General features: G+C 39.9%; 68 protein-coding genes and 1 tRNA gene. 49 read left to right on the forward strand and 20 right to left on the reverse strand.

Annotation, left to right across the window (positions count from 1 at the left end):
* Positions 1 to 720: 720 nt before the first annotated feature.
* Complete coding sequence (locus H6G08_RS17595) at positions 721 to 1,095, forward strand: hypothetical protein (protein ID WP_190545213.1); 375 nt, start codon at positions 721 to 723, stop codon at positions 1,093 to 1,095.
* A gap of 197 nt (positions 1,096 to 1,292) precedes the next feature.
* Here H6G08_RS17595 and H6G08_RS17600 read toward each other — a convergent pair whose 3' ends face one another.
* Positions 1,293 to 1,508, reverse strand: a complete 216-nt coding sequence (locus H6G08_RS17600) for a hypervirulence associated TUDOR domain-containing protein (RefSeq protein WP_190545215.1) — start codon at positions 1,506 to 1,508, stop codon at positions 1,293 to 1,295.
* Positions 1,509 to 2,096: 588 nt separating this feature from the next.
* On the opposite strand from H6G08_RS17600, the gene H6G08_RS17605 reads away from it, so the two are divergent.
* A complete protein-coding gene (locus tag H6G08_RS17605; RefSeq protein WP_190545217.1) occupies positions 2,097 to 3,032 on the forward strand; it encodes a bestrophin family protein in 936 nt (311 codons plus the stop codon).
* A 3-nt stretch (positions 3,033 to 3,035) separates the two neighbouring features.
* On the opposite strand, the gene H6G08_RS17610 is transcribed toward H6G08_RS17605, so the two are convergent.
* The gene (locus H6G08_RS17610) at positions 3,036 to 3,884 is read right to left on the reverse strand and encodes a M28 family peptidase (RefSeq protein WP_190545219.1); all 849 of its coding nucleotides are present in this window, start codon (positions 3,882 to 3,884) and stop codon (positions 3,036 to 3,038) included.
* 230 nt (positions 3,885 to 4,114) lie between these two features.
* Between H6G08_RS17610 and H6G08_RS17615 the strand changes: the two genes are divergently transcribed.
* From H6G08_RS17615 to H6G08_RS17630, 4 genes are all read left to right on the forward strand, one after another.
* The gene (locus H6G08_RS17615; protein ID WP_190545222.1) at positions 4,115 to 4,282 is read left to right on the forward strand and encodes a hypothetical protein; all 168 of its coding nucleotides are present in this window, start codon (positions 4,115 to 4,117) and stop codon (positions 4,280 to 4,282) included.
* A gap of 43 nt (positions 4,283 to 4,325) precedes the next feature.
* Entirely contained in the window at positions 4,326 to 6,632 is a 2,307-nt protein-coding gene (gene dnaK, locus H6G08_RS17620) for a molecular chaperone DnaK (RefSeq protein ID WP_190545224.1), read from the forward strand.
* A gap of 307 nt (positions 6,633 to 6,939) precedes the next feature.
* The gene (locus H6G08_RS17625) at positions 6,940 to 7,941 is read left to right on the forward strand and encodes a DnaJ C-terminal domain-containing protein (protein ID WP_190545226.1); all 1,002 of its coding nucleotides are present in this window, start codon (positions 6,940 to 6,942) and stop codon (positions 7,939 to 7,941) included.
* 169 nt (positions 7,942 to 8,110) lie between these two features.
* The gene (locus tag H6G08_RS17630; protein WP_190545228.1) at positions 8,111 to 8,416 is read left to right on the forward strand and encodes a hypothetical protein; all 306 of its coding nucleotides are present in this window, start codon (positions 8,111 to 8,113) and stop codon (positions 8,414 to 8,416) included.
* Positions 8,417 to 8,794: 378 nt separating this feature from the next.
* Here the strand turns inward: H6G08_RS17630 and H6G08_RS17635 are convergent, their stop codons facing one another.
* Positions 8,795 to 10,681 (reverse strand): DUF8738 domain-containing protein, encoded by a 1,887-nt coding sequence (locus tag H6G08_RS17635; protein ID WP_190545230.1) that lies wholly within the window; start codon positions 10,679 to 10,681, stop codon positions 8,795 to 8,797.
* A gap of 474 nt (positions 10,682 to 11,155) precedes the next feature.
* Positions 11,156 to 11,656 carry a hypothetical protein gene (locus H6G08_RS17640; RefSeq protein WP_190545232.1) on the reverse strand — a complete coding sequence of 167 codons (501 nt, stop codon included), beginning with the start codon at positions 11,654 to 11,656 and terminating at the stop codon, positions 11,156 to 11,158.
* Positions 11,657 to 12,153: 497 nt separating this feature from the next.
* On the opposite strand from H6G08_RS17640, the gene H6G08_RS17645 reads away from it, so the two are divergent.
* Together H6G08_RS17645 and H6G08_RS17650 are read left to right on the forward strand one after the other, a co-directional pair.
* Positions 12,154 to 13,413, forward strand: a complete 1,260-nt coding sequence (locus H6G08_RS17645) for a glycoside hydrolase family 10-like protein (protein ID WP_390625610.1) — start codon at positions 12,154 to 12,156, stop codon at positions 13,411 to 13,413.
* Between the two features lie 473 nt (positions 13,414 to 13,886).
* Positions 13,887 to 15,062, forward strand: a complete 1,176-nt coding sequence (locus H6G08_RS17650; RefSeq protein WP_190545236.1) for a calcium-binding protein — start codon at positions 13,887 to 13,889, stop codon at positions 15,060 to 15,062.
* A 101-nt stretch (positions 15,063 to 15,163) separates the two neighbouring features.
* Here the strand turns inward: H6G08_RS17650 and H6G08_RS17655 are convergent, their stop codons facing one another.
* Positions 15,164 to 16,663, reverse strand: a complete 1,500-nt coding sequence (locus tag H6G08_RS17655; protein WP_190545238.1) for a site-2 protease family protein — start codon at positions 16,661 to 16,663, stop codon at positions 15,164 to 15,166.
* 467 nt (positions 16,664 to 17,130) lie between these two features.
* Positions 17,131 to 18,198 (reverse strand): NADPH dehydrogenase NamA, encoded by a 1,068-nt coding sequence (gene namA / locus H6G08_RS17660; protein ID WP_190545240.1) that lies wholly within the window; start codon positions 18,196 to 18,198, stop codon positions 17,131 to 17,133.
* Between the two features lie 951 nt (positions 18,199 to 19,149).
* Here namA and H6G08_RS17665 point away from each other — a divergent pair.
* Positions 19,150 to 19,539: a hypothetical protein gene (locus H6G08_RS17665; protein WP_190545242.1), complete on the forward strand. Its 390-nt coding sequence runs from the start codon at positions 19,150 to 19,152 to the stop codon at positions 19,537 to 19,539.
* A 247-nt stretch (positions 19,540 to 19,786) separates the two neighbouring features.
* Here the strand turns inward: H6G08_RS17665 and H6G08_RS17670 are convergent, their stop codons facing one another.
* Positions 19,787 to 21,931: a peptidase domain-containing ABC transporter gene (locus tag H6G08_RS17670; RefSeq protein ID WP_190545244.1), complete on the reverse strand. Its 2,145-nt coding sequence runs from the start codon at positions 21,929 to 21,931 to the stop codon at positions 19,787 to 19,789.
* A gap of 394 nt (positions 21,932 to 22,325) precedes the next feature.
* Here H6G08_RS17670 and H6G08_RS17675 point away from each other — a divergent pair, with 394 nt between their 5' ends.
* Positions 22,326 to 23,666 carry a beta-barrel domain-containing protein gene (locus H6G08_RS17675; protein ID WP_190545246.1) on the forward strand — a complete coding sequence of 447 codons (1,341 nt, stop codon included), beginning with the start codon at positions 22,326 to 22,328 and terminating at the stop codon, positions 23,664 to 23,666.
* A 378-nt stretch (positions 23,667 to 24,044) separates the two neighbouring features.
* Here H6G08_RS17675 and H6G08_RS17680 read toward each other — a convergent pair whose 3' ends face one another.
* The 3 genes from H6G08_RS17680 to pheT all read right to left on the reverse strand — a co-directional run bounded on the left by H6G08_RS17680 (position 24,045) and on the right by pheT (position 29,055).
* Positions 24,045 to 24,317 carry a YciI family protein gene (locus H6G08_RS17680; protein ID WP_190545248.1) on the reverse strand — a complete coding sequence of 91 codons (273 nt, stop codon included), beginning with the start codon at positions 24,315 to 24,317 and terminating at the stop codon, positions 24,045 to 24,047.
* Between the two features lie 349 nt (positions 24,318 to 24,666).
* Entirely contained in the window at positions 24,667 to 25,776 is a 1,110-nt protein-coding gene (locus H6G08_RS17685; protein WP_190545251.1) for a bilin-binding protein, read from the reverse strand.
* An 843-nt stretch (positions 25,777 to 26,619) separates the two neighbouring features.
* Complete coding sequence (gene pheT / locus H6G08_RS17690; protein WP_190545253.1) at positions 26,620 to 29,055, reverse strand: phenylalanine--tRNA ligase subunit beta; 2,436 nt, start codon at positions 29,053 to 29,055, stop codon at positions 26,620 to 26,622.
* Positions 29,056 to 29,240: 185 nt separating this feature from the next.
* On the opposite strand from pheT, the gene H6G08_RS17695 reads away from it, so the two are divergent.
* Entirely contained in the window at positions 29,241 to 29,894 is a 654-nt protein-coding gene (locus H6G08_RS17695; RefSeq protein ID WP_190545255.1) for a hypothetical protein, read from the forward strand.
* Positions 29,895 to 30,150: 256 nt separating this feature from the next.
* Here the strand turns inward: H6G08_RS17695 and H6G08_RS17700 are convergent, their stop codons facing one another.
* Positions 30,151 to 30,513, reverse strand: a complete 363-nt coding sequence (locus tag H6G08_RS17700; RefSeq protein WP_190545257.1) for a response regulator transcription factor — start codon at positions 30,511 to 30,513, stop codon at positions 30,151 to 30,153.
* Positions 30,514 to 30,557: 44 nt separating this feature from the next.
* On the reverse strand, positions 30,558 to 31,970 hold the full coding sequence (locus H6G08_RS17705; protein WP_190545260.1) for a response regulator: 1,413 nt from the start codon (positions 31,968 to 31,970) through the stop codon (positions 30,558 to 30,560).
* Positions 31,971 to 32,691: 721 nt separating this feature from the next.
* Here H6G08_RS17705 and H6G08_RS17710 point away from each other — a divergent pair.
* From H6G08_RS17710 to H6G08_RS17825, 24 genes are all read left to right on the forward strand, one after another.
* Positions 32,692 to 33,366, forward strand: a complete 675-nt coding sequence (locus H6G08_RS17710; protein WP_096645815.1) for a vWA domain-containing protein — start codon at positions 32,692 to 32,694, stop codon at positions 33,364 to 33,366.
* 48 nt (positions 33,367 to 33,414) lie between these two features.
* Entirely contained in the window at positions 33,415 to 34,197 is a 783-nt protein-coding gene (locus tag H6G08_RS17715) for a PP2C family serine/threonine-protein phosphatase (RefSeq protein ID WP_190545262.1), read from the forward strand.
* Positions 34,198 to 34,256: 59 nt separating this feature from the next.
* Entirely contained in the window at positions 34,257 to 36,431 is a 2,175-nt protein-coding gene (locus H6G08_RS17720) for a tetratricopeptide repeat protein (RefSeq protein ID WP_190545264.1), read from the forward strand.
* An 804-nt stretch (positions 36,432 to 37,235) separates the two neighbouring features.
* The gene (rfbF, locus tag H6G08_RS17725; RefSeq protein WP_190545266.1) at positions 37,236 to 38,012 is read left to right on the forward strand and encodes a glucose-1-phosphate cytidylyltransferase; all 777 of its coding nucleotides are present in this window, start codon (positions 37,236 to 37,238) and stop codon (positions 38,010 to 38,012) included.
* Between the two features lie 185 nt (positions 38,013 to 38,197).
* Positions 38,198 to 39,409, forward strand: a complete 1,212-nt coding sequence (gene lhgD / locus H6G08_RS17730; protein WP_190545268.1) for an L-2-hydroxyglutarate dehydrogenase — start codon at positions 38,198 to 38,200, stop codon at positions 39,407 to 39,409.
* A gap of 219 nt (positions 39,410 to 39,628) precedes the next feature.
* On the forward strand, positions 39,629 to 40,657 hold the full coding sequence (locus H6G08_RS17735) for an NAD-dependent epimerase/dehydratase family protein (protein WP_190545270.1): 1,029 nt from the start codon (positions 39,629 to 39,631) through the stop codon (positions 40,655 to 40,657).
* Between the two features lie 268 nt (positions 40,658 to 40,925).
* Positions 40,926 to 41,924 carry a glycosyltransferase family 2 protein gene (locus H6G08_RS17740; RefSeq protein ID WP_190545272.1) on the forward strand — a complete coding sequence of 333 codons (999 nt, stop codon included), beginning with the start codon at positions 40,926 to 40,928 and terminating at the stop codon, positions 41,922 to 41,924.
* A gap of 40 nt (positions 41,925 to 41,964) precedes the next feature.
* The gene (locus H6G08_RS17745; RefSeq protein ID WP_190545274.1) at positions 41,965 to 42,813 is read left to right on the forward strand and encodes a phytanoyl-CoA dioxygenase family protein; all 849 of its coding nucleotides are present in this window, start codon (positions 41,965 to 41,967) and stop codon (positions 42,811 to 42,813) included.
* Between the two features lie 123 nt (positions 42,814 to 42,936).
* Positions 42,937 to 43,491, forward strand: a complete 555-nt coding sequence (gene rfbC, locus H6G08_RS17750; RefSeq protein ID WP_190545276.1) for a dTDP-4-dehydrorhamnose 3,5-epimerase — start codon at positions 42,937 to 42,939, stop codon at positions 43,489 to 43,491.
* A gap of 104 nt (positions 43,492 to 43,595) precedes the next feature.
* Positions 43,596 to 44,909, forward strand: a complete 1,314-nt coding sequence (locus tag H6G08_RS17755; RefSeq protein WP_190545278.1) for an NAD(P)H-dependent oxidoreductase — start codon at positions 43,596 to 43,598, stop codon at positions 44,907 to 44,909.
* Between the two features lie 211 nt (positions 44,910 to 45,120).
* Entirely contained in the window at positions 45,121 to 46,227 is a 1,107-nt protein-coding gene (locus H6G08_RS17760; protein ID WP_190545280.1) for a glycosyltransferase, read from the forward strand.
* 250 nt (positions 46,228 to 46,477) lie between these two features.
* Positions 46,478 to 48,727, forward strand: coding sequence for a GumC family protein (locus tag H6G08_RS17765; RefSeq protein ID WP_190545282.1), 2,250 nt, complete (start codon positions 46,478 to 46,480; stop codon positions 48,725 to 48,727).
* A 170-nt stretch (positions 48,728 to 48,897) separates the two neighbouring features.
* Entirely contained in the window at positions 48,898 to 49,668 is a 771-nt protein-coding gene (hepC, locus tag H6G08_RS17770) for a heterocyst development glycosyltransferase HepC (RefSeq protein WP_190545284.1), read from the forward strand.
* Positions 49,669 to 49,964: 296 nt separating this feature from the next.
* Complete coding sequence (gene hepA / locus H6G08_RS17775) at positions 49,965 to 51,815, forward strand: heterocyst formation ABC transporter subunit HepA (RefSeq protein ID WP_190545286.1); 1,851 nt, start codon at positions 49,965 to 49,967, stop codon at positions 51,813 to 51,815.
* A gap of 150 nt (positions 51,816 to 51,965) precedes the next feature.
* Positions 51,966 to 52,883 (forward strand): hypothetical protein, encoded by a 918-nt coding sequence (locus H6G08_RS17780; RefSeq protein WP_242046182.1) that lies wholly within the window; start codon positions 51,966 to 51,968, stop codon positions 52,881 to 52,883.
* A 1-nt stretch (position 52,884) separates the two neighbouring features.
* Positions 52,885 to 54,033, forward strand: coding sequence for a glycosyltransferase family 4 protein (locus H6G08_RS17785; protein WP_190545288.1), 1,149 nt, complete (start codon positions 52,885 to 52,887; stop codon positions 54,031 to 54,033).
* Positions 54,027 to 54,983 (forward strand): glycosyltransferase family 2 protein, encoded by a 957-nt coding sequence (locus H6G08_RS17790; RefSeq protein WP_190545290.1) that lies wholly within the window; start codon positions 54,027 to 54,029, stop codon positions 54,981 to 54,983. The genes H6G08_RS17785 and H6G08_RS17790 overlap by 7 nt, the downstream gene beginning before the upstream one ends.
* Before the next feature lie 365 nt (positions 54,984 to 55,348).
* A complete protein-coding gene (locus H6G08_RS17795; protein WP_190545291.1) occupies positions 55,349 to 56,551 on the forward strand; it encodes a glycosyltransferase family 4 protein in 1,203 nt (400 codons plus the stop codon).
* Complete coding sequence (locus H6G08_RS17800; RefSeq protein WP_190545293.1) at positions 56,469 to 57,395, forward strand: glycosyltransferase family 2 protein; 927 nt, start codon at positions 56,469 to 56,471, stop codon at positions 57,393 to 57,395. The genes H6G08_RS17795 and H6G08_RS17800 overlap by 83 nt, the downstream gene beginning before the upstream one ends.
* Positions 57,396 to 57,515: 120 nt before the next feature.
* Entirely contained in the window at positions 57,516 to 58,946 is a 1,431-nt protein-coding gene (locus H6G08_RS17805; RefSeq protein WP_190545295.1) for an O-antigen ligase family protein, read from the forward strand.
* A 1,118-nt stretch (positions 58,947 to 60,064) separates the two neighbouring features.
* Positions 60,065 to 62,359 (forward strand): DUF11 domain-containing protein, encoded by a 2,295-nt coding sequence (locus H6G08_RS38205; protein WP_190545297.1) that lies wholly within the window; start codon positions 60,065 to 60,067, stop codon positions 62,357 to 62,359.
* Positions 62,360 to 62,394: 35 nt separating this feature from the next.
* Entirely contained in the window at positions 62,395 to 65,943 is a 3,549-nt protein-coding gene (locus H6G08_RS17815) for a two-partner secretion domain-containing protein (RefSeq protein ID WP_190545299.1), read from the forward strand.
* Between the two features lie 89 nt (positions 65,944 to 66,032).
* Positions 66,033 to 68,660, forward strand: coding sequence for a CHAT domain-containing protein (locus H6G08_RS17820; protein WP_190545301.1), 2,628 nt, complete (start codon positions 66,033 to 66,035; stop codon positions 68,658 to 68,660).
* A 444-nt stretch (positions 68,661 to 69,104) separates the two neighbouring features.
* A complete protein-coding gene (locus H6G08_RS17825) occupies positions 69,105 to 70,556 on the forward strand; it encodes a GH39 family glycosyl hydrolase (protein WP_190545303.1) in 1,452 nt (483 codons plus the stop codon).
* A 443-nt stretch (positions 70,557 to 70,999) separates the two neighbouring features.
* Here H6G08_RS17825 and H6G08_RS17830 read toward each other — a convergent pair whose 3' ends face one another.
* The 3 genes from H6G08_RS17830 to H6G08_RS17840 form a co-directional block, all read right to left on the reverse strand.
* Complete coding sequence (locus H6G08_RS17830; protein WP_190545305.1) at positions 71,000 to 72,109, reverse strand: glycosyltransferase family 4 protein; 1,110 nt, start codon at positions 72,107 to 72,109, stop codon at positions 71,000 to 71,002.
* A 319-nt stretch (positions 72,110 to 72,428) separates the two neighbouring features.
* On the reverse strand, positions 72,429 to 73,205 hold the full coding sequence (locus H6G08_RS17835) for a PIG-L deacetylase family protein (RefSeq protein ID WP_190545307.1): 777 nt from the start codon (positions 73,203 to 73,205) through the stop codon (positions 72,429 to 72,431).
* A gap of 728 nt (positions 73,206 to 73,933) precedes the next feature.
* Positions 73,934 to 76,141: an NHL repeat-containing protein gene (locus tag H6G08_RS17840; RefSeq protein ID WP_190545309.1), complete on the reverse strand. Its 2,208-nt coding sequence runs from the start codon at positions 76,139 to 76,141 to the stop codon at positions 73,934 to 73,936.
* 890 nt (positions 76,142 to 77,031) lie between these two features.
* On the opposite strand from H6G08_RS17840, the gene H6G08_RS17845 reads away from it, so the two are divergent.
* From H6G08_RS17845 to H6G08_RS17855, 3 genes are all read left to right on the forward strand, one after another.
* On the forward strand, positions 77,032 to 78,153 hold the full coding sequence (locus tag H6G08_RS17845) for a glycosyltransferase family 4 protein (RefSeq protein ID WP_190545339.1): 1,122 nt from the start codon (positions 77,032 to 77,034) through the stop codon (positions 78,151 to 78,153).
* Positions 78,154 to 78,230: 77 nt separating this feature from the next.
* The gene (locus tag H6G08_RS17850) at positions 78,231 to 79,385 is read left to right on the forward strand and encodes a glycosyltransferase family 4 protein (RefSeq protein ID WP_242046183.1); all 1,155 of its coding nucleotides are present in this window, start codon (positions 78,231 to 78,233) and stop codon (positions 79,383 to 79,385) included.
* 938 nt (positions 79,386 to 80,323) lie between these two features.
* A complete protein-coding gene (locus H6G08_RS17855; RefSeq protein WP_190545311.1) occupies positions 80,324 to 80,743 on the forward strand; it encodes a hypothetical protein in 420 nt (139 codons plus the stop codon).
* An 89-nt stretch (positions 80,744 to 80,832) separates the two neighbouring features.
* Here the strand turns inward: H6G08_RS17855 and H6G08_RS17860 are convergent, their stop codons facing one another.
* Positions 80,833 to 82,023 (reverse strand): aminotransferase class V-fold PLP-dependent enzyme, encoded by a 1,191-nt coding sequence (locus tag H6G08_RS17860; protein WP_190545313.1) that lies wholly within the window; start codon positions 82,021 to 82,023, stop codon positions 80,833 to 80,835.
* Between the two features lie 222 nt (positions 82,024 to 82,245).
* On the opposite strand from H6G08_RS17860, the gene H6G08_RS17865 reads away from it, so the two are divergent.
* The 6 genes from H6G08_RS17865 (at position 82,246) to gltX (ending at position 90,629) form a co-directional block, all read left to right on the forward strand.
* On the forward strand, positions 82,246 to 83,754 hold the full coding sequence (locus H6G08_RS17865; protein ID WP_190545315.1) for a TM0106 family RecB-like putative nuclease: 1,509 nt from the start codon (positions 82,246 to 82,248) through the stop codon (positions 83,752 to 83,754).
* A 110-nt stretch (positions 83,755 to 83,864) separates the two neighbouring features.
* Complete coding sequence (locus tag H6G08_RS17870) at positions 83,865 to 85,049, forward strand: esterase-like activity of phytase family protein (RefSeq protein ID WP_190545317.1); 1,185 nt, start codon at positions 83,865 to 83,867, stop codon at positions 85,047 to 85,049.
* A 475-nt stretch (positions 85,050 to 85,524) separates the two neighbouring features.
* Positions 85,525 to 87,135: a serine/threonine protein kinase gene (locus tag H6G08_RS17875; protein WP_190545319.1), complete on the forward strand. Its 1,611-nt coding sequence runs from the start codon at positions 85,525 to 85,527 to the stop codon at positions 87,133 to 87,135.
* 96 nt (positions 87,136 to 87,231) lie between these two features.
* The gene (locus H6G08_RS17880) at positions 87,232 to 88,773 is read left to right on the forward strand and encodes a serine/threonine protein kinase (RefSeq protein ID WP_190545320.1); all 1,542 of its coding nucleotides are present in this window, start codon (positions 87,232 to 87,234) and stop codon (positions 88,771 to 88,773) included.
* 190 nt (positions 88,774 to 88,963) lie between these two features.
* A tRNA-Asp gene (locus H6G08_RS17885) sits at positions 88,964 to 89,037 on the forward strand.
* Between the two features lie 146 nt (positions 89,038 to 89,183).
* Positions 89,184 to 90,629 (forward strand): glutamate--tRNA ligase, encoded by a 1,446-nt coding sequence (gene gltX, locus H6G08_RS17890; RefSeq protein ID WP_190545323.1) that lies wholly within the window; start codon positions 89,184 to 89,186, stop codon positions 90,627 to 90,629.
* Here gltX and H6G08_RS17895 read toward each other — a convergent pair.
* Positions 90,585 to 90,827 (reverse strand): hypothetical protein, encoded by a 243-nt coding sequence (locus H6G08_RS17895; protein ID WP_190545325.1) that lies wholly within the window; start codon positions 90,825 to 90,827, stop codon positions 90,585 to 90,587. The two genes, gltX and H6G08_RS17895, sit on opposite strands and share 45 nt — an antisense overlap.
* A 95-nt stretch (positions 90,828 to 90,922) precedes the next feature.
* Between H6G08_RS17895 and H6G08_RS17900 the strand changes: the two genes are divergently transcribed.
* Together H6G08_RS17900 and ftsH2 are read left to right on the forward strand one after the other, a co-directional pair.
* Positions 90,923 to 91,420: a hypothetical protein gene (locus H6G08_RS17900; RefSeq protein WP_190545327.1), complete on the forward strand. Its 498-nt coding sequence runs from the start codon at positions 90,923 to 90,925 to the stop codon at positions 91,418 to 91,420.
* Positions 91,421 to 92,090: 670 nt separating this feature from the next.
* On the forward strand, positions 92,091 to 93,974 hold the full coding sequence (gene ftsH2 / locus H6G08_RS17905; RefSeq protein WP_190545329.1) for an ATP-dependent zinc metalloprotease FtsH2: 1,884 nt from the start codon (positions 92,091 to 92,093) through the stop codon (positions 93,972 to 93,974).
* A gap of 448 nt (positions 93,975 to 94,422) precedes the next feature.
* Here the strand turns inward: ftsH2 and H6G08_RS17910 are convergent, their stop codons facing one another.
* Positions 94,423 to 95,994 carry a WG repeat-containing protein gene (locus H6G08_RS17910; protein ID WP_190545330.1) on the reverse strand — a complete coding sequence of 524 codons (1,572 nt, stop codon included), beginning with the start codon at positions 95,992 to 95,994 and terminating at the stop codon, positions 94,423 to 94,425.
* Positions 95,995 to 96,123: 129 nt separating this feature from the next.
* The gene (locus H6G08_RS17915) at positions 96,124 to 96,657 is read right to left on the reverse strand and encodes an HD domain-containing protein (protein ID WP_190545332.1); all 534 of its coding nucleotides are present in this window, start codon (positions 96,655 to 96,657) and stop codon (positions 96,124 to 96,126) included.
* 201 nt (positions 96,658 to 96,858) lie between these two features.
* Here H6G08_RS17915 and recR point away from each other — a divergent pair, with 201 nt between their 5' ends.
* Positions 96,859 to 97,416 (forward strand): recombination mediator RecR, encoded by a 558-nt coding sequence (gene recR, locus H6G08_RS17920; RefSeq protein ID WP_199322640.1) that lies wholly within the window; start codon positions 96,859 to 96,861, stop codon positions 97,414 to 97,416.
* A 180-nt stretch (positions 97,417 to 97,596) separates the two neighbouring features.
* Here the strand turns inward: recR and H6G08_RS17925 are convergent, their stop codons facing one another.
* Positions 97,597 to 98,130 carry a P-loop NTPase family protein gene (locus tag H6G08_RS17925; RefSeq protein WP_190545344.1) on the reverse strand — a complete coding sequence of 178 codons (534 nt, stop codon included), beginning with the start codon at positions 98,128 to 98,130 and terminating at the stop codon, positions 97,597 to 97,599.
* 80 nt (positions 98,131 to 98,210) lie between these two features.
* Here H6G08_RS17925 and H6G08_RS17930 point away from each other — a divergent pair, with 80 nt between their 5' ends.
* Together H6G08_RS17930 and H6G08_RS17935 are read left to right on the forward strand one after the other, a co-directional pair.
* Positions 98,211 to 99,485 carry an RNA-guided endonuclease InsQ/TnpB family protein gene (locus H6G08_RS17930; protein ID WP_190545334.1) on the forward strand — a complete coding sequence of 425 codons (1,275 nt, stop codon included), beginning with the start codon at positions 98,211 to 98,213 and terminating at the stop codon, positions 99,483 to 99,485.
* 544 nt (positions 99,486 to 100,029) lie between these two features.
* A complete protein-coding gene (locus H6G08_RS17935) occupies positions 100,030 to 100,170 on the forward strand; it encodes a hypothetical protein (protein ID WP_190545336.1) in 141 nt (46 codons plus the stop codon).
* Positions 100,171 to 100,232: the final 62 nt, after the last annotated feature.

Raw genomic sequence — 100,232 nt, forward strand, 5'->3', positions numbered from 1 at the left:
GTTATGTTCATTGGCTTGAGGAGATGATGTTATGTTGACTATTTTAGGCTTTTTAGAATTACTCTAACCAAATATGTAAAGTTTTGTATCGAGATTCAACATTTCTGAGTTAATGCCATCAGTCATTACCAAAAGCAGCTATGTTGTAGGCAGAGTAGCTACTGCTATATCTAATTTGTTTGAAAAATCTGAACTTTAGGCTATAGGTGCTTTAGTTCTCTTTTCATATATTCCCAGACAATGCTAATTTTTTAATTGGGCTACTAAACCTAAAACACAGCTTTTATTAAGAGTGTTTTCCGTCCGCTATTTTTGTGGGGAACTTGTAGATAATATTAAGGTTGGTTAAGAATTGGCAACAATCAATTCATTTTTTATCACAAAAGAATTGATCCCCAAAAACTTATGCTGCGTTTTATGTAGTTTCCTGATACTAAATTGAAAATTTGGAATAATTGAAATTAGAGAAATAAAACATCGGTATATTCCCAGTCTATTCAGTACTGTCTCTACAATTTATACCAGCTTTGCGTAGGGATTTTAACTAGTACATCAACAGTACATAGACGTTTAATAATTTTGCCGAGATAGCATTTTAGATTCAGGGTTTGGCCATCTCTTAATGTAAATCATTTCTAGTTGGGTTTCATGGCAAAAGTACCACCTAGAACATTTACTCATGTACAAATTACTAACCGAATAATAGAGGAGATGAAATTTATGAAAACAGTAGTGAACTTAACACAACAATCAGTCTTAGGAGAGATTGAAAGTGTATTAGATACATATCCATATCATCCTTATCAACAAGCGTTTGCAATTCCTGACTTACGCCAAGAGTTAATCGCCTTTGTTCTCAGCCGAATTCCTTGTCTTTACTACACAATTGCCGAAGGATTACCCTTAGATGAAGCAGAAAAAGAGTGCTTACTCAACTATAAAAGACCTCGCAGTGCTTTAGAGCAGCAACTCCACGTACAAAATCTCATTCATCAAGGAATTTACGCGATTTTCAAAGACAAGTCAGACTGGATTAGTCATCATTTATGCGAAAAAGTTCAGCCTGGTTTAGAACCATCTCACTGGTTTGGCTGAAATTTGGTGAATGATGAGGAGTTGTTTTAACTCCTCTGGATTAACTTTTGACTTTTAGCTGATTTTTCAATTTATTAATAAATAGAGACTAGAGAAGGGGGACAAGGGAGACAAGGGGGACAAATAACAAATGACTATTGACCATTGACTATTGACCATTGACCATTGACCATTGACCATTGACCATTAAAATTTAACTAATCCTCAATATTTTCCAATGCATCAGGTTTATGTGCTGCTTCTTTCCCTGTTTTGTCACTTTTGACTAAATATTGGGGATTGTCTTTGTCAGCAGCAACATGATGTCCTTTAATATCTGTAGGGGAAGTTAATTTCTTTTCAACTTCGCCAGTGGTTTCACCTTGGGCTGTATTCCACTTCACCTTGTCGCCCTTGTTAAACTTTTCTGTCATAATTTTTCTTTGATGCTGTTTTATACCTGCTCATTATCTTGACTGCGCTAGGGTAATTAATCAGTCGCAAGATATAAAAACCGATAATCAATTACATTGCTTAATATAGTTCAATACGGTTCAGTTAAGGATAATTGTAGGTTGGGTTGAGGAACGAAACCCAACATTTCCAGGGGTTTGTTGGGTTTCACTACCCTTCGGGAAGCCACCTTCGGTGTCTACGTTCAACGCTAACTGAACCGTATTGTAATATAGTTGGGTTTTCTTGCACCCACCCACTTAGTTGTCGTACCGTACAGCTAATCACGAGAAAATTTCATACAAATTTAAATAGCTTTTGCGGCACATAAATACATTCTAGAGGGCATGGCAGTGCCATGCCCCTACAATCTGTCGCATTCTTTTTTCACGTTGGTATCACAACCTAACATGAAAATCTCTTTTCTCACACCTATTCCCTAGTCTCTAGTCCCTATTTTCCTGCCAGATTGCTATAATCATCACTCCTGTTGATCCTTGTCAATTGTGCTACACCTAGAGTTATTATCTTGAGGATGTGAATTGCAAACGGTTATTTAGGTCAGCTGTATGGCAGATGATAAAGCAAAAAAAATTCCCCTAGTTTTGCAGATTAAAGGGTCGGTTCTCAAAACAATAGCTAAAAATGTGATCCTATGTGGGGTTTTTGGCACTATTGTTTCCATACTTTACTATTTTAAACTTCCCGTTTCTCAACCTATTTTAGGCAGTGTAATTCCGAGTATTGTTTTAGGTTTATTACTGGTTTTTCGCACAAATACAGCTTATGAACGTTTTTGGGAAGGGAGAAAAAGCTGGGGTGCGATAGTCAATACCACGCGAAATTTGGCGCGACAAATATGGGTGAGTGTTGAGGAAGTTTCCCCGGAAGATAGAAAAGATAAAAAAACCGCTTTATATTTATTAGTAGCTTTTGCTGTGGCGACTAAATTGCATTTACGGGAAGAACCTGTAAATCATGAGTTAAAACAATTAATGCCAGCTTCGATGTATTTAGAATTAAAAATCATGAATAATCCTCCCATCGAGGTGGCATTTTGGATTGGCGATTATTTACAAGGACAATATAACCGCAATCGCTTAAATAGCTACCAGTTAATATCTATGCAAGAGTTATTGAATAATTTGGTAGATAATTTAGGAATTTGCGAGCGAATTTTAAGAACACCGATGCCGCTTGCTTATGCTATTCATCTCAAGCAATTGTTATTACTTTACTGTTTGTTGCTACCTTTTCAAATGGTGAGTAGTTTGGGGTGGTGGACGGGTTTAATTACTGCTTTAGTTAGTTTTACTTTATTTGGGATTGAGGCTATTGGTTTAGAAATCGAAAATCCTTTTGGTTATGATGCTAACGATTTACCTTTGGATACAATTTGTCAGACGATGAAGCGCAATATTGATGATTTAACTAGTCTAACTCCCAATATGCGATCGCACTTTGCTAATTTACCTAATAGCGAAGATGTCAGCCTGGGGAACTAAAGGTTATAAGCGCCGAATGGCAATTTCTAACCCCGCACAGACACCTGCGAGAAAATCTAAATCTAAAGTCGCGATCGCATCACTCGGTTTATGATAATGTGGATTGCGCATAAATGCCGTATCTGTGACCATAATTGCTGGATAACCTGCATCCCAAAACGGTGCATGATCGCTGAGTCTAGTTTGCCTGACAATTAAACCACGATTCGGTACTGGTAGCCATTGACTAGATATACCAGCTTGGCGAATACTGCGACTCATACTAAATAAGTCGGGTATTGTCCGCAGATTTCCAATTAAAGCAATAAAATCGCCAGTATTGGGGTAAAACTTCTCTAATGGTGGTGGATAACTTTGGCTACCAGGGGTAGAATCTTTATAGCCCAGCATTTCTAAAGATAACATCAAGCGTAAGGGTTGCTGTTGCTCGCGTAACAAAGCTGCATAGTCAGCACTACCCAGTAATCCGTATTCTTCCATATCAAACGCCACCAGCCGCAAAGGATATTTAGCTGGTTGCGCTGCAAATTTACTCGCCAATTCCAATAAAACCGCCACACCCGTAGCGTTATCATCTGCTGCAACTGTACCCGGTACACCATCGTAATGCGCACCAATTAAAATCGGCGGTAAATTTCGTTTTTGCCGTTTAGCTTCAGCCGGTAAATTTAAAATCAGATTTTGGCAGGTTTTACCCCCCGCTTCAAAGGTGTGGATTTCCACACTTCCCCATTGAGCAAATTGCTGTCGAATATATTCTTGGACGAAGAAATGTCCCGCCGTCGCCATGTAGGGATCGCGTTCTCGGGCAATTGCTGTAAGGTAAGTTTGTAGTCTGGTTTTTAAATCCAATTTTTTAACTATTCAACAGCTAGGCGGGAAAATTTAGAACGGAGAGGAGGACAATGTAAGGGAAGGAGAATGACTCATAACAAATGACCAGGACTTAGGCAAAAATTACCAAAAACCTTGATTTATTTAACCGCCTTCGCGTAGCGTCTCGCAGAGAAGACACCAAGAACGCCAAGAATTAGTAGAGTGTGCGTAAGTCCTAATGACAAATGACAAATGACAAATGACCAATGACCAATGACCAAGCACCTTTGAACACACCAACCATTGTCAATGTTATCCTAGTCTTGCAACTAGCTGCTTTCGCTAAAATCCCGATCCTTTCTACTTTAATAACGACTATTATACCTTTGACGGGTTTTACCCTAGAGGAAAAAGCTAGAGGCATTCTCGCCTAATCATAATATATATAGTAAGACACATTTAGGAGAAGAGTAACGCATGGGCAAGGTAGTCGGCATCGACTTGGGTACAACCAACTCAGTAGTCGCCGTGATGGAGGGTGGCAAGCCGGTGGTGATTGCCAATGCAGAAGGAATGCGCACAACCCCCTCCGTTGTTGGCTTTAGCAAGGAAGGCGAAAAAGTTGTAGGACAAATGGCACGGCGACAAACTGTGCTGAATCCCCAAAATACTTTTTTTGCGGTGAAACGCTTTATTGGGCGGAGATATAGCGAGCTAAATCCGGAATCGAAGCGGGTACCTTATACTATTCGCAAAGACGAAATTGGTAATATTAAGATTGCTTGTCCCCGGTTGAATAAGGATTTCGCTGCTGAAGAAATTTCGGCAATGGTGCTGAAAAAATTGGCGGATGATGCTAGTACCTACCTGGGGGAACAAGTTACAGGGGCAGTTATTACAGTTCCTGCTTATTTTAATGATTCCCAACGCCAAGCTACTCGCGATGCGGGAAGAATTGCTGGTTTAGAAGTGTTGCGGATTCTTAACGAACCTACCGCCGCTTCTTTAGCTTATGGCTTGGATCGGGGAAATACGGAAACTATATTAGTATTCGATTTAGGTGGCGGTACATTTGACGTATCGATTCTAGAAGTTGGTGATGGGGTTTTTGAGGTTAGAGCCACTAGTGGAGATACGCAGCTTGGTGGTAATGATTTTGACAGAAAAATTGTAGATTGGTTAGCAGAGCAATTTTTAGAAGCAGAAGAGGTAGACTTAAGACGCGATCGCCAAGCTTTACAAAGGCTGATGGAAGCGGCGGAAAAAGCGAAAATTGAACTTTCTGCTGTCAGCGTCACTGATATTAATTTACCTTTTATCACCGCTACTGAGGACGGCCCCAAACATTTAGAAACCCGCATCACTCGCGCTCAATTTGAGGATTTATGCGGCGATTTGGTAGCGCGTTTACGCACCCCAGTTAAACGCGCTTTAAAAGATTCTGGTCTTTCACCCGCAGATATTGAAGAAGTAGTATTAGTAGGCGGTTCTACGCGCATTCCCATGGTGAAGCAGTTGGTGCGCGATTTAATTGGGATAGAACCGAATGAAAACGTTAACCCCGATGAAGTTGTCGCAGTTGGTGCGGCGATTCAAGCGAGTATTTTGGCTGGGGAACTGAAAGATGTGCTGCTGTTGGATGTTACGCCGTTATCTGTGGGTTTAGAAACCATTGGCGGTGTGATGAAAAAATTAATTCCCCGCAATACTACCATCCCAGTCCGCCGTTCTGATATTTTCTCCACATCAGAAAATAACCAAAATACTGTGGAAATCCACGTAGTACAGGGCGAACGGGAAATGGCAGCCAATAACAAGTCTTTAGGACGGTTCAAGCTGTATGGTATCCCCCCAGCGCCGCGAGGGATTCCCCAAATTCAAGTATCATTTGATATTGATGCTAATGGTATTTTACAAGTCACAGCTTTAGATAGAACTACTGGTAGAGAGCAAAGTATCACTATCCAAGGTGCTTCGACTTTAAGCGAGTCAGAAGTTAACCGAATGATTCAAGAAGCGCAAAAATACGCTGATGTTGACAGAGAACGCAAAGAAAGAGTAGAAAAACGCACTCGCGCTGAAGGTTTGATTGGTCAAGCCGAACGCCAACTCAGAGAAGTAGCGCTAGAATTTGGAATGCAGTTTGCCCGCAGTCGTCGCCAACGCATTGATAATATATCTCGTGAACTCAAAGATGCATTAAAAGATAATGACGATCGCGCAATCGATCAAGCTTACGCCGATTTGCAAGATGCTCTGTATGAATTAAACCGGGAAGTCCGCCAGTATTATGCTGAGGACGAAGACGACGATTTATTTGGTACAATTCGCGATATCTTCACCGGTGGGGACAAAGAACGCGATCGCGATTCTCCCAGAGATTCATACTGGAATGATTCTTTTGGCAGAGGTGATTCTACCAGGGATTATGGCCGAGACTCCAATAGAGACTCAAACAGAGATTATGGCAGGGATTCTACCAGAGATTATGGTAGAGACGCCAACAGAGACTATGGCAGGGATTCTACCAGAGATTATGGTAGAGACTCAAACAGAGACTATGGCAGGGATTCTACCAGAGATTATGGTAGAGACGCCAACAGAGACTATGGCAGGGATTCTACCAAGGATTATGGCCGAGACTCAAATACAAATAGAGACTATGGCAGGGATTCTAACAGAGATTATGGACGAGATAATCGTTCCTCAGGCGATCGCTCTTCGCGCAAACCTCGCCCCAGCTACCAAGATAACTGGGATGATGATGATGACGATTGGTTGTAAAAAGAAAGGCAGGAGGCAGGAGGCAGAAGGCAGAAGGGAGGAAACTACCCACTTTTAAAGCGATCGCTGACAGATTTGTTTAAAATCCTCTTGGCAGACAAATGAATTATTTGCTATAAACTTCTGCCCTCTGCCCTTTATCTTCTGCCTTTGTGCAGTGAAATTGCATCAAAATTCGGATTTGGTAATTGGTAATTGGTAATTTGTTATTAGTCAGCATTATTGGGCAAAATAGCTGACAACTAACAGCATCCATCACTGATTACCAAAATCTCAAATCTAAAATTTAAAGTTGAATAACTGAACTATGCAAAATTTGCAGAATTTTCGCGATTATTACGAAATTTTAGGAGTACCTAAAGAAGCCTCAGGTGAAGAAATTAAAAAGGTATATCGCCGTTTAGCAAGACAGTATCATCCTGACTTAAACCCAGGAAACAAAGCTGCTGAGGAGAAATTTAAGGATATTGGCGAAGCTTATGAAGTCCTTTCCGATCCAGCCAAGCGATCGCAATATGACCAGTTTAGCCGCTATTGGAAGCAAAAAGGCTTTAATAAACAAACGCCCAAGGGGAAAGCTTGGGGAGATAATCGCCCTAATAACCGCACTCAAGAAGTAGATCCTAGCCAATTTGCAGATTTTGAAAGTTTTATTAACCAAGTCATTGGTGTTGGTGTAGGGCGAAAAAGCAGCAAAAATGGTGCAGCTAGCAACACAGATAGCGATCCGTTTCGTTCGACTAAAAGTAGAGTTGAGTACACAGTACCTAAGAGCCAACCTCGTCCCGCTCGTCGCGATATCGAAGCGAGATTGACTCTACCCTTAGAAAAAGCTTATGTTGGTGGTAATGAGCGCATTCGCCTAGAAGATGGGCGATCGCTAGAAGTTACTATGCCGATGGGAATGGTTACAGGTCAAACTATCCGCCTGCGTAATCAAGGTATTGGTGGTGGTGACTTATACTTAAAAATTACCGTCGAACCCCATCCTTTATTTAAACTAGATGGTTCTAATATCTTTTGCCAAGTACCTGTAACTCCCAGCGAAGCAGTCTTAGGGGGACAGGTAGAAGCGCCAACTTTAGATGGCCCTGTAAAAATGACCATTCCACCAGGGGTGAGATCCGGTCAAAGATTTCGGTTAGCAAATAAAGGTTATCCTAGTGAAGCGGGTAAACGTGGCGATCAATTAGTAGAAATTCAAATTGTCACGCCAAAAACTATTAGTGACGAAGAAAAAGAACTTTACGAAAAAATTCGCCAAATTGAAACCTTTAAACCTCGTGCAGATTTAATCGGTTTGGGATAAGACTGTGGATATTTAATAAAAAATAATTTGCTTGTGGATGAAGTAAAAATTCATCTATGTTTATGCGCGTGCATTTGTTGTTATATATTTTTATGTATTAGTTTAAATAGTGATTTATATTTAATAGACAGTTACAATTCAAGATTGTGTATAAAAAACTGAACAGATAATGAATTTTAAGGATATAAAACAAAAAATATACTCTATTATAAAAGTTGTTTCTCTTGTACTAATATCTAGCGTCATCGGCTTAGAATTAGGAAATATTTATTTAATTACTAATAATATTTATTTACCTAGCGCCCTAAATCCTATTTTTTGGATTGGTCGCTTTGCTGTTACTGCTCATTTAATTGAGGCAATTATTGCAGGTTTTTATGTTAATTCTAAACAGAAAATGGTAATACAATATGCTATTTATACTTTCTTTGTCGGGACAGTTGGGTTATTAGAATTATTTGATCAAGAAGAATAGAATATTTTATTTTTTCGCACCTATTTATACCAAGTGCAATTATATTGGCGACACATTAATATACTTTAAGAGGGCAAGGCAATGCCCATTGGTGTCAACTTAACGCGAAACCCTCTTTGTAGCAAGCTTTTTGCCCTCACCCCCAACCCCTCTCCCACCGGGAGAGGGGAGCAAGAGATTTAATTCCCCTTCTCCTGGGGGAGAAGGGGTTAGGGGATGAGGGCGAAAGTTTTTGTACAACACACGCCGTATATAGCTTTTAGCTTAAGTTGACACAGGTGGGCAATGGCTTGCCCCTACAGAACGCAAATGTCATAATTAAATATGATAAGATATGCGCTCTTATTTATCATTTGGTGATTGTTGACTCATCAGCAATTATCGAGCGATGTTACCAATTTGATTCCAAGCATTGACTACTTGCAAAAGATTTTGTGGTAAGTTCTTTTGAGAAGCGTCATTATATCTCACTGTGGCTTGGGTACTGGTGAGGGTATAGGTAATAAAATCAGCTGCGCCTGGGGGTGCTGGATAACTCAAATTTTTGTATTCACCAAAACGCGATCGCTTGATTATTTCCTCAAATTGTCGCACATGTAAAGGAGAAATGCGGCGCACGCTGCGAGAAGAATCGTTAGCATCGCCAACCCGCACTCTAATCAAGGTTCCATCTTTGAGTAAAACCGTTTCATAGGTGATAGCAGCAAAGCCACCACTAGAAATTTGGCGAAATACCACATCTTTATCTAAAGGTAATGGGATTTCATTTGCAGGAATTGGTACAGCGTCACCTGTATTGTTACCCGTACCGCTATCAGATATAGGATTATTGCGCAGTCGATTCCAAGCTTTGATGACATTGCGTAAATCGCTGGGTAACTGATCCTGAGAAATATTATTGTATTTAACAGTACCATCTACACTGGTGAGAGTGTAAGTTACATAATCAGCAGCGCCAATAGGTGCGGGGTAACTCAAATTTTTAAACTGTGTAAATCTGCTGCTAGCTAACAATTGTTGAAATTGTTGTACCTGTTGCAAAGAAACTCGGCGTACTCTGCGTTCGGAATCGTTAGCATCGCCAATTTTCACTCGAATCAAGCTACCATCGTCAAGTAAAACTGTTTCATAGGTAGCGCCAGTCAAACCCCCACTAGCAATTTGGCGAAATACCACATTTCTATCTAATGGTGGTGGGAGTTCGTTTTGGGGAATGGCAACTGCTGTGAGTTTACCACTATTTCCATTATTTCTATTCGGGCGATCGCGATTTACCAAATCGACTTGAGAACCAGTTTCATCGCTGAAAAACACCCAAGGACTAATTCTATTATTTGATTTAACAAATACTTCCCAACCAGATACTAATACAGGATCGCAAGGATTGGGAAATGTTGACTGTTCGCAACCCCTAGCAAATTTCTTCTGTTTATATGCAACGATGTTAAGTGTGTTGATAGGTAACCCGGAAACCTGGGAAGCTTGACGCAACACCGCATTTCTCACGGTTTGGGGTAATTGCTGACTTGTAGTTTGGCTAGCATTTTCATTTAACCTTATTGTAGAACCTGTCTCATCAGTGTGATACACCAGAGTTTGTCCTACAGCTGCCACCGCACCCACCGCTACCCGCCAACCTGGTACTATAGCTCTCAGACAACCTTCAGCAGCAGTACCTAATTCTAAACAGCCATCGTTCCAATTTTGTGGCTGCGCTTGAATAATTTTTAGCTGAGAAATCTGTTGTTGCAATTTTGTAGAAGCAGCTTGTAAAACCGCATTCCTCACAGATTGTGGTAATTGAGTAGTTGGGTTAGTTGTCGGATTTTGTGCTGTAGCTAGCCGGATAGAACTGCCGTTATTATTAGTGTGATAAACCCAGTTTTGTCTACCATCAGAAATCACAAATCGCCAACCAGGAACTATAGCTTGGGTACAAAATTCATCTGGTTGAGGTAGTTCTAAGCAACCATTGCGCCAATTGTGTTGACTGTAATCAGTTAGTCGCAGTTGATTGCGATTAATTCCCGTTCTGCGCGACGCATCTTGAATAACTGCATTTACTATTGAACGTGGTAATTTATTTTGTCTAATATTTTGTTTATTGACTGTGTTTGTCGTCTCTGGAGACTGCGCCAAAGCAGCAGCATTACTACTTTTAATAGATGTGAACCCGCTACCAACAGATAAAATTCCCGTTAACACTAAAGCAGTGAAAATCCTGGCGCGATCGCTGGTAGAATGATTACCCAAACAGCCTTTCATAAAATACCTCAATTGAAACCTATACCCTTTTAGGCTTGAAAACATTAAACCCTGACTAATAACTAATAACTAATTACTAATTACTATTGACTATTGACTATTGACTATTGACCAATGACCAATGACCAATGACTACTAGAAATTAAACAAGCGTCTATCTTCTGTTGCAGATGGGAAGATAGACGCCTATAAGTTTATAGTTTGTTCCTGAATTATTGGAGCTAGTACCACTATGCACAATTCGTATTTAGGCTTTCGCCGGGGTTGAAAATACTTTTAATGCAAGACTTTACTTTGACCATAGCCTCATGCTCAGTCAACTTAAACCTTAAAATCTACAATAATCCACAATTGTATTAAGCATTGAATATTTATTGATGGTTTGGCGCATCAAATTTGATATAGCTAATTTTTTGCCTTTTTAGGTGCAAATCTCACATTAATCTGATATCTGGATCGCTAGCGCCAAAAGTCTTAAGCACTAAGAGCTTGTTGTTCCACTGTCTGTGAGTTTGGGACATCAAATCTAATAGTACTGGCTGCCCAGTCTTTGAGATCGGGTGCTAACCAAACTAGTTTCCGCAGAATTTCATCATTTACCCACAACACCAAAGGACAATGAAACTGTTTGCGGAATTCATCTCGCATGAGATTGGTACTAATGATCAGTTCATTAATATCAATTACAGATTCTAAACCTCTGACCATCAAAACTTCAGGTTGAGCGACGCCGACTGTAGTTGAAATGGTTGTATAAAGTGTTTCAGTTGCCGGTGGTAGGACAATCTCTTGGATTTGTGCTGATGAAAACTCTGTTAACAGATTCAGTACTTGCTGTTGCCTATGGGCAGAATTGCAAGATACCAAGATTAATGAAAATGCACCAGCAGAAACCATCAATGCTCTTGCGAGTCGTTTGGTGGAGGCGATGGTACTCCCCATACCATCTTGTGAATTGTGAAAGCTGCTGATCATTATAAAATCCTGCCTTTGGTCTTTAAAAGTACCTTAGCCTTTTCAGTTTAATTCGCTCACCAACTAGTTATCCAATGTATTTATAGGTAAAATTCGATAACATTTTGTTTGATGACCTACAGTAATCATACGCATGATTTAATATTTGAGGGTGGAGTGTGTGACCCCGCATTTACGGAAAAATAACGTAAATGCATGTAATCGAAATTACAAAAAAGCCAAATTCACACGTTCATAGAGTAATTTATAGACAAAAATCCAGGTATGTTACATTACTTTGCCCGCAGCAATCAAAAATAAAATTAGAGATTTTTTTTGGTGAAAGATTCCATTAAAAGTGGTAATTATAAACTTACATCATCGGCAGGCACTCGTGACAACAATTGGTATAAATATTTAAAAAGCAATTTATTAAGCTATTAAACAGCAGGTATTAATGCAACTTTTGGTGGATGATTAAAGTCATGGTTTGTGTATGACAAAGCTTGTAACAAATGATGAAGAAACTGGTGAAGCAGTTAGCGACTGTTGTGAGATGGAATTTTTACCAAACTAGCAAGCGGGGATTATTTGCAATAATTGTAGTTTTGAGCATGATGGCGAGTCTCATGCTTTCTTTCCCGTTAAATGCTCAAACTCCCACTTCTTTACCTGTGCGATCGCCGGGAACGGAATTAAGAGGTGTATGGTTAACTAATATTGATAGCGACGTTCTCTTTGAGGGCAATCGTCTTAAATCTTCTTTACAAAAACTCAAAGAACTTAACTTTAATGTTGTTTACCCCACAGTCTGGAATTGGGGTTATACCTTGTATCCTAGCAAAGTTGCCGCCTCAGCCATAGGGCGATCGCTCGATCCCACACCGGGATTGCAAGGGCGAGACATGCTCAAAGAAGTAGTCGAAGAAGGACACAAGCAGAGTTTAAAAGTTATTCCCTGGTTTGAATTTGGCTTTATGGCTCCAGCCGATTCCCAATTAGCCAAACGTTACCCCCAATGGCTAACCAATCGGCGTAACGGAACGCGGATTGTTAAAGAAGGTACCCATGACCGAGTTTGGTTGAGTCCCTTTCGCCCAGATGTGCAAAAATTTATCCAAGATTTAATCGTGGAAATTGTTAAAAACTACGATATTGACGGGATTCAATTTGATGACCATTTTGGCTTACCCTCAGAGCTAGGCTACGATCCTTACACGATAGCCCTCTACAGAAAAGAACACCGGGGACTTGCACCTTCTAACAATCCAAAAGACCCAGAGTGGGTAAGCTGGCGAGCCAATAAAATTACCAACTATATGAAACAGGTATTTACAGCTATCAAAGCCGTGAAAAAAGACTGTATAGTATCTGTAGCGCCCAATCCGCAGCGTTTCTCTTACGAATACTTTTTAGCCGACTGGGAGAAATGGGAACGCATGGGATTAGTAGAAGATTTAGTTTTGCAGATATACCGTGACGATTTGAAGGTATTTGTCAAGGAATTAGAGTATCCCGAAGTTATAGCTGCTAAAAAGCATATCCCGGTGAGTATCGGCATATTATCCGGGTTAAAAGGTAAAACTGTACCCATACAACAAATTCAAACACAAGTACAAAAAGTACGCGATCGCAATTTTGCTGGCGTCGCCTTCTTTTTCTACGAAACCCTTTGGAATATGAGTAAAGAAAAACCTTTAGATAGGCAAACAGGATTACAGCAAATCTTCCCCAACAGCACAACCTACCCGAATTTACTCGCCGGCTGGAAACCTTAGAAAGGATGAAAACTCGCCCCGAAACGAATTGTTGCTGTTCATAGCCCAGGGTTTTTGATTGCCCAGCACCAACTGAAAGGTACTTTAAAATCTTGAACCCTAGGTATAGTAAGCATTTTCCGAATATCTTACCGAAAACTACACAGATATGCCCAATATCTTCCGGATTTGTACTTATCCAAAAGAGAATAGAGAATAAACCTATTGAATCATTTCTGGGCAAATGAGAGCAAATTTTTCCAATTTTGATAGATGGAAAATTTGCGCATCTATTGTCTATGAGAATATCTGATAGCCAAGTTTTATTGTTGGCATAAATTCTCATGCAAAAAAGATAATAAATGTTTATTTAATCAGAGTGATAGAAGAGGTGTAACTACAGATTATATAAGCTTTGCTTCCTTCATTTGCTCCTATGCGGCTTATGTAATTTTTTCTAGTTAATCAAGTTGAGCCAAGCCAAAAATATTATTATGACAACCAGAATTTTTCGGGGAACTAATTACACTGTTGAATCATTGAGAGGAAGTGACCAAACTTTTAAAACTAAACAGAAAAATACTTGGTTAGAAATTATAGGTACGAATAATATCATCAGTACTGGTAAAGGTAATGATGTCATTTTGGCAAACCTTAGATTCACGGGTATTGGTAATTATCCTCCTTATGTTGGCCCCGCAATCTTTTATGATGGTTATGATGGAATACTTGAATCATCAAAAAGAGGTACTACCATTATTGACACTGGATCTGGCAATGATTATGTTGCTCTAGGAGAGGGTAAATATATTGTCGATCTCGGCCAAGGGAACAATATTCTTGATAGTGGTGGTACTTCCAGTTATATATCAGCTGGAAACGGCAATAACATTATTCAGGTGTTAACAGTTGATAATTGTCAAATTAATCTTGGTAATGGTAATAACTCAATTTATTTAGGAACAGGAAATGTTTCTGTATCCACAGGTTCAGGAAATGATTTGATTACTATAAATATTGATGGGCTATTTGGAATTTTAGGTGATGTCCTCTTTGACGAAGCAGTACCTTATAAACAAATTATCAATGCAGGAAACGGGGACAACCTGCTTAAGGTAGCCGTATATGGAGAAACAAGTATTACGACAGGATCGGGGAAAGATTTCGTTTTAGCCACCTCTGCAAATACCCAAATTCTTGATAAAGAGCCTAATTTAGATTCCGTCGATATTCTCACGGGAAGTGGTAATGACACAGTGATTACTCTTGGCACTAAAAGTTTCATTAATGCTGGTACTGGAGATGATTTGATATTTTCTGGTATAGGAGACGACACGATTTATACTGGAAGTGGTCGTGATGTTGTTAATCTCCGAAGACAAACTTTTTTTGCTCCCAGTCCCATCCAAGACCTTGAAGAAATATACGCTTCAGAAACCACTGTTCAAGGGGGTGGTAACGATACTGTTTATCTTGGAAGCGGTCATAAAACAGTTATTTTGGGAAGCAGTGGCTTTGCTACAATCTATGGTTTTGGCAAGAATGATAGTTTAGATGTCAGTGGGTTAAATGCCAGTTTCACACAAATAGGAAATGACACACTAATCAGTTCAGGTGGTAATTCTTTAGGAATTATCAAAGAATATACAGGTTCATTAACTTTGGTCTAATAGTTAATCTTCATACAGAATTGGTATAAAAGGACGGGGCTTTAATCCCAGTTTTTCGTTAAAGGATGAAGGATTGAATTTTTATCCTTCATCCTTCATCCTTATCCCCCAATTCCCAAACGCCCAGCCAAGCCAGGTGTCAGGGGAAGCAGGGTGGTAATCATTAAAAATAGCGCCAACAGCCCTAAAGCCGCCCTTGCATCATCGGGTTCGCTAATTTCATTCAAGCTGGGGCGTTCTAAATCCCGTTGTAAAAACAGAATTAAAATTGCCCAATACATTGCCAAAGGATTGGCAAGGGATACAATACCCAGCAAAATCAAAGTTGCTAAAGTCGCTCTACCTGCAGTTTTACGTCCATAAATTGCTTGGACAATGCGCCCACCATCTAATTGTCCGGCTGGCATTAAGTTTAACGCGGTGATGACTAACCCCAGCCAACCAATCACCACTAAAGGATGAACGTTTACCAAAGGTGAATGTAAAGCCGAACCAAGGACAACTCGCGCCAAGCTACCGACTAAAATTGAACCTTGGAAAAACTGATTGGGAATTTGAAATAAACTGCCGGGATGAGATAGCAACAAACCAACAATCAGCATTAACAATGAAACTATACCACCAGCCGCAGGCCCCGCCAAAGAGATATCAAATAAGGCTGTGCGGTTAGGTAAGAGTGACTCAAAGCGAGTAATTGCGCCAAAAGAGCCGATTTGCACTGCTGGGAGAAAGAACGGCCAGCTAAGGCGGACTTGGTGACGTTGAGCCAGTACCCAATGACCAATTTCATGGGCTACCAAAATTGTTAATATGCCAATACCTATGGGTAAAGTTTCTACTAAGCGTTGTGTTTGTGCTAATAAATCAAAACCCAGGAGTATTCCCGCAGCTTCCAAACTGGTAGTGATAGTGGCGATAAATAGGATACCCGCAAATACTTTTTGGGGTAAAGATGTAGGGCGCGGATCGTTGCGACTAGGGAGGACAATGACTACAGGCTTACCATCTGTATTTTCTACCAAAAATAACCGATAGCGATCGCCTATACGCTCCTGTAAACTTTTACTCAAGCGAGTGTGGATTTCTTGCGCTTCTCCCCGCAAGTTACCTTTAAAAATTACGCCTTCCTGGTAGGGGATTGTTTCTGTCGCAAAAAATGTGTCAATCCCAAAAATCCCTTTAATTGCACTCAAATCATCTTCGGGAATTGACACCACCTCAATTTTTATTTCCCCAACTCCCACAGGAGTTTGAGAAACTGGTGTGGTATTACCTTCAGATGAAGCTTCAGCTGCTAACCGTTGGTTTGCTCTTTGCTTAATGAGTTCATCTTGTCCGGCTGAACGCAATTGCTTTCCTAAATAGACATACAATCCAGCCGAACCTACTACCAAAAACAATATACCCACTATGTTGATGTAAATTCCGGCGGCAAACAAGCCAAAAAACAACAGCCAAGGAGCCATCAACACCACCGACTGTAACCAGGCCAAGATTCCCAGCTTACCAAAAGGTCTAGCGCGATAAAAGCCCCAACCCAAAATGCCAAAAGCTACCAGGACAATTGTTGTAACGATAGAAGTTTCTGATAGAGTAAACATCTCCCAACCTTTGATTTTGAGACCGAGCTAGTACAGCTGCGGTATTGCAGGTACATTATTTAATCTATAACGCCGTCTGTGGCTTACCCAAGTTTTAATCAGAATTTCTGCTTTTTCGCTCAGAGGTTAGGGTTTAGGGGCTAGGGGCTAGGGGCTAGGTGTGAGGGGAGAGAGATTTTAATATTTGATTGTGGGTTTTTCCCTAATACCAATTTAAATAGTTTTTGCGGCACATCAATTCAGAATATTCTAGAGGGCATGGCAGTGCCATGCCCCTACCATCTGTTACATTCTTTATTTTTAATTTTTATAACAACAAATCATAAAAATTTAGCAAAATTAAAACAGCAAAAATGCAAAATCAAAAACTATTATTTTGATTTTGCATTTTAACTTTAGGCGATAAATTTGTTAACTAAACTTCTAGAGAGGTAATCCCGGTAATCCTCGTAAATGAAGACTTGAGATTATTGCCAAGCTCTGTCATATTGAACAGGCCAGAGTTTATCATGTCCTAGCTGTTTTGCTGCTAGATGCGGCCAGTAAGGATTGCGCAATAATTCACGACCTAACAACACAATATCAGCGCTACCTGTACGAATGATTTTGTCTGCTTGTTCTGGTGATGTAATTAAGCCAACTGCGCCTGTATCAATATTTGCTTCGCGGCGGATGCGTTCAGCAAACTGAGTTTGATAACCTGGTTTTAGCGGAATATTAATACCCGGTATAATGCCACCGGAGGAGCAGTCTATTAAATCCACTCCTAAAGATTTGAGTTTATCGCTTAAAGCCACACTTTGCTCGATATCCCAACCTTTGTCTACCCAATCAGTTGCAGAAATCCGCACAAATAATGGATGTGTTTCCGGCCAAACTTCGCGTACACCTTGAACGATTTCTCTAAGCAATCGGGTACGATTTTCAAAGCTACCACCATAATCATCGGTGCGAGTATTAGCCAAGGGTGAGAGGAATTGGTGTATTAAATAACCGTGCGCTGCGTGAATTTCGATGACTTTGAACCCAGCTTGTAAAGAACGTTGAGCAGCTTTGACAAAAGCATCGGTAACTTGTTTAATACCATCAATGGTCAAGGCTTCTGGTATGGGACTATCTTTACTAAATGCGATCGCACTACTGGAAACTAAAGGCCGCCAACCTTCCTGATTTTCATCTAAAAATTTTCCTCCCTTGCTGGGTTTGGCTGTGCTGGCTTTTCTTCCCGCATGAGCCAGTTGTATCCCTGCTACAGCGCCAAAATTATGAATTAATTCGACAATTTGAGCTAAATTTTCAACATGTTCATCTAACCATATTCCTAAATCTTGGGGACTAATGCGTCCTCTTGGTTCTACTGCTGCTGCTTCTGTTAAAACTAAACCAGAACCGCCGACTGCGCGGGAAGCTAAATGTATTTTGTGCCATTCATTAGCATAACCGTTGGTACTGGAATATTGACACATCGGTGAAACGGCAATGCGGTTGCGAAAATTAACTTCACGAATCCTGAATGCTTCAAACAATTGTGCCATTTTTATAGATTCCTTCTCTTGCTAGGTGAAAGAAAGTAGTAATAGATTTACGCAGTAGACTTCAGTTGCTAACAATTCTCTAGATGTTTGCTGCTACCTACTGATTGAGGTGAGCAAAGCAATAAATAACAGAAATAATCTGAGATTATAAACATAATTACACAGCAATAATCTACATCTGTAAGTGCCAAGAGTATGAATCTAGTACCCTACAGATGAGAGATTAGGCATAAAGACTTAATCAAGCAGCCTTTGACAGTTAGTAGCTAGCTGAAGATGCAGATATAGTGCTTCATCGCTAGAATCGGCATCCCTGCTACTCCACTCATAAACTGAGTTCTAATATTCAAGTTATTACAAAATTTGCCAATAATAGATAAATAGATTATGTAATTAAAAATCCTCCTCTATTGTGGGTGATTCTTTGATAGAAATATGCAACTAATTCAATCATTATTCCACAATCTCATATTTTTATCATCTGTTCAATACTTGATGAATACTGAGTCTAAAAAATCAACTTCTTCTTAAGATTTTTGTAATTTTCTCAGCAAGCTATTTATCAATTTTTCTTGTATTCAAAAGCTATTCAATTGCTGAAAAATCAGCTTAGGTATATTGAAAATTAATGAGCAAGTAAATTTTAAAAATCTAAATTTATCGTAAATAAAAGGGTTTAAGACCCCTACGTCTATACGTAGTATCATTTTCAGTCGGGGTTTAAATCCCCGTCTGAAAATGTCTTTAATTTTGAATTTTGAATTTTGAATTTTGAATTGTTAATGATTATGTGATGAGGAACACAAATTTTGGTAAATTGATTGGGCACTTAGGCAAGGTTAATTCGTCATAAATATACATCATAGATAAATCTAGGCTATACAGTCATGTAAAACCAGAGATTTTCTGACAAAAAAATATAATGTTATAGGTAATTTTTAGGATAAAAACGTGAAAAAAGCAATAATTATCAAGACAATCCTCGCATCATTGGGATTTTTAACTTTTTTAAGCCCAAATCAGGCTTCAGCACAATTAATCCCCCAACCTTGGGTTTCTGTGGGTGGTAATGATGGCGATGTTACCTATGCTGTGGGTGCGAGAGCGTTAAATTTAGGCGTGGAAGTAGGCGTAGGGCCTGACGGTTCTACAGGCGTAGATGTTTTAAAATTTATCAGTCTCCCTGTAATATCTCCTTATGTCGGGTTGGGGTATTATTCTGAAGATAAAGGCGTTGCTGTTTCTGGTGGCGTTCAGGTAGGCGCTACAGATCATGTTTTTGTGGGCGCTGGCTACAATTCTGTGCGCGGCTTTAATGGACAGTTAGGGGTAAGATTTTAAATTAATATAGAGACGCGATTAGAGGATGTTTTAAAAGTCCTGTCGTTGGTAGCAAAAAGTTTTAGATCCCCCTAAATCCCCCTTAAAAAGGGGAGGCAGTGCGTTGGGCGGGTTTCCCGACTTGAAGCAACTGCCGTGGACTTTGATTGTATTTCCCCCCTTTTTTAAGGGGGGTAGGGGGGATCGAAGAGTATCTAAAATCACAGCCAAAAACTTTTCAAACAACCTCTTAATTGCGCAATAATTATTAGGGTTTTAAGAAGTTAATGTGATCGCCATCTTGATTTGCTAAATCTTCGTAGGTACCTTGAATTTTCACTTTTCCTTGCTCTAAGAAAATGATCCAATCTGCTCTTTGGATCACTCTGGGGCGATGGCTGATCATAATTGTGGTTTTTCCCTGACGCGCAGCTATTAATCTATCGAGAACTTCGGCTTCGCTGATGGGATCTAATCCAGATGTGGATTCATCCATAATTAGCACGGGTGGATTGTTAATAATAGCTCTAGCTATTGCTAACCTTTGTCTTTGTCCGCCGGATAGGTTAGCACCAAATTCACCTAAAATAGTTTGATATTTATCTGGTAATTTACTAATAAATTCATCGGCTCCCGCAATTTGACAAGCATAGACAATTTCCTCAAAAGTAATATTTGGGGAACCAAGGCGAAAATTTTCGACAATCGAACGACTCCAAAAGTGAGCATCTTGGGGTACTAGTATAACCTGCTGGCGTAGACAATCTAGGGCTAAATCTTGTAAGTTAAATGCACCAATGCGAATGTTACCTGATTTATAAGCATATAGCCCAGAAATTAATTTAGCTAGGGAACTTTTACCACATCCAGATTTACCAATAATGGCTGTGGTTTTTCCCCCTGGAATTATTAATGAGAAATCATCAAGTAAATCTACTCTACCAATGTGATGAAATACTAGTTCAGATAAAGTAATATCCGCATCATCACGAATTTGGGCATAAGCTTTATTATCAGTTTCGTCAATTTCTGCTGTTGTATCAATCACTTCTGATAAACGTTGAGTAGCAGTTTTCACCCGCATGAATTTATCAACGAAGTTAATTAAACCAGTAATAAAGTTGAGAAAATTGCCACTCGTCGTATTAAAGGCGATTAATTGTCCAATAGTTAGTTCTCGCCCAATTACTAAACTGCTACCAAACCACAGCAAAACAATACCGCCTACCCCAGAGATGAAAGTCGAAAATGTGTTGTTGGTAATGCCAATTTGGGCAGTACTATATATTAATCTCGCCAAGCGGCTAAAACGACTTTGCAATTCTTCCCAAAATTGCTGCTGTGCTGTGGTAGTTTTGAGCGTTAAAGCACCTTTAAAAGTTTCTACTAATAATCCCTGATTTTCTGCATCTAACACCATAATGCTACGAATTTTCTGTTGCATAACGGGTAAAAAAATCAGGGTAGTCATGCTACTAATTACAGATAGAATCAGCACGACTATCGCCAATTTCCAGCTATAGAACAGCATTAAACTTAAGGAAATTAAGGCAATTAAAGATTGACTGGGTAAGGTAACGACAGATTGCGCTACTAATTGATTAATTTGTTGAATATCTTGTAAGCGACTAACAATTTCTCCACTGCGGCGGGATTCATAATAGCTTAAGGGTAAGCGGAGAATTTTTCGCCCAAACTCCATGACTAAAGTTAATTCTAGACGTTGGGCAAATTGGGTGACGAGGTTAGCTTGAATTAAACTGAGGGTACTACTAACAATTGTCATAGCGATAATTGCGATCGCTAATCCTCTAAGTAATTGGGTATCGCCCCGAATCAGCACATCATCGGTGAGAATTTGAATCAGAAACGGTGATGCAAGGGAAAGTACACCAAGAAATAAGTTAATCAGCAAAGATTCAAATAAAATTCCCCGATAAGGCGCAACACGTTTGTAAAATCTACCAAATCCACTGATTTTATCTTCCGGTTGTTGGTAAAAGCGTATCGGATCGGGTTCCAACAACAGCATAATGCCATCATTCCAACCTGCTAGTAACTCCTGCTTGGGGATGTAGCGAATCCCCACCGCCGGATCTGCAATGACGTATTTTTTACCATGTTGCCCGTAAAGAACTACATAGTGATAACCTTTCCAGTGGATAATCGCAGGTAAAGGTAGCTCGTTTAGCCTATCCACAATGGCGGGTGAAGCCTTCACCGAACGGGTATTAAAGCCTAAAGCTTCCGCCCCTCGCTTTAACCCTAGTAATGTTGTTCCCTGCTTACCAGTACCGATAAATTCCCGGATACGGTTGAGTGCAAATATTTTCTGATAATACTTAGCAATTGTCGCCAAGCAAGCCGCTCCACAATCTTCTTCACTATGCTGTAAAACGCTTTTGTATTTCATAGATATAACGTGAATAGCACCTGTGATTTCAATAGGGTTCGGTTTTTTTGTGCGCTCTCTGTGTCTGGTGTGGTTTTTAAAAGATTTATTGAACCGCAGAGGCGCGGAGAACACAGAGGTAAGAAATTAAAAGGGATTTTTTTGCTGGTTCTTATCCCCTACAATGCCCAAAAGTAGAGTTAAAGCAACACCTAGTGGTCTGTCCCATTAATTTTGAGGGGTAAAAACGAACCACGAAGACGCGAAGGGCACGAAGAAAGAGGTAAAGAAGAGAATTAAAAAATGATTCACCTAGCAAAGATGACTTGTCAGAGTACTAGCTGAAAGATAGAAAATATTTGTGGTGGGTAATCTAAACACAGAGCTAAAAAATATACTGTGATATTGCACCCGCATGGTTAACCCATCTAGCCCAGAGTTTCAGAAAAAACCGCAATCTGCTAATCAAGAATTTGTCATTCCTTTGAATAGCGATGAATTTATGCCCCCGATTAGTCGTTGGGCTACTTTGGGTGGGGTTTTTTTGTTGGGGGGAATTGTTATAGCTGTTGGGATAGCAGCTGTGACACCATTTCCTGTGGTTGTGCGATCGCCTGCTGTGGTGCGCCCCAATGGTGAGGTAAAAATTATCCAGGCGGCTGCGGAAGGTACAATTAACAAGTTAGATGTAGCGGAAAATCAAAAAGTGAAACGAGGGCAAGTAATTGCACTGATTGATGATTCTCGCTTGCAAACCCGCAAACGGCAGTTAGAAAGCAGTATTCAGCAAAGTTATCAACAAATTCGCCAATTAGAGGCGCAAAGAGTAAATCTTAACTCGCAAATAGCGGCAGAGCAAAATTTAATGAATCGCACTACTGCATCTGCACAATCTGAGGTAGTTCGCATTGAGCGCGAGTATAAAGATAAAAAAGCGATCGCGCAACGAGAAGTAGAAGAAGCCCAAGCCAATGTCGCTGCTACTCAAGCTGAGTTTACAGCCTTTGAACGTGCAGGGAAAGAAGGGGCGATTGCAATGGTGCAAGTGGAAAGCAAGCGCCAAAACTACATAGCTGCAAAAGCCAGGTTAGAACGGGCGAAAACCAGCCTTAACCCAACTGCGGCGACAATTGCGATCGCGCAACAACAAATCGCCCAAGCCGAAGCCAGAGGAAAATCAATTCTAGCTACCCTGCAAAAAGATAGAGAAGCCTTAACACAACAAAAAGTCCAGTTACAAACGCAAATTGATAAAGATAGTAAGGAACTCAAGCAAACTAGCGATGACTTGCAAGATACTGTGATTCGTGCGCAAGTGGATGGAACCATTTTAAAGCTAGGCTTGCGCAACCCCGGACAAGTAGTCCGCCCTGGCGACACTATTGCCCAAATTGCCCCAGAAAACACTAGCTTGGTAATTAAAGCGCGGGTATCTCCCCAAGATATTGGCACAGTGCGCATTGAACAACGGGTGAATATGCGCGTATCTGCTTATACTTACACAGATTATGGCACTTTAGCAGGTAAAGTGACAGCGATCGCAGCAGATGCGATTACCGAGCAAAATCCCAACCCAGCTACAACGACTGCACCCTATTTTGAGGTGACAATTCAACCAGAAAAAACTTATTTAATCAAGAGCGATCGCCAATATACAATTCTTCCAGGAATGGAAATACAAGCAGATATTATTTCGCAAGAAGAAACAATTTTAACTTTTATTTTGCGCAAAGCCAGGTTATTAGTAGGGGTTTAAGTCGGTTGGCGTAATGAAAATACTGGCAAGGGCTGTCATTAGTCAGAGACGCGATAACCCTTGTCTGTACAATGGTCTATTTACGTTTGGTAATATCGGTTGGTTTTTTGATTAAAAATCTCTTATTTCTCTGTGTTCTCTGTGTTCTCTGCGGTTTAAAAAAATTGATCTAATACCAATTCCAGAAACAAATGAGACAGATGCGTAGGTTGGGTTGAACGGAGTGAAACCCAACAATTACATGGCTTTGGGGTGTTGGGTTTCGTTCCTCAACCCAACCTACATCCACATCATATTTTTTGTGAAATGGTATAACCACAGAGACGCAGAGTACGAGAGCAAAAATTACGAATTACGAATTACGAATTACGAATTATTTCACCCAACCGCTTGAATCCACTCTTTCACAAAATATTCAGTCCAGATACCATTTTGCCAATAAGGATCGTTTTCAACTAACTGGCGTACAGTGGCTTCGTCTTCAGCTTCATAAATACCAAAAACTTGTGTCACATCTTTCGTAGGCCCTATAGTAATCAACACGCCAGATTCTTTTTGTTTAGCTAATCCGTCTAAATGGGCTTGGCGATAAGGGGCACGTTTTTCTAAAACGTCTTCACAATAACTTCCGCACATGATGTATTTGGGCATAACAAATTCGAGATGAAATGACAAAATTAGGCTTGATTAAAAGCCAAAAAAATGAACGGCATTTTGCAAATATCTGATATTTTCAGAAATTTATGCCGCATTCATCATATTAAACTAACAAGAGCATCTCACTTTTAAGCTTTTAGGACTTACGCACCGAACACAAAAACCCTCACAAGGGTGGTCAAAAGTCAAAAGTCAATGGTCAAAATTCATGTTTTTGGACTATTGACTATTGACCATTGACAAAAAGCATGAAAAATATCTGACACTGCGTAAGTCCTAGCTTTTACAGGCCTAGATGAATGTTCAGGCTGTCTAGTATAGTCAAAAATCCCAGTTAGCCCTATCAAGCAATGACTTCAGTAGAAAACATCTTCCACAACGCTTGCAAATAGGGGATTAAAGTATGATTTTCTGCTGGTGTAAGGTGAGTTTCTATTTCTTGCTTCAGCAAAACCAACATTTGACGCACGAGATCCCAGTCTACGTTTAATCTGGGATAGAGCATGATACACAAGGGAAATAACTCTTCTTGGACTGCGCTGATGTTTCCTTCTAAAGCACACACCCATAGGTATACTTGAAACATTTCCACATCGCGAATGCTGGAGATTTTCACCAATGGATCGCTTAAATTACCAGAAAAACAACGGTAATTGGGATAGAGTTCTATTATCTGTTGAAAAATCTTTTTGGCAATTTGTGTACTCACTGGTAGCAGCTTGCGAACTGCGGACATGATGGTTGAATCATAATCATGTTGAGCTGCGGCTTCATAAGCACGTTGTAGGGGCATATATAAGTGATCGTCAATCACTTTAAAGTATGCACCAATGAGCGATCGCTCTATTGGCTCTAGCAGTTCTAACAACATTTGGCTGGTGTAATGAAACTGCATTGTCACAAAGCCAATCACTCGCGGATCTTGACTGGTATATTTTTTTCTCATTGCTCCGATATCGCCACCAACAACTGTAGCTAGCTGGTTAGGCGCAATTTGTTCGGTATAAACTTCTAATGCTTGCTCGTACAGGGGACTACCTGCTTGTGCTAATTGCATCACCGCAGCCAAAGGTCGCAAGGTAGCTTTTTGATTGTATATTTCCAACGTTTTTTGATAGATATTAAACGAATCTCCCGCTATTTCCCAAGGATTGATGAGGTTGGGATTTATGGAATGTAATTTAACTTGTTCTGCTAATAGTGCTTCTGTTTGATTCCACGCTTTAGCACTAACACTGCGTAATGACTCTAAAATTTTTTGCGCAGTTTTTGCTCTACCTGCTGATGATACTATTGCAGCTAAATTCTGCGTCTTTACACCCTCTGCATAGTTAGCATCTGGCTGCAGGTTCTGCACATATTTTTTAGCCCATTGGTGGGCTAAAGATTCCACACCACTTTGATTGTCTATATCAGAAACTGCTGCTAAATCGGTAGATACATTGGTTTGCATAAAATTATGTTGGGATATTGTTTGCTGACAATCAGTTCTTGAAGGTTGGTTTGATGTTTTATTTTAATCTGTTGTAATAAATTGTGAAAGAGTCTTTGATGAGCTTCAGATAAGTTTTATTATATGGGCTTTTAAAGTAAAGTCTACGTTTGGTTAATGAAGCAGAACTTCTAGAAACCTCAAAATATTAGTTAGTTAGTAAATCTATTTAAATAAAAATACTGGAGTAATATGTTTTTCGAGAAAAACTGATATAAGAGGAATTTTTAAAAGCTTATAAGACAAAAAGCTCGCAATTAGAGAATTCTCTTGGAAGTTTGACAAGTTTTTTATAGCGAATACTACTGATACGCAATAAATATTTAGTAATAAAAAAGATATAAAATCAGGGGCAAGGTTATCCCCATACGTGTCAACTTAACGCGAAAGGCTATGTTGCTCAAGATATTCCATCTAGCTCCCATGCTCTGCGTGGGAGCTAAAATCATGAGGCTCTGCCTCAATTTATCGTACATAAAAGGGTTTAAGACCCCTACGTCTATACGTAGTATCATTTTCAGTCGGGGTTTAAATCCCCGTCTGAAAATGTCTTTAATTTTGAATTTTGAATTTTGAATTTTGAATTGTTAACAGCTTTCGAGGCAGAGCCTCGCAATACGCATTTCCAGCCTCCGGCTGGAAACGAGATAGAGAAGGCTTTTGAGCTTAAGTTGACACCAATGGGTTATCCCCCGCCCCTAGGAGTTGCTTTTAAGTTGCACAATCAATAGTGAAGGCTGTCAACAGTCAACAGTTAACAGCCTTTGTTACTAGTTATGCAATTTACATGCGCATTAGCTGAAATTAACTCCTCAAACTAACGCCGAATTTTTCTACCAAAGCTTCCCGGACTTTGTTATGTACTGGTTCGACTTCGGTATCGGTGAGGGTGCGATCGCTCGCGCGGTAAACTAGACGAAATGCTAAACTGCGTTGTCCTGTGGGAACATGTTCGCCGCGATATTCATCAAATAATTCCACGGATTCCAGTAAGCCTTTACCAGCTTTGTTAATTGCTCTTTCGATTTCCGCAACGGTAACTTTTACAGGTGCAAAGAAAGCGATATCGCGATCGCTGGCGGGGTAGGTGGAATAAGGATGAAATACTGGTACTAAGCTTTCATCTTGATCTAACGCATCTAATAGCACATCAGTATCTAGCTGGAAGAGGTACACGGAATCTGGTAAACCCTTTTCCCGGCGAATTTGGGGATGGAGTTGTCCAAAAATACCGAGTCTGTTACCGCCAATCCACAGAGAAGCTGTGCGCCCAGGGTGTAAGCGTTCATCACGACAATCGGGTTGGTATTCTACCTGTAAATCTAGTTGACGAAAAACGCTATCTAAAATTCCTTTGGCTTCATACCAGGTAAGCGGTTGTTCTCGTCCGCTACTTGTCCATTTGCTAATGGTGCGATCGCCTCCCATAATACCCGCGATCGCTTCGCCTTCTTGCAAGCCATCTTCTCCTTGTGAGAAAATCCGCCCAATTTCAAAGCCATTGAGGGAACCATTACCCTGTTCTAAGTTATATTGAAAAGCATCAATTAACCCAGCAATTAAATCGGTGCGCAGTGCCGAATACTCAACAAACAAGGGATTTGACAGCACGACTTGTCTATCTTCGCCCGGTTTCACTAAAGAATATTGAATTAATTCTGTCAATCCGGCGGCGCGGAAATAAGCCCGCAATTTGCGAATTAATTCCTGATCTAAAGGTAAATAACCTGCTTCAGCTTTTTGCGGTAAAGTATCACAAAATCTGTCATAGCCGTAGAGACGGGCGATTTCTTCAATTAAATCAATTTCCCGTTCTAAGTCGCGGTAACGGTAAGGCGGTACGGAAACTGTCCAAGAGCGATCGCCTGTTGGGGTAAGTTGACAACCTAACGCAGTCAGGATGCGTTCAACGTCTTGTTCTTCCAGTTCCCCGGTATCTTCCCCTAAATCGATGGGGCCGAGTACTTGATTGACTCTATCTAACCGCAACCCAATCGAACCCGTCCAAGTTGACGGATCGGGGCGAGTATCGGCGATTTCTTGCTTGACAATCACGCCACCAGCCAGTTCAGTTATCAGGGATAAAGCGCGACGACAGGCGACTTCCAATTCCGCCCGGTTGACGCCTCTTTCATATCGCCCTGAGGATTCGCTTCTTAAACCTACACTGCGAGAAGAACGACGAATCGCCACAGAATCGAATAAAGCGGCTTCTAAAACTAGATTTTGCGTACCTGCATCAACTTCCGTTTCTTCGCCACCCATTACACCTGCGATCGCCACTGGTTTATCGTTAGCGGTAATCAATAAATTTTGGGCGGTGAGGTTGCGCGTTTGTCCATCCAAGGTTTTCAGGGTTTCTCCATTTGTGGCAAAACGGACGCCAATATTTAAATTACCATTTCCCGCCACAGCTTGCAGGCGATCGCGGTCAAATGCGTGTAAAGGTTGTCCCCATTCAAACAATACATAGTTAGTAATATCCACAATATTATTGATGGGACGCACTCCCGCAGCTTGTAGGCGTTGTTGTAACCATGCTGGCGAAGGCGCAATTTTTACCTGTTCAATTACAGTGCCAAAATAAGCCGGACAAGCTTGGGTTTCGGAAATGCTTAAGCCTAAATTTCCCCCACCTTGGTTAATCGTCACCTCACGCGGTTGGGGAATATTCAACTTCCCACCAGTCAAAGCGGCGACTTCCCTGGCGATACCCACCATACTTAAAGCATCAGCGCGGTTGGCTGTGGCGGTAACATCTAAAATTACATCATCTAGCCCCAACAAAGGCCGGACATCGCTACCCAAGGCGAGATTTTCTTGGGTAAAAATATGAATTCCATCGACATCGCTAGTTAAGCCCAGTTCCTTTAAAGAACAGATCATTCCTTGAGAAGGAACACCGCGCAGTTTCGCCGGCTTAATTTTTAAATCGATATTTGGTAAATAAGTACCTGTAGTTGCAACTGGCACATAAATATCTGCCCGGACATTCGCCGCACCACAGACAATATTTAAAGTCTCAGCTGCACCAATATCTACTTGACACACACTTAATTTATCAGCGTTGGGGTGGGGTTGACGCTCAAGCACTTTCCCCACAACCACGCCATTAGCCCAAGTGCGGCGGTCTTCAATATCTTCTACTTCAAACCCAGCCATTGTCAGGGTTTCGGCTAATTCTTCATGGCTCAGTTTGATTTCTACTAGTTCTTGCAACCAGTTTAAAGAGATACGCATGGAGTGTGCTTGTTTTAGGAATCGTCTTTTGCTCTCATTTTAGGGTGCTTGCTAAGGAGCGATCGCAGCTTCTTAGCAAAGTCTACCCATTCACTTGAACAATCCTACTACGTTGGTTCCAGCAAATTGCGGAAATAATCTGGCAGATGTTGAATCTATCAACGTGATACTTTCCAGAGCACACAATGAAAGTGAGTAACCAAATACCACAAAGAAAGATTGTTCAGCCAATTTTGCTTGGTTTAGTTGCAGCGAGTGCGATCGCTATTATATCTGAGGTTAATTCCGTATCGAGTCAAAGTGCGATCGCCCAAGAAGCGATCGCTTTAAATACACCAAAACCTATACCACCAGACGCAACAAGTCACCGCAGTCGCTGGGGTTTTACATTTGGCTATTCCCTCAACTCTTTTGTAGTCGAGGAAAAAATCTCTAACTCTAAAAATAAAGTTAATTCTCTTTTAGGTACTATTGATATCTGGACTAAAAAGCACGCCCAACAAATTCGCGCTGGTGCCTATGCAGGAGGTGCAGAATACCCTGCCAACATCCAAATATCTGTATATAGTAATAAAAGTAAATTACCCTTACAAAATTGGATTAAAAAGAATAACCGATTTGTAGATATTCGTGAAGTTCAGCCTGCAAAAATTGCTGGACAAAATGGCATCAAATTTAAATCTAGTGGGTTATACGACAACGAACATATTGTTTTCTTCAGCCCCAAAAACTCGCGCATTATTGTTGTATCACTATCTAAATTTGGCTCTGGTAGCGATGACTCCGCTTATCAAACAGCATATAACCTAATAGTAGATTCCTTCAGATTCACAAATTAATTATCTACAGATATAGGACTCATATTTGATTTTTGAAATATACGTAGGGTGCGTTATGCCGGAGGCTAACGCACCGTCGGAAGGCTTTGGTGCGTTACGCTACGCGATAACACACCCTACAAATACATAGATTTTTTCAGAAATCAAATCGGATTCCGATAGTAGGGGCATGGCAATGCCATGCCCCCTAGAATATATTGATGTGCCGCTTGATTTATTGACAATACATTATTTATCTATTTAATTATCGATAATTTTAACCAAAAACCGATTCCAAAGCGCGGAGTAAGTCTTGTTTGGTAAAAGGTTTAGTTAAATACACATTTGCGCCTTGTCTCATCCCCCAAATTCTGTCAATTTCTTTGTTCTTAGAACTACAAATAATAATCGGTACTTTCTCTGTTACCGGATTTCTTTTTAGTTGGCGGCAAAATTCAAATCCGCTTAATCCTGGCATGACTACATCAGTAATAATCACATCAGGATGGTGATTGACTGCTTGATCTAAACCATCTTTAGCATCATAAGCTTTCAGCACAACGTGACCGCTATCTTTGAGAAAATTGTTAATTAATTCTAATTGCGAAGGCGTATCTTCAACGACCAAAACTGTAGCCATATTGCTGTTAATTCACTGTTTAAACTGGTATTATTTTTAGGTAATCATGCTAAATGCATAAAAACAAGCTTGAGTAATTCAGCACGGGTAAAAGGTTTAGTTAAATACCCCGAAGCTCCGACTAAATTGGCTTTCACCTTGTCTACAAGTCCTTTATTTCCTGTAACAAATATAATGGGAGTATTTTTGAACATTGAATTATTACGGATAATTCTGCATAATTCATAACCATCAATACCTGCCATATTTAGATCCAGTAAAATTAAGTCTGGTTTGTGCCGAATAATTGACATCACAGCCTTTAATGGATCTTCAATAGTAACTACAGAAAAATTTTCATCCTCTAAGAAACGACTGATTTCTTTAAGAATAGTTGGACTATCATCTACAGAAATGATTTTGTAAACTTTTTTAGCAGTAGCAGTAGCTGTAGTTACTCTTTCCGGTGCAGAATTTATGTTATTTGTTGTGGTTAATTCCTGAAACTCGTCTTCAACCACAGAAGAAATATATGGAGGTTCTTCAAAGTAAGGTATATCATTTACAAGCAGATTGGGATAGGTTTTAGCATCTATACTACCTGATTCTGCGACTGGATCGACTAATTCCTCTAATTCATGTGGTACGAGTGTTGTTACCTGTTCCACAGAGGGTGTGGATTCGCCAAATGTCTTAGGTAATTTATCAAATGGTGGATCTGCTTCATGCAAGATAATTCCGCCATTGACAATGTAATGGTAAAGTTGTTGAACCAATTGAATCTCATCTTGGTTCATAATTACTGCCAAATGACGCAGGCTAAAACCCTTCATCCAGTTAGTTAAATTTGGTTGCAAATCTAAAAAAGTTGGGTTTTGGATGGATTTGTTGATAAACAGGTAAGGACGCTGATAAGGAGAAGAAATATAAGGAGCAAAAGCTTGCCAGCGCTGTATTCTTGCTTGGCTGCGTTCGATGATTTTTTCTACGTCTAGCCTGCAAAGTTTTGGTACGTCAGAAGGTAAATTGCTGAGTTCAAAGCTACCTACTTTGATTAACAGTAAGGATTCTATGACTTCTTTCACCAATTCTTGGATTAACACGGCTGCTTGAGTCGAGTGCAAATGCCCTTGGTTAACAAGCCAAGTAATTGCTTGGTATTCAGCCGGCTGATTAGCCGAATTACTCTGCTGTTCTATTTGTTGACTGGGAGAGTCAAATTCAAACATCAGCCGTAATTGAACGCGGGTTTGACTGTTCAGTAGGGGTACTTGATGGCTGAGACGACGTAAATGGCGTTCTAGCCTATCAAATGGTTCCACTGAATGAGTAGCATAGGTAATTTTGCCTTGTTCTAGATAAATCGCCCAAGAAACTGAGTTACTAAATACTAAAAGACAAGTGCTGTCAGAACTTTTAGATAACTGACTTAATAAATTCTGGGGACTGAGTTTGGTAAATGTGCCACTAAGATTCATATGCTCAAGTTTCCGGAAATCAACGTGAATCTAGGTAAATTTAAAATGACGCTAATGAGGAATGGTTTTAGTGTTTATTTTTCTCTAAAAACAATTTATTTTTAGAGAAATATATTTATATCTCAGAAGCTATAAACACAACAGTATAGCTTGTTTGTTAAATTTTGTACTGCCTACTGAAACTGCTGATGAAGCCAGTAGTTTAAATTTTTTGTGAACATTTAGGACTTCTATGTAATTTTTGCTCTCGTTAGCTAGATATCCAGAGAAGTTTGTCCCTGACTGTTTTTACCTCTACTTTACTCACTGCACCAATCAACTCGGATTGATATATTTACTGAGGATAATTCTGATGATTATATTGTTGGGTCTGAGATATTTATTCTTTTTATATAAAATTAGGGGTTTCTACACAAAAGCTTTAAATTATTGTCTGGGCAGAGGTAAGTGTTTATTGTATTCTGGGTTTACGGTAACTATTACCGTTAATAGCTGTTTTGATAAAGTTAATGTAAACTCTAAGTGGTTTCCTATCTGACTCAACTCGCTTTTGCTGAAGATTTTTCTCAGGATTAAGAGAATTGAGTCCAATTATCTTAATTAATATAAGGTTAAGCTATCTACCAGAAAATCCCTTAAATGTAGTTTTTGCGACCTTAGAAACTATATACTTTTAGTAAAAGGAAAAAAGAGTTTGAATTATAACATAACACAAAACGTTATGCATGATACATTAAGGCTTGATGAAGTCGTAGAATTTGCTGAGAATCCAGAACCACGTTGTCCTTGCGTATTATTACTAGATACCTCTGGTTCTATGCAAGGAGAGCCGATAGAAGCTTTAAATCAAGGTTTGCTGAGTTTAAAGGATGAATTAGTTAAGAACTCCTTAGCTGCTAGAAGGGTAGAAGTAGCAATAGTCACATTTGATAGTAATGTTAATGTAGTCCAAGATTTTGTCACTGCCGATCAATTTAACCCGCCAATCCTCACAGCACAAGGATTGACTACAATGGGTTCAGGGATTAACAAAGCCTTGGATTTAATTCAAGAGCGGAAATCTCAATATCGCAGCAATGGTATTGCTTACTACCGTCCTTGGGTATTCATGATTACTGATGGAGAACCACAAGGAGAGCTAGACCAAGTGGTTGAGCAAGCGAGTAAGCGTTTACAAGGTGATGAAGCTAGTAAGCGAGTAGCATTTTTTACGGTTGGCGTAGAAAATGCCAATATGACACGCTTAAATCAAATAGGCGTGCGGACACCGCTAAAACTCAAGGGACTAAATTTTATCGAAATGTTTGTTTGGCTGTCAGCTAGTATGTCAGCTGTGTCTCACTCACAGATAGATGAACAGGTAGCACTACCACCAATTGGCTGGGGTACTGTGTAATCAAGTTGCAACTGGATACTAACACAGCTAGTTGCTGCAAGAAAACTTATGAATATGACCAAACAGATACTTCAATGGCAGGTGGTAGCTGCATCGGTATGCGGTACAAGCCATCTCAAAAACAAACAGCTGTGTCAGGATGCTCACCACTGGCAATTATTGTCAGAGAATGTGTTAGTAGCGGCGGCAGCAGATGGGGCTGGTTCAGCTAGCCAAGGAAAAGTCGGAGCAATGATTGCTGTAGAAACAGCAATCGAAAATATATCTAATCAAGAAGTAACTTGTGATACTCTAGCTGATGATGCGAGCGTGCGATCGCTGTTGGCAGACGCGATGCAAGCCGCAAAAACAGCAGTGGAAGCAGAAGCTGCTGCGACTAATAAACAACCTCAGGACTTAGCAACTACTTTAATTCTTATGGTTGCCACACCAGAAGTGGTGGCCGTAGCGCAAATTGGTGACGGCTTGGCAGTAGCGAAGGATAGCATGGGTAATTTACTGGCATTAACCATGCCGGATAGTGGTGAATACATCAATGAAACCACTTTTCTAACTTCGCCGGGAGCTTTAGAAACAGCGCAAATGAAACTATGGCGCGAAGCAATAGTCAACGTTGGGCTGCTCACCGATGGACTACAAATGCTGGCTTTAAATATGGTAGTTGGGGAACCACACAAACCATTCTTCTTTCCCTTATTCGACTTTGTAGCGAATACCCAGGACAAGATTTTAGCCAAAGAACAGTTAGTCAAATTTTTAGGGTCTGAGCGGATTACACAACGTACCGATGATGATTTAACGCTCATCATAGCTGCTCTGGGCAAACCATAAGCCATGATTCCGCCAGATTAAGCATTTTTTAAGTAACCCCCGTTAACCGTGACTTTATCATGCAGGTACTACGTTGTTTTCCGAAACAAGAAATTCTCAGCCTTAACGTCAGTTTAGGGCGGGGTGGTGAAGCATGTATTTATGCAGTACCATCTCATAGTAATTTAGTGGCGAAGGTTTATCACAAACCGACAGTAGACCACGCTTACAAACTGCAAGCCATGCTGGCTAACCCGCCAGAAAACCCGACAGCGAGTTTGGGACATATTTCGATTGCTTGGCCCTTGGATTTATTGCGCGCTGTCGATGGTAGCGATCGCATTATCGGCTTTTTAATGCCGCGCATTCGGGGGATGCGTCCAATTATTGACTTTTACAACCCCAGAACCCGCCGCCAACATTGTCCGTTATTCAACTATCAGTATCTGTTACGCACGGCGCGAAATCTGGCAGCTGCTTTTGCGGCTTTACACAATAGTGGCTATTGTATTGGTGATGTCAACGAGTCAAATATTCTCGTCAGCGACACCGCCCTAGTAACCTTAGTAGATACAGACTCCTTTCAAGTTATCGATCCCGATAGCCATGCTGTCTATCGCTGTCCTGTTGGTAAACCAGAGTTTACGCCACCAGAACTGCAAAATAAAATTTTCTCCCAATACGATCGCGAAATTACCCATGACTTATTTGGGTTAGGAGTCATCATCTTCCAACTATTAATGGAAGGTACTCACCCATTTTCCGGGATTTATCAAGGCTCTGGCGAACCACCAGCCTATGAATCCCGCATCGCGGCTGGTCATTTTACTTACAGTAAAAAGCGGCACGTACCATATCAGCCCACACCAATAGCACCAGCTTGGGAAATTCTCCATCCCGCCTTGCAAGAACTGTTTTGGCGTTGTTTTGAAGATGGTCATCAAAATCCCCATCTGCGTCCTAGCGCCCAAACTTGGCTATCGGCAATTGCGGAAGCCGAAGACAGCTTAGTTACCTGTGATGTCAATCCCCAGCATAACTACAACAACCATCTGAAATCTTGTCCTTGGTGCGAACGGACATTACGCTTAGGCGGACGCGATCCCTTCCCATCACATAAAGCGATCGCGGCCAAAGAACACCTTAAACCCCGGATACCCACTAAAAAACGCCACAGCCAGCCAGGTAAAAAACCGAAGCAGCCAGCAATTCCCTTATCAACTTATTGGCAACCAGGAGTTAAACAAAAAACTCCCTTGTATCAAAAACTCAAACAGCAGAAGAAGTTTTATCCTCTAGCCTTGTGCGTGTTGGGTTTCGGTATGTTGGGTTACTTAGATGTGATGGTAAAATTTACCAATGTCACTCAAAATGCCTATACTCAGCAAAGTCTGCTTACACCGCAAAAACAAACTAATAACAATCTCGATTTTGCTGACTACTATAAACAAGGTCATGCAGCTTATAAAATCCGCGACTATGCAAGGGCGATAGAAAACTTTAACCAAGCCCTAGAAAAAGACCCCAACCACGCCAAAGCTCATATTAACCGGGCTAATGCTCGCTACAATATGAAAGACTACGAAGGGGCACTGGCAGATTATAGCGCAGCTTTAAAACTCAATCCCCAAGAAATTAAAGCTTTTGTGAATCGGGGTAACGTTCGCTACATGCTAGCAGAATATAGCAACGATCCCGATCGCGAATATAATTTAGCGATCGCTGATTTTAACAATGCACTCCGCCTGAATAGCAAAGAAATTGAAGCTTACATCAGACGCGGCGTAGTGCGATCGCAAATGGCTAAATATAGCGGCGACTCTCAACAAGATTATCAGCTAGCACTCAAAGACTTTAGCCAAGCGATTGATCTCAATCCTACAAAAGCCGAAGCTTATTATCAAAGAGCTGTAGTATACTCGCAAGTCGCCCAATACAGCAGTAATTATCAACAAGAGTACAATCGAGCGATCGCGGACTTTGACCAAGCATTAAAAATCAATTCGCAAATGGCCAAAGCCTATCTCAAACGAGGTATGATTCGTTACGAACTCTCTCAGTATGGCGGACGTAACGCCAATACCAATCGTCTCCAGGCAATTGAAGATTTGCAAACATCAGCTAAAGTCTCCCTGGAACAAGAAGATATGGATAGTTATCAACAAGCTCTCAGTAGTCTCTGTATTGTTGTGGAAAACAAATGTGATACTTTATTCCAAAGTACATCCATGTTAGATGGTGGCACAACAAGGTAGTAGGGCGAGGGTGTTGACGGTTGACGGTTGACGGTTGACGGTTGACTGTTGACTGTTGACTGTTGACTGTTGACTGTTGACTGTTGACTGTTGACAGAGAGTAAATTTAATTACTCATGACTTGTTAGTAATGATTGTGAAAACATAAGTTCAAGAAGGGTTAGCCAGCGCTAACCCTTTTTATTTTGAAGTTAAATTTATATTTAATTTAGATTTTAAATTTCTTATGTGAGGGATATTCATCAAGCTTTTACATATCAAGCCTGTTTATTCACCCTTTCTTTACAAATTAGCGGAAAAATCTCGTTAGATTATTTACGGAGAAAGATAAATAAGAATGAAAAATTTTTCTCAAACCAGGTGCGTTCGCTTCATATCGATTGGGATTTAGAATTTCCGCAGTTGGGTATTTAGACCTCGACTAATTGTAGATATAGCTTGACTGAAGGGTGGACTACCAAATTGTCAACTTTTGAGTTGGAAAATACCCATTCATCCGCTACTTTGCACCGAACCCATTCCAGCTGATGAATCCAGACTGCTAAATTCTTATTCCATCGCGAGCAACTCAATTAAATAAGGGACTTCCAAGTAAAAAAAATATTTCCGAAGTGATTGTTGTACGGGCGGGTTTAAGCGACATATCTGTTTTCGACGTGAGTACCTCACAAAACCCGCCCCTACAGACTGTTAACTGTTAACCGTGAACAGTTAACAGTCAACAACTTGAACGGAATAATTTATTTTTAGAGTTCCCTAAAGCTAATCAATCTTAACGAAAGTGCAAATCTTCGAGGTAATTGCATGAAAGCAGTAATTTTGGCTGGAGGTCTGGGTACACGCCTCAGTGAAGAAACTAGTATCAGACCTAAGCCAATGGTAGAAATTGGTGGTAAGCCAATTTTATGGCACATCATGAAGAGTTATTCTGCTCATGGGATTAACGACTTTATTATCTGTTGTGGTTATAAAGGTTACATCATTAAAGAGTATTTTGCTAATTATTTCTTATACATGTCAGATGTCACATTTGATATGCGATTTAATCAGATGAATGTGCATTCTGGCTATGCAGAACCTTGGCGCGTGACCCTAGTTAATACGGGCGATAATACCATGACAGGTGGACGCTTAAAACGAGTGCGCGAGCATTTAGGAAATGATACTTTTTGCTTCACTTATGGTGATGGTGTGAGCGATGTAAATATTACAGAACTCATTAAATTGCATAAAGAACAAAATACCCTAGCCACACTTACTGCTGTACAACCTGCGGGTCGTTTTGGCGCGATTTCTTTGGGACAAGAACAAACTAAAATTACCAGCTTTAAAGAAAAGCCTGAAGGAGATGGTGCTTGGATTAATGGCGGTTATTTTGTGTTAGAACCAGAAGTAATTAACTTTATTGCTGATGATGCTACAGTGTGGGAGAAAGAACCATTAGAAAAGCTAGCTGAGATGGAACAATTATCAGCTTACAAACATAATGGCTTTTGGCAGCCAATGGATACATTACGCGATAAAAATTATCTCGAAGATTTATGGAAGAGCGATAAAGCTCCTTGGAAAGTGTGGTCATAACTAGGGGCTAGAGGCTAGAGGCTAGCTTGAAAATAGGGTTGACTGTTGACTATTGACTATTGACTGTTGACTGTTGACTGTTGACTGTTGACTATTGACTATTGACTATTGACTATTGACTATTGACTACTTGTGAGATTTTCTCGCGCTCTACTGAATTTGTTTTTACAGACGCAATAATACTCATGTACGATTTTGCAATTATTGGTGGGGGAATAGTTGGGCTTTCTACAGGATTGGCATTAGGTAAAAGCTATCCTCATGCTAAGATTCTCGTATTAGAAAAAGAAAGCGATTGGGCATTCCATCAAACAGGCAATAATAGTGGTGTAATTCACTCAGGAATTTATTACAAACCAGGAAGTTTTAAAGCTAAATTCTGCCGTGATGGTGCTAAATCAATGGTAGAATTTTGTCAAGAATATGGCATCGAACATGAAATTTGTGGTAAGGTAATTGTCGCCACTTCAGCAGGAGAATTACCACGCCTAGAAAACCTTTACCAACGTGGATTAGAAAATGGGATTCCGGTAAAAAGAATTAGTCCCGAAGAAGTCAAAGAAATTGAACCCCATGTGAGTTGTGTAGGGGGAATCAGAGTATTTTCTACAGGAATTGTTAACTACAAAAAAGTTAGCCAGAAATACGCTGAATTAATTCAACAACAGGGTGGAGATTTACGCCTTAATACCAAAGTTGAGAACATTTGCCGCAGTGGTAAAAATCAGGTACTAGAAACCAACAACGGTAGCTTTGAGACGCGGATTGTGATTAATTGTGCTGGCTTACATAGCGATCGCATTGCTAAACTAGGACAAGTTGAAGCACAAGCGAAAATAGTCCCTTTTCGGGGCGAATATTACGAACTTACCCCAGAAAAACGCTATCTCGTCAAAACCCTCATTTACCCTGTTCCTAACCCCGATTTTCCCTTCCTGGGCGTTCACTTTACCCGCATGATTGATAGTAGCGTTCATGCCGGGCCAAATGCAGTACTTAGCCTCAAACGCGAAGGTTATCATAAAACTGACTTTGACTTGCGGGATTTTGCAGAAGTCATGGCTTATCCAGGTTTCTGGAAATTAGCCGCCAAACACGCCGATGAAGGTATTAAAGAAATTATTCGTTCTTTTAGCAAAGCCGCCTTCGTTCGCAGTTTGCAACAACTGATTCCCGAAGTTCAAGCCGAAGATTTAGTTCCCACCCACGCCGGAGTTCGCGCCCAAGCATTGAAAAATGATGGTTCCCTTGTCGATGACTTTTTAATTGTTCAAGGAGAAAACTCGATTCATGTTTGCAATGCACCTTCTCCAGCTGCGACTTCTTCCTTAGAAATTGGCAAAGCAATTGTGGCACAAATTCCCGCACCGTCACATCTGGCTTTATCTATTCATTAATTTGAATTGACTGAAACAAATTAGTTATAACTTATGCAGTGTCAGATATTTTTCATGCTTTTTGTCAATGGTCAATAGTCCATAGTCCAAAAACCTGAATTTTGACCATTGACTTTTGACTTTTGACCACCCTTGTGAGGGTTTTTGTGTTCGGTGCGTAAGTCCTAATTAGCTTATTTAACGCTGCAATCTCATAGAAATATATAGGCTTAGACAACAATGAAAATATTAGTAACTGGAACAGAAGGTTATCTCGGTTCGTTATTACCGTCATTGCTAATTGAACGCGGACATGAAGTGATTGGTGTCGATACTGGCTTTTATAAAGTTGGTTGGTTGTATAACGGTACTGATGTCACAGCCAAAACCCTAAATAAAGATATCCGCAATATCCTGCTTAAAGATTTGCAAGGTGTAGAAGCTGTAGTTCACATGGCGGAACTATCCAACGATCCCACCGGACAGTTATCTCCGACTATTACCTACGACATTAATCACCAAGGTTCAGTCCGTCTCGCTAAGTTAGCTAAAGAAGCAGGTGTACGCCGCTTTATCTATATGTCTTCTTGTAGCGTCTATGGTGTCGCCACCGAGGGAGATGTCACCGAAGAATCGCCTGTAAACCCGCAAACAGCCTACGCAGAGTGTAAAACCTTGGTAGAACGAGATGTTATGCCCTTAGCTGATGATGATTTCTCGCCTACCTTTATGCGTAATGCGACAGCTTTTGGCGCTTCTCCGAGAATGCGGTTTGATATTGTGTTAAATAACTTAGCTGGGTTAGCTTGGACTAGCAAGGAAATAAAAATGACCAGTGATGGTACGCCTTGGCGGCCATTAGTTCATGCTTTAGATATCTGCAAAGCCATTGTCTGCGCTATTGAAGCACCCCGTGATATTGTACACAAGCAAATTTTTAACGTCGGCGATACTTCTAATAACTATCGAGTCAAAGAAATCGCGGAAATCATTGCAGATGTATTTACCGGTTGTCAGTTATCTTTTGGTGACAATGGTGCAGATAACCGCAGCTATCGGGTATCTTTTGAGAAAATCAACACCATGCTACCCGGATTTAAATGTGATTGGAATGCCCAACTTGGCGCACAACAACTCTTCAATTTGTTCAGCCAAATTGATATGACAGAAGATACTTTCTTGTTTAGAGGATTTACGCGGTTAAAGCAGCTAGAATATCTCATTCGCACCGAGCAAATTGACAAAGACTTTTTTTGGGCAAAAAGATAGTTAAGATTAGTAACGATTAAGTTCTTAGATCCCCGAATTCTTGTAAAAGTTGGGGATCTAATCGTCATGAATGTTAGCAAAACATCACACTCAAGAACCTAAAATACGGGTTTTTGAGGATTTTTGACTGTACAATATTTGACAGAATGATCCAGTCCAAATTTACTCTGCAAACAAATAAAAACCTCCGGATAACTTGTTTTATTTAGGAAATATCACTTACAACAATTTATTTTTGTAATTAATTCCATAGATTACCAACCACTAAATGAATAAATTGCTGACTATTGCTATTCCTACTTATAATCGGGCGGAATTGGTTGACAAACAACTGGCGTGGTTGTCTCTAGCTATTAAAGGTTATGAATCAGAATGTGAAATTTTTGTTTCCGATAATTGCTCCCCAGACCACACTCAATATGTAATTAAAAAGTGGCAAGGAATACTGAGCAACATTACATTTAAATCTCATCGTCATGCAGAAAATTTAGGCGTAATGCGAAATATCATTTTTTGCCTAAATTCTGCCAATACCAAGTATGTTTGGACGATTGGCGATGACGATCCAATTCAAAATCGAGCTATCCCTTATGTGATTAATAAGCTCAAAAAACATGAAGATTTATCACTAATATTTCTAAATTTCTCTGGGCGTAATAAAATTACAGGTGAGGCAATTCACCCACCAACAATAGTTGGTAATCGCTGGTTTGATGTGGATAGTGAAGATGGTTGTGGTGATGGTAAAGCCATCTTTGAACATTGTTTTTCTAAAAGCGTGGGTGCAGTAATATTTCTCACAGCGACAATTTACCGCACAAACCTAGTCAAGCAAGCTTTGCAACGCTGGCCAGATGCAGCAAGTAATTGGATATCTCTAGCTTATTTAGCGGGTTATTGTGCTGCTAATGGTAGTGTAATTGTGACTAAAGAGACTTTTTTAGAATGTATTGTTGGTGTGAGTTATTGGCAGAAAGAACCAAAATCTGCACTATTAATGCAATACAAACACATACCCGAAGTTATCTTACAGCTCGAAGATAGCGGTTATTCCAAGCAATTTTGCAGACGAATGCTGTTGCAAAATGGTAAGGAAGTTAACCTAAAAGTTTTTTTCGGTGCGTTAAGACGTTGGCCGATGTCAGCGATTAAAACAGTGATTCCATTTTTAGCCTTAATTGGATTATCTGTTGTTGATGTTATGTATTTTAAAGAAGCTAGTATCGCCGAACCTACGGAAGTCTCTACTCAACAATTACAAAAATAAAGAGAATTAAGTCATTAAATAATTGAAGGAAGCTGGCTTTATGTGGAAGGTTATCAAAAGCAAAATTTCTGCTTTGTATTCTGACTTTCTTTGTGCGATCGCGCGTTGGCAGCATCGCCAAAATTTACCTGTTTTAGAAGAACGCGATCGCCAAATTTTAAAAACTCTCAAACGCGAGGGTGTTTATACAACCACATTGGCAGAATTGGGATTATCTTCTACACCAGATATGCTCACAGCTGCTAATAAGCTCTGGTCACAAATAAAACCAGATAAAAATGACCCTCTCTATGAAATGTGGCCGCAAATCCATACAGTTACAGAGTCACCAGAAATTTACGCCTGGGCGACAGAAAAAAGACTGCTAGATCTCATTGAAAATTACATAGGATTACCGATTACTTTTCATGGTGTACATTTGCGCCAAGACTTTCCTAGCGAGCATCAATTTGGTACGTTATTATGGCATAGCGATGCTGAAGACCGCCGAATCATCAAAATATTTGTTTCCTTAAAAGAAGTAGGAGAAAAATCAGGGCCTTTTCAATATATCCCCCGCTCTTTAACTTCTTTATTTAACTGGCAATATTACTGGTTGTACTTTAAACTTTGGCAGTCTAGATATATGGGCATTGATGACGAAATAGTCAAAAAAGTGATTCCACAATCAGCTTGGAAATCATGTACAGGCCCATTAGGTACTGTAGTAATGGCAGATACGAAAAATACCCTACATCATGGAACTGTTCGCCAAGAAGAACGAGTAACTTTATTTTTCTGTTACACAGCTAATCCACCAGAAAGACCTGAACTTTGTACTCAATATTGGGATGATACCTTCCCCAAACTAAACTTAAATTCTTCTTCAGAAACCGCACAAGTAGTTTAGAGGCTAGGGGGCAGGGGGCAGGGAGCAGGGGAGAAAAACTTACCCAATGACAAATGACAAATGACAAATGACAAATGACCATTGACCATTGACCATTGACCATTTAACTTTTGAGGCTTATTTATGATTTTTACCAAAACTGACCTGAAAGACGCATTTATTATTGAATTAGAACAAAGGCAAGATAACCGTGGTTTCTTTGCGCGGAGTTTCTGCGCTCAAGAATTTATGGCACATGGCTTAAAACCACAAGTTGCCCAATGTAATGTATCTTATAACTACAAAAAAGGTACATTACGGGGAATGCATTATCAAATTGCGCCTGCAACAGAAACCAAATTAATTCGCTGTACTAAAGGCGCTATTTATGACGTAATTATTGATATGCGTCCTGATTCCCCCACTTTCCTATCGCATATTGGTGTGGAACTAACTGCAGATAATCACCGCGCTTTATATGTACCAGAAATGTTTGCGCATGGCTATCAAGCGCTTACAGATGACGCGGAAGTTGTCTATCAAGTTGGTGAATTTTACACCCCAGGTTATGAACGTGGTTTACGCTATGATGACCCATTTTTTAATATTCAATGGCCTATAGAAGTCACAGAAATATCTGATAAAGATTTAAATTGGCCTCTATTAAGCATGATGCCTGTTGGTGGGGTAAGTGTTTAATTTGGGCATTGGGCATTGGGCATTGGGTAATACCTTTTGTTCCTTACACTCTGCTCTCTGCCATCTGCCTGAATAAATTAATAAAGATAAAGGAAATTAAACTCATGATTATTATCGATCGCGCTTTACAAGCACGTGCGGATTTAGGTAGACCTATTAAAGTGGGGATGATTGGTGCCGGCTTTATGGGTCGAGGAATTGCTAATCAAATTATTAATTCTGTCCCTGGCATGGAGTTAGTTGCTATCTCTAACCGCAAAATTGATGCGGCCAAGCAAGCTTATCAAGAAGCTGGGATTGAAGATATCAAAATTGTTGCAAACATTACAGAAATTGAAGACGCGATCGCGCATGGTAAATATGCAGTCACGGAAGATGCCCAATTGCTCTGTCGGGCTGAGGGTATCGAGGCTTTAATTGAAGTGACTGGCGCGGTGGAATTTGGCGCACAGATTGTCATGAGTGCGATCGCTCATCGCAAGCATGTGATTATGATGAACGCTGAACTTGACGGTACTATCGGCCCTATCCTCAAGGTTTATGCAGATAAAGCAGGTGTGATTCTCAGCGCTTGCGACGGCGATCAGCCAGGGGTAGAAATGAACCTCTACCGGTTTGTTCAAAGCATTGGTCTAACTCCTCTGTTGTGCGGTAATATCAAGGGTTTGCAAGACCCATATCGCAATCCCACCACCCAAGAAGCCTTTGCAAAACGTTGGGGTCAAAAAGCCCACATGGTGACTAGCTTTGCTGATGGCACAAAAATCTCCTTTGAACAGGCGATTGTCGCTAACGCCACCGGAATGAAGGTGGCTAAACGGGGAATGCTGGGTTATGACTTTACCGGTCATGTGGATGAAATGACCAATATGTATGATGTAGACCAGCTGAAGGAATTAGGCGGTATTGTTGACTATGTAGTTGGTGCAAAACCAGGGCCGGGAGTGTTTGTATTTGCTACTCACGACGACCCCAAACAACGCCACTATCTCAACTTATACAAACTCGGTGAAGGGCCACTTTACAGCTTCTATACTCCTTATCACCTCTGTCATTTTGAAGTACCTCTCTCCGTAGCCCGTGCTGTTCTCTTCCAAGATGCAGTGATGTCTCCCCTCGCTGGGCCAGTAGTAGATGTAGTCACCACCGCCAAAATTGATTTAAAAGCTGGCGAAACCTTAGATGGTATTGGCTACTATATGACCTACGGACAATGCGAAAATTCTGCGATCGCACAACAGCAAAATCTCTTACCAATGGGATTGGCCGAAGGATGTCGCCTCAAACGCGATATACTTAAAGATCAAGTTCTCACCTACGATGATGTGGAATTACCCGCAGATAGACTTTGCGACCAACTACGAGCCGAACAAAACGCTTATTTCGCCACAGAAAAAATGCTCGCTACAGTTGGTTAGATTAATTTCGTAATTCACATTTTAGTTCTGTTTGTAAGCACTTTAGTTTTCTTTCTCATTACTAAAGTGCTTACAACAATCTCAATTAATCTTGTAATTATAACTTGATTACTGCGGTATTTTTTTAACTAAATAGTCTTAATTACGAATTACGAATTAAGAATTAGCTTGCTGGGGAGTATTCAAATAAACTTTAGCGGAAATTAAAAGTATGAAAATAGCTCTAGTCCATGATTACTTAACCCAGCGCGGTGGAGCAGAACGGGTATTTGAGTTACTTTGTAAACGTTACCCTACAGCCGATATTTATACTTCGTTATACGACCATCAAAAAACCATAGATTTGAGCGAACGCATCGTTAATACGACTTTCTTACAAAATCTTCCCGGTGCGGTTAATTATTTTCGCCTGATTGCTCCCTTATATTTTCCAGCTTTTCGGGCGCTCAATTTACAAGGCTACGATTTGATTATTAGTAGTAGTACTAGCTTTGCTAAAGCAGTCCGCAAAAATCCCCAAGCGCTACATATTTGCTTTTGTCATAATGTCACCCGGTTTTTATGGGATACAGAAACTTATTTACGCGAATATAAAGACTATCGATTTTTTACACCGCTAATTGAGAAGATATTTCAATTCATGCGGAAAGTAGATTTGCAATATTCCCAAGAACCAGACTTATATATTGCCAATTCCACCATTGTAGCCCGTCGGATTCAAGAGATATACCAAAAGCAAGCTATCGTAGTTAATTACCCTATCGATACCAGTAAATTTACCTTTTCGGAAACCAAAGAAGAATATTATTTGGCTTCAGCCAGGATGATCAGTTATAAACGTTTAGATATAATAATTGAAGCCTTTAATTGGTTAGGATGGCGATTATTAATTTCTGGAGATGGCCCAGAAGAAGAACGCTTAAAATCCAAAGCATTAGATAATATTGAGTTCTTAGGACATGTGAGCGATCGCCAACGTCAAGACTTGTTTTCTAAAGCTAAATCTGTGATTGTTGCAGCTTTAGAAGATTACGGCTTAGTTCCAGTAGAGGCTAATGCTAGCGGTACTCCAGTCATTGCTTATGGCGCAGGTGGTGTATTAGATACTCAAGTACCCAGAAAAACCGGGGTGTTCTTTCAAAGACAAACACCCGAATCTATACAAGCTGCATTACTAGAAGCTGGCGCAATCAATTGGAATTACCAAAATATCCGCGATCATGCATTGACAAACTTTTCCGAAACCGCATTTTTCAGTAAAGTCGAACACATTATTGATCGAGCTTGGAGAATGCATCAACAAATGATTAGTAATTAGTAATTCGTAATTAAACAATGTTGTAACACCAGATATCTACAGATTTCTCAGTTAGGTTTGTGGTATAAATTTCCATCTATAACGTAAGTAAGTCAGTCAATCTCACTTATTACGAAACATAAATATATATCTGGAAACCCTTACCTATTAGAACTTTTAACTGAGTATTCTAGTAGTTTTATTGTATCAACTCATTTAATTACGAATTATCAGATGTTCCCATAGCGTCTCAAACATAAGGATAATAAACGTGGTTCAAGCGAGTCTCAATCCCAGCCTCAATTCCAGCCCTAATTCAATTCCTAATCCAACTGCCGACAATGAAGTTGGTTATGGAAAAATGTTTGCTGTACTTGTCCGCCGATTTCCTTGGTTTTTACTGGTATTTTTGACTTCCATTACTTTGGCAGGTTTTATTACGACTAAAACTAAGCCGACTTATAAAAGTTCCATGCAGTTATTAGTCGAACCTAACTATCAAGTTAAACCAGAAAAAGCCGGATTAGAAAACCAATTTACCGACGTTAACATTGAAATAGATACAGCAACTCAGCTTAACTTGATGCAGAGTTCGGGACTAATTCAAAAAGCAGTCGATATGCTGCAAAAAGATTACCCGGATATGACTGTAGGGGAAATTAAAACTTCCTTGGTTTTAAATCAAATCAAAACTAAAGAAGATAATGTCTTAACCAAAATTTTCCAAGTTGAATATACTTCTAACGATCCCATTAAAACCCAAAAAGTCCTAGCGGCGATTCGCCAAGTGTATGTGGATTATAACAAGCAGCAGCAAGATACACGCTTACAAAAAGGTCTGCAAGTTATTCGCGATCAGTTAAAAAAAGCTAGTGATGAAGTGAATGCTTCGGAAACCAATTTGCAAAGGTTCCGCCGCACTCAAAATTTAATCGATCCAGAAACACAAGCCAAAGCATTAGAAGATAATTTAAACAAAATCCAAGAAGAAAGACGCACTACCCGTTCTCTCTATCAAGAAGCTGTGGCGCGTCAACAATCTTTGCAAGCACAACTTAACCGCTCTCCACAAAATGCGCTGGTTTCTTCTCGTTTGAGTCAATCTACTCGCTATCAAGGTTTATTGAACGAAATTCAAAAAACCGAACTGGCTTTATCACAAGAACGTTTGCGCTTCACAGAAGAGACTCCTAGCGTCCAAAAGTTGCAAGAACAACTAGAGGGACAAAAGCAATTATTACAACAAGAAGTTAGCAGAACTTTAGGCGGAATCCCAGCTAATGCGGTTGCGGGAGAAAATCTTTTAGAACAAGGACAACTTGGTCAAATTGACCTGAATCTTGCAGGTCAGTTAGTAGAAACCCAGACTACGATAGTTTCATTAGCTGCACGCGATCAAACTTTGGCACAGAAAGAGAACGATTTACGCTTACAACTCAAGCGTTTTCCGCCGCTTTTGGCTTATTACAATCGCATACTACCGCAGTTACAATTTAGCCGCGAACGTTTGGAACAACTGTTACGCGCAGAACAACAGTTAAGACAAGAACTTTCTAAAGGCGGATTTAATTGGGAAGTTGTGGAAGAACCCCAAAGAGGGATGCTAATAGGCCCCAATCTCCAGCAGAATTTGTTGTTGGGTGCAGTGGTTGGCTTAATGTTGGGAGGAATTGCAGCTTTTGTCAGAGAAGCCTCTGATGATGCGGTTCATACAACTGCAGAATTAGAGAAGCAGGTTGCACTGCCTGTGTTAGGAATTACGCCTAAGTTACCGGCTACACAACCGCGAGATTCATTGATTAAGTTACCTTTTGGGAAGCCAGAAGTTCTCGCACCTTGGACAGTGCAAGTTTTGCAATCTCCTCCGAGTTGGGAATCTCTCGATTTGATTTATAAGAATATTGAGTTACTCAATACTGTTACCAATTTAAAATCTTTGATGATCACCTCGGCTTTACCCGATGAGGGTAAATCAGCTTTGGCTTTAGGTTTGGCTATGAGTGCTGCACGGTTACACAAAAAGGTACTGTTAATTGATGCCAACTTACGGGAGCCGAGTCTGCATCATCAGCTAAATCTTCCCAACGATCAAGGACTTTCCACTCTCTTGACGAGTGAGGCGGCTGTTCCCAACCAAATGAGTATTCAATACTCAGGTTCATCTTACATTGATATTTTGACTGCCGGGCCTATACCAGCAGATGCAGCCAATCTCTTGAGTTCTCCACGAATGAAACAACTAATGGCGGCATTTGAGGAAAATTACGATTTGGTACTGGTAGATGGTTCACCGGTGTTGGGTTTGGTGGATGCAATGCTCACCGCCTCATCTTGTCGCAATGTGGTGATGGTAGCCAGTATTGGTAGGGTAACTCGCGCTCAAATGGCGCAAGCTACAGGGATGTTGAGCAAGTTAAATTTGATTGGAGTTGTCGCCAATGGTGCTTCTAGTTCTCAAAGCACATATGTACCCTATAACAAGCCACAAAGATTGGCTTTGCAACAAGCTTTAGAAAAATAAAGCATTTCGTCGTAGTCAGGATTTTAGTCCTATTTTTGAGGATTGAAGTTCTCACTACGAGGGTTGAATTATCAAGTTCACAACCATCTTCAAGTCTTCCATCGAGGACGGGGTTTTAAACCCCAAAATTTCCCTAACGAGTCATGAATTACTCTACACCTCTGGTGACTATGACTACTTCAATCATTCCCTCTCGGCAAAATCACTACAATCCAACTGAGCAACACCAAGAACTTCTCTCTCCATATTGCACCCTATTGTGGCGACGAGGTCAGCTGTGGGTGAAGTCTCCTAAAGATATCAAACAGCCATATCTACCTTCTTTATATAACCAACAGTTGTTAGTAGATTGTTTAAAACATTCGCCCGTGAAATTGGTAAGTATAGATTCTCGGCTGGGTGAAGCTTGGTTATCGTTATGGGTAGAAGCTTGCGAACAAGCAAATAAGCCAATGTATTTACGTTTCCCCTCTGGTAATCAACGGCTGAAACTAGGTAAAGCTAAATCTGGGAAAAAGCCATTTCAGCGCCTTGTGGATTGGATTGTGGCTTTATTCTTGCTGGTGTTAGCGATTCCGGCGATGTTAGCCTTGATTGTACTCATGCAAGTTGATTCACCAGGGTCAATTTTCTCTTCTGAGTGGCAGGTAGCAGAAAGTGGTAAACTGTTTCGCGCTATCAATTTTCGTACCACTGAGCAGCAAAACCTGACACGCTTGGGGCGTTGGATGCTTCAATATAATCTGCACAAATTGCCGCAGTTATTTAATATATTACAAGGCGATCGCGGTTTCATCGGCTCTCGTTGTTGGACTTTAGAGGATGTAGTCTATCTGAGTTCAGAAGCCCAAAAAGACGCAAATCCAGTACCAGCAATGAGCGGTGCATGGGAAATCAGCCCAGAGATGAACCTGTTAAATTTAGATGGACAAACCCTGTAATTTCTTGCTGATGAGATTTGATTGTTGAGGAATTTCAAAACATCAATCTGAATCACAAGGATTGGAAATTTCTCTACATCAAGACTCTCCCTATGCAGTGCAGTTATCGCATTTGAGATGTTTAAGTTATTTTGCTTTTAAGTTGCACAATCCATCGTCAGGGCTGTTGACTGTTGCCCGTAGGGGCGGGTTTATTTGGATCTTTGTTGATCGACGAGGATATCGGTAAACCCGCCCCTACACCAGCCCGTACTAACTGCCTGTATATCTAGCCCCACTATTCGTAAACAATATCCATGTCTTTGCAAATTCAGCTGACGCTCAAAAATTTATTTAAAGCTAGTAATTTCTGGCAAGAAAATCATTTAATATTACGAGAATTTAAACATTTTCGCAAAATTGCGGTTTTAGCAATTGTATTTTCTTTTTTAGCAGCCACCTTTGAAGGTGTCAGCATCGGCTTTTTATTATCTTTTTTACAAAGTTTAACTACTCCAAATGCTCAACCTGTGCGTACAGGTATCGAGTGGTTTGATATTGCCATTTTAGGAATTAATCAATCAGTACATAGTCGGTTATATCGGATTTGCTTGCTGATTTTATTAACTACTTGGATGCGAGCAACTTTTAATTATTTTGCTCAAGTCTATACAGAATTAACTCAACTGCATCTTGGCGATCGCTTACGTAAGCAGATTTTTGAACAGTTGCAAGCTTTACCATTAAGCTTTTACACTCAAGTGCGTTCTGGGGAACTAATTAACACTATTACTACAGAAATTGAACGCATCAGACAGGGTTTTAGTGGCGTGGCATTTTTGTTTACAAGAATCATTACTACTCTGGTTTATTTAATTTCCATGTTTTTGCTTTCTTGGCAACTGGCAATTATTTCTCTGATGTTATTTACGCTGTTAGGGGTAGGGTTATCTAATCTTAACGCCAGAGTGAGGGAAAGCAGTTTTGGTATGTCCGTTGCTAATGGGACTTTTACCTCCACAGCTATGGAATTCATTAACGGAATTCGCACAGTTAACGCCTTTGGGACTCAAGAATTTGAGCGTCAGCGTTACTATCAAGCTAGCGATCGCGTCGTGAGTAGTTCGACAAAAGTAATTTATACCTGGACTTTGGTAAGACCAATTGCCGAAGGCGTAGCCACAACGGTGTTAATTGGTATGATTATTTTGGCATTCACTTTATTTGTAGCGAATGGTACCCTACAAGTTGCATCGCTTTTAACTTTTTTCTTTGTTCTATTTCGCCTAGTACCCTTTGTCCAAGATATGAATGGAACTAGAGCTTTTCTCAGTACCATGCATGGTTCAGTAAATAATATTAAAGACTTGTTGAGAACTGAAGATAAAACTTACTTTGAAAACGGTAAGCTGGCGTTTCCGGGAATAAAAAGGTCAATTGACTTGGTAGGGGTAGATTTTGGTTATAATGCCGAAAATTTAGTGTTGAATAATATTACCCTGTCGATTGAAAAAGGCAAAATGACTGCCTTAGTCGGTGGATCGGGTGCAGGTAAAACCACGCTTGCAGATTTAATTCCCCGATTTCATGATGCTACCCAGGGATATATATATATTGATGAAGTTGATGTCAAGAAATTTGACATTAATTCCCTGCGGCGCAAGATAGCTGTTGTTAGCCAAGATACGTTTATTTTTAACACTTCTGTCTGGAATAATATTGCTTACGGTACCCCAGGCGCGACAGTAGCAGCAATTAAAGAAGCTGCCAAACAAGCGAATGCAATAGAATTTATTTTAGACATGCCTGAAGGTTTTGATACCCAATTAGGAGATAGGGGTGTGAGATTATCTGGGGGACAACGCCAAAGAATTGCGATCGCGCGTGCTTTATTACGCAATCCAGAAATTTTGATTTTGGATGAAGCTACCAGCGCCTTAGATTCGGTTACCGAACGGTTAATTCAGGAATCCCTAGAAAAGTTATCTGCTGGACGAACAGTAATTGCGATCGCGCACCGTCTTTCAACTATCGCCAACGCCGATAAAGTTGTAGTTCTCGAACAAGGACGCATCGTTGAACAAGGTAAATATCAAGAACTCCTGGAGTTAAAAGGTAAACTTTGGGAATATCATAAGTCTCAGTATGAAATGGGTCAAATAGGCTAAAATTTACTCTTGTTGATTGCACCGTCAATCCCAAAACTTTAGACCTCTAAGTTTATACTTAGTATCATTTTCAGATGGGTGCTTGGCAATCTCCATCTGAAAATATTTTTAAGTTTAAATTTTCACGACTTTGTTCAGCAAAATGTCCAGATGGCGATAAATACCTCTGTAAATAAAACTAACTTACCTATATTGTATGAGGTAAATTCAATGGTAAATATCGGCTACCATTCCAGTAAAATTCAAGGGCAATTTATCAGCAGTATCTATACACAAATTGTTGATAAAATTATTAATATCCCGATTAAACAAGCGCGCCAAGTCAATATTAATGTCTATGCTTTTTCCTGCGAACGAGATTTAGCTGTACAGGTAGCAAGTATTCGCTCGTTTATTCGTCATGTAGGCGTACCTCATAAATTTACTGTGATTTCTGATGGTAGTTATACGGTTAACTCTTGTAAATTATTGTCGCAAATTCACCCTTGTGTAGATGTTGTTGATTGGCAAGATTTAGCCGCTCCACAAATTCCCGATTATATCTTTAAACATGCCTTAAATCATCCCCATCGACCCACTAAGGCTATGTGGAAAAGATTGGCAGCTTTAATGTCATTAAAGATTGACAGCCCCACAATTTATACAGATGCGGATATTTTATTTTTTCCTGGGGCTACAGATTTAATTGCTCTATGTCAATCTAGAGATAATTTACCTTGGTATTTACCAGATTGTAAACCTTCTTTAGACGATCGCATTCTTTTAGAAAGCGATGAAAAAATTAACCCAGTTAACGCAGGTTTCTTCATCTTAAAACAGCAATTAGATTGGTATTCACCATTAGAGAGAGTTGCTAAATTTGTCGAATCACCGATTTTTTATACAGACCAAACTGTAGTTCATTTAGCTATGCATCATGCCCATGCTAAACCACTCACAAAAGATAAATATATAATTAATGTTGACGACCAATTTATGTATCCTGACCGTTACGCTTCACAGCAGATTGCATTAAGGCATTATGTGAACGATGTCAGGCACAAATTTTGGTTGAATGTCGGTGTATAAAATGAGCAAAATTGTAACTAATACCAAAATGATTTATCACTGTACCAACACTAATATGAAAGGAGGTGGTGGCATTGAAACTTATGTTGCTTCTTTAGCACTATCAAAAATTTCTGGAGTTAGCGATCGCGTTCTCAAGGAGATAAAAACCGAGGATCAAACTCAGTTTGAGTTGCTGCACATCCACGATCCGGAATTATTAGCCGATATCCGTGAAGAATGTCCCACCATATTTACTCTGCACAATCACTGCACCTACTGTCCTAGCGGTACCAAATATTTAGCAGACCGAGGCAAAATCTGCGATCGCTCCCTCGATCCTCTAGGATGCTTGTGGGGTCATGTCGTAGATGGTTGTGGTAGCCGCAGACCACACAAAATTATTGGTGATTGGTGGAATGCTTATAATCCCTTAACTATACTGAAAACACTGAAAATTCCCGTAATCGCCAATAGCGAATATGTGCGTCAACAAATTATTCGTGTAGGGATAGCACCTGAGCGGATAATTACCCTCCATTGTGGTGTGCGATCGCCTAATCTCCCCACAGAACCTCTCAAACGGACAATTCATCAAAATCAGCGCATTTTGTTTGTTGGTCGCATTGTTCCCGATAAAGGTTTAGATTGGCTACTCAAAGCCTTAAGCAAAACTGAGCGACATATCCATTTAGATATTGCCGGTGATGGTTGGAGTAAACCACGAATGGAACAATTAGCTCAAGATTTAGGGTTAAGCGATCGCATTACATGGCATGGTTGGTGTAACCCAGAGCAATTAGAAACCCTTTATCAACAGTGCTTGGCTGTAATTTTTCCTAGTTTGTGGCCAGAACCAGCCGGTCTTGTCACCTTAGAAGCTTATGCACGCTATCGCCCTGTAATTGCTAGTGCTGTCGGGGGAATTCCCGAATATGTACAAGATGGAAAAACAGGAATTCTCATTTCACCTAATGATATTTCCCAGTTGGCTGCGGCGATTAATGAACTAGCTAATAACTATCGCAAAGCCAGATTAATTGGCGAACAAGGTCAAGCTTGGTATCAGGAAGAATATACCATTGATATTCATGTTCAGCGATTAGCAGCAATTTATACCAAAACCATCACTGAATTCCATGCAAGAAATAACCAGAGAAATTTATGTTGAACGATAATCAATTATCTGAACCACTGGTGAGCGTGATCATTCCTACCTATAATCGACCAGAGTATCTCAAACACGCGATCGCTAGCGCCGTTAAACAGACTTATCAAAATATTGAAATTATTATTTCTGATAATTGTAGTGCAGAAAATCCCTTACCGATTGTTGAATCTTTTGCCGATCCGCGTATCCGCTTTTGGCGACATCCACAAAATATTGGCATGATTGCTAATCAAATGCATGGCTTTAAAATAGCGCGTGGTAAATATGTTGCTAGCCTGCATGATGATGATATGTGGAATGCAGACTTTTTAGCCAAACTAGTACCACCATTAGAAGCTAATCCCGACCTGATTCTGGCTTTTTGCGATCAATATATTATCGATGCTAAAGGTAATATTAATTACCCAGCTACAGAAGAGAATACAAGGGGTTTTAAACGCCATAAATTAGCTCCAGGAGTTTATCAATCTTTTACGAAAATAGGCTTAATAGATAAAAGTATACCTACTGCTGCTGCTTGTGTAATTCGTGCTAGTCTTGTTGATTGGAATAAAATTCCCGCAGAAGTTGGTGGTATGTGGGATTTATATTTAACCTATCTTTGCAGTATATCTGGCTATGGCGCTTACTATTCTCCTGAAAGATTAACGCGCTATCGCGTCCACGAGCAAACTGATACCATACTCAGTGGTTCTCATGATGCCCAAGCCAAAATTCGCAAGGCTAAAAGCGAATTATTTTGTTATCAAACCTTGATGTCAGACCCCAAACTGCAAGAATTTAAGTCATACTTTCATCATAAATGGTTAGAAGCTAATACAACTTTAGGGATTGGCTTAATTCGCAACAAACAGAAAGATGCAGCCCGTCCTTATCTTTGGCAAGCATTGAGTCAGCAGAAATTAAACTTACGCACTCTAGCTGCTTTAGCACTAACATTTATTTTATAACCGTAATGAAATGAGAACAAGACGGAGAAAAACACAAAATTTAACTAATAAATTATGTGTATTCGCAGGTATTTATCTATGGGTGCAACTATCTTTAACTTGGATATTACTGAGAAGTATTATCATTAACTAAGTAAGCATAATTCAAAATTCGCGCATTAAAGACATTTTCATTTGGGAATTTAAATCCTTTAATGTACGATAAACCAAAGCAGATTACGAAACATCAATCGACTTAAGCCCCTTACCAATGACAAATGACAATTGTACAGACGCGATTCATCGCGTCTCTGACAAATGACAAATGACAACCACAGTTATATTTAATTACGCCGACCAAACCTAATTAATTAAGGAAGTATTGTGTGAAACTTTGCATTGTTACCCACAAATTTAAAAAAGGTGATGGTCAAGGACGAGTTAATTATGAGGTTGCTAAAGAAGTAATTCGTCGCGGACATCACCTGACATTATTAGCTAGCGAAGTTGCACCAGAGTTAGCAGAAAATAGCCTAGTAAAATGGATAGAAATTCCCGTTCAGAAATTCCCCACAGAATTTTTGCGTAATTTCGTATTTGCGCAAAAAAGTGCCGATTGGTTACAAAAAAATCGCGCTGAGATTGATTTAGTTAAAGTCAACGGCGCAATTACTAACACAGCAGCAAATGTGAATGCTGTACATTTTGTCCATAGTTCTTGGTGGCGATCGCCTGTGCATATTTCCCGCACCCGTCGCGATGCTTATGGTTTGTACCAATGGCTGTATACTGCTTTAAACGCCCATTGGGAAAAGCAAGCATTCCAAAAAGCGCAAGTAGTCGTTGCTGTCTCCGAGAAAGTCGCCCAGGAATTAGTGAATATTGGCGTTCCGCGATCGCGCATTCAGGTAATTGTCAACGGCGTAGACTTAGAAGAATTTACCCCTGGTATCAGCAATCGTCAAACATGGGGTTTACCAGCCAATGTCCCCCTCGCCCTCTTTGCTGGCGATATCCGCACCACCAGAAAGAACCTAGACACCGTACTTTACGCCTTAGCTAAAGTCCCCGATTTACATTTAGTAGTGGTAGGTAGCACCCAGGGTAGCCCCTTTCCCCAACTAGCGGCAACTTTAGGTATCAGCGAACGAGTGCATTTTTTAGGCTATCGCCGTGATATCGCTGCAATTATGCGGGCTGTGGATTTATTTGTATTTCCTTCCCGTTATGAAGCTTGCACCCTCGTATTATTAGAAGCCCTCGCTTCTGGTTTACCTGTGATTACCGCCTCTGCTACTGGCGGTGCAGAATTAGTAACGCCAGAATGCGGGGTAATTTTGCCCGATTCCGATGATATTGAGGCTTTAGTCGCCGCTTTGTTGTCTTTAGTCTGCGATCGCCCTTTAATGCAGCAAATGGCTCAAGCCGCCCGTTCCGTCGCCGAACAATATAGCTGGAATACGATGGCACAAACCTATGTGGATCTATTTGAGGAGTTAATCCAGAATGAAGAACACAGTTCTCATCCCCACTTATCGCCGTCCTCTGGATCTGTCTCGTTGTCTGTTAGCCCTACAGGCGCAAACTAAACCTGTAGATCAAGTAATCGTTGTTGTCCGCGATACAGATAGCCAAACTTGGGAATTCCTCGCCCAATCAGCATATAACCTACCACTGCAAACCGTTACAGTTAGCGTTCCCGGAGTTGTAGCCGCCCTCAACGCTGGATTAGCTGTAGTAGAAGGTGATATTGTTTCAATTACAGATGATGATGCTGCACCTCGCCCAGATTGGTTAGAGAAAATCAACGCCCATTTTCTTGCAGATAGCCGCATTGCTGGTGTAGGTGGGCGTGATTGGGTTCATCAAGGAAACCGACTGCTAGATGAATCGCGGCAAATCGTCGGTAAGTTGCAATGGTTTGGTAGAGTCATTGGTAACCATCATCTAGGAGTGGGAGAACCCCGTGAAGTCGATGTTCTCAAAGGTGTGAACATGAGTTTTCGGCAAAAAGCGACTGCTAATTTGCGGTTTGACGAAAGAATGCGCGGTACAGGGGCACAAGTACATTTTGAAATGGCATTTACCCTCGCCTTAAAACGCGCAGGTTGGAAGTTAATTTACGATCCAAAAGTGGCAGTAGATCACTATCCTGCACAACGTTTTGATGAAGACCAACGCCATAATTTTAACGAAATTGCCTTTATTAATTTAGTTCATAACGAAACATTAGTATTATTAGAAAATTTACCTCCATTGCGGCGTTTAGTCTTTTTAATCTGGGCAATCTTCATCGGTACCAGAGATAGTTTAGGCTTAATTCAATGGTTAAGACTTTTACCCAGTCAAGGTCAATTAGCTGGTAAAAAATGGTGGGCATCTTTGCAAGGACGTTGGCAAGGATGGCAAACACATAGACAATTCGTAAAATAACTAATGACTAATGACTAATGACTAATGACTAATGACTAATGACTATTGACTATTGACTATTGACTATTGACTATTGACCATTGACCATTGACACGCAAAGCGAAATAAATCCAAAATTGAATGACCTCTCAGCAATTACTTTTCAATAGTGTATTAAAAGAGAATTTCTCACCCCAAGAACGCGCACCACAAGCTTGGATGCTAATCTTGGGTTTTGTACTCCTCACAGTAGTTTGTTATTTTGCAGGTGCAGCAGCAATGTTGCGTCTGGTGTTTCCCGCAACAGCTTTACTGGTAGGTTTATTTCTCTATTTTCGTCATCCTATTCTCTATATCGGCTTTACTTGGTGGGTTTGGTTTCTCACACCCCTAGTTGCACGTTTAATCGATTATCGAGTAGGTTGGGACCCTACTCGTCAGATACTAATAACACCCTATTTAGTAGTATTTGTATGTATAGGTACTTTCTTACGCTATCTTCCTAGTAGCATCCGTCAAGGCGGTTTACCTTTTTTGTTAGGTTTTATTGGGGTGTTTTATGGTTTTCTCGTAGGTCTAATTTATAATACACCTGTACCCGTAGCACGCGGTCTTTTAGATTGGCTAAGTCCGATTATTTTTGCTTTTCATTTATTTACTAATTGGCGAGATTATCCCAGTTATCGCCAGCATATTCAACGGGTATTTCTGTGGTGTGTCTTAATTTTGGGGGCTTATGGTGTATATCAATTTGTCGTAGCACCAGAGTGGGATAGATACTGGCTCATAGAATCCAAAATGTTTACTAGTTCTGGTAATCCAGAACCTTTTGGGATGCGCGTATGGAGTACGCTGCACTCAGTCGGGCCTTTTGGTTCTGTCATGCAAGCTGGCTTATTATTATTATTTACTAGAACTGGATTTTTAATATTTCCTGCCTCTGCTGTTGGTTATTTATCATTTATCCTAGCCCAAGCACGGACTAATTGGGGTGGTTGGTTACTAGGAGTAATTCTCATTTTAGGTTCGGTCAAAGCCAAAATTCAAATGCGGTTAATTACTATTATTTTGGTAATGGCAGTATGTGTTGTACCATTAACAACCATCGAGCCAATTTCTGAAATAGTTGTTAGTCGCTTTGAGAGTTTTTCTAATCTAGAAAATGATACTAGCTTTAAAGATAGATCGGGAAGCTACGATAGAAACCTAAGCATTGCTCTTTCTAATGGGTTAGGTAATGGATTAGGAAATATTTGGAAAGTCAATGAGAAAACCGGACAAATAGAAGTATTTGTAATTGACAGTGGCGTTTTAGATATATTTTTCACATTAGGCTGGTTTGGTGCTGTACCTTATTTAGGTGGTTTAATTTTATTGATAGTTAATGTTAGTAAGTACACTGAAGGACAGTTTGATAGTTTTGTTAGTGCCGCCCGCGCTATTGGTATCAGTTTTTGTTTACAACTAGTTATTAGTAGCGGGATGCTGAGTGTTGGCGGTATGATGCTTTGGGGATTTCTGGCTATGGCTATGGCTGCACATAAATATTATCAGCATCAGGGGATTAAGTAGTTATTGGGCATGGGGCATGGGGCATTGGGCATTGGGCATTGGGCATTGGGCATTGATATGTTATTTCACACAATCGATTGCCCGATTTTTTATGTTTAGCATTACAAGGGCTGTTAATTGGTATTGTTGGGCGATTGCAACGATGCCAGGGAATGCATACTTTAATCGCTGCTATGCCGCTTGTTGACAGTTGACAGTTGACAGTTAACTGTCAATTATCAACGAATTGAAGCAGAAGAATTTCTGTTTAACAGTTCTTTCACTGAATGCAATAAATAAACCAAACTATATTACAAAACGTAAATAGGCATGAACTCCTTACCAATGACGAATGACTAATGACTAATGACAGCCCTTGCTAATTATATTTAATTGCACCACCCTACTTATATTAAATTGTGCCTAAAGTTGAGCTTGGATAGAATTGCTAATCAGCCTATTTTTGGAAATATGAAGTTTTAAATAAGCGGCTGATTTTTCTCTGTTCAAAGTAACATCTAACAGTGAGTAATTTCAGATAAATTAATTTTTCGCTTGTGCCTTGCTGCATCAGGCTTAGAGGTATTTTTATCTATAAATTATTTAGCATACATACTTGCAGTCAAAAAATCTACTACTTAACAATTTATTCATATAAGCGCCTCTAAGACAGCTTTTTTAAAGATATTATCTAGATTTTTAGAATTACATAACATTGTGCTTTAATAACTAAAACAGGAATATTTTGTTGATTTACTCTGAATACAGAGTTTCATAAAATACCCGACATGTACCCAAAAGTTTAAATTTTATCCATCAGTAAAATAATATTTATGTGTATTTTTTTGACGAAGATTTAAGTTAAATCTAACAAAATTTGTCAAGCAATATTTGATAATTCAAAAATTATTCAAAAAAGCTTGCTATTAACATACAGATAAGCAGATATTTGCCATCTATTAGACAAATTTATTACCCTGGATCGACCTCGATTTACCAATATAGGCTAATTAAAGCTATGTAGATTTAAGCTTTTTAATCCCCATCTTTCAGAACAATGTTGGTGAAAAAGTCAAGAATGAAGATTTTTATACTTGACTTTTTCCCATTCTTATTTACTCACGGATGTAATCATTACTATGACTACTAAAACTACTAGAATTTCCGATACTTCCTTAAAAAATAGCAGCAGCAACTACTGCGAACCTTTACTAGCTGATTTATCGTTGAAGCAAACTATCTCTAATACTCCCTTAGTATTAGGTAGTGAAGCTACTTTTACATTAAGATTAAATAATAGCGGCCCTGCTAATGCAAGCGGGGTAAAAATTCAAGATTTATTACCTGCTGGGTTTAGCTTTGTTAAAGCTACTACTAGTCTGGGTACCTATGATAGCAAAACCGGAATTTGGGATGTTGGTAATATCAAATCGGGACGTAGTGCAACCTTAGTATTGACGGGTAAAGTTGTCAATGCAACTAGCGCCGATGCTTATACTAATGTAGCAGAAATTATTGCAGCTAATCAACGCGATCCAGATTCGGTTGTCAATAATCGCAACCCTAATGAAGATGATTACACTAGTTTAACTGCACCTGTTGTGAAGTTAGATTTAAGCAAAAAATTTACTAAGGTTACCAAAGAAGTAGATGGTAATAATGATGGTAAACCAGAGCAATTTTTAGCCCTTCCTGGTGATGATGTATCGTTTCAAATTCAAGTCACTAATAATGGTGCGGTTAACGCTACCAATGTGAAAATTTTAGACGATATGACCCAGGTTTTGCCAATAGGTTTAACATTGCAAAGCCTCAGTCTTGATGGTGGTGTGAATCTTGATACTGCTGGTGGTGGTGATGGGAATGCCCAAACAGTTGAGATACTATTTAATAGTATAGCGCCTGGGGAAACCAAAACTATTACAGTTAACGCCAAAGTTAGTACTGATAACGTTAAAACTGCTAATTTATCCGGTCAAATAGGCACTCTTGACCCGCTTACAGGCAATATTAATTCAGAACTGCCAGAATATTATAATACACCTTTTAATGGGACATTTTTTTTGCATTACAACGTGCAAAAAAATGCCAATCAACCAAGGGCTAATTTTGGCTTATTAAATATTACCAATCAAGCGGAAATTGTCGGTTTTAATGGCAGTAATCTCAAATCTGGCTCAATTACAGCTAGCGCGAGGTTAGATGTTTCTAGCTTTAAAATAGCTGGAACGCTAAATAACGGACAGCAATTTACTATTTATTCCATTGAAGATTTACTCGATCCTAGTAGTACTCCCGGATCGTATATTTTCAATCCCGATCCTGATGTAGAACCAGCGCCTAAAGCTTATCCTACCAATAATCAATCGGAGTTTTTACCACCTGGTCAAACTGGAAGCGCGAGTTTTTTTGCAAGTTGGCTGAAAAATAACGATCCGCAATATTTAGCCGATTTAGCAGTTTGGGATACTTTACAAGCTGATGGAGATTTATCGAATATTGAAGATGAAAAAGCGGTAGTAGATGCGCTATATAAGTTTATTGAAGATGGCGTTTATAGCCGCGATCGCTTTGATAAGGGTAGCTTTACTCTTGACAATGGTACGCAAACAGAAACCATCGATTTTAACGCTGGTGAATTTAGTCCAGGTACTACGGATTTTGTGAATATTGCTGTGACAGATACAAATGCTGTAGTCACCGATCGCAATGGTAATCAGGTGGGAACTTTTAATAATTTACAAGCGGCTTTAGACTCATTTAATTTTACCAATCCCACTGGCGTAAATGTGACGATTAACGATGCCAATGGGGATAAAATAGTTAGAAGCAGATTGCAACAACTTAGCACTTATAATTTTGAGAAAAATTGGTCAATTCAAACCATTACCATTGGTAATAATGTCAATCAAGTAATTTTAGCATCAGGCAATAAGTCAGCTAATATTGATTTATCGCAAGTTAATATTACTAATCCAATTCAAAATTTTCAATTACAGGGCAATAACGCCAAAGATACCATTACAGGAAGTCGGTTTAATGATGTCATTGTTGGCGGTAATGGTAATGATATTTTATCGGGTTTTGATGGCAATGACTCGATTAATGGGGGTAATGGTCGAGATAGCTTAACCGGTGGTAGAGGTAACGATATTTTAACCGGGGGATTGGGGGCTGATGACTTTATCTTTGGTGTAAACTTTGGTAACGACATTATTACTGATTTTTGTAAAGGTCAAGACAAAATTGACCTCAGAGAACTGAAGCTAGTTAAAGGTATGTTGGATAGTAATGGCGATCGCGTAATTAATCTTAAAGATAGCCTCGTCTCCCTCACTAATCACAATCTCCAGCTAGATCTCACCTCTTTAAATGGTGGTACTATCACTTTCACAGGAGTAACTGCGGTTAATCTCAACGATTTTATATTTTAACCAGAGTCCTCAGTGAAGCAATCAGCTAACTTAAGATGGTGCACTACAAATTAATTAAGATTTTGGTAAGTGGTGGAGCGATCGCCTGTACCCTAAGTTTAACCCCTGGTGTATGGGCGCAGATTATCCCTGACAATAGTTTGGGTAAAGAAAGCTCAGTAGTAACCCCGAATGTACAACAATCAAGCGGTAATATAGAACGCATTGATGGTGGTGCAATTCGGGGTAGTAATTTATTTCACAGCTTCCAAGACTTTAACGTCGGTAATCAGCAACGAGTTTATTTTGCTAATCCGTCAGGGATTGAGAATATTCTCGGACGAGTTACGGGAAATCAAGCCTCAAATATTTTCGGAACTCTGGGCGTATTAGGCGGTGCTAATTTATACTTAATTAATCCTAACGGCATTGTTTTTGGTAAAGATGCGCGTTTAGATATATCTGGTTCTTTTTTCGCCAGTACCAGCAAAAGTTTCTTGTTTCCCAATGGGGAAAGATTCGGTACGCAAAACCCAAAAGCACCTTCCCTACTCACCATCAACCAGCCTTTAGGGTTAGATAGTTGGTTACCACCCGAAAGTGCGTTCGCCGAAGGCGTTGGCAAAGCCATCGCTAATTCTGGTAACTTATCTGTAGGGCAAGATTTAACTTTAGTGGGTAAAAATCTCGACTTACAAGGACAGTTACAAGCAGGAAATAATTTAACCTTACAAGCTACCGATACATTAAAAATTAGAGATAGCGTCAATCAGCCTTTTATCGCCTCATCTGGGCAGAAATTAGTCGCCCAAGCCAATAAAATAGACATTTTCGCTTTAAATCATCCTCATAGTGGCTTTTTCGCAGGTAATAATATGCTGTTGCGTTCCGCCAATGCTATTGGGGGAAATGCACAATTTTTCACTGGTGGGAATTTTCGCCTCGAACAAATGAATGGAAATGGCGGAGATTTAGCCAGTACTGACGATCCGATTATTCGCGCTAGTGGCGATGTTAGTTTTAATAGTTATACAGGGGCTTCTCTGCACATTTTTGCAGGAGGTAGTGTCACAATTGATAGTTTAAATATTACTAGTCCCGATACGACAAATTTTATTAATGAAACAGTTACCTTAGCTGATGGTGTCACCCAAGTCTCAATTAATGGTAGTCTCAAACCAACTGTTGATATTAGAGGCGGAACAACTGCCTTTAACTCTATAGGAATTACTGGAGATACTGCCGCTTTTTCTCCTATCCCCATCCTAAATAGTAACGCTAGTAATGCCAATATTACTATTAATCAAATTACTAATCAGGCAGGATTAATATATTTAACCAACCAGTATCAGCCGAATCCTAATTTATCCGGTGATATTAATATTAAATCCCTAGCTCAGACATTTACAGATGGTAGTGGCGGTGATATTGTCATTGATTCCAAAGGAAAAATTATTACACCGCTCATCCTTGGTGCTTCTGCATTCGATGATGGTAATACTGTGTTTAATAACCCTGGTGGCAATATTACTTTATTAGCGCAAAGTGATATTTTTATGCCTGCGGGAACGCAAATTTTTTCCTACGGTTCTGTAGGCGGAAATATTACCTTAAAAAGTCAAGCCGCGATTATTCAAGAAGCAGCACCTCGCGCAAGTTCCTTTATTGAAACGGCTGCTTTTGGTGCTGGTAAAGGTGGCGATGTTACACTCAACGCCCCCTTAATTTCTTTGAGTAACTTTGTGCAAAGTAATTTGCGTCGAAGTGCCACAGGTACTGGCGGTAACATAATAGTTACTGCTAAATCCTTAGAAGCAAATCAAGCAAATTTATCTACCGTTACTCGTGCGGGAAATGCTGGTAATGTCATTGTTCATGCTGAGACAATTTCTTTAAACAACTCTGTTATCGCTACTCAAACCAGAAGTACAGTTGGCGGAAATGCTGGGGATGTAGAAATTAACAGTAAAACCTTTGTCGCTACTAATGGAGGCCAAGTATTCTCGCAAACTAGAGATTTAGGCAATGCAGGTAATATTACGGTAAATGTAGAAGATGCGATCGCTCTTACCGGCACTTTAGATGGAGTTTTTAGTGGTTTTAGTAGCGTTGTCAGGGATATTGGTCAAGGTAATGGTGGCATTATTAAAATTAAAACTGGCTCCCTATCTTTGCAAGAAGGAGCGCAAATTAGAGCTAGCACTGAAGGAATTGGTAATGCAGGCAAAATCGAGATAGAATCTGCTAAATCCATTGTGGTTGATGGTGCAGTTTTATTTTCACCCCCCGGTTTTCCCGAACCAGTGGTACTTCCTAGCGCGATTCTCAGCGAAGTTTTACCCGGTTCCCGAGGTAATGCTAACAATATTGCCATTAAAACTGGTCAACTGACAGTGAAAAATGGCGCTTTTATTAGTTCTAGTACTAATTCTGTCGGTAATGCAGGTAATATTTTGATTAATGCCAGTGAATCAGTAAGTTTTGATGGCGATCCTGGAGAACTTTTTGACCCTAGCGGCGCTTTTGTCGGTATATTAGAAGGTGCAACGGGAGAAGCCGGTAAGCTGGAAATTATTACACCATCTTTATCTGTTACCAATGGCGCACAGTTAGAAGCCTTAACCGCCAGTGCGGGAAAAGCAGGCGATATCACAATCATCGCCAAAGATAAAGTTTTACTCTCAGGTGCAAATACAGGTTTATTTTCTAACACTACTCGGGGTTCTACTGGCGACGGCGGTAACATCTTCATCGATCCCGAACTGGTAGAAATCAAAGATGGTGCAGCCATTTCTGTTAATAGCCAAGGTACGGGAATTGGTGGCGATATTGAAATTCAAGCCAATAAATTAATTCTCGACAATCAAGCGCTGATTTCTGCAAAGACAGCCAGTACCAATGGCGGGAATATTCGTTTAAGATTACCAGATTTATTATTATTACGCCGTGAAAGCGAGATTTCCACCACTGCGGGAAATGCTGGCGCAGGTGGTGACGGCGGTAACATTATTATCGACACCAATTTTATCGTCACTGTCCCCACAGAAAACAGCGATATTACAGCTAACGCTTTTTTTGGTCGTGGTGGTAATGTCAAGATTACAGCTAATAGCCTATTTGGGACTGGGTTTCAACAGCAGCCTACTTCTAGAAGTGATATTACAGCCAGTTCAGTTTTCGGTGTTTCGGGAACTGTATCGATTAACAATCCAGAAATCGATCCGAGTTCAGGGTTGGTAGCGTTAGCAGATAAACTCACCGATCCAAGCGATCGCATAGTTGCTAGTTGTAGCGCAACTGAGAATAATTCCTTTATCATCACCGGCACAGGTGGTTTACCCGCAGATCCAGCAACAACCGCTCGCGGACTCACTTTTTTGTCCGATATGCGAGATTTTACCACTACAGAGAGCCGCAATCAAGCAACTTATACTTTGCCGCAGATTAGACAATTAATTGTTGCTGCTAACAGTTGGAAAATTAATTCCCAAGGAGAAGTAGAATTAGTGGCATCTTTACCTCAAGAAAGCTTTAATAAATCTCCTGACTGTAGTAATCTATCAAAATTACAAAACCAGCCAAACAGCTTAACGAATCCCCATTAATGACTAGATATGCTCAAAATTGCCCAACATGAAATATTTTGGCTTCAACCTGAGTTCAGCGCTTTGTGTATTTATTTAAATTAATTAAAATGAATAATCAAACAATTCTCAAAATAGCCAAAATCTTATTTTTAAAATTTTCTTCAACAAGGAAGATTCGGCAGAGAGCGTATATTTTTTTAGTTAGCTTAATCTTGACTATATTATTCATCAATAAAAATATTTATGCTGTTGCTAATTCTTCTACATTGCCAAATTCATTAACCCTAAGTCAACAACTATCTAATAATTCCGATCTATTGGCAGAGGGTAAGAATTACTATCAAAATGGACAATATCAAGCAGCAGCTAAAACATGGGAAAATGCCCTTAATTTTTACCAAGATAGGCAAGAAATAGTTAAGCAAATTCAAGTACTAAATTACCTAGCATTAACATATCAAAAATTAGGCAATATCCCCCAAGGCGACAAAATAATTAACAAAAGTATTAATTTAATCAAGCAAATTAAAACAAGAGATACCCAAACTAGTTTACTGTTAGCTCAAGCATTAAATACCCAAGGTTCCCTGCAAATAATCCAAGGTGAAACAGAAACTGCTATAGATACCTGGAAGCAAGCCGCAGTAATTTACGAGCGTGCGGGAGATAAAATAGGTAAACTCATCAGTCAAATTAATCAAGCCCAAGGTTTGCAAATCTTAGGACAATATCGACGGTCAAAAACCTTGTTAGAAGGACTGGTAACAGAACTTCAAAATCAACCAGATAGCTTGCTAAAAGCCCAAGGATTGAGAAGTTTAGGGATAGCGCTACAAACTACAGGCGACTTTCAGCAATCTCAAACAGTACTAGAGAAAAGTTTCGTAATTAGTCAAAAATTGAACTCTCCTGCTGATGTCAGTGCAGTTATTTTAAGTTTAGGTAATGTTGCCAAAGATTTAAATAATTATGATGTGGCTTTGAGCAACTATCAAGCAGCAATTAATTTATCTCCAGAACCACAAATTAAATTAGAAGCTCAATTAAATCAATTAAGCTTGTTAGTTAAATTACAAAAATGGGAAGCGACACCAGCGCTAATTCCAGCAATTGAAACTAACCTCGCCTTACTTTCTCCTAGTCGTCCGGCTATTTATGCTCAAATAAACTTTGCAGAAAGTCTCATGCAAAAACAGATTAAGCAGACAGACTCAAAGAAAAATTCTGCTAAAATCGCCCAATTGTTAGCAAAAACTAGCCAACAAGCTCAGGAAATTAAAGACCCCAGATCCCAGGTTTATTCTCTGCAACAACTAGGTAAACTTTACCAACAAAACGGTCAGTTAACAGAGGCGATAAAACTAACTAAACAAGCACAAATATTAGCGCAAGCAATGAATGCATCTGATTTAGTGGCGCGGACTGCGGCACAATCAGGGAGAATTGCTAAAGAACAAGGAGATATAGAAAGTGCGATCGCAGCTTATGAAATCGCCTTTAATAACTTACAATCTCTGCGCAGCGATTTAATTGCGATTAATCCCGATGTCCAGTTTGACTTTAAAGAAAGTATTGAACCAATCTATCGAGATTATGTGAGTTTGTTATTACAACCAGGAGACAATCAAAAAAACCTCAAACAAGCGCGTCAGGTAATCGAAGCTCTACAATTAGCAGAATTAGATAATTATTTTAAAGATGCTTGTGTCGATACCTATCCTGTAGTTATCGATCAAATCGATGTCCAAGCTGCCGTGATTTACCCCATTATTTTAAGCGATCGCTTAGAAGTTATCCTTTCTCTCCCCAATCAACCCCTGCATCACTACAGCACCACAATCCCCAAAGCGCAAATAGAAGCTAACCTCAAACGCCTTTATTCTTATATGTCCCGTGGTTATATTCGGGAAGAAAGTTTTCGCCTCTCACAACGAATTTATAAATGGTTAATCGCACCGGCAGAGGAAAAACTCAACAACAGTAAAGTCACAACCTTAGTCTTTGTCCTAGATGGTTTATTGCGCAACATCCCCATGCCAGCGCTGCACGATGGTAAACAATATGTAGTAGAAAAATATAATGTAGCCCTGAGTCCGGGATTACAGTTATTTCCCCAAGGACTAAAACGACAAAAATTAGGCGTGTTAGCTGCAGGATTAACCGAAGCACGCCAAGGATTTAGTTCTTTACCTGCTGTGACAGAAGAAATTCAGGAAGTAAGGACGAAAATTAATGCCAAAGTCTTACTCAATCAAGAATTTACTCGCGATAGCTTGAAAAAGTACCTCGATGCGCAACCATTCCCCATAGTTCACCTCGCGACTCACGGTCAATTTAGTTCCGATCCCAAGGATACCTTTTTGCTGACATGGAGCGATCGCATTTCTATTTTAGATTTCGATCGCTTATTTCAATCCCGAAGGTTAGGACTTCAGCAACCAATCGAATTATTAGTTATGAGTGCTTGTCAGACCGCAGCCGGTGATAATCGCGCTACCTTAGGTTTAGCTGGGTTTGCTTTGCGTTCTGGAGCTAAAAGTACCATCGCTAGTTTATGGTCGGTAAATGACGAATCCACCGCCAACTTAATGAAAGAATTTTATCAGCAATTGAATAACCCGAACCTCACTAAAGCTGAAGCATTACGACAAGCGCAACTGAAAATCATGGCCGATCCTTTATACCAGCATCCCTATTTTTGGGCGGCGTTTGTGCTTGTCGGTAATTGGTTATAAGCGAACTCAGGCTGAAAACCTTGCTGAGTCAAGATTGTAGCTAAAATATCCAGTGTTAATCTTGACTTTCTGAGTACTTGTACTTGATAAAGGAAGTATAAAAGATGATAAACTTATGTGAAGAAAGCATGAAGTTTTCAGGTTGGTATACCTAAAATAAAACTTAATATTGTGCAGGCTACCTGATACCAACGATTTTAGGCATGTCCTAAACAACTTAAGTTATTCAATTTCACGTGCAATTACGAATTGAAACTTCCTAGCTAGCTTTGTCTAGCTGCAAATAGGTTTGATTTTTCATCATCAATAAATTCAGGGGTATCTAATCAATCTTGGGGGCTGAGTTTTATTCTTCCCCCTTGAATAGGCTGGCGATCGCAAAATATCAAGCAAAATGTAAATTTTGTCTCGTCACTTCTGCTGTTCTATAGGGATTTGTTTTGTATGTTCCTGAATTTTTCATTTTTTCGTCGTTTCCTACCTTTGTGTCTCGGCAGTTTTCTGTTGATTATATTTAGCCAACCAGCTCTCAGTGAAGAGGTTGGTATCTCTGTAAATTGGAGTCAACAGCTAACTAATCCAATTACCTCAAAGCCTTTAGTGTCCACCCCTTTGCACTTCGGACTCAACTCTTATCAGGGAAATATCCCCGGAATAGCTAACGTAGGCGGTAATACCAACTATCGTAATGGTGTAAATGCCATGCGTCCTGGTTTAATCAGATACCATTACGCAGGGCAAATGAAAGACTCGACCACAGATAAGCGTGGCTGGGTAAAGAATCCAAACTCAGCAAACTTTTCTTGGGATGTAGAAAAAATAACTGCGGCGATGAATGGAGCCTATCCGCACAGCCCCGCAATTATGATGAACCTTGTCAACTTTCCCGCTTACTTAACCGATAGTAGTGGGGCGCTGAAACCGTCTGAATACAAGCGATACGGACAGTTCTGTGCAGAGTTAGTCAGAATCTTAAATATCCAGCTGCAAAAAAAGATTAAATATTGGGAGGTCACCAACGAGCTAGATTCTAAACCCTACTACCGCAATAATATGGCAGAGGTAGGAAAGATATTTGCGATCGCGGCGCGAGAAATGCGCAAAGTCGATCCCACAATCAAAATCGGCGGGCCAGCCTTCGCCCAATCTTATACCCCGGCGAGAATTGAGGCTTTTGTCTCAACAGCATTCCCCGAATTAGACTTTATTTCCTATCATACCTATTCCACCGGTTCTAAGACCAATAACACCACCGATATTTGGAACTCTGCACAAAAGACTGTAGGTGCGGCGACAAACTACATGCGCAACAGCGTCAAGAAATTTACAGCCAAACCGATTGAATATTTCCATAACGAGTACAACATCAGTTGGTCTCCGCCAGATCAGCGCATGACTAACCATGTAAGTGCCATATTTGATGCGCTAGCAGCACGTTCTATTCTCTATGCAGGCGCAACCGGAGCGACTGCTTGGAATGAGGCTGATGGCTGGTATGGTAAACTTGGTGCTTCTCCCTCTTTCCCCAGACGCCCCGCATCCTGGGTGTTTGAGTATTTAAATCAAGGCTTTTACGGTAAAGTTCTAGAGTCAACAAGTACCAATAGTTCTGCTTTAGTACCTTTAGCAGTATTGGGCGAATCTGACGGTCAAAAGTCCTTATCCTTGATGTTAGTCAACAGATCCAGTGTGAATGTTTCCGCACGTTTAAAGATGATTGCACCCCAAAGTTGGGCGTTACCTGGAGCCTCTGGGCAAAAAATCCAACTGTACAAAGTCAACCAAAATGGTAGCAGTTCCGTAGCTAGTTCAACTTTGCCATCCTCAATAATTCGCGGACAGGCTTTTACGGTTGAACCTAATAGTATTTTGTTCCTCACAGTCAAGCCTAATTAATTACCCTGGTAGGGGTGTCAACTTAACGCGCAACCCTGATTCCATCTAGCTCCCACGCTCTGCGTGGGAGCGATGATCTGTGGGCTGCCGCCTCAATTTAGGGAACTCCAAAAAATAAATTATCCCAAATTGTAGGGGCGGGGTCACCCCCATACGTGTCAACTTAAGCTAAAAACTTTTCTATATCTCGTTTCCAGCCTCCGGCTGGAAATGCGTATTGCGAGGCTCCGCCTCGTCTTCTGAATAAATTGAGGCGGCAGCCCACAGATCATTGCTCCCACGCAGAGCATGGGAGCCAGTTAGGATAAGGGTTTCGCGTTAAGTTGACACCAATGGGTCACCCCGCCCCTACGAGGTTGCGGGCTTGGTAAATTAATGATTGGGATGTTTTTTATTTGGAAGTCCCTAATGTAATTAGTAGAGACAAATGTTAATTAGCCAATTTATTTACTAACTGCAAATTCCTCAGTTCTAAAGACATTAAACATACTATAGTTCTTGATTAATTCCGCATAAATATTTAACGTTTCCTCATTCACCCGCTTGACACTAAACCGTTCTACATTTTGTTTAGCTTGAGATTGCAACTTTTGTAATTGTTGCGAATCGCTGAGTAAATGTCCTAAAGCCTTGGCTAAAGTTTGACTATCTTTTGGCGGTACTAAAAGTCCGGCTTGTCCTTGATCCAAAGTTTCGGGAATTCCATCGACATCGCTAGCCACAATTGCACAACCTGCTTCTCTCGCCTCTGTCAGTACTAATCCAAAGGATTCGCAATGGGAAGCCAGAACAAAGATATCGCTAGCAAGCATATAGCGTTGGGGATCTGGTTGAAAGCCTTCAAAATGAATACGCTCACTAAAAGCTGTACTTTGCACTATCTCCTCAAACATAGCGCGATCGGGGCCATCCCCCACTAAATATAAATGTGCTTGGGGAAAGTCGGGAGCAATTTTCACAAAGGCTTCTATTAACTCCACAATGCCTTTACGAGCGTACATTCCTGCTACAGTTGTAATAGCTGGACGACATAAAGGCATTGGTTCATAATCTTTAATATTGCAATGACGCGGACTATGTAATGTCCCGTTGGCAACTACTCGTAATTTACTCTGGGGTATACCACGTTTTACCATTGAATCGGCAACAGCATTACTTACAGCAATTACGCGATCGGCTAATCCCATCAATACAGCACTGCGCTGAAACTCATTGTGTACGGTAGAAACTAAACTATAGTCACCACTATTTCTCAGAACTCCGGCTAGCACAACCCCTGTCATCATGTGTGCATGGACAATATCTGGCTGAAATTCTTGGATAATTTCGCGATAACGCCAAGCAGCTTTGAGCATATTTAATGGTGTTCTCGACTGATCGAGATGAAAATGTTGTATGCCATTTTCTGCAAATAACGCTTCGTATTCTCCCCCGGCTGATGCTACAGCTACAGAATGGCCATTGTGTGCCTGCAAACAAGCTAAATCTACTGCTACATTTACAATTCCATTGCCAATTTTTTGTACGTGATTGGTGATATGTAGTATACGCATTTAAATTGTCTCCACAGAAATTTTTATAGAAAATTGATGATTCAGCACTGCAAAGTAGCTCAGATATTAAGAACTCGATAGTCCTCTGTACTGAGATTAATTCAATTGTCCTACCCAGTTGTACAGGGTAGGCTGTATTGTCATTGAATCTTGATTACTAAGTAATCTAGCAACCCTATTTCAGTTGTGAAAAATATCGGTGTTGACTGTTGACTGTTAACCGTCAACAACCCTTCATGTCAGATTTCTCTATATCCTAACCATAAATAAACTTGAAGCCTGACAAATGATAATTGTACAGACGCGATTCATCGCGTCTCTAAGATTTAAAAAATATTTCATGGGAGCCTAAAAATCGCTGAATAAAACCAGGCGGTAGGCTGGAAATTTGCGAATAATAAGCAGAAATTGCGCGATTTTTTTTGTCTTGAACTGAGGCAATCGAAACATAGTAGGCTGCGGCTATATCTTGCAATTTAAGTAGAATAAATAGCGGCGCTCTCCAGAATAACCAAATGGGGTATTGTAGGAGTTCTACTGTAATTTCTGCTTGGGCGATCGCGTCTTTTACCAATTGATATGTGGCTTCATGATCTCGATGGCAATCTTTACGATGAGGTACATATACTTCTTCAGGCTGATAACGCTTTAAAAGTTCAATTATTTGTTTAACTGTTTGCTGTCTTTCTTCATTATCTAAATCTGGTAATCTCCCATCAGGTTTTTCTAAAAAGTAAATTTCCGATGGTTTAACTCCCAGAATTTCTAAGGCATTTACAGCTTCTTGCTTGCGAATTTGGACAATTTGATTTTGCCCATCTTCTGAATTACTGCTACCCTGTCCGTTAGTAATAAAAGTGACGATGACAGGGATATCATGCTCTCGTTTCCAAGCGATCGTACCTCCACAGCCAAAGGTTTCATCATCTTGGTGAGGAGAAAACACCATTGCTGATTTTTGGCTGAATTTCAGAGGTTGACTTCCATTCTGGATAATCCATTGAAATAGTAGTCTAGAGTGTAAATATTGCAAATACTCCAGCCAGCTATGTGGAATGAATTTTTGGATTCGCTGTAAATACATTTTTAAATTCATAATTACTCACTTTAATCAGGCTCCAACCACTGAGATATTTAGTTACCATACACAGTTAATACTGACTCCAGCTTCAACAATTTCTAGATATTCTCTTTTATCCAATATTGATACTGCTGTTATGACATCATAATTTAATCAGCAAATATTGTCACCAAATATATTTGTGTTTTGTGTAAAAATCTTTAATTAATAACAAGTCAATAATAAAGTTTTGGTAAATTCAATAATAAAAATAAATGATTGTTATAAATTGCTTTTCAACTGTATTTTGAATACAAAGAAAGCTTTTTTATAAAAAAGTAAGTATATTAAGAATACAAAAATAATTAATTTCATACTAAGACTTACAGCATATTTCATGTAAATGAGGTACGCGCTTCGGGGCATTGCAGTGCCAATGCCCCTACAATCAACGATTATCTGTACCTCACCAACTTGCAATTCGCTGTAATTCCTTGCCAGAACTTTTATTTATTACCAGTATTCTATTTATTATCAGGTTCAGTTAAGGATAATTGTAGGTTGGGTTGAACGAAGTGAAACCCAAAAAACCCCTGGAAATGTTGGGTTTCGTTCCTCAACCCAACCTACGCAGCTTAGATGGGGATTTGTAATTCAATGAAATCTAATAATTAGAGATGCATTTTATAAATCGGGGTAATCAGCTCCCCGACTTCTTTAAAAAGTCGGGGAGCTAAAATTGCAGTATTTCAATGTTGAGAGAATTAACTTTGTAATCGATACATAATCACTTTACCTTTCCAATTCTCTTCTACAAATACTAAATACTCACCATTGCGGCGACGAAAAGCGCGGATACCATAGGGTATATCAATCCAACCGCTTTCACCAGCAACTTCTGGGCCTGGTTTGAATTGTTGTACTTGCACTCCTGTAGCGGCGTTGTAAACATGTACTTCTGCCGTTTTAAATGTAACTGCAAATACATAGTCTCCGGCGACACTCATGGCTGCGGTGGAGACTTCACGCTTACCTGTGATGTCGTGAGGAACAACAATCCGCCAACGAGGTGTGGGATTTTCTTGACTCCAATTATCAAACCGGATGATTTCCGATCCGACAACGCCAGTATCATCACCTGTGGCTGGATGATTTACAGTAAACCCAGATAAGTACATGGTGTCTGTATCTGGAAGATACTCGATGCGTCGCAAGTCGGTAAACATGCTGGGAGTCTTTTGTTTTTTCATGGAACTATAGCTGTAGATGGGGTTACCATGAGCATCTAGTCCTTGTAAGGGATAGTGGCGAATACCAATACCATCGTGAGTGCGTAGGGTTTTCCAGACATCACCTTTTTTATCAACCCACCAACCGCCTAAGTAGGGATAATCTTCGCTCTTGTCGTATTCATCCTCATCGAACTTACCATTACCGTTGCGATCGCGCCATATCCACTCGCCTTTTTTTGGTTGATATGGTGGCCATTTACCAGCTATTGATGGTTTACCTTCAGCATTAGTATTCACAAACATTCCTGAGGGAATTGCAATTTTGCTATTACTACCGCCATCAAACCGATAAATTTGCAGAAAGCTAGCATACATATCTGAGAGGTACAAAAAAGGCTTACCTTGAATACGGCGAAAAAAGCTAGCATCTGGAGATGTATGCAATCGCGGATCTTGAGGATATTTAAACGGATTGAGAGTGTAATTTTTGAATGTCCATTTTTTCCCCGGTGGCTGGTTGTAATCCATCACAAAGTGTTCTTGTTTGGTAAATACATCCACACCGTCACTTTGGGGATCGGTATCAGCATTATCGACAAATATCAATCCTAATAATTGCCAAAGCAGTTTTCCTAATGGTGAAAACTTTCTTAAATCTGTTCCTGAACGATTAAAACCATTATTGTTAATATAAATGTTTCCTGCGGCATCTGTACCTAACCCTGTAATTCCGTAAAGTTTTAAATCTTGCACTTCTCCGGGGTTACCTGCATAAATACCGCCTTTCGTCCCAAAAGTCCCTACTTGTACAGGTTGAGATTTAACGTTGTAAATCAATACTTGTTGACGAGGGCCATTTTCTGCAACTAACAGCCTCCCTTGGGGATCGATCGCGATCGCAGTTGGTTCGATAAGTTGCGTTATCTCTTGCGGTAATTGTTTCCCTGTGCGGGAATAATGGACAATCTTCGCCGGATTACTAGCTTTTTTCCCTTGAATAATCCACAAATTACTTTGAGAATCGAGAGCGATCGCACCTGGATTCGCAACGCTAAAGCTACGTAATTCCTGCATCGTTTCCGTACTATAAACACGAATGCGATTAGCAGCCGAATCACTCACATATAATTCTTTATTGATAGTTGCTAATCCAGTAACTTCACCCTTAGTACTAACAATTAACATACTTTTATCCCAACCACGACCACCAGAAAAAGGTGCAGGTTTTCCCGATAAGTCGTAGCGTCTCACACAGTACCAATGAGTTTTTTCTGGCGGATAATCTTTCTCGGTTTTACCAATGTCTCCTTGATGTATTGCTAGGTAAAGATATTTACTATCTACTGTGACAGCTTTACCTCCGGTACGACTCCAACCGTGAGTATCATCAGCCATCCCAATAGTCTTACCATCTTTATAAATACCAGCTTCTCTACCTGCTTCATCCCATACACTATTGGTATATATTGTGCCATTGGCAGTTACATACATGCCTTCAATGTTGTTTTGTACCCAATCTTTACCACCGCCAAAACTATTACCTATCCAAGATGTTTTATAGGTAGTTGTTGGCATTCCACTCACAGACCAACGTGTGCTAATACTAACAGAAGCAATGATGATTCCACAAATTAGACAAACTAAAAATGTGACAAATTTTCGCTGCTGAAAATTTCGCCATCGCCAGTTTTTTTTGATATATTGGTCAAATTTATGGTAGATTCTGCTGAGTTTCTGCATTAACCTCAAGTTCCTCTAATCTCCAAATTAATATATCTGAGGCAAAGATGGTTATTTTTCTTGCTTCAGAGAATATTATTTAATATGAATTAGCAAGTTATCGCCATGCATTATTTAATACATAGCAACTACGAATAAGTATTAGCTGATTAATAACATCAAAATTAATTGTCACAACCTTGATCTGTTTGACAGTTAGCGATGTAAGCCGAGCTATTGTAGAGCGGTAGATTTATTTTGCGCTTGCTTACTAAAGATTGTCCAGCCCTAAGAAATAAATTTTTTAATCATTATCAGCAATCTTGCATTTAACAAGATATATACATAGATAACAAAGCCCTGACATGAAGAATCACTAGTTTACGAAAACTTTATAGAAAACACACAGTTTTTTTAAGTTATCTGCGAAAGCGATCGCTATTTTTTTGACTCTGTATTAATCATCACTTTTATATCTTCAAATCTAGTAAATCTGAATACAGAATTTTGTCTGATAAATCTGACATTCTACGCCTAATGTTTAGAAATAAAATTCAAATAGGTCAGTAATTATTTATGAAAAAAGTATCATATTAATCATTGCCCGTGTCATGAAGTCACTAAAAATACAGGTCAAATTTTACTAGTTGACGTTTAAATATAGATAGTTTAAAACAGAGAATTCTGGGTAAATTTATCATAACACTTTTCTTATATAGGACTCCTAAAAGTACTGATAATGTAATGAAGTGCGGAATAAAATTAGTAGCAACGTAAATTGATTATTGAATACCAAAAATGCTTGAATTGGGGGCAGAAACTACCGCAAGCAATTACCATAGATCGCAGGAGTTCAATAGGTGGAACCTAGCAAAGACAATATCGCACCAGCATCAATACTCACTTTGGGAATGGGCTGGTTTCCGCATACACCTGGAGGATTAGAACGCTATATTTATGATTTAACACATCAATTAGCAGCTAATAAAGACAAAGTAGAATTATGTGGAGTAGGGTTACCAAATACACAAATCAATACTCCCATTAAGCTCACTAATTTAGCCGAACCAGATAGCGTAATTTGGCAAAGATTATGGTCAATTCGTCAGAATTTTCAGAAAACCAGAAGCCAAAAGCCAGATGCAATTAACCTGCATTTTGCCTTGTATAGCTTTCCGATTTTGGATATTTTACCTAAAGGAGTACCAATTACCTTTAACTTTCATGGCCCTTGGGCCTCGGAAAGTTTGGAAGAAGCAGATAATAAAATCGTGAGTGTTTTACTCAAGCGCTGGCTGATTGAAAAAAGCACCTATAATCGCTGCGATCGCTTTATTGTTCTCAGCAAAGCATTTGGTAAAATTTTACATCAACAATATCACATTCCTTGGGATAAAATTCACATTATTCCCGGTGGAGTTGATCTGAATAGATTTCAAGCCAATCTCTCACCCCAAGAAGCCAGAAATAAATTAGGCTGGCCTGATAATCGCCAAATATTATTTACATCCCGGCGTCTAGTCCATCGAGTTGGCTTAGATAAATTATTGCAAGCAATAGCAATAATTAAACCTACAATTCCTGATGTTTGGTTAGCGATAGCTGGAAGAGGACATATTCAAGCCGCACTAGAAAAACAGGCTCAAGAATTAGGTTTAGAAGACAACGTAAAATTTTTAGGTTTTCTCCCTGACGAAGATTTACCTTTAGCATATCAAGCAGCTGATTTAACAATTATGCCCAGTCAATCTTTTGAAGGGTTTGGATTAGCAATTATCGAATCTCTTGCTTGTGGTACTCCTGTTGTTTGTACACCAGTAGGCGGAATGCCAGAAATTGTAGAACCCTTATCACCAGATTTAATTACTACTTCTACAGAAGTTTCCGCTATTGCCGAAAAATTAGAACAAGTCCTATTAGGAAGCATATTAATTCCTTCTAGAGAAGCTTGTCATCAATACGCCGCTACAAAGTTTAACTGGCAGAAAATAGCCCAAGAAGTGCGGGAAGTTTTGTTAGGAGCTAGGGACTAGGGAAGGGGGATAAGGGAGACAAGGAGGACAAGGAGGACAAGGGAGATAAATGACAAATGACAAATAACAAATGACTAATGACCAATATGTTAAAAATCCTGTTTTTAGACCAAAGTGGTAAACCTGGGGGTGCAGAACTATGTTTAATAGATATTGCTAAACCCTATCGCGATCGCTGTCTGGTTGGCTTATTTGCAGATGGGCCATTTAAAACTTTATTACAGGAAAATCACATTCCTGTAGAAGTTTTAACTGATAGATCGATTCAAGTTAAAAAAGGTAGTAGTTTTTTTCAAGCATTAAAAAGTTTACAACAAATAATTCCCTTAATCATTAAGGTAATTAACAGAGCCAAAAACTATGATTTAATTTATGCGAATACTCAAAAAGCTTTAGTCATTGGCGCGATCGCAAGTTTTTTTGCTCGTCGTCCTTTGGTATATCATTTGCACGATATCCTCTCCAAAGAACACTTTAGTCTCAGTAACCGCCGGATTGCTGTTAACTTAGCTAATCGTTTTGCATCGTTAGTAATTGCTAATTCTCAAGCTAGTCAATCGGCTTTTATAGAAGCAGGCGGACGCAAGGAATTAACCACAGTTATTTATAACGGCTTTGACCCCAAAATTTATCAAACGAGCGAATTTGATATCAGACAATTACAGCAAGAATTAGGATTAGTCGGTAAATTTGTTGTTGGACATTTTAGTCGCCTTTCACCTTGGAAAGGACAACATATATTAATTGATGCCCTGGTTCAATGTCCCCAACAAGTAACAGTACTTTTAGTTGGTGAAGCTTTATTTGGCGAACAAGCTTACGTGCAACAATTGCATCAACAAATTACTGAATTAGGGCTAGAAAATCGCGTCAAATTTTTAGGCTTCCGGTCTGATATTCCTCAGTTAATGGCAGCTTGTGACTTAGTTGCTCATACCTCCACTTTTGCAGAACCATTTGGTAGAGTAATTGTTGAAGCTATGTTGTCTGGTACGCCTGTGGTTGCAAGTAAAGCTGGAGGCGCAATGGAATTAATCAAATCTGGGATCAATGGTTACTTATTTCAACCAGAAGATTCTCAAGAATTAGCGCAAGTAATTACTGCTTGTTTAAAACAAAGACACAACAGTACAACTATGGCTCATAATGCGAGAAAAATGGCGAGTCAGCGATTTGATGTGACAAATATTAATCAACAAATTGCAGAGATTTTATTATCTAAGTTTAGATAATTAAGTAGGGCGGTGTTGTTGAAGATAGCTGGTTAAGGTTTTCATTAGTCATTGGTAAGGGTTGCAAGCCTATTTACGTTTCGTAATATAGTTTGGTTTATTTACACCGACTTACTTATACCAATTTGAATAATGTTGGCGACACATTAATATTATAGAGGGCATGGCAGTGCCAATGCCCCTACGGGAGCATTCTTTTTTAAATACCTATCTTCCTTGTTCCCCTTGTCCCTCCGAAGTTATGAGCGGAGGAAACCTCCGCTCAGACTTCTCTCATTGTCCCTTTTGTTTACATATCAAATAGAATTGTTAGATGTGTTATTTATGCGATCGCACTCAACAATATTTCGCTATCAGCATTTTAATCGTCTTATTTCTCCAGAGCAAATCCACTCATAGATAGAAGTTTACTCTGGGATTTTGTATCATTGAAATATTGAATACAATCTTCTGCAAAAATATGCGATCGCTCTCAATCATCATGCCTAGATTCATACTTTTGGTAGATGAATATCCAAAGTAAAACTCTCAACAATCTCTGAAATCTAGGCTAAATTATTAATTCAATTAATAATATTTATGGCAACAATGTTTCAAGTTTATATAATTTGCAATATTTCTTCAAAATCTCTGCAATTAAGGCACAATCAGCAAGACAAATAATCCTTTTTTTGCCTGTATTCTGCCAATTCTATCAGCCTCATCACTCTACTGCGGTGTTATTGAAAAGCCAACCAAAAGTAAGTAAATATAAATAAACCAGCCTATATTACGAAACGTAAATAGACTTAAACCCCTTACCAATGATAAATGACAAATGACAGCCCTTGCCAGTATTTTCGTTACGCCAACCTACTTATAAGAAAAATGAGGATTGGTTGACGGCTTAAGTATAGTTAATTACAATTAATTGTAAAGATGAACCTATAATAAGGTTCATGAAAAAAAATCCTTGGGCAATAACAACAAAAACTATTCAAAGAATTGGGATAAAACTTATGAACGCTAGAATTGTTGCTTTGCTAGCAATTATGACAGCTTTTGCAAGCTTAGTAAGCCCGGTTCAAGCACAGTCATCAGGGATAGCAAACCAAGATACTCAAGAATATAAAATCACTGGTGATTCGCTGACGGGAATAAATAATCGCGATTCGCAGCAGGACTATCAAAGCTTTTTTGAGCAAAAAAATCCAGCAGTTACATATACTGAAAATCAGACAAATAACATAACTGCTCAAGATTCACGCTTAACAGAAGCACTCTCAGCCCCAAATAGTTCGCTTATCTTTGTTCCTGTTCAGTCTTTTAATGGAAATGACGGAACGCAAGTACAGTTTGATTTTGTGAATGGTCAATAGTCAAGAGTCAAGAGTCAATGGTCATTTGTCATTTGTCATTTGTCATTTGTGAATTTGTGAATTGACCTCGTCTCTTTGTCTCCTATTCCCTAAGACAATTCAAATTTTTGTACTGCTGCAACCAATTGATCGATTTCTGATTCTAAAGTAAAGTAATGCACGCAAGCGCGGACGCAATCGGGATCGCGAATTTGACGGATGAATAATCTTTCTGATTCTAAAAATTGGACTAATTTTAAAGTAGTTTGGGGTGTTTGTTTTTCTAGTTGAAACGAAACTAAACCGCTTTGGGGGGGAGATGTCCGCAAACATTTGACATTAGGTAAAGCTGTTAATTGTCGCCATAGATATTCACTGTGGCGACAAATTTGTTGATGGCGTTCTTCTGCGGTTCCCCATTGCTGATGAATAGCGATCGCCTCTTTTAAACCAACGTACAATGGATAATCTGATGTCGCGACTTCATATAGGCTACCGTCGGGATTCCAATCTATCGGCTGACCGCGATCGTTTAAAATAACACTGCGCCAACCTATAAAAGTAGGTTTTAAACTAGCTTTCGCTTCTGGACGCACATATAAACCGCCAATACCAGCAGGGCCACATAACCATTTGTGACCTGTGAACGCATAGAAATCTACGCCTAATTCAGTTAAGTTTAAAGGTATAGCCCCAACAGACTGAGCTGCGTCTACTAATAGTAGAGAATTATTATTTCTACAGACTTCGGCAATTTTCTCTAAAGGTAAAACTTGGCCTGTATTCCAGAGAATATGACTTAAAACTACCAAGCGAGTATTGGGGCGTAAATGTTGAGCGATCGCATCTACCGGATCGCCTATATTTAAAGTATCCATCAAAGGACAAGTGGTAACTTCTACGCCGAATCTGCGACTAATTTCTTGAGAAATAGCGATAATTCCTTGATGTTCGCAATCAGAAAGGAGAATATGGTCACCAGAACGCCACTCAATACCCCACATTGCAATATTGCAGCCAACGGTGACATTTTCTGTGAGAGTCATGGTATTTGCTGGTACATTTAACTCAGATGCGATCGCTTCTTTTGTCGCTTTCACAGTTAAGCCAATCCAGCGCCCAACTTCATTACCAAAAGGGCCGAGTTGTTGGATTTGCGTTTGAGCTTCCATAATTGCATCCATTACACTTTGATGCATCGGCCCTTGGCCGCCATAATTAAAATATGCCTTATTCGCTAAAGCTGGAAATCCTTCTCGATAGCTATGCAAACTCTTGTGTAAGGCAGGAAAATTAGTCATACTCGTTTTGGATTAAACTGGCAAAAATAGTGGATAGTCATTTGTCATTGGTCATTTGTCATTAGTCATTTGTCAAGAAACTTTGGACTATGGACTGTTGTACGGGCGGGTTCACAGATATCCTCACTGATTCATGAATATCTCCCATAAACCCGCCCCTACTGACTGTTGACTCTTAAACTTTATGTCCCAGAAAATGCTAATTCTTGTTAGCTTAAAGGAATGCTAATAAATGCCGATCTGTTACTGCAATATCAACGCTGTCAGCGCCGACCTTTTTTAGATAGTCGCGGTGATAGAACCCAGCGCGACAGTCCCAATGAGTTGCTGCTAAAACTGCAACAAGACAAAATTGCTTATCAAAAAAGTATTTTGGCGAATTTGTCTTATCATCAGCCAGATTATCCCAGAAGAGACTGGGAAGCTGGGCAAGCCGCAACTCTAGAATTGATGCAGCGTGGGGTTGAGTACATTCATCGGGGAATATTGCTAGTTAGTTACGACGAATGGGTAAATACAGAAAATGAAAATTTCTCTGCTTCCCCAGATTATCAAAAATATACCCTGCTCAGTTGTCCAGATTTACTAGTCAAACATCCTGGACAATCTCGTTTTGGCGATTGGATCTATTTACCTGCAAATTTGGAGATGGGTAAACGTCCCAAGCAGGAATATCAAGTAGGAATTGCATTTCATGCTCAAATCTTGGCAAAATTCCAAGAAACTGCGCCGCCAATAGGTTTATTACAATTGCGTACCAGGGAAAATACTTATCCAGTAGATTTACTGAAATGGACGCCACAAATGCAGCTGATATTGGCAGAGTTGATTGCAGCTTTAGAGTCAGCCGATGGTGCAGAAGTATTTATTTCTCGGCAAAAATGCAATCTTTGTCACTGGTATAGTCAATGTTATGCGATCGCGCAATCGCAAAAACATCTGTCTCTTTTACCCGGAGTCACGCCAGTTCGCTACAAGCAATTACAAGAACTAGAGTTAACGACATTAGAATCTCTAGCTAATACCAATCCCAGCATTCTAGAAAATCTTACTGGTTTTGACCGTGAAGTAGCCAACAAATTAGTAGTACAAGCGCAAGCCGTACTGCAAAATCGTCCGTTTATTTTACCTTACCCCTTACCGCTAGAAACTATTACTTATACAGCGCCTATCGAAATTTATTTTGATATTGAAGCGCAGCCTGATTTAAATTTAAATTATCTTTTAGGTGTTTTAGTAGTCAACAGACAAACTAATACAGAACAGTTTTATTCTCTGCTGGCAGAAAAACCAGAAGACGAAGAAATAGTGTGGCGACAATTTTTAGATTTAGTTTGGCAATATCCCGAAGCCCCAATTTATCATTTTTGCGCCTACGAATTTGATACAGTGCAGCGCCTGGGAAAACTTTACCAAACACCCAATTCTAAAGTACGTCCCGTACTTAACCGCTTTGTGGATGTTTATGAACAATTAACCCAAAGCGTCGCCTTACCCATAGAAAGCTATGCTTTAAAAGCTATTGCGCGGTGGTTAGGCTTTGAATGGCGCGATAAAGAAGCCAGTGGTGCTAAGTGTATTTACTGGTACGATTCCTGGTTAGAAACAGGCGATCGCACTTTATTAGAAACAATTCAACGCTACAACGAAGATGACTGCCGCGCAACTCGCAACGTCAAAGACTGGCTGGTGCAATTCTTCCAAGAAGAGTATTATTTACGACCTGCTTAATAAAAGTCAAGAGTCAATGGTCAATGGTCAACAGTCAATAGTCAGTTGTTCCTTCTGCCATGATATTGTGTTGTTGGACTTTGACAGGTTAATTTTAGCGATCGCTATCCATGCAGCCCATCAAGAAAATTTTAAATTGGCGAAGAATTATTTATTTTATTATCCCCATCATTATTATCAGTCTTTGCTGGAGCAATTTAGCATCGGCATCGGTCAATATTACTCAGATCCAGTTTATCGGACAAGCCACTCTTCCCAAAGGATTGAACTTCCAAAAAACCCCGGTTGGTGGTTTGTCAGGAATCACCTATGATGCTAAAAAAGACCTTTTTTATGTAATTTCTGATGATAGGAGTGAAAAAGCTCCCGCTCGTTTCTATACTCTGAAAATAGACCTGAGTACAGGTTCACTTAAAAATAATGGTGTTGTCCCTATTGCCGTCACAACACTCTTGAATGAAAATGGTAACACCTTTGCTAGAGCTACCAGCGATACGGAAGGAATTGCTTACACGAGCAAAAATACTGTCTTTATTTCTTCAGAAGGTGATGCTAAGGAACTCGTTAATCCTTTTATTAAAGAATTTTCTTTATCTACTGGTAAAGTAATCTCAACACTACCCATACCAAACAAGTTTTTACCTGCTAAAAATGGTCAGTCTGGTATCCGCGATAATTTAGCTTTTGAAAGCTTAACCGTTACGCCTAACGAAGCGAAACTATTTACAGCCACCGAAAATGCTCTGATTCAAGATGGTGTAGAAGCTCAACCGAATATTGCTACTTCTTGCCGGATTATACAGTATAATTTACAAACCCAGCAGCCAGAAAAAGAATACCTTTATCAAACAGAACCAATATCATCCTTTTTGAATTTTACTGGTAAGTTTGCTAGCGGGTTACCCGATATAGTTGCCCTTGACGATAGCGGAAATTTCCTCAGCTTAGAAAGGTCATTTACAGGCTTAGGATTTGCTATTTTATTATTTCAGGTTTCCCTAGATGGTGCTGATGATATTCAGCAGATCGATAGCCTCTTAAAAATTAATTCTCAACAAGTCAAACCTGTACGAAAAAAACTGTTGTTAGACTTGCGAGGTTTAGACGTATTGCTCGACAATATCGAAGGCTTAACTCTAGGGCCTAAATTACCTGATGGTCAACGCTCATTAATCTTAATTAGTGACAACAATTTTAATTCTTTACAACGTACCCAAATCCTCGCCTTTAAGCTGAAAATCGAATCACCCTGGATGCGCATCTTCCGCCGTCTGATTCCCAATTTCAACCGCTAAATTTTAGCTGCTGGTGATAACTTTGTAATCAGTACTGTAGTCCTCAATAAAATTGAGGGCTATGAAGTTATTAATTATGCGAATTAATTCATGTATTAATGTATATAACAGCTTTTGAACGCAAAACTTAATTCTGTTGCGTAAAATGATTAATTTAGGAGTAATTTAAGTGAAATGGCTGAAAAAGGATAATAATATCTATTTTACGTATATATACTGAGAATGAGGGGTAAAACCACCGATCTGACTTGTGGATTCAGTGGAATCTCTCATACGTTTTTTAAAATAAATATGTTACACCATGATTAAGAACTGTTACATAGATTTTTTTGTAATTTTATTAAAAACTCACCAAGTATTGGAGTAAATTTTACTCGACATGATCAATTCTCTAAAATCAGGGATGTTTTTTATAGATAAAATAAAGTTTACAAGAGAGTTATGTTAATAACTATCTAATTTTTAAAATAAATATATGGTGCAGAATCCGATTCCGAGTCTAGCCAACAATAAAACTGAATTAGATATTTATATTGGTAAATTTCTCAATAACCGCTATTTAATCAGAGATTTAATTGGCAAAGGAGGGATGGGTAGGGTTTACTTAGCTGAAGATGTTGCTAAAGGTGGAATGGCGGTTGCAGTCAAAATCCTATCACTCAGCTTAGGAAGTCAGCAAATATCCCAACGCTTTGCTAGAGAAATTTTTATTGGCGCACAATTAGGACGTAAAAGTAGAAATATAGTTCGCGTATTTAGCTATGGTGCTACCGAAGAAAATATTCCCTATTATGTTATGGAATATCTCCAAGGTAAAAACCTCAAACGTATTCTCAAAAATCAAACATTATCTTTAAGCAAAATATTAGACATTTGCCAGCAAATTTGTTCTGGCTTATACTGCGCTCATCAAGGTATTATTCTTAAAGGCGAAAACTATCCTGTTATTCATCGAGATATTAAACCAGAAAATATTTTTTTATTAGAAGAAATAAAAAAAGATAATGTAGTTAAAATTCTGGATTTTGGTATTGCTAAATTTTTAACAGAACGCAGTGGGATGACTCTCACAGATTCCTTTATTGGTAGTTTACCTTACTGCTCTCCAGAACATATGGAAGGGCGCAAACTATTAGATGTCCGGTCTGATATCTATAGTTTAGGCATATTAATGTTTGAAATGCTGGCAGGAAAACATCCATTTCAAACCACTAGTAACTCATTTGGTACTTGGTATCAAGCGCATCATTTTGAAACTCCACCGTCATTAGAAGAGGTAAATCCGCAATTAACAATTCCCGCGAAATGGCAAAAATTGGTGATGCGTTGTTTAGCCAAAGAAGTAGGCGATCGCCCACAAAGTATTAAAGAAATTTTAGTTGATTTAGAACACATTAAACTAGAACTTGAGCAGTCAGTAAATAATAAGATAGATGAGAAATTACCATCTTCTCCAGTCCAAATAGTACCTGTCACTTCCTTAACAGAAAAAGAGTGTTTACAGAAAACTTGGCCTAAAAATAGACCAATTGCTCCTATTGGATTTCCTTATTTATTACATACACTACAAGGAACTATACCCACATTTTGGGCGATGTTACCTAAGCAAGAAATCGCCAAATTTTTAGATAAAAATTACGGCACTGAATTGATTGCAAAAATGAATATATATCCCATGATATTATGGGTAACCGTCTTACACAATGCCCAAAAGTCGCAAACCAAGTGGCTATCTTGCTTTTTAGATATGAATGATGGACGCGGGCAAAAAATAGCGCAAAGTCTAGCAGAAATAGGCTACTATCATTTACTATTTTTTTCTATCGAAGACCCGACTAATTGTAAACATGTAATTACCTTAACTCTTAATGCTAACCAGCGCCAATATTTAACAGATTGGGTAGCCAACAAACACAATTATCAAGAATTTATTTCTACCAAGCAAGCCAAAATCATATTAAAAGCAGAGCATGAAAGATTAAAAGCTAGCATCATTCGCAAATTAGTGGCAAATATAGAGAATAAAGGAGTAAGTTTAAAAACTTCTCTACTCAAACTATATTATTTCTTTTTTGGTGCAGAATAAGGTTGAAAGTAGATTAAGTTGCGAATGATTAAGTAGAGATATAAATTAGCTATTTCCTGGGAATAATCAAACCAGGAATAATTAGAGGTTGTAAAGGTGAATAAAAGCTCATTTGCATCTCCAAAGGCTACAAAATTGCTAGCCAATCGTTATCAACTGCGCGAATCAATTGGTAATGGAGGCATGGGCAATGTTTTTTTAGCTAATGATGTTTTGCTCGGAGGAACCCCAGTAGCAATTAAATTTCTCGCTCATACTGTTTGTGAACCAAAGATGCAACAAGATTTTGCTAGAGAAGCATTGATGAGTGCAGCTTTGAGTCAAAAAAGCATACATATAGTGAGAGCATACGATTATGGCGTAAGTGAAACCGGAAATCCTTATTACGTCATGGAATATTTACCGGGTAAATGCTTGAAGGAATTCATGCCGATGGATTTACCCATGTTTATGACCTTGATGCGACAAATTTGTTTAGGCTTACAATGCGCCCATCAAGGAATAAACATTGATGGCAAAATTTATCCCTTAGTACATAGAGATATCAAGCCAAACAATATATTAGTTATTCCCGACCCTATATTAGGTCAATTAGTCAAAATTCTCGATTTTGGAATTGCGAAATTTTTAAATCATACTGCAACTAACAGCACAAATAGAAAATTTCACGGCACATTACCTTATTGTTCGCCAGAACAATTAGAAGGAGAAGAATTAGATAGCCGCTCTGATATTTATAGTTTAGGGGTGGTGATGTTTGAAATGCTGACAGGCGAAAAACCTTGGCAGCCAGAAACAGATCATTTTGGTGCTTGGTACAAAGCACATCACTTTGAACAGCCCAGAGCGATCGCGCAAATCAAACCCGATTTACAATTACCAAGGGCGTTAAATGATTTAATTATGGCTTGTTTAGCAAAAAAAGCCAGCAATCGCCCGCAAAATATATCTGAAGTGCTGCGAGTATTAGAAAATATCAATCGCGCTCATTATTTCGCCTTACCATTAAATATTAGCTGCAAGCAAGTAGAGACTAATCTCCCGCCAGAACTACCCAAAAACTCGGAGTTACCGCCAACGATAGAACAAGCCTGTTACAAACTCACCTGGCCTGAGAAAAAACCGATTCAAGAAATTGTCTTTCCCCAGGTTATCGACACCGAACAAGGCTCTGTAGCATCGCTTTGGCTGATGTTATCCACCCAAGAAATCAAAAAACGTGCCCTTTCCATTCGTCACAACGAATTTTTGTTTATCGCATCGCCGCACCCGATGTTACTGTGGCTGACAGTTCTGTACAATCGCTTGCTTGTACCTAAGTGGCTACCTTGCTACTTAGATATGCAAAACCCACAAAATCAACGCCTAGTCACAGCCTTAGCAGAAAGTGAACGCTACCCCTTAACCTTATTTACTCTCGAACCACCCCATTCCTGTATCAGCGTCATCAGCAGTTACATCGATCCCAGCAAGCGCCAACTTTTGAAAACTTGGGTAAAACAGAGTCAAAGCTTACCACATTGCGATCAAGCCCAATTGAGCAAAAACATCTTAAAACAGCAGTATAAGCAAATGCAATCCCAGATTCAGCAGCGTTTAGGCGCAAAGCCCCCGGTTGTGGCATCTCGTGCTTTGTGAAGAAATATGGCGAAGGGGGACAAGGGGGGACAAGGGAGACAAGGAGGACAAGGGGGACTAATGCCCAATGCCCCATGCCCCATGCCCAATGCCCAATGCCCCATGCCCAATGCCCCATGCCCAAATTTTTTTCTTCCAGGTAGTTGACAACCCAAAAGAAACGGTACATAATAACAAAGTTGCCGATTGAGGGACTGTAGTTCAATTGGTTAGAGCACCGCCCTGTCACGGCGGAAGTTGCGGGTTCGAGCCCCGTCAGTCCCGTTAAATTAGATATAGATAAGTACAAGTGCTGAGTCTTAAGTAGACGCTGGTGAAAGAAATTTATTTGTAAATTCTATCTCATTAGCGATCGCCTAAAACTCAGCGCTTGTTATAGTGATCGTGCTTTGAGAAAGAGAGAAAGAACTGTGACAGTTAGAGTTCGGATTGCTCCCAGTCCCACGGGAAATTTACATATTGGTACAGCAAGAACGGCTGTATTTAACTGGTTATTTGCTCGTCACCACGGCGGGAAGTTTATTTTGCGGATTGAAGACACAGACCTAGAGCGATCGCGTCCTGAATATACAGAGAATATTCTGGAGGGTTTGCGCTGGTTGGGTTTGAACTGGGATGAGGGGCCATTTTTTCAATCTCAACGCCTGGATCTCTATAAACAAGCAGTAGAAAAGCTGTTAGCACAAGGGTTAGCTTATCGCTGTTATACCACCTCGGAAGAATTAGAAGCTTTACGGGAAGCGCAAAAAGCTAAGGGGGAAGCACCGCGCTATGATAATCGTCACCGCAATCTTACCCCAGAACAAGAAGCGGCTTTTAAAGCAGAAGGACGTAGCTTTGTTATTCGCTTCAAAATTGAAGATGAGCGAGAAATTGTCTGGAATGACCTAGTTAGAGGCAAAATGTCTTGGCGCGGTAGCGATTTGGGCGGTGATATGGTCATTGCTCGCGCTTCCGAAGCCGGAGTTGGTCAACCGTTGTATAACTTTGTGGTTGTAGTTGATGACATCGATATGCAAATCACCCATGTCATCCGGGGTGAAGACCATATCGCCAATACAGCCAAGCAAATTCTGCTTTACGAAGCCTTGGGAGCAAAAATCCCCGAATTTGCCCATTCACCGCTAATTTTAAACATGGAAGGTCGCAAGCTGTCGAAGCGAGATGGCGTAACCTCGATTTCTGACTTTAAAAAATTAGGCTTTACTTCCGAAGGTTTAGTTAATTACATGACTTTGTTGGGTTGGTCACCATTAGACTCGACTCAGGAAATATTTACCTTAGAATCAGCAGCGAAAGACTTCGGCTTTGAGCGTGTAAATAAAGCCGGTGCAAAGTTTGACTGGGCGAAGTTAGATTGGTTAAACAGTCAGTACATCCACCATACTCCAGTAGACAAGCTGACAGATTTACTCATACCTTATTGGGAAGAAGCTGGTTTTAAATTTGAAGGTGGCAGAGAAAGAGCTTGGTTAGAAAAGCTAGTAGCTTTAATCGGCCCTAGCTTAACTCGCCTCAAAGATGCGGTAGAGCAAAGCCAACTGTTTTTTAGCGATACCGTAGAGTTTAGCGAAGAAGCCGTGAAACAATTGCAGCAAGAAGGTTCTGCAGCGGCGCTGCAAAGCATTTTGACAGCTTTAGACAATCAAGAGAAATTAGACGAAGCCAGCGCCCAGGAGATTATCAAGCAAGTAGTCAAAGCGCAAAATGTCAAGAAAGGATTAGTAATGCGATCGCTCCGCGCCGGCTTAACTGGAGATGTTCACGGCCCCGATTTGATTCAATCTTGGTTACTACTCAACCAAATTGGTTTAGATCGCTCGCGTTTGAATCAAGCCATAACTGCTGGTAGTTAAATAGCGATCGCATCTGATACAGCGACAAACCATCAGTCTTAAGAAAAATTTTAGATTTTTAGAGGCGTACCTATGTGCGCCTCTATTAATAATTAAAGCAACCAGAACAATTGATAACTGTTGACCGTTGACCGTTGACTGTTGACTGTTGACTGTTGACTGTTGACTGTTGACTGTTGACCGTTGACTGTTGACCAATGCCCAATAACAACCTAGTTAATTATTCTATTGTTTGGGAACATTTGGTGTAAAATTAATGTCTTTATCTACACTTAGATAACCATGTAATTAAAATGCCGAAAATAGCCTTCAATAAAGGGATAAGCTTACCATTTTTGATACTTGCATTCTTCGTTACATCAACAACTTACACCAGAGCGGATACGCAACCAACACCACCAATATTTGGAGATGTTAGCATCGGCAAAAATTTTTCCCCAGATCCCTTGACAGTTCGGGGGATGAGTGGCGGCTCCATTCCCGGAAATCAAGTATCAAAGCGTCCGGCCACTCCCACTGGCCCCTGTACGGGATTTGTCGATGAAGCTCCAGACCATAAATTAGAGTTAACTAGTAAATTCGACTACTTAAAGGTGCAAGTGCAAAGTCCTGAAGATACGACAATTATCGTCAAAGGGCCTGGTGGTATCTGGTGCAATGACGAGTTGTCAGATGGTCAAAATCCTGGTATCGCGGGTGAATGGCTCCCCGGAATTTATCAAATTTGGGTGGGTTCCTATGTCCAAGATAAGTATTTGCCTTACACGCTGCAAATTACAGAAGTGAAGTAGGGGCTAGGTTTTATCAAAATTCGCAAAAGTTGAAACCCCACCCACAAAGGGTAGCTGTCTTTAATTTTGAATTTTGAATTTTGAATTTTGAATTGCTTCATTTGGTGGTGGGTGCTTGTAGGCGCTCCCACAGATGGCTGTTTGTCGCCGCAAATACATCAGCTACACCGCTAGGATTTCCGCATCCAAAATCAAGCATCAACAATAGGATAGAAGAGTAGAGAAGCGCTCAGGATTAAGGAAGCAAGCTTTAATAATGCTTCGTCTTGGGGACTTTTCTTAATTCTCGTTGCTTTTGGGGTGTAGTTTTGTATTAAAATTAAGTTAACTTTAATTAAGATTCGTGATGTCGTTATAGATTTGCTGTAAGGCACTTAGAGTTTCTATAGCGATGCGCGTAAAACATCAGATTAAGCAAAATGGATTTATCAAGATCCGTTTCCCAGCGATTTAGCAACCAAATTAAGGATGGATGATGACAAAAACTTTTGAATTCCCCGATTAAAAGCCTTTGTGCTAGCGTTACCAAAGAGTAGCGCAGCTTACAAGGTTCAGTTAAGTTGAAAAATTTTATAGTTTTTACTCAACTCTCATCCTGAAATTGCAGGATGATTACATCATTTGGTTGCTAAAGCTGATGAGTTCTATTGGCATCTAGAGGCAGATAAAGATGAAATTTTCTTGGAAAGTCCTGTTACTTTGGACATTGCCTGCTTTGGTAATTGGCTTTTTCTTTTGGCAGGGGGCATTTGCAGGTGCGCCGGCTGATATGACGAAAAATGCAGCCAATACCCGCATGACTTATGGTCGCTTTCTGGAATATGTGGATGCTGGTCGCGTCAGCAGCGTAGATCTCTATGAAGGTGGCAGAACAGCAATTGTCGAAGCCGTGGATCAAGACATCGAAAATCGTGTCCAACGGTGGCGGGTGGATTTACCTGTGAACGCGCCTGAGTTAATCAGCAAGCTTAAAGAAAAAGGAATTAGTTTTGATGCTCACCCAATGCGCAATGATGGCGCTATTTGGGGTTTGTTGGGTAATTTAGTTTTCCCAATTTTATTGATTACCGGTTTGTTCTTTTTGTTCCGTCGCTCTAGTAATCTTCCCGGCGGCCCCGGTCAAGCAATGAACTTCGGTAAGTCGAGAGCGCGGTTTCAAATGGAAGCCAAAACCGGGGTGAAGTTTGACGACGTAGCAGGTATTGAAGAAGCGAAAGAGGAATTACAAGAAGTTGTCACCTTCCTCAAACAGCCAGAAAGATTTACTGCTGTAGGTGCGCGGATTCCTAAAGGCGTGCTGTTAGTAGGCCCTCCAGGAACCGGTAAAACTTTACTAGCAAAAGCGATCGCTGGGGAAGCTGGCGTACCTTTCTTTAGTATTTCCGGTTCGGAATTCGTGGAAATGTTCGTTGGTGTGGGTGCTTCCCGCGTCCGCGACTTGTTCAAGAAAGCTAAAGACAACGCTCCCTGTATCATCTTTATCGATGAAATTGACGCTGTAGGTAGACAGCGTGGTGCAGGCATTGGTGGTGGTAACGACGAAAGAGAGCAAACTCTTAACCAGTTACTCACCGAAATGGATGGTTTTGAAGGTAACACAGGCATCATTATTATTGCTGCTACCAACCGTCCCGACGTATTAGACTCAGCATTGTTGCGTCCCGGACGCTTCGACCGCCAAGTAACCGTTGATGCACCAGACATCAAAGGACGTTTGGAAATTTTACAAGTCCACGCTCGCAATAAGAAATTAGACCCCAGTGTATCCTTAGATGCGATCGCTCGTCGTACTCCTGGATTTACAGGTGCAGATTTAGCTAACTTGCTCAACGAAGCGGCAATTCTCACCGCCAGAAGACGCAAAGAAGGTATTACCCTCACCGAAATCGACGATGCGGTAGATCGGGTAGTTGCAGGCATGGAAGGTACTCCTTTAGTTGACAGCAAGAGCAAGCGCTTAATTGCTTACCACGAAGTCGGACACGCCTTAGTGGGAACACTGTTAAAAGACCACGACCCAGTACAAAAAGTTACCCTCATTCCTCGCGGACAAGCACAAGGTTTAACTTGGTTTACTCCTAACGAAGAACAGGGTTTAATTTCCCGTTCGCAATTGAAAGCGCGGATTACTGGTGCTTTAGGTGGACGCGCCGCCGAAGAGGTGATTTTTGGTGCTGCTGAAGTAACCACTGGTGCTGGTGGCGACTTACAACAGTTATCGGGAATGGCGAGACAAATGGTTACCCGCTTCGGGATGTCAGATTTAGGCCCCTTATCCTTGGAAAGCCAACAAGGTGAAGTGTTCTTAGGTCGTGACTGGACAACCAGATCTGAGTATTCTGAATCTATTGCATCTCGGATTGATGGTCAAGTGAGAGCGATCGTTGAAGAATGTTACGAAAACGCCAAGAAGCTGATTCGTGATAATCGCAGTGTAACTGACCGTTTAGTCGATTTGCTGATTGAAAAAGAAACCATTGACGGTGCTGAATTCCGGCAAATTGTGGCTGAGTACACTGACGTACCTGAGAAACCTCAGTATGCGCAGCTATAATCGCTGATTGAAAATTAGTTAATTCAATGGGTATGGTGTTCCATACCCATTTTTATTTTGGTTTCACAATTAATTTTCAAATTCAAAACTTTTTGATTATCTGTTTATTAGACTTCTTATACCAATTCAAATAATGTTTGCGACACATCAATATATTCTAGAGGGCATGGCAGTGCCAATGCCCCTACAATCAACGATTATCTGTACCTCACCAACTTGCAATTTGCTGTATTTGCGGTAGTTCTCGAATCAGTTCATAGAAAATCGCATATGTTTTCATAAACTTCGTCCATGTTGAAACCTGGAGTAGTGCGGGCATCTTGCCCGCTACTACCATCAGGGAGCAAGATGCTCCCACTACCCATGAAAAACTATGGTTCCCAAAATAGATGTGGTTTAAATCTTAATTACGAATTACGAATTACGAATTACGAATTATTAGCCGATGTTATTTTGTTTTAGCAACATAACCCCATTTACCGACAAAATTTTGTGAGTTCAATTGACCACCTACAAATACCCCAGCTAAACCTTCCGAAAAAGCATTAAAATAAGCAAAATACCGGGGTTTAATTAACAAATTACCATTGCGATTAATATAACTTTGTTTCTCACCAATACTAACCCAGGCAACACCATCATTAAAGTCTGATACTGAATCAAATTTATTTTGCAGAACAAATTTACCAGTTGTATCAATAAACTGTCTTTTATCATTTATAGATACTACTGCTAAACCTTCAGAAAAATTTGAAGCATAGGGAAATATTATAGGAAATGCCTTTTTGCCAGTTTTATTAATAAAAACATAACCACCATTTACTGGAAATCTTGCCAATCCATCATAAAAAGGGCTGCTGACATCTACTGTATCTAATTTCTCTACTTCAGTAAATTTCCCTGATTTATCAATAAAACCAAAAACTGAACCTGTTGAAGCAAATGCTACTCCATCAGAAAAAGCATCAGCCCAGAAAAATTGTGGTTTAATAATAAATTTCCCTGATTTATCAATAAAACCAACTTTCTCTTGATAGCCAACTGCTGCTAAACCTTCAGAGAAATTTGCAAAACCGAATAAACCTCTTGGAGAATCAAATTGCGGTTTAATAACAATTTTACCTGTGGTATCAATGTAGCCTATCTTGCCATTAACTATAATCGCGGCTAAACCTTCATAAAAAGGAAAAGCTTTGTCAACATTTTGCGCGATCGCTATTTTACCTGTCTTGTCTATATAGCGATACTTACCGCCAATAGTTACTAATCCTAACCCATAAGAAAACGGGTAATGCTCATAATATTGCGGTGCTATAATTATTTTGCCGGTTTTATCAATTACACCCCATTTCTTGCCAATTTGCACCCAAGCTACACCATCAGAAAAACCCTCTACTGCATCAAACTGCGGCTGAATTTTAAATATATCGCTACCAACTACATATTTTGATGGCACTAAATTCCATAAAAATAAAGCTTGACAAATTAAAGCCGCAAATTCGCCTCTAGTAGTTGGTTGATTGGGACGTAACCTTCTGACATTGGGATAATTGACAGCGAGAAAGTTTTGACAAGCAGTTGCGATCGCGGCTTTAGCATAATCAGGAATTTCCGCCGCATCATCTAAAAATTCTGGCTGAATTGCATCAGGGTTTTGCACTAACTTAAAATCTACCCCTTTTACCAAAATAGTTATTGCTTGCACCCTTGGTAACAATTCATTGGGTTTAAAAGTGCCATCGGGATAACCTTGGAAAAATTCTCTAGCACTAGCAAATTCAATTGCTTGTTCTGCCCAGAAATTTGGTGAAACATCCGAAAATTGCATCGGATTTCGTCTGGCTGGCAGATTAGCAAAAGCTTTCATTAAAATCGCCGCAGCTTCAGCACGAGTGATTGTCTTTTCTGGCAGAAATGTACCATTTGGATAACCGTTAATCACTTCGCGTTTGGTTAATTCTCTGATACATTTTTCTGCCCAATGATTTTGAATATCACTAAAATTTATAGAATTTGACATATATTAATAAACTCGTAATATATTAATTAAGTAGGCAATTACATGAAAAAAATTTCTAATTTGTATGGTGTGTCAGAAAATCATACAACTGCTGCTATATAAATATATAGGACTGACGTACCCTAGAAACTAACTGCGCGATAATCTAGTATCACCCTCAGAAGCGATCGCCTCAAAGCAAGAATCCATCTCCACAAATAATTCCCAATAATCTCGCCGACACAATGTTAATAACCTTTCAATTACCAAAGTTTCCAATTGAGCAATGCGCTTACCTTTCCAAAGTGTGTCAGCCAAAGCAATAAGTAGTTCTTCAAAAGAGCATTCCATCGATTCCCATTGACTATGAGAACGACAGCACCGAGCAAGACTTGGCTCAACTCCATGAGCAATCAACAGCTGCTCACCTGCGAATTCATGATTATTTCCCTTTGCAGTTAGTTCTTCGGGATGGATAATTTTACCAGCATCATGGAAAGCAACACCTAAGCGAACAAAATCTTCGTTAAATGCGACGGGTAGTTGATGGAGTTTTGCAATCAACAAATCAGCAGCTTCTCCGACCAATGTTACATGAAGAATTAGCTTTGATGATGCTCCGAGTTTTCGCAGAAATTTGTGAGCATCATGTACTGTTGAGAAATCTTTGATTTGGCTACTCATTCCGCCTCACTCAGTCTAGCGATCGCTAGTTTATTTTAGGGTGGGAATTAGGCGATGTCTATGATAAGCTGCTCTGCATCTACGCAATTTGGGCGATCGCTCGTCCAAAACTTCCTAAGAATGTCATCATAGTTATGGTAAAAACATTCTGGAGATAAAGCTACGGTTTACGCACGTCCTTTAGCACGGTTAATTGAGCAATTGCAACGCCTACCAGGAGTGGGGCCTAAGTCTGCCCAGCGCTTGGCTTTGCATATTTTGAAGCGACCAGAAACAGAAGTAGAGGCTTTGGCACAAGCTCTGATTGATGCTAAAAAACAGGTGGGCTTGTGTTCTGTCTGCTTTCATTTATCTTCTGAACCAGTTTGTGAAATCTGCCGCAATCCTAACCGCGATATCAATACTATATGTGTGGTAGCAGATTCCCGTGATGTGATTGCATTGGAAAAAACCCGCGAGTTCAAAGGTAAGTATCACGTTTTGGGCGGGGTGATTTCGCCAATGGACGGTATCGGCCCGGAACAGTTGACTGTTCAAGCCTTAGTAAGGCGGGTGAGTCAACAAAAACCCCAAGAAGTAATTTTAGCGATTAGTCCCAGCGTCGAAGGGGAAACGACGACATTATATATTGGTCAACTATTGAAACCATTTACCAAAGTGACGCGGATTGCTTTTGGTTTACCTGTGGGTGGAGATTTGGAGTACGCCGACGAGGTGACGTTAGCTAGGGCTTTGGAAGGGCGGCGAGAGTTGGACTAGGGGAAGGGACAAGGGGGACAAGGAGGACAAGGGAGACAAGGGGGACAAGGGAAGGGGGATTGAGGGTTGTGATTTTTGGTTCAGGCGATCGCATTTTTGGTAATGTAATGATGGAAAGTGCGATCGCATTCCCCAGCAATGTCATTAGTTTTAAATAAAAATGCCTTAACGCGAATAAGTCTATTTACCAGGGGGAAGCGGGAGTTCAATATTTAATTTGCTTCCTATTTCCATAACATTGTTTGCAAAATCTGTTATACCTGCAATTGGTGTAGCGACTAAACTAGCAGCAGCGAGTACGGCTAGTAGACGCTTTCTGAGTTTGAGTTTATTCTGTTCTTTTTCTGGTTTTTTAATTTCGTCTTCTACATCATTAATATCAATAATGATGTCTTCGCGGATTTCTGGGGGGAATTGGGCGGCAGTTTGGCGGAGGTTGCCGATTAGTTGCAGAATTTCGTTAATATTTGCGCCGCTTGTTTGGGTAAAGTTAGAGGCTTGCTGACTGGCTTTGTCTTTGATTTCATTGGCAAAGTTACCGATGTTTGCGCCTTGAAGGTTATTTATGTTTTCTATCTGGGTGGCATGATAAATTTCCTGTCCGCCAAAGTCCCAAACATTGAGGCGAATGTCTTTACTATTGACCTGCACGTTCCAAGTTTGGACATTGAGTCCGTCGGTTTGGGGTTGATTTTTATCATATTTATCGAAAATTTGGGTCTAAAACCCCGTCCTTTAGTACCGGTTTATGTGTTTTGTGTTAACATAAAGATGTGGTTAATTGGTCGATACCCATGATTGTTTACGAGTTTAAAGTCAAGGGGAAAGATAAGCAATATCAAGCGATAGATGAGGCTATCCGCACCTCACAATTCATTCAAAATAAGTGCTTGCGCTATTGGATGGATAACAAAGATGTGGGTAGATATGACCTGAATAAATACTGTGCGGTATTAGCTGCTGAGTTTCCCTTTGCCGATGAATTAAACTCAATGGCTAGACAATCTGCTGCTGAACGTTCTTGGAGTGCAATAGCTCGGTTTTACGATAACTGTAAGAAGCGCAAAGTTGGAGATGTGGCTTCCTCCGATCCAAACTTTGTAAGAGAGAAGATTAAAGGTAAAAAGGGTTTTCCTAAATTCAAGAAAAACTGCCGTTCAGTTGAATATAAATCAACTGGATGGAAGCTTTCAGCGAATCGAAAGGCAATAACTTTCTCCGATAAAAAAGGTATTGGAATCCTGAAATTAAAGGGAACTTATGACCTTAATTACTATGACATCAAGCAAATTAAGCGCGTGCGTTTAGTGCGCCGTGCTGATGGGTATTATGCCCAATTCGCAATTGATATTGATGTCAGGATAGAAAGTCAACCAACCAATCAGGTAGTTGGTATTGACTTGGGGTTAAAGTATTTCATTGCCGACAATAAAGGTAATGTAGAACCATCACCCCAGTTCTACCGTAAATCGGAGAAGCAGCTGAACCGAGCCAATCGTAAAAAGTCTAAAAAGTTCAGTCAGCAGAAGAAAAAAGCAAAGCTTCGGCAATCAAACAATTACCACAAAGCTAGAAATAGATATGCCCGGAAACATTTAAAAGTAAGTAGGCAACGAAAAGAGTACTGCAAGAGACTGGCGTACTCCGTTATCCAATCTAACGATTTGGTAGCTTATGAAGATTTAAATGTGAAGGGTTTGGTTCGGAATCGACATCTAGCTAAATCAATTAGTGATGCTGGTTGGTACACTTTCAGGCAATGGTTAGAGTATTTTGGTCATAAATATGGAAAGGTGACCGTTGCAGTTCCACCCCATAACACAAGCCAAAACTGCTCTAACTGTGGCGAGAAAGTGAGAAAATCTCTGTCCACCAGGACTCATGTTTGCCCTCATTGCGGCTACTCCGAAGATAGAGACATTAATGCAGCAATCAACATTTTGAGATTAGGACTCAGTACCGTGGGGCACACGGGAACTTACGCTACAGGAGATTTGCCCTCTTGGGCGGTTGGCGCAAGCCTGCTGTCTAATGGCGAGTCTGTGAATGTAGAATCCCCGCCCTTATAGGGCGGTGGAGTGTCAACTTAACTGATGTGGAAAAAATGCTACATCTTCGCTTTTTGGCAATGTCTACGCGCTTTGAGATTTTGTGATTCAGCATCAGGTTAAACTATTGCAATTCTTAGCATTCACGCTTTCAAAGTGTCTAACCTATGTGACTACAGCTATAACGTTGTCACTCAATACAATGCGATCGCAGACCGATGCATTAATATAACAAAGCAGTGCGATCGCTTAAAATTCAATAGAGTTCAGTTAGGCTGAGATGCAATATTTCGTAGGGGCACGGCACCGATAAGATTACTGTATACAGCAAAAGATTGTGGATGCCGTGCCCCTACTACTTAACTGAACCGTATTGGCTTAAAATTGGCAATATCTCAAATTTACTATTTGATTGCACTTAGGTTGTTACATTAACAATGTCAGTCGTTACATTAACAATGTCAGTCGTTACATTAACAATGTCAGCCGTTACATTAACAATGTAAGGCGTTACATTAACAATGTCAGCCGTTACATTAACAATGTGAGTCGTTACATTAACAATATGAGTCGTTACATTAACAATGTGAGTCGTTACATTAACAATGCTAATGAAGCAACTTGTGTGTACAGCATAGCTTTTAAGGGCAAAATCTTAAATCCTATCTTCCGCACCCAGAACTGTCACACCCAAAAAACCGGATAGATATAGTACATAAGAACTAGCTTCTAGTAGAGCTTATTCCAGCTAAATAAGAATAACTTCTA

It is taken from the genome of Calothrix anomala FACHB-343, assembly GCF_014696435.1.
Classification (GTDB): Bacteria; Cyanobacteriota; Cyanobacteriia; order Cyanobacteriales; family Nostocaceae; genus Aulosira; species Aulosira anomala_A.

What these genes read in the sequence shown, in the direction of transcription:
- H6G08_RS17595 (WP_190545213.1), top strand. Translation starts at nt 721, where the DNA reads ATGAAAACAGTAGTGAACTTAACACAACAATCAGTCTTAGGAGAGATT.
- H6G08_RS17600 (WP_190545215.1), bottom strand. Translation starts at nt 1,508, where the DNA reads ATGACAGAAAAGTTTAACAAGGGCGACAAGGTGAAGTGGAATACAGCC.
- H6G08_RS17605 (WP_190545217.1), top strand. Translation starts at nt 2,097, where the DNA reads ATGGCAGATGATAAAGCAAAAAAAATTCCCCTAGTTTTGCAGATTAAA.
- H6G08_RS17615 (WP_190545222.1), top strand. Translation starts at nt 4,115, where the DNA reads ATGACCAATGACCAAGCACCTTTGAACACACCAACCATTGTCAATGTT.
- dnaK (WP_190545224.1), top strand. Translation starts at nt 4,326, where the DNA reads ATGGGCAAGGTAGTCGGCATCGACTTGGGTACAACCAACTCAGTAGTC.
- H6G08_RS17625 (WP_190545226.1), top strand. Translation starts at nt 6,940, where the DNA reads ATGCAAAATTTGCAGAATTTTCGCGATTATTACGAAATTTTAGGAGTA.
- H6G08_RS17630 (WP_190545228.1), top strand. Translation starts at nt 8,111, where the DNA reads ATGAATTTTAAGGATATAAAACAAAAAATATACTCTATTATAAAAGTT.
- H6G08_RS17635 (WP_190545230.1), bottom strand. Translation starts at nt 10,681, where the DNA reads ATGAAAGGCTGTTTGGGTAATCATTCTACCAGCGATCGCGCCAGGATT.
- H6G08_RS17640 (WP_190545232.1), bottom strand. Translation starts at nt 11,656, where the DNA reads ATGATCAGCAGCTTTCACAATTCACAAGATGGTATGGGGAGTACCATC.
- H6G08_RS17645 (WP_390625610.1), top strand. Translation starts at nt 12,154, where the DNA reads ATGAAGAAACTGGTGAAGCAGTTAGCGACTGTTGTGAGATGGAATTTT.
- H6G08_RS17650 (WP_190545236.1), top strand. Translation starts at nt 13,887, where the DNA reads ATGACAACCAGAATTTTTCGGGGAACTAATTACACTGTTGAATCATTG.
- H6G08_RS17655 (WP_190545238.1), bottom strand. Translation starts at nt 16,663, where the DNA reads ATGTTTACTCTATCAGAAACTTCTATCGTTACAACAATTGTCCTGGTA.
- namA (WP_190545240.1), bottom strand. Translation starts at nt 18,198, where the DNA reads ATGGCACAATTGTTTGAAGCATTCAGGATTCGTGAAGTTAATTTTCGC.
- H6G08_RS17670 (WP_190545244.1), bottom strand. Translation starts at nt 21,931, where the DNA reads ATGAAATACAAAAGCGTTTTACAGCATAGTGAAGAAGATTGTGGAGCG.
- H6G08_RS17675 (WP_190545246.1), top strand. Translation starts at nt 22,326, where the DNA reads ATGGTTAACCCATCTAGCCCAGAGTTTCAGAAAAAACCGCAATCTGCT.
- H6G08_RS17680 (WP_190545248.1), bottom strand. Translation starts at nt 24,317, where the DNA reads ATGCCCAAATACATCATGTGCGGAAGTTATTGTGAAGACGTTTTAGAA.
- H6G08_RS17685 (WP_190545251.1), bottom strand. Translation starts at nt 25,776, where the DNA reads ATGCAAACCAATGTATCTACCGATTTAGCAGCAGTTTCTGATATAGAC.
- pheT (WP_190545253.1), bottom strand. Translation starts at nt 29,055, where the DNA reads ATGCGTATCTCTTTAAACTGGTTGCAAGAACTAGTAGAAATCAAACTG.
- H6G08_RS17695 (WP_190545255.1), top strand. Translation starts at nt 29,241, where the DNA reads ATGAAAGTGAGTAACCAAATACCACAAAGAAAGATTGTTCAGCCAATT.
- H6G08_RS17700 (WP_190545257.1), bottom strand. Translation starts at nt 30,513, where the DNA reads ATGGCTACAGTTTTGGTCGTTGAAGATACGCCTTCGCAATTAGAATTA.
- H6G08_RS17705 (WP_190545260.1), bottom strand. Translation starts at nt 31,970, where the DNA reads ATGAATCTTAGTGGCACATTTACCAAACTCAGTCCCCAGAATTTATTA.
- H6G08_RS17710 (WP_096645815.1), top strand. Translation starts at nt 32,692, where the DNA reads ATGCATGATACATTAAGGCTTGATGAAGTCGTAGAATTTGCTGAGAAT.
- H6G08_RS17715 (WP_190545262.1), top strand. Translation starts at nt 33,415, where the DNA reads ATGAATATGACCAAACAGATACTTCAATGGCAGGTGGTAGCTGCATCG.
- H6G08_RS17720 (WP_190545264.1), top strand. Translation starts at nt 34,257, where the DNA reads ATGCAGGTACTACGTTGTTTTCCGAAACAAGAAATTCTCAGCCTTAAC.
- rfbF (WP_190545266.1), top strand. Translation starts at nt 37,236, where the DNA reads ATGAAAGCAGTAATTTTGGCTGGAGGTCTGGGTACACGCCTCAGTGAA.
- lhgD (WP_190545268.1), top strand. Translation starts at nt 38,198, where the DNA reads ATGTACGATTTTGCAATTATTGGTGGGGGAATAGTTGGGCTTTCTACA.
- H6G08_RS17735 (WP_190545270.1), top strand. Translation starts at nt 39,629, where the DNA reads ATGAAAATATTAGTAACTGGAACAGAAGGTTATCTCGGTTCGTTATTA.
- H6G08_RS17740 (WP_190545272.1), top strand. Translation starts at nt 40,926, where the DNA reads ATGAATAAATTGCTGACTATTGCTATTCCTACTTATAATCGGGCGGAA.
- H6G08_RS17745 (WP_190545274.1), top strand. Translation starts at nt 41,965, where the DNA reads ATGTGGAAGGTTATCAAAAGCAAAATTTCTGCTTTGTATTCTGACTTT.
- rfbC (WP_190545276.1), top strand. Translation starts at nt 42,937, where the DNA reads ATGATTTTTACCAAAACTGACCTGAAAGACGCATTTATTATTGAATTA.
- H6G08_RS17755 (WP_190545278.1), top strand. Translation starts at nt 43,596, where the DNA reads ATGATTATTATCGATCGCGCTTTACAAGCACGTGCGGATTTAGGTAGA.
- H6G08_RS17760 (WP_190545280.1), top strand. Translation starts at nt 45,121, where the DNA reads ATGAAAATAGCTCTAGTCCATGATTACTTAACCCAGCGCGGTGGAGCA.
- hepC (WP_190545284.1), top strand. Translation starts at nt 48,898, where the DNA reads ATGACTACTTCAATCATTCCCTCTCGGCAAAATCACTACAATCCAACT.
- hepA (WP_190545286.1), top strand. Translation starts at nt 49,965, where the DNA reads ATGTCTTTGCAAATTCAGCTGACGCTCAAAAATTTATTTAAAGCTAGT.
- H6G08_RS17780 (WP_242046182.1), top strand. Translation starts at nt 51,966, where the DNA reads ATGGCGATAAATACCTCTGTAAATAAAACTAACTTACCTATATTGTAT.
- H6G08_RS17785 (WP_190545288.1), top strand. Translation starts at nt 52,885, where the DNA reads ATGAGCAAAATTGTAACTAATACCAAAATGATTTATCACTGTACCAAC.
- H6G08_RS17790 (WP_190545290.1), top strand. Translation starts at nt 54,027, where the DNA reads ATGTTGAACGATAATCAATTATCTGAACCACTGGTGAGCGTGATCATT.
- H6G08_RS17800 (WP_190545293.1), top strand. Translation starts at nt 56,469, where the DNA reads ATGAAGAACACAGTTCTCATCCCCACTTATCGCCGTCCTCTGGATCTG.
- H6G08_RS17805 (WP_190545295.1), top strand. Translation starts at nt 57,516, where the DNA reads ATGACCTCTCAGCAATTACTTTTCAATAGTGTATTAAAAGAGAATTTC.
- H6G08_RS38205 (WP_190545297.1), top strand. Translation starts at nt 60,065, where the DNA reads ATGACTACTAAAACTACTAGAATTTCCGATACTTCCTTAAAAAATAGC.
- H6G08_RS17815 (WP_190545299.1), top strand. Translation starts at nt 62,395, where the DNA reads ATGGTGCACTACAAATTAATTAAGATTTTGGTAAGTGGTGGAGCGATC.
- H6G08_RS17820 (WP_190545301.1), top strand. Translation starts at nt 66,033, where the DNA reads ATGAATAATCAAACAATTCTCAAAATAGCCAAAATCTTATTTTTAAAA.
- H6G08_RS17825 (WP_190545303.1), top strand. Translation starts at nt 69,105, where the DNA reads ATGTTCCTGAATTTTTCATTTTTTCGTCGTTTCCTACCTTTGTGTCTC.
- H6G08_RS17830 (WP_190545305.1), bottom strand. Translation starts at nt 72,109, where the DNA reads ATGCGTATACTACATATCACCAATCACGTACAAAAAATTGGCAATGGA.
- H6G08_RS17835 (WP_190545307.1), bottom strand. Translation starts at nt 73,205, where the DNA reads ATGAATTTAAAAATGTATTTACAGCGAATCCAAAAATTCATTCCACAT.
- H6G08_RS17840 (WP_190545309.1), bottom strand. Translation starts at nt 76,141, where the DNA reads ATGCAGAAACTCAGCAGAATCTACCATAAATTTGACCAATATATCAAA.
- H6G08_RS17845 (WP_190545339.1), top strand. Translation starts at nt 77,032, where the DNA reads ATGGGCTGGTTTCCGCATACACCTGGAGGATTAGAACGCTATATTTAT.
- H6G08_RS17850 (WP_242046183.1), top strand. Translation starts at nt 78,231, where the DNA reads ATGACCAATATGTTAAAAATCCTGTTTTTAGACCAAAGTGGTAAACCT.
- H6G08_RS17855 (WP_190545311.1), top strand. Translation starts at nt 80,324, where the DNA reads ATGAAAAAAAATCCTTGGGCAATAACAACAAAAACTATTCAAAGAATT.
- H6G08_RS17860 (WP_190545313.1), bottom strand. Translation starts at nt 82,023, where the DNA reads ATGACTAATTTTCCTGCCTTACACAAGAGTTTGCATAGCTATCGAGAA.
- H6G08_RS17865 (WP_190545315.1), top strand. Translation starts at nt 82,246, where the DNA reads ATGCTAATAAATGCCGATCTGTTACTGCAATATCAACGCTGTCAGCGC.
- H6G08_RS17870 (WP_190545317.1), top strand. Translation starts at nt 83,865, where the DNA reads ATGCAGCCCATCAAGAAAATTTTAAATTGGCGAAGAATTATTTATTTT.
- H6G08_RS17875 (WP_190545319.1), top strand. Translation starts at nt 85,525, where the DNA reads ATGGTGCAGAATCCGATTCCGAGTCTAGCCAACAATAAAACTGAATTA.
- H6G08_RS17900 (WP_190545327.1), top strand. Translation starts at nt 90,923, where the DNA reads ATGCCGAAAATAGCCTTCAATAAAGGGATAAGCTTACCATTTTTGATA.
- ftsH2 (WP_190545329.1), top strand. Translation starts at nt 92,091, where the DNA reads ATGAAATTTTCTTGGAAAGTCCTGTTACTTTGGACATTGCCTGCTTTG.
- H6G08_RS17910 (WP_190545330.1), bottom strand. Translation starts at nt 95,994, where the DNA reads ATGTCAAATTCTATAAATTTTAGTGATATTCAAAATCATTGGGCAGAA.
- H6G08_RS17915 (WP_190545332.1), bottom strand. Translation starts at nt 96,657, where the DNA reads ATGAGTAGCCAAATCAAAGATTTCTCAACAGTACATGATGCTCACAAA.
- H6G08_RS17930 (WP_190545334.1), top strand. Translation starts at nt 98,211, where the DNA reads ATGATTGTTTACGAGTTTAAAGTCAAGGGGAAAGATAAGCAATATCAA.
- H6G08_RS17935 (WP_190545336.1), top strand. Translation starts at nt 100,030, where the DNA reads ATGAGTCGTTACATTAACAATGTGAGTCGTTACATTAACAATGCTAAT.